At 74.3% G+C, this 114357-nt stretch carries 98 protein-coding genes and 1 riboswitch (2 of these 99 running past the window's edge); of the genes, 44 read left to right on the plus strand and 54 right to left on the minus strand.

The window, feature by feature from the left end; translation table 11 throughout:
* On the plus strand, positions 1–327 hold the end of the coding sequence (locus tag ACZ462_RS09415) for a potassium channel family protein (RefSeq protein ID WP_189811177.1). The gene continues 342 nt to the left of window position 1, outside the view; the window shows 327 of its 669 coding nt (coding positions 343–669); its start codon lies off the left edge, out of view; it ends in the stop codon at positions 325–327.
* Positions 324–989 (plus strand): potassium channel family protein, encoded by a 666-nt coding sequence (locus ACZ462_RS09420; RefSeq protein ID WP_467804514.1) that lies wholly within the window; start codon positions 324–326, stop codon positions 987–989. The genes ACZ462_RS09415 and ACZ462_RS09420 overlap by 4 nt, the downstream gene beginning before the upstream one ends.
* A gap of 107 nt (positions 990–1096) precedes the next feature.
* On the opposite strand, the gene ACZ462_RS09425 is transcribed toward ACZ462_RS09420, so the two are convergent.
* From ACZ462_RS09425 to ACZ462_RS09445, 5 genes are all read right to left on the minus strand, one after another.
* Positions 1097–1903 (minus strand): DUF3159 domain-containing protein, encoded by an 807-nt coding sequence (locus ACZ462_RS09425; protein WP_467804515.1) that lies wholly within the window; start codon positions 1901–1903, stop codon positions 1097–1099.
* 3 nt (positions 1904–1906) lie between these two features.
* Positions 1907–2326: an OB-fold nucleic acid binding domain-containing protein gene (locus ACZ462_RS09430; protein WP_114054583.1), complete on the minus strand. Its 420-nt coding sequence runs from the start codon at positions 2324–2326 to the stop codon at positions 1907–1909.
* A gap of 208 nt (positions 2327–2534) precedes the next feature.
* Positions 2535–3314, minus strand: a complete 780-nt coding sequence (locus ACZ462_RS09435) for a DUF3710 domain-containing protein (RefSeq protein ID WP_467804516.1) — start codon at positions 3312–3314, stop codon at positions 2535–2537.
* Between the two features lies 1 nt (position 3315).
* Positions 3316–3855 carry a dUTP diphosphatase gene (dut, locus tag ACZ462_RS09440; RefSeq protein ID WP_467804518.1) on the minus strand — a complete coding sequence of 180 codons (540 nt, stop codon included), beginning with the start codon at positions 3853–3855 and terminating at the stop codon, positions 3316–3318.
* Positions 3855–4439 (minus strand): PaaI family thioesterase, encoded by a 585-nt coding sequence (locus tag ACZ462_RS09445; RefSeq protein ID WP_467804519.1) that lies wholly within the window; start codon positions 4437–4439, stop codon positions 3855–3857. Before ACZ462_RS09445 ends, dut begins: the two co-directional genes overlap by 1 nt.
* Before the next feature lie 58 nt (positions 4440–4497).
* Here ACZ462_RS09445 and ACZ462_RS09450 point away from each other — a divergent pair, with 58 nt between their 5' ends.
* On the plus strand, positions 4498–4959 hold the full coding sequence (locus ACZ462_RS09450) for a DUF3093 domain-containing protein (RefSeq protein WP_467804520.1): 462 nt from the start codon (positions 4498–4500) through the stop codon (positions 4957–4959).
* A gap of 114 nt (positions 4960–5073) precedes the next feature.
* Here the strand turns inward: ACZ462_RS09450 and ACZ462_RS09455 are convergent, their stop codons facing one another.
* The 4 genes from ACZ462_RS09455 to ACZ462_RS09470 all read right to left on the minus strand — a co-directional run bounded on the left by ACZ462_RS09455 (position 5074) and on the right by ACZ462_RS09470 (position 8640).
* On the minus strand, positions 5074–6018 hold the full coding sequence (locus ACZ462_RS09455) for a hypothetical protein (RefSeq protein WP_467804521.1): 945 nt from the start codon (positions 6016–6018) through the stop codon (positions 5074–5076).
* Between the two features lie 12 nt (positions 6019–6030).
* On the minus strand, positions 6031–6327 hold the full coding sequence (locus ACZ462_RS09460; protein ID WP_114054577.1) for a DUF4193 domain-containing protein: 297 nt from the start codon (positions 6325–6327) through the stop codon (positions 6031–6033).
* A gap of 403 nt (positions 6328–6730) precedes the next feature.
* Positions 6731–7981 (minus strand): sensor histidine kinase, encoded by a 1251-nt coding sequence (locus tag ACZ462_RS09465; protein WP_467804522.1) that lies wholly within the window; start codon positions 7979–7981, stop codon positions 6731–6733.
* Between the two features lie 5 nt (positions 7982–7986).
* The gene (locus tag ACZ462_RS09470) at positions 7987–8640 is read right to left on the minus strand and encodes a response regulator transcription factor (protein WP_114054575.1); all 654 of its coding nucleotides are present in this window, start codon (positions 8638–8640) and stop codon (positions 7987–7989) included.
* A gap of 243 nt (positions 8641–8883) precedes the next feature.
* Here ACZ462_RS09470 and ACZ462_RS09475 point away from each other — a divergent pair, with 243 nt between their 5' ends.
* Complete coding sequence (locus ACZ462_RS09475) at positions 8884–9051, plus strand: hypothetical protein (RefSeq protein ID WP_467804523.1); 168 nt, start codon at positions 8884–8886, stop codon at positions 9049–9051.
* A 72-nt stretch (positions 9052–9123) separates the two neighbouring features.
* On the opposite strand, the gene ACZ462_RS09480 is transcribed toward ACZ462_RS09475, so the two are convergent.
* Complete coding sequence (locus tag ACZ462_RS09480; protein ID WP_467804524.1) at positions 9124–9978, minus strand: inositol monophosphatase family protein; 855 nt, start codon at positions 9976–9978, stop codon at positions 9124–9126.
* Positions 9979–9988: 10 nt separating this feature from the next.
* Positions 9989–11161, minus strand: a complete 1173-nt coding sequence (locus ACZ462_RS09485; RefSeq protein ID WP_467804525.1) for a ferrochelatase — start codon at positions 11159–11161, stop codon at positions 9989–9991.
* 164 nt (positions 11162–11325) lie between these two features.
* Here ACZ462_RS09485 and ACZ462_RS09490 point away from each other — a divergent pair, with 164 nt between their 5' ends.
* The 3 genes from ACZ462_RS09490 (at position 11326) to sepH (ending at position 15420) form a co-directional block, all read left to right on the plus strand.
* Positions 11326–12573, plus strand: a complete 1248-nt coding sequence (locus ACZ462_RS09490; protein ID WP_467804526.1) for an MFS transporter — start codon at positions 11326–11328, stop codon at positions 12571–12573.
* Positions 12530–13852 carry a D-arabinono-1,4-lactone oxidase gene (locus ACZ462_RS09495; RefSeq protein WP_467804527.1) on the plus strand — a complete coding sequence of 441 codons (1323 nt, stop codon included), beginning with the start codon at positions 12530–12532 and terminating at the stop codon, positions 13850–13852. The genes ACZ462_RS09490 and ACZ462_RS09495 overlap by 44 nt, the downstream gene beginning before the upstream one ends.
* 521 nt (positions 13853–14373) lie before the next feature.
* Positions 14374–15420 (plus strand): septation protein SepH, encoded by a 1047-nt coding sequence (gene sepH / locus ACZ462_RS09500; protein ID WP_467804528.1) that lies wholly within the window; start codon positions 14374–14376, stop codon positions 15418–15420.
* A 60-nt stretch (positions 15421–15480) separates the two neighbouring features.
* On the opposite strand, the gene ACZ462_RS09505 is transcribed toward sepH, so the two are convergent.
* Positions 15481–16326: a sulfurtransferase gene (locus tag ACZ462_RS09505; RefSeq protein WP_467804529.1), complete on the minus strand. Its 846-nt coding sequence runs from the start codon at positions 16324–16326 to the stop codon at positions 15481–15483.
* 174 nt (positions 16327–16500) lie between these two features.
* Between ACZ462_RS09505 and ACZ462_RS09510 the strand changes: the two genes are divergently transcribed.
* Positions 16501–17304, plus strand: coding sequence for a VOC family protein (locus ACZ462_RS09510; protein ID WP_467804531.1), 804 nt, complete (start codon positions 16501–16503; stop codon positions 17302–17304).
* A gap of 28 nt (positions 17305–17332) precedes the next feature.
* Here ACZ462_RS09510 and ACZ462_RS09515 read toward each other — a convergent pair whose 3' ends face one another.
* The 4 genes from ACZ462_RS09515 to ACZ462_RS09530 all read right to left on the minus strand — a co-directional run bounded on the left by ACZ462_RS09515 (position 17333) and on the right by ACZ462_RS09530 (position 22646).
* Positions 17333–17983 (minus strand): thymidine kinase, encoded by a 651-nt coding sequence (locus ACZ462_RS09515; RefSeq protein ID WP_467804532.1) that lies wholly within the window; start codon positions 17981–17983, stop codon positions 17333–17335.
* Positions 17984–18060: 77 nt separating this feature from the next.
* Positions 18061–19263, minus strand: a complete 1203-nt coding sequence (locus ACZ462_RS09520) for an alkaline phosphatase family protein (protein ID WP_467804533.1) — start codon at positions 19261–19263, stop codon at positions 18061–18063.
* Positions 19263–19871 (minus strand): DUF5998 family protein, encoded by a 609-nt coding sequence (locus ACZ462_RS09525; RefSeq protein WP_189811159.1) that lies wholly within the window; start codon positions 19869–19871, stop codon positions 19263–19265. The genes ACZ462_RS09520 and ACZ462_RS09525 overlap by 1 nt, the downstream gene beginning before the upstream one ends.
* 51 nt (positions 19872–19922) lie before the next feature.
* Positions 19923–22646 (minus strand): bifunctional acetate--CoA ligase family protein/GNAT family N-acetyltransferase, encoded by a 2724-nt coding sequence (locus tag ACZ462_RS09530; RefSeq protein WP_467804535.1) that lies wholly within the window; start codon positions 22644–22646, stop codon positions 19923–19925.
* Positions 22647–22829: 183 nt separating this feature from the next.
* Between ACZ462_RS09530 and ACZ462_RS09535 the strand changes: the two genes are divergently transcribed.
* Positions 22830–23111 (plus strand): HPr family phosphocarrier protein, encoded by a 282-nt coding sequence (locus ACZ462_RS09535; protein ID WP_467804536.1) that lies wholly within the window; start codon positions 22830–22832, stop codon positions 23109–23111.
* 242 nt (positions 23112–23353) lie between these two features.
* On the opposite strand, the gene ACZ462_RS09540 is transcribed toward ACZ462_RS09535, so the two are convergent.
* The 4 genes from ACZ462_RS09540 to ACZ462_RS09555 form a co-directional block, all read right to left on the minus strand.
* Entirely contained in the window at positions 23354–24019 is a 666-nt protein-coding gene (locus ACZ462_RS09540) for a GntR family transcriptional regulator (RefSeq protein WP_467804537.1), read from the minus strand.
* A 215-nt stretch (positions 24020–24234) separates the two neighbouring features.
* The gene (locus ACZ462_RS09545) at positions 24235–25029 is read right to left on the minus strand and encodes a M23 family metallopeptidase (protein WP_467804538.1); all 795 of its coding nucleotides are present in this window, start codon (positions 25027–25029) and stop codon (positions 24235–24237) included.
* Between the two features lie 12 nt (positions 25030–25041).
* Positions 25042–25199, minus strand: a riboswitch (cyclic di-AMP (ydaO/yuaA leader).
* A gap of 190 nt (positions 25200–25389) precedes the next feature.
* On the minus strand, positions 25390–26757 hold the full coding sequence (locus ACZ462_RS09550) for a M16 family metallopeptidase (RefSeq protein ID WP_467804605.1): 1368 nt from the start codon (positions 26755–26757) through the stop codon (positions 25390–25392).
* A 20-nt stretch (positions 26758–26777) separates the two neighbouring features.
* A complete protein-coding gene (locus ACZ462_RS09555; RefSeq protein WP_467804539.1) occupies positions 26778–28124 on the minus strand; it encodes a M16 family metallopeptidase in 1347 nt (448 codons plus the stop codon).
* A 236-nt stretch (positions 28125–28360) separates the two neighbouring features.
* On the opposite strand from ACZ462_RS09555, the gene ACZ462_RS09560 reads away from it, so the two are divergent.
* A complete protein-coding gene (locus tag ACZ462_RS09560; protein ID WP_467804540.1) occupies positions 28361–30817 on the plus strand; it encodes a DNA gyrase/topoisomerase IV subunit A in 2457 nt (818 codons plus the stop codon).
* Positions 30818–30914: 97 nt separating this feature from the next.
* Positions 30915–32996: a restriction endonuclease gene (locus ACZ462_RS09565; RefSeq protein WP_467804541.1), complete on the plus strand. Its 2082-nt coding sequence runs from the start codon at positions 30915–30917 to the stop codon at positions 32994–32996.
* A 13-nt stretch (positions 32997–33009) separates the two neighbouring features.
* On the opposite strand, the gene ACZ462_RS09570 is transcribed toward ACZ462_RS09565, so the two are convergent.
* The gene (locus ACZ462_RS09570; protein ID WP_467804542.1) at positions 33010–34173 is read right to left on the minus strand and encodes a CobW family GTP-binding protein; all 1164 of its coding nucleotides are present in this window, start codon (positions 34171–34173) and stop codon (positions 33010–33012) included.
* Positions 34174–34187: 14 nt separating this feature from the next.
* On the minus strand, positions 34188–35354 hold the full coding sequence (locus ACZ462_RS09575) for a citrate synthase (protein ID WP_467804543.1): 1167 nt from the start codon (positions 35352–35354) through the stop codon (positions 34188–34190).
* 55 nt (positions 35355–35409) lie between these two features.
* Between ACZ462_RS09575 and ACZ462_RS09580 the strand changes: the two genes are divergently transcribed.
* The 3 genes from ACZ462_RS09580 (at position 35410) to ACZ462_RS09590 (ending at position 39039) form a co-directional block, all read left to right on the plus strand.
* Positions 35410–36666: a citrate synthase gene (locus ACZ462_RS09580; protein WP_467804544.1), complete on the plus strand. Its 1257-nt coding sequence runs from the start codon at positions 35410–35412 to the stop codon at positions 36664–36666.
* Positions 36667–36727: 61 nt separating this feature from the next.
* Positions 36728–38344, plus strand: a complete 1617-nt coding sequence (locus ACZ462_RS09585) for a sensor histidine kinase (RefSeq protein WP_467804545.1) — start codon at positions 36728–36730, stop codon at positions 38342–38344.
* Entirely contained in the window at positions 38341–39039 is a 699-nt protein-coding gene (locus ACZ462_RS09590) for a DUF7342 family protein (protein ID WP_467804546.1), read from the plus strand. Before ACZ462_RS09585 ends, ACZ462_RS09590 begins: the two co-directional genes overlap by 4 nt.
* A gap of 34 nt (positions 39040–39073) precedes the next feature.
* Here ACZ462_RS09590 and ACZ462_RS09595 read toward each other — a convergent pair whose 3' ends face one another.
* The 3 genes from ACZ462_RS09595 to ACZ462_RS09605 all read right to left on the minus strand — a co-directional run bounded on the left by ACZ462_RS09595 (position 39074) and on the right by ACZ462_RS09605 (position 43501).
* Positions 39074–40666, minus strand: coding sequence for a solute symporter family protein (locus ACZ462_RS09595; RefSeq protein WP_467804548.1), 1593 nt, complete (start codon positions 40664–40666; stop codon positions 39074–39076).
* Positions 40663–41181: a DUF485 domain-containing protein gene (locus ACZ462_RS09600; protein WP_467804549.1), complete on the minus strand. Its 519-nt coding sequence runs from the start codon at positions 41179–41181 to the stop codon at positions 40663–40665. The genes ACZ462_RS09595 and ACZ462_RS09600 overlap by 4 nt, the downstream gene beginning before the upstream one ends.
* A 199-nt stretch (positions 41182–41380) precedes the next feature.
* Positions 41381–43501, minus strand: a complete 2121-nt coding sequence (locus ACZ462_RS09605) for a DNA gyrase/topoisomerase IV subunit B (protein ID WP_467804550.1) — start codon at positions 43499–43501, stop codon at positions 41381–41383.
* A 443-nt stretch (positions 43502–43944) separates the two neighbouring features.
* Between ACZ462_RS09605 and ACZ462_RS09610 the strand changes: the two genes are divergently transcribed.
* A complete protein-coding gene (locus ACZ462_RS09610) occupies positions 43945–44178 on the plus strand; it encodes a DUF7455 domain-containing protein (protein ID WP_467804552.1) in 234 nt (77 codons plus the stop codon).
* Positions 44179–44265: 87 nt separating this feature from the next.
* On the opposite strand, the gene ACZ462_RS09615 is transcribed toward ACZ462_RS09610, so the two are convergent.
* The 7 genes from ACZ462_RS09615 to ACZ462_RS09645 form a co-directional block, all read right to left on the minus strand.
* Entirely contained in the window at positions 44266–45207 is a 942-nt protein-coding gene (locus ACZ462_RS09615; protein ID WP_467804553.1) for a serine protease, read from the minus strand.
* A 176-nt stretch (positions 45208–45383) separates the two neighbouring features.
* Entirely contained in the window at positions 45384–46958 is a 1575-nt protein-coding gene (locus ACZ462_RS09620; RefSeq protein ID WP_467804554.1) for an RNA polymerase sigma factor, read from the minus strand.
* Between the two features lie 429 nt (positions 46959–47387).
* Positions 47388–48275, minus strand: a complete 888-nt coding sequence (locus ACZ462_RS09625) for a FadR/GntR family transcriptional regulator (RefSeq protein ID WP_467804555.1) — start codon at positions 48273–48275, stop codon at positions 47388–47390.
* 191 nt (positions 48276–48466) lie between these two features.
* A complete protein-coding gene (locus ACZ462_RS09630) occupies positions 48467–50305 on the minus strand; it encodes an ATP-binding cassette domain-containing protein (protein ID WP_467804557.1) in 1839 nt (612 codons plus the stop codon).
* Positions 50306–50437: 132 nt separating this feature from the next.
* The gene (locus ACZ462_RS09635) at positions 50438–51184 is read right to left on the minus strand and encodes an NUDIX hydrolase (RefSeq protein WP_467804558.1); all 747 of its coding nucleotides are present in this window, start codon (positions 51182–51184) and stop codon (positions 50438–50440) included.
* Positions 51185–51277: 93 nt separating this feature from the next.
* Positions 51278–53245 carry a glycogen debranching N-terminal domain-containing protein gene (locus ACZ462_RS09640; protein ID WP_467804559.1) on the minus strand — a complete coding sequence of 656 codons (1968 nt, stop codon included), beginning with the start codon at positions 53243–53245 and terminating at the stop codon, positions 51278–51280.
* Positions 53246–54072: 827 nt separating this feature from the next.
* Entirely contained in the window at positions 54073–55332 is a 1260-nt protein-coding gene (locus tag ACZ462_RS09645; protein ID WP_467804560.1) for a DUF4192 domain-containing protein, read from the minus strand.
* Between the two features lie 270 nt (positions 55333–55602).
* Here ACZ462_RS09645 and ACZ462_RS09650 point away from each other — a divergent pair, with 270 nt between their 5' ends.
* From ACZ462_RS09650 to ACZ462_RS09660, 3 genes are all read left to right on the plus strand, one after another.
* The gene (locus tag ACZ462_RS09650; protein WP_467804561.1) at positions 55603–56760 is read left to right on the plus strand and encodes an acyl-CoA dehydrogenase family protein; all 1158 of its coding nucleotides are present in this window, start codon (positions 55603–55605) and stop codon (positions 56758–56760) included.
* A 127-nt stretch (positions 56761–56887) separates the two neighbouring features.
* Positions 56888–57874 (plus strand): aldo/keto reductase, encoded by a 987-nt coding sequence (locus ACZ462_RS09655; protein WP_467804562.1) that lies wholly within the window; start codon positions 56888–56890, stop codon positions 57872–57874.
* Positions 57875–58095: 221 nt separating this feature from the next.
* Entirely contained in the window at positions 58096–58902 is an 807-nt protein-coding gene (locus ACZ462_RS09660) for an AfsR/SARP family transcriptional regulator (protein WP_467804563.1), read from the plus strand.
* Between the two features lie 98 nt (positions 58903–59000).
* Here the strand turns inward: ACZ462_RS09660 and ACZ462_RS09665 are convergent, their stop codons facing one another.
* From ACZ462_RS09665 to ACZ462_RS09680, 4 genes are all read right to left on the minus strand, one after another.
* Complete coding sequence (locus tag ACZ462_RS09665; RefSeq protein ID WP_467804564.1) at positions 59001–59414, minus strand: nuclear transport factor 2 family protein; 414 nt, start codon at positions 59412–59414, stop codon at positions 59001–59003.
* 150 nt (positions 59415–59564) lie between these two features.
* Complete coding sequence (locus tag ACZ462_RS09670; protein WP_467804565.1) at positions 59565–60068, minus strand: flavin reductase family protein; 504 nt, start codon at positions 60066–60068, stop codon at positions 59565–59567.
* A gap of 114 nt (positions 60069–60182) precedes the next feature.
* Positions 60183–60827: an NADH oxidase gene (locus ACZ462_RS09675; protein WP_467804566.1), complete on the minus strand. Its 645-nt coding sequence runs from the start codon at positions 60825–60827 to the stop codon at positions 60183–60185.
* 272 nt (positions 60828–61099) lie between these two features.
* Positions 61100–62395: an MFS transporter gene (locus ACZ462_RS09680; protein WP_467804567.1), complete on the minus strand. Its 1296-nt coding sequence runs from the start codon at positions 62393–62395 to the stop codon at positions 61100–61102.
* A 615-nt stretch (positions 62396–63010) separates the two neighbouring features.
* On the opposite strand from ACZ462_RS09680, the gene ACZ462_RS09685 reads away from it, so the two are divergent.
* A complete protein-coding gene (locus ACZ462_RS09685) occupies positions 63011–64168 on the plus strand; it encodes an acyltransferase family protein (protein ID WP_467804568.1) in 1158 nt (385 codons plus the stop codon).
* An 85-nt stretch (positions 64169–64253) separates the two neighbouring features.
* Here ACZ462_RS09685 and ACZ462_RS09690 read toward each other — a convergent pair whose 3' ends face one another.
* The 4 genes from ACZ462_RS09690 to ACZ462_RS09705 form a co-directional block, all read right to left on the minus strand.
* Positions 64254–64916, minus strand: a complete 663-nt coding sequence (locus ACZ462_RS09690) for an NADPH-dependent F420 reductase (protein WP_467804569.1) — start codon at positions 64914–64916, stop codon at positions 64254–64256.
* Positions 64917–65057: 141 nt separating this feature from the next.
* The gene (locus ACZ462_RS09695) at positions 65058–66089 is read right to left on the minus strand and encodes a beta-ketoacyl-ACP synthase III (protein ID WP_467804570.1); all 1032 of its coding nucleotides are present in this window, start codon (positions 66087–66089) and stop codon (positions 65058–65060) included.
* 380 nt (positions 66090–66469) lie between these two features.
* Positions 66470–67297, minus strand: a complete 828-nt coding sequence (locus ACZ462_RS09700; RefSeq protein WP_467804571.1) for a helix-turn-helix transcriptional regulator — start codon at positions 67295–67297, stop codon at positions 66470–66472.
* Between the two features lie 143 nt (positions 67298–67440).
* Entirely contained in the window at positions 67441–68337 is an 897-nt protein-coding gene (locus tag ACZ462_RS09705; protein WP_467804572.1) for a thioesterase II family protein, read from the minus strand.
* Between the two features lie 78 nt (positions 68338–68415).
* Here ACZ462_RS09705 and ACZ462_RS09710 point away from each other — a divergent pair, with 78 nt between their 5' ends.
* The 22 genes from ACZ462_RS09710 (at position 68416) to ACZ462_RS09815 (ending at position 89500) form a co-directional block, all read left to right on the plus strand.
* Positions 68416–69276: a helix-turn-helix transcriptional regulator gene (locus ACZ462_RS09710; protein ID WP_467804573.1), complete on the plus strand. Its 861-nt coding sequence runs from the start codon at positions 68416–68418 to the stop codon at positions 69274–69276.
* A 272-nt stretch (positions 69277–69548) separates the two neighbouring features.
* A complete protein-coding gene (locus tag ACZ462_RS09715; RefSeq protein ID WP_467804574.1) occupies positions 69549–69791 on the plus strand; it encodes a phosphopantetheine-binding protein in 243 nt (80 codons plus the stop codon).
* 222 nt (positions 69792–70013) lie between these two features.
* Complete coding sequence (locus tag ACZ462_RS09720; RefSeq protein WP_467804575.1) at positions 70014–70634, plus strand: hypothetical protein; 621 nt, start codon at positions 70014–70016, stop codon at positions 70632–70634.
* Positions 70627–71529: a hypothetical protein gene (locus ACZ462_RS09725; protein ID WP_467804576.1), complete on the plus strand. Its 903-nt coding sequence runs from the start codon at positions 70627–70629 to the stop codon at positions 71527–71529. The genes ACZ462_RS09720 and ACZ462_RS09725 overlap by 8 nt, the downstream gene beginning before the upstream one ends.
* 48 nt (positions 71530–71577) lie before the next feature.
* Positions 71578–71796: a tautomerase family protein gene (locus tag ACZ462_RS09730; protein ID WP_125542910.1), complete on the plus strand. Its 219-nt coding sequence runs from the start codon at positions 71578–71580 to the stop codon at positions 71794–71796.
* A gap of 89 nt (positions 71797–71885) precedes the next feature.
* Positions 71886–72719 (plus strand): AfsA-related hotdog domain-containing protein, encoded by an 834-nt coding sequence (locus tag ACZ462_RS09735; protein ID WP_467804578.1) that lies wholly within the window; start codon positions 71886–71888, stop codon positions 72717–72719.
* An 80-nt stretch (positions 72720–72799) separates the two neighbouring features.
* Positions 72800–73483: an HAD family hydrolase gene (locus tag ACZ462_RS09740; RefSeq protein WP_467804579.1), complete on the plus strand. Its 684-nt coding sequence runs from the start codon at positions 72800–72802 to the stop codon at positions 73481–73483.
* Entirely contained in the window at positions 73480–74109 is a 630-nt protein-coding gene (locus ACZ462_RS09745; protein WP_467804580.1) for a hypothetical protein, read from the plus strand. The genes ACZ462_RS09740 and ACZ462_RS09745 overlap by 4 nt, the downstream gene beginning before the upstream one ends.
* On the plus strand, positions 74106–75788 hold the full coding sequence (locus ACZ462_RS09750; RefSeq protein WP_467804581.1) for a GH3 family acyl-acid amido synthetase: 1683 nt from the start codon (positions 74106–74108) through the stop codon (positions 75786–75788). The genes ACZ462_RS09745 and ACZ462_RS09750 overlap by 4 nt, the downstream gene beginning before the upstream one ends.
* Before the next feature lie 53 nt (positions 75789–75841).
* Positions 75842–76696, plus strand: coding sequence for an SAM-dependent methyltransferase (locus ACZ462_RS09755; protein ID WP_467804582.1), 855 nt, complete (start codon positions 75842–75844; stop codon positions 76694–76696).
* Between the two features lie 2 nt (positions 76697–76698).
* On the plus strand, positions 76699–78165 hold the full coding sequence (locus ACZ462_RS09760; protein WP_467804583.1) for an NAD(P)/FAD-dependent oxidoreductase: 1467 nt from the start codon (positions 76699–76701) through the stop codon (positions 78163–78165).
* A complete protein-coding gene (locus ACZ462_RS09765; protein ID WP_467804584.1) occupies positions 78162–79304 on the plus strand; it encodes a hypothetical protein in 1143 nt (380 codons plus the stop codon). Before ACZ462_RS09760 ends, ACZ462_RS09765 begins: the two co-directional genes overlap by 4 nt.
* Positions 79301–80122, plus strand: a complete 822-nt coding sequence (locus ACZ462_RS09770; protein WP_467804585.1) for a DUF6182 family protein — start codon at positions 79301–79303, stop codon at positions 80120–80122. Before ACZ462_RS09765 ends, ACZ462_RS09770 begins: the two co-directional genes overlap by 4 nt.
* Position 80123: 1 nt before the next feature.
* Positions 80124–80774, plus strand: coding sequence for a LysR family transcriptional regulator substrate-binding protein (locus ACZ462_RS09775; RefSeq protein WP_467804587.1), 651 nt, complete (start codon positions 80124–80126; stop codon positions 80772–80774).
* The gene (locus ACZ462_RS09780) at positions 80771–81589 is read left to right on the plus strand and encodes an alpha/beta fold hydrolase (RefSeq protein ID WP_467804588.1); all 819 of its coding nucleotides are present in this window, start codon (positions 80771–80773) and stop codon (positions 81587–81589) included. Before ACZ462_RS09775 ends, ACZ462_RS09780 begins: the two co-directional genes overlap by 4 nt.
* Entirely contained in the window at positions 81583–82434 is an 852-nt protein-coding gene (locus tag ACZ462_RS09785) for a methyltransferase domain-containing protein (protein WP_467804589.1), read from the plus strand. Before ACZ462_RS09780 ends, ACZ462_RS09785 begins: the two co-directional genes overlap by 7 nt.
* Before the next feature lie 97 nt (positions 82435–82531).
* Positions 82532–83479: a carboxymuconolactone decarboxylase family protein gene (locus ACZ462_RS09790; protein ID WP_467804590.1), complete on the plus strand. Its 948-nt coding sequence runs from the start codon at positions 82532–82534 to the stop codon at positions 83477–83479.
* Between the two features lie 82 nt (positions 83480–83561).
* Positions 83562–84758 carry a cytochrome P450 family protein gene (locus ACZ462_RS09795; RefSeq protein WP_467804591.1) on the plus strand — a complete coding sequence of 399 codons (1197 nt, stop codon included), beginning with the start codon at positions 83562–83564 and terminating at the stop codon, positions 84756–84758.
* Positions 84759–84940: 182 nt separating this feature from the next.
* Positions 84941–85135, plus strand: a complete 195-nt coding sequence (locus ACZ462_RS09800; RefSeq protein WP_467804592.1) for a hypothetical protein — start codon at positions 84941–84943, stop codon at positions 85133–85135.
* The gene (locus ACZ462_RS09805) at positions 85132–87480 is read left to right on the plus strand and encodes a TOMM precursor leader peptide-binding protein (RefSeq protein ID WP_467804593.1); all 2349 of its coding nucleotides are present in this window, start codon (positions 85132–85134) and stop codon (positions 87478–87480) included. The genes ACZ462_RS09800 and ACZ462_RS09805 overlap by 4 nt, the downstream gene beginning before the upstream one ends.
* An 82-nt stretch (positions 87481–87562) precedes the next feature.
* Entirely contained in the window at positions 87563–88798 is a 1236-nt protein-coding gene (locus ACZ462_RS09810; RefSeq protein WP_467804594.1) for a sensor histidine kinase, read from the plus strand.
* Positions 88799–88843: 45 nt separating this feature from the next.
* Positions 88844–89500, plus strand: coding sequence for a response regulator transcription factor (locus tag ACZ462_RS09815; protein WP_467804595.1), 657 nt, complete (start codon positions 88844–88846; stop codon positions 89498–89500).
* Positions 89501–89555: 55 nt separating this feature from the next.
* Here the strand turns inward: ACZ462_RS09815 and ACZ462_RS09820 are convergent, their stop codons facing one another.
* Positions 89556–91715, minus strand: a complete 2160-nt coding sequence (locus ACZ462_RS09820) for a RecQ family ATP-dependent DNA helicase (RefSeq protein WP_467804596.1) — start codon at positions 91713–91715, stop codon at positions 89556–89558.
* Between the two features lie 349 nt (positions 91716–92064).
* Between ACZ462_RS09820 and ACZ462_RS09825 the strand changes: the two genes are divergently transcribed.
* Entirely contained in the window at positions 92065–92694 is a 630-nt protein-coding gene (locus ACZ462_RS09825) for a hypothetical protein (RefSeq protein WP_467804597.1), read from the plus strand.
* 133 nt (positions 92695–92827) lie between these two features.
* Here the strand turns inward: ACZ462_RS09825 and ACZ462_RS09830 are convergent, their stop codons facing one another.
* The 8 genes from ACZ462_RS09830 to nrdR form a co-directional block, all read right to left on the minus strand.
* Entirely contained in the window at positions 92828–93466 is a 639-nt protein-coding gene (locus tag ACZ462_RS09830; protein ID WP_467804598.1) for a hypothetical protein, read from the minus strand.
* 59 nt (positions 93467–93525) lie between these two features.
* Positions 93526–94236, minus strand: a complete 711-nt coding sequence (locus ACZ462_RS09835) for a ribonuclease HII (RefSeq protein ID WP_467804599.1) — start codon at positions 94234–94236, stop codon at positions 93526–93528.
* Positions 94237–94762: 526 nt separating this feature from the next.
* On the minus strand, positions 94763–96256 hold the full coding sequence (locus tag ACZ462_RS09840; protein ID WP_467808216.1) for a DUF4153 domain-containing protein: 1494 nt from the start codon (positions 96254–96256) through the stop codon (positions 94763–94765).
* A gap of 1163 nt (positions 96257–97419) precedes the next feature.
* Positions 97420–98337, minus strand: coding sequence for an ADP-ribosylglycohydrolase family protein (locus ACZ462_RS09845; protein ID WP_467808218.1), 918 nt, complete (start codon positions 98335–98337; stop codon positions 97420–97422).
* A gap of 11 nt (positions 98338–98348) precedes the next feature.
* On the minus strand, positions 98349–99008 hold the full coding sequence (locus ACZ462_RS09850; protein ID WP_467808220.1) for a histidine phosphatase family protein: 660 nt from the start codon (positions 99006–99008) through the stop codon (positions 98349–98351).
* 73 nt (positions 99009–99081) lie between these two features.
* Positions 99082–99687 carry a YdbC family protein gene (locus ACZ462_RS09855; RefSeq protein WP_189811102.1) on the minus strand — a complete coding sequence of 202 codons (606 nt, stop codon included), beginning with the start codon at positions 99685–99687 and terminating at the stop codon, positions 99082–99084.
* A 233-nt stretch (positions 99688–99920) separates the two neighbouring features.
* A complete protein-coding gene (locus ACZ462_RS09860; RefSeq protein ID WP_467808221.1) occupies positions 99921–102806 on the minus strand; it encodes a vitamin B12-dependent ribonucleotide reductase in 2886 nt (961 codons plus the stop codon).
* Between the two features lie 153 nt (positions 102807–102959).
* Positions 102960–103472 (minus strand): transcriptional regulator NrdR, encoded by a 513-nt coding sequence (gene nrdR / locus ACZ462_RS09865; protein WP_114054505.1) that lies wholly within the window; start codon positions 103470–103472, stop codon positions 102960–102962.
* A 474-nt stretch (positions 103473–103946) separates the two neighbouring features.
* Between nrdR and lexA the strand changes: the two genes are divergently transcribed.
* Positions 103947–104744 (plus strand): transcriptional repressor LexA, encoded by a 798-nt coding sequence (gene lexA / locus ACZ462_RS09870; RefSeq protein WP_467808223.1) that lies wholly within the window; start codon positions 103947–103949, stop codon positions 104742–104744.
* A gap of 78 nt (positions 104745–104822) precedes the next feature.
* Here the strand turns inward: lexA and ACZ462_RS09875 are convergent, their stop codons facing one another.
* From ACZ462_RS09875 to ACZ462_RS09890, 4 genes are all read right to left on the minus strand, one after another.
* Positions 104823–106793 (minus strand): ATP-dependent DNA helicase, encoded by a 1971-nt coding sequence (locus ACZ462_RS09875; protein ID WP_467808225.1) that lies wholly within the window; start codon positions 106791–106793, stop codon positions 104823–104825.
* A 170-nt stretch (positions 106794–106963) separates the two neighbouring features.
* Positions 106964–107677, minus strand: a complete 714-nt coding sequence (locus ACZ462_RS09880) for a GNAT family N-acetyltransferase (protein WP_467808226.1) — start codon at positions 107675–107677, stop codon at positions 106964–106966.
* Between the two features lie 7 nt (positions 107678–107684).
* Positions 107685–109526 carry an IucA/IucC family protein gene (locus tag ACZ462_RS09885; protein WP_467808267.1) on the minus strand — a complete coding sequence of 614 codons (1842 nt, stop codon included), beginning with the start codon at positions 109524–109526 and terminating at the stop codon, positions 107685–107687.
* Between the two features lie 908 nt (positions 109527–110434).
* Complete coding sequence (locus ACZ462_RS09890) at positions 110435–111811, minus strand: diaminobutyrate--2-oxoglutarate transaminase family protein (protein WP_467808227.1); 1377 nt, start codon at positions 111809–111811, stop codon at positions 110435–110437.
* A 299-nt stretch (positions 111812–112110) separates the two neighbouring features.
* On the opposite strand from ACZ462_RS09890, the gene ACZ462_RS09895 reads away from it, so the two are divergent.
* Positions 112111–113283 carry a trypsin-like serine peptidase gene (locus ACZ462_RS09895; RefSeq protein ID WP_467808228.1) on the plus strand — a complete coding sequence of 391 codons (1173 nt, stop codon included), beginning with the start codon at positions 112111–112113 and terminating at the stop codon, positions 113281–113283.
* A gap of 84 nt (positions 113284–113367) precedes the next feature.
* Here ACZ462_RS09895 and hflX read toward each other — a convergent pair whose 3' ends face one another.
* A protein-coding gene (gene hflX / locus ACZ462_RS09900; RefSeq protein WP_467808229.1) for a GTPase HflX crosses the window boundary here: on the minus strand, positions 113368–114357 show its 3' portion. It continues 519 nt past the right edge of the window; 990 of the gene's 1509 nt are visible here — the last part of the coding sequence; its start codon lies beyond the right edge, outside the window; it ends in the stop codon at positions 113368–113370.

Here is a 114357-nt window from a genome sequence, read left to right on the forward strand (position 1 = left end):
ACCGTGGCGACCGTGCGGTGGACCGCCGACCAGATGCTGCGCCGGCTGCTGCCGTCGGGCGCCGAGCCGCTGTGGCGCGACCCGAGCGGCGCGGTGCAGCTCGCCGAGGTGCACACCTCCCCCGTCTGGATCGGGCAGAAGATCAGCCGGCTCCAGGACGAGACGGGCGTGCGCGTCGCGTTCCTCACGCGCCTGGGCGAGGCGGTCCTGCCGACCTCGCAGACGGTGCTCCAGGAGGGCGACCTCGTCCACGTGATGATGCGCACGGACGAGATCGACAAGGTCGAGGCGGCGTTCGCCGAGGGCCCCGAGGAGGCACACGCATGAGGGTCGCGATCGCCGGAGCCGGCGCGGTGGGCCGTTCCATCGCGGGCGAGCTGCTGGAGAACGGGCACGAGGTGCTCCTGGTCGACAAGGCGCCGACCGCGATTTCGGTGGAGCGGGTCCCGCAGGCCGAGTGGCTGCTGGCCGACGCCTGCGAGATCACCTCGCTGGACGAGGCGGCGCTGCAGCGCTGCAACGTGGTCATCGCCGCGACGGGCGACGACAAGGTGAACCTGGTCGTCTCGCTGCTGGCCAAGACCGAGTACGGGGTCCCGCGCGTGGTGGCGCGCGTGAACAACCCGAAGAACGAGTGGCTCTTCAACGAGGCCTGGGGCGTCGACGTCGCGGTGTCCACGCCGCGCCTGATGTCCGCGCTGGTCGAGGAGGCCGTCAGCGTCGGCGACCTGGTGCGGCTGCTGCGCTTCAGCCACGGCGACGCGAACCTGGTCGAGCTGACGCTGCCCGCCGAGTCCGCGGTGGCAGGGAGGCAGTTCGGCGAGATCGCCTGGCCCGAGGACACCTCGCTCGTGACGATCATCCGCGGCAACCGGGTGCTCACCCCGCACGCCGAGGAGACGCTGGAGGCGGGCGACGAGCTGCTGTTCGTCGCCGCGCCGGCGCGCGAGGAGCAGCTGGAGGACCTGCTGCAGGCCCCGCGCTCCTGACGCCGGGGACGCGGAGGGGCGGGGCGGCCGGCTCCCGGCTGCCCCGCCCCTTCTCCGTTCTCGTACGTACGCTCCCCCCGGCCGCGGCCCGGTGGGAGGCGCGGGCCTCAGTCCTGCGGCGTGCCGGGCCGCCCCGTATCGGCCTTCGCCTTGGCGGCCTTCCGCTCGGCCTCCTCCGCCTCGTACTCGGCGATGACGTCGATCGGCGGCGGCGCCTTGGCGAGGAACACCCACGTGAAGTAGACGGCCAGCAGCATCGGCGGCAGCTTGAGCGCGATCAGCACCCAGCCGAGCTGGGCCGCGTCGCCCCAGAAGTACAGCGGGAAGAGGATCGCGTACTTGGCGAGGAAGATGATGCCCCAGGCCAGGCTGGCCTTGGTGTAGGCCTTCTTGCGGCCGGGGTTGCGGGTCCGCCAGGACATGTTCTCCCGGAAGACCGGGCCGAGGACCACGCCCAGCAGCGGGAACCCGACCAGCGCGGAGAGGGTGAAGGCCAGGCCGAGGCCCGCGCCGTAGATCATGCCGGGCAGGTAGAAGCCCTTGGCGCTGCCGGTGAACAGCGCGAACGCGACGCCGACGCCGACGCCGAAGACCCCGCTGAAGGCGTGCTTGACGGTATCCCTGCGCAGCAGCCGGACGACCACCAGTACCACGGCCACCGCGCCGGCGGCGATCGCGGACAGCCGGACGTCCCGGTTGACGGTGTAGATCATCACGAAGAGCAGGCCGGGGAGCATCGTCTCCACGGTGCCCCGGATGCCCCCGAAGGCGTCGAAGAGCGCGGCCTGCGTCACCTCGTGCTGCTCGCTCCGGGCGGGCCGGGCGTGCCGGCGGCCGGTCGCCGCGGGGGCGGCGGGACCGCCCGCAGCGGACTGCGGATCCTGCGCGGGCGGGGTTTCGTCGAGTGGCGTCACCGGTCAGTGCTCCTGTCCGAGCGGTCGGAGTTCGTACTTCGGGTTGAAGAGGACCCTGCGGCCGTGGCTCATGGAGATCCGCCCCGAGGCGATCATGCGGCGGCCCGGCTCGATTCCCACGATCGAGCGACGGCCGAGCCAGACCACGTCCAGCGCGGCGGAGCCGTCGAACAGCTCCGCCTCCAGCGCCGGGACGCCGGCCCTCGGCCGGAGCGTGACGGTGCGCAGGGTTCCGGTGACCTTGACTATCTCCCGGTCGTGGCAGTCGCAGATCCGCGTGCACCCCGCGGCCTCTGCGTCCTCCTGCAGCTCCGCCGAATGCAGGTCCTCCTGGGAGGTGGAGAGCCGCTCTATCATCCGGCGGAACCGGCCCGCCGGCCTGACCGGCTTGGCGGACTTCTCGGGACGCGGTTCAGCACTCATACCTCGAAGCGTACCGGCGCGCCGCGTCCCGTTCGAAGTCCTGCGGCCTTCAGCAGCGGCGGCCCCTGCCGGGCCCGGCAGGCAGGTGCCGGGCGTGCGTAAGGCCCCGGGCCGCGCCCTCGGAGGGGTGCGGCCCGGGGCCTTCCGTACCGGCAGTGCCCGCGGTGTGCGCGGTCCGTGCGGGTGCCCGCGCGGCCGCGGGCCGGTGTCAGCGGACCTCGGTGATCTCCGGGCCGCGCTCCAGCTGGCCCATGCCGCCGGAGAAGCGGGAGCCCTCCTGCGCCTCGGTCTGCACGCCGTCCGGCACCATCTGGGCGTCGTTCGGCAGCTTCAGCACGATCGGGTCGCGCGGGGCCATCGGGCCGTCGCCGCGGATGATGACGGTGTCCCGGAAGATCTGCTCCAGCAGGCCCGCGGACTCGGGGCGCACCGCCGCCTGGCCGGAGATGACGCCGCGCAGGAACCAGCGCGGGCCGTCGACGCCGACGAAGCGGACCAGCTGGGCGCCGGTCTGCCCGTCGGGCATGGGTACGGGCACCTGGGCGCGCAGCTCCCAGCCGAGCGGGCCCTCGACCTCGTCGATGAGGCCGCCCTGCTGGATGATGCCCGCGGCGATCTCCTCGCGGACCTCGCCCCAGATGCCTTCCTTCTTGGGTGCGGCGAACGCCTGGAGCTGTACGGCGCTGTCGCCGAGGACGACCGTCGCGGCGACGATCGCGTCGCCGGCGACCTCGACGCGCAGCTCCATGCCCTCGACACCCGGTACGAGGATGCCGCCGAGGTCGACCCGGCCCTCGGCCGGCGACCCGGGCACCTCGGTGACGTCCCACGGCCCGTCGGGCCGCGGGGCCGGCGGCAGGTTCACCCGGCGGGGGGCGGTCTCCAGCTCCTCGCCGCCCTCCTGCTCGTCGGCAGCCACGCCGTCCACGACCTGCTCGGCCGCGCCGCCGTCCCTGGCGGAGTCGTTCTTCTTGCGACGTCCGAACACGTCACTGTCCTTCCCGGTCGGATACGACCGAAGCGTAGCCATTCCCACCCTGCTGACCAGCGCCGGATCCGGCCACGGCCGCATGACCGCCGGTGGAGCCGAAACCCCCCTCGGCCCGGGCCGAGCCGGGAAGTTCCGCCACCTCGTGGAAGCGCACCTTCTCGACCCGCTGGACAACCAGCTGGGCAATGCGGTCGAAGCGCTCGAACCGGACGCTCTCGCGCGGGTCGAGATTGACCACGATCACCTTGATCTCCCCACGGTACCCGGCATCGACCGTCCCCGGGGCATTCACGAGCGCGAGGCCGCACCGGGCGGCGAGGCCCGAGCGGGGGTGCACGAAGGCCGCGTACCCGTCGGGCAGGGCGATCGAGACGCCCGTCGGCAGGACGGTGCGCTCGCCGGGCGCGAGCTCGGCGGCCCGGGTGGTCACCAGGTCGCAGCCGGCGTCGCCGGGGTGCCCGTACGCGGGGATCGGCACCTCGGGGTCGACGCGCCTGATCAGCACGTCGACGGGGTGGTTGGGGTTGTGCAGAGCCATCAGGGGTTCACCTCGAAGGCGCGTGCGCGCCTGACCTGGTCCGGGTCGGCCATCGCCGCCCGGATCTCCTCGGGCCGACCGTTGTCGATGAAGTGGTCGACCTTCACCTCTATGAACAGCGCGTCCGCGCGTACGGCGACGGGGCCGTCGGGCCCGCCCGTGCGGCCGACGGCCGTGCAGTAGATCTTGCGGCCGGCCACGGCCGTCACCTCGGCCTCCAGGTGCAGGACGGTGCCGACGGGCACGGGCCGCACGAAGTCGGTCTCCAGCCGCCCGGTCACGGCGATGACGCGGAGCAGCCAGTTCAGGGAGCCGAGGGTCTCGTCGAGCGCGGTGGCGAGGACGCCGCCGTGCGCGAGGCCGGGCGCGCCCTGGTGGGCGGGCCGCACGGTGAACTCGGCGGTGACGCTCACGCCGTGGCCCGCCCGCGCCTCCAGGTGGAGGCCGTGCGGCTGTCCGCCGCCGCACCCGAAGCAGTGCTCGTAGTGCGCGCCGAGCGGCTCGCCGGGCGCCGGCGCGTCGGGGTGCCGGACCGGCGCGGCGGCGTCGTCCGGGGGCGTCAGCGCTGTGTTTCGTCCACTCACAGGCGCAGACCTTACCCGCGCCGCTACCCGCCGGTCGCCCCGTGGCAGGCTTGGGGGCATGCAGCTCTCCCCCGCGCACCACGACGAACGCCTGACCGCCCCCCGCTCCTGGTGGGGCATCGCCGCCCTGATCGGTCTGGCGTGCGCGCTGATGCTGCTGCCGCTCGGCCTGCTGCCGCTGCTCGCCGGGCTGGTCGGCGGCTCGGCGCTGGCGGGGATCCTGGTCAGTGCGTACGGGTCCGCGCGCGTGCGCGTGGTGGGAGGGGCGCTGGCGGCGGGCGACGCGCGGATCCCGGTGGCGGCGCTCGGGGAGCCGGAGGTCCTGGACGCGGAGGAGGCGCGCGCCTGGCGCACGTACAAGGCGGACTCGCGCGCGTTCATGCTGATGCGCAGCTACGTGCCGACGGCGCTGCGGATCCCGGTGGTGGACCCCGCCGACCCGACCCCGTACGTGTACGTCTCCACGCGGGCGCCCGAGGCCCTCGCGGCGGCGATCCGGTCGGCGCGGACCGCGGGCTAGGCCTATCGACCCGCAGCACTGTTCACGCGGCTGACGGGTGGGCGGCCGGCTGCGGCGCGCTCCGGCCGTATCCCGTCCGCCCCGGGATCCGCGGGCGTTCCGCGGCGGTGCCCGTCAGGTCCGCGGGTCCTGCGCGTCCGCGCCGGGCCCGCCCTCGGTGCGGGGTTCGCCGAGGACATCGGCCAGGCCGCCGGGGAGGGGCTCTGCGGGCTTGTCCAGGCGCGGGAGCCCGGGCAGGGCGTCCCAGGGCACGGCCCGGCTCCGGAGGTCGCCGCGGACCTTCTCGGCGAGTCTGCGGGTGTCGCGGCGGTTCATGAGCGCGCCGACGGCCGCGCCCACCATGAAGGGGATCAGGTTGGGCAGGTTGCGGAGCATCCGCTTCATGATCTGCTGGCGCAGTTCGCGCCGCATCTGCCCGCCGAGGGCGGTGTTGACGGTCGCCGGCTTCTTCCAGTCGACGCCGCGCTCCTCGGTCCAGGAGGTGAGGTAGGCGGTGCTGCGGTCCTTGGCGCTGCCGGGCGGCCGCAGGCCGTACACCTCGTGCAGCTCGGCGATGAGCTTCAGCTCGATCGCCGCGACGCCGAGGATCTCGGCGGCGAGTTCCGCGGGCATCGCGGGCGGGGTGGGGAGCATGGCGGCGGCGCCGATGCCGGCTCCCACGGTGGAGGTGCCCTTGGCGGCTCCGGAGATCAGCCTGTCGGCGATCTGGTCGGGGCCGAGGCCGGGGAACTGGGCGCGGAGGGCGGCCAGGTCCCGCACGGGGATGCGCGGGGCCACCTCGACGAGGCGGTCGGTGATGTACAGGGCGGCGGCCCTGGCGCTTTCGCCGCCCTTTCGCACACCGTTCCTGACGGCTTGCAGCCGTCGGGCTGCGGCCCGCTCAGGGGCCCCTGCGCCGGCCCCTGCGTCCGCCGGCGGCCCGGGGACGGCGGTCGGGAGGACGGCGGGTGCACCGGGAGCTGCTGGGCCCGTCGCCGGGCCCGTGGCTCCCGCCTGCGTCTCCGCCGGTTCACCGGACTTTCGGAAGCGGAACTTCCGAAACGGTGTCGAGCCGGTCACGGCCGACGCCTCTCAGTCGCAGTCGCGGCAGATCGGCTGACCGTTCTTCTCGCGCGCGAGCTGGCTGCGGTGGTGCACCAGGAAGCAGCTCATGCAGGTGAACTCGTCGGCCTGCTTGGGCAGGACCCGGACGGCCAGCTCCTCGTTGGAGAGGTCCGCGCCGGGCAGCTCCATGCCCTCGACGGCGTCGAAGTCGTCGATGTCGACGCTGGAGGACGACTTCTCGTTCCGCCGGGCCTTCAGCTCTTCGATGCTGTCGTTGTCGACGTCGTCGTCGGTCTTGCGTGGGGTGTCGTAGTCCGTTGCCATGTTTCGCTCTCCCCCTCTGGGATTTAGCGGTGTCTCAGCGCACGTAACGCGCGAGAGGCCGGACTTGTGCCCGACCTGAGGCGGAGATTTTGCCTCACATCAAGGTCTGTTACTCAATCGACACCCAAGCCGCGCGCCAGAAGCGGCGACCGGCTGGGATGACGACCGGGACCGTACACGGTCCTGGGTCCGTCTTGCACAAGCACCACCCGGTGTATTTTCCGCCGTCCGGGGGGCCGGAAACCCGGACTTCCCGGACTTTCCGGCCGTTCCACGGCATCCACGGGTCACTGAACGCACATGGCCCCACACTCGACAATGTGATCGATCACACAGAGTTCAACTTGTTCACACCACAGCTATTCAGCCCGTGGCGAACAAAGATGCGGTGCTCACGGCGTGCTCACAGCGGCAGCGTGACACGCATCACGAGGCCTCCGCCGTCCCTCGGCACCGCCGTGATCCGGCCGCCGTGTGCGCGCGCCACGGAGCGTGCGATCGACAGGCCCAGGCCGACACCCTTGTCGCTGCCCGTTCGCTCGGTACGCAGCCGCCTGAAGGGCTCGAAGAGGTTGTCCACCTCGTACGCCGGGACCACCGGCCCGGTGTTCGACACGACGAGCACCGCGTGGCCGGGCACGGCCTCCGTGGTGACCTCCACCCAGCCCCCCTCCGGCACGTTGTAGCGCACGGCGTTCTGCACCAGGTTCAGCGCGATCCGCTCCAGCAGCACGCCGTTGCCCTGGACGACGGCCGAGGCGCGCTCGCCCCGGATCTCCACCCCCTTGGCCGCGGCCTCCGCCCGCGCCTGGTCGATGGCGCGCGAGGCGACCTCCGCCAGGTCGACCGGCTTGCGCTCGACTATCTGGTTCTCGCTGCGGGCGAGCAGCAGCAGCCCCTCGACCAGCTGCTCGCTCCGCTCGTTCGTCGCGAGCAGGGTCTTGCCGAGCTGCTGGAGCTCCACCGGAGCCCCGGGGTCCGACAGGTGCACCTCCAGCAGCGTCCGGTTGATCGCCAAGGGGGTGCGCAGCTCGTGGGAGGCGTTGGCGACGAACCGCTGCTGGGCGGTGAAGGCCCGCTCCAGGCGGTCGAGCATCTCGTCGAAGGTGTCGGCGAGCTCCTTGAGCTCGTCGTCCGGCCCGTCCAGCTCGATGCGCCGGGTCAGGTCGGAGCCGACGACGCGGCGCGCCGTCCGCGTGATCTTCCCGAGCGGCGACAGCACGCGTCCGGCCATGGCGTAGCCGAAGGCGAAGGCGATGACGCTCAGCCCCAGCAGCGCCATCAGCGACCGGCTGAGCAGGTCGTCCAGGGCGTGCCGGCGCTGCTCCAGCATGCAGGCCTGGATGGCGGCGTGGAACTGGTCGACGGTCTGCTCCGGGCCCACGCCGGGACAGGTGGGGCTGGAGACCACGACCTTCTGCCCGCTGATGCTGACGATCTTGAACGGCAGGGCGTTGCCCTCCCGCAGCGCCTGCGCGGCCAGCAGGTAGATGATCGACAGCAGCAGGATGCCGGCGATCAGGAACATCCCGCCGTACAGCAGGGTGAGCCTTATCCGGATCGTGGGCCGCAGCCAAGGGAAGGGACCCTCGGGCGGGCCGGGGTCCCAGGTCGGTTTCGGCGGCGCGGTCGGTGGCGCCGGGGTCGCTGCCACGCGCGTCAGATCCGGTAGCCGGAACCCGGGACGGTCACGATGACCGGGGGCTCCCCGAGCTTGCGCCGCAGGGTCATGACCGTCACCCGCACCACGTTGGTGAAGGGGTCGGTGTTCTCGTCCCATGCCTTCTCCAGCAGCTGCTCGGCGGAGACCACGGTGCCCTCGCTGCGCATGAGCACCTCCAGCACCGCGAACTCCTTCGGGGCCAGCTGCACCTCGCGGCCCTCGCGGAACACCTCGCGCCGGTTCGGGTCGAGCCGGATCCCGGCGCGCTCCAGCACGGGCGGCAGGGCGACCGTGGTGCGCCGGCCCAGCGCCCGCACGCGGGCGGTCAGCTCGCTGAACGCGAACGGCTTGGGCAGGTAGTCGTCCGCCCCCAGCTCCAGGCCCTCCACGCGGTCGCTGACGTCCCCCGAGGCCGTCAGCATCAGCACGCGCGTCGGCATGCCGAGCTCGACGATCCTGCGGCAGACGTCGTCCCCGTGGACGAGCGGCAGGTCCCGGTCGAGGACGACGACGTCGTAGTCGTTGACACCGACGCGCTCCAGCGCCGCGGCGCCGTCGTACACGACGTCCACGGCCATGGCCTCGCGGCGCAGTCCGGTGGCCACCGCATCGGCGAGCAGCTGCTCGTCCTCGACGACGAGTACGCGCACGTCGTTTCCTTCCTCCGAGCCCCCAGGGCACACGTGTGATTGCGCCGCCCATCCTGCCCCTTTCGGCCGTAAACCGGCTGTAAGGCGCCACTCGGCAGGGCATCCGGGGCGGAACTGGGGATTCCCTCGCCTCCAGAGGTTTCTGCGCCCAGGGTGCAGGGGAGGACGTCAGCACACCCCGACCACTCCCTGACGGCGGGCATCCCTGTGCCGCCGCGACCACGAAGAGGGGGCGAACCCACCATGGACGCATTCACCGCGGGTCTCCTGCAGCGCATCGAGAGCACGCAGTCCGACCTCCGCCACGCCCGTGAAGCGGGCGACGACTTCCTCGCCGACGTGGAACAGGCGGAGCTGGAGGACCTCAAGCGCCTCGCCGCCGAGCACGGAGTTCCCGTCTCCGCCTGCTGAGACCCGACCGGACCCCGGCGGCCGCCGTGCCGCCGGGGTCCCTTCATGCCCGGATCCGGACCGGGGCGCCGGTCAGTCGTGCCAGGCCCCGGCCTCCTCCAGCAGCGGCCCGAGGGCGGCGAACACCGCGGGCGTCGCGGCGAGCGCCAGCTCCCCGGAGGCCGGACGGCCCGGCCGCCCGCCGGTCAGCGCCCCGGCCTCGCGGGCGATCAGCTCGCCCGCGGCGAGGTCCCAGGGGTTGAGCCCGCGCTCGTAGTACGCGTCCAGCCGCCCCGCGGCCACGTCGCACAGGTCGATCGCGGCCGAGCCGCCGCGCCGGACGTCCCGCACCCGCGGGAGGATCCGCCGTACGACCTCGGCCTGCTGCTCCTTGCGCACCTGGAGGTAGGCGAAGCCGGTGGCCACCAGGGCCTGGTCCAGCGGGGCCGCCTCCCGGCAGGCGAGCCGCTGCCCGCCGAGCCGGGCGCCGCCGCCGCGCACCGCCCGGAACGTCTCGGCCCGCATCGGCACCTCCACGACGCCGGCCAAGGTCTCGCCGCGGTACTCGGCCGCGATCGACACGCTCCAGCTCGGCAGGCCGTAGAGGTAGTTCACGGTGCCGTCCAGCGGGTCCACGATCCAGCGCACCCCGCTGGTGCCGGGGCGGTCCGCGCCCTCCTCGCCGAGCAGGCCGTCCTGCGGGCGCCGGCGCTCAAGGACGCCGGTGATCAGCTTCTCCGCCGCGATGTCCATCTCGGTCACCACGTCGATGGGGCTGCTCTTGACGGCCGCGACCCCCAGGTCGTCCGGCCGGCCGTCCCGCAGCAGCTCGCCGGCCCGCCGGGCGGCCTCCAGCGCCACGTCCAGCAGCTCCTCCGCGAGGCCCGCGGGCACGGCCGCGGCACCGTCCTGCGCTTCCCGCACGTCCCGCTCCTCCTCCGATGCCATGCCGCCGCCCCTACGCGTACGGGCTGTCGGCGCCGGCCGCCGCCGGCCGGGCGCCGCGCGCCGGGCAGCAGCCCACCGGGCACACGTCGTGGCTCGGCCCGAGCCGGCCCAGCGCGCACCGCTCGACGGCCTCGCCGCGCTCCGCCGCCGCCCGCTCCAGCAGCAGCTCCCGGACCGCCGCCGCGAAGCGCGGGTCGGCGCCCACGGTCGCCGAGCGCACGGCCGGAAGGCCCAGCTCCGCCGCCTTGGCCGCGGCCTCCGTGTCGAGGTCGTACATGACCTCCATGTGGTCGGAGACGAAGCCGATCGGGACCACCACCACCGCCGGCGCCCCGGCGGCGTGCAGCTCCTCCAGGTGGTCGCAGATGTCCGGCTCCAGCCAGGGGATGTGCGGGGCACCGCTGCGGGACTGGTAGACCAGCCGCCAGGGCAGCTCCAGGCCCGTCCCGGCCCGCACCGCGTCCGCGATCACGGCGGCCGTGTCCAGGTGCTGCCGGACGTACGCGCCGCCCTCGCCGTCCGCGGTGTGCCCGGACGCCGGACCGGAGGCGTCCGCGGCGGCGGTCGGGATCGAGTGGGTGGTGAAGGCGAGGTGCGCCCCCGCCCGCACCTCCTGCGGCAGCTGCTCCAGGGCCGCCAGCACGCCGTCGACCATCGGCTGCACGAAGCCGGGGTGGTTGAAGTAGTGCCGCAGCTTGTCGACCCGCGGCAGCTCCGCCGCGCCCTCCCGCTCCAGCAGCGCCAGTGCGTCCGCCAGGTTCTCGCGGTACTGGCGGCACCCCGAGTACGAGGCGTACGCGCTGGTCGCGAGGACCGCGATGCGGCGGCGCCCGTCGGCGGCCATCTCCCGCATGACGTCGTCGAGGTACGGGGCCCAGTTCCGGTTGCCCCAGTACACCGGCACGTCCACCCCGTGCTCGGCGAAGTCCTTGCGCAGCGCGTCCAGCAGCTCGCGGTTCTGCGCGTTGATCGGGCTGACGCCGCCGAAGCCGAAGTAGTGGCTGCCGACCTCCTTGAGCCGCTCCCGCGGGATGCCGCGCCCGCGGGTGACGTTCTCCAGGAAGGGGACGACGTCGTCGGGGCCCTCGGGGCCGCCGAACGAGAGCAGCAGAAGGGCGTCGTAGGGCGCTGCGGGCCCTGGGGCCGGCGAGGGGGCGGCTGCGGCGCGGGGCTGGTCAGACATGCGTCGCATCCTGCCACCCGGCGCCCGCCGCGGGGAACCGGGCCCGCCGCGTCCCACCCGGCCGACACGGATAAGGTGAGCCTTACTTACCGTCTGGAACCGTGCAGCGCCCCGCCTGCGGTCATAACCTGTATGGGCCAGCGACGTCCCCCACGGAGCGCACCTTGCCCAGTCCCTACCGCGCGATCTTCGACGCGCCCGGCACCAAGGCGTTCAGCGTCGCCGGCTTCATCGGCCGCATGCCGCTGTCCATGGTCGGCCTCGGCATCCTCACGATGGTCTCCGAGCTCACCGGCCGCTACACCCTGGCCGGCGCGCTCACGGCGACCCTGGCCCTCTCCGCCGCGGTCGTCGGCCCGCAGGTCTCCCGCCTGGTCGACCAGTACGGCCAGCGGCGCGTGCTGCGCCCGGCGACCCTCCTGGCCGGGGCGGCCGTCTCGGGACTGCTCGTCGCCGCGTCGCAGGGGTGGCCCGACTGGACCCTCTTCCTCTTCGCCGTCGCCGCCGGCTGCGTCCCCAGCGTGGGCTCGATGGTCCGCGCCCGCTGGACCGCCATCCACCGGGACACCCCGCACCTGCACACCGCGTACTCCTTCGAGTCCGTCGTCGACGAGGTGTGCTTCATCTTCGGCCCGCCGCTCGCCACCATGCTCTCTGCGAGCTGGTTCCCGGAGGCCGGGCCGCTGGTGGCGCTCGCCTGCCTGATGGTGGGCGTCTGGTGGCTGACGGCGCTGCGCGACACCGAGCCCGAGCCGCACCCCCGCGACTCCCAGGCCGACCCGTCGTCCGCGCTGCGCTCCCCCGGCCTGCAGGTGCTCGCCGGCACCTTCGTGGCGACCGGCGCCATCTTCGGCTCCATCGACGTGGCGACGCTCGCCTTCGCCGAGGAGCGCGGAGCCAAGTCCGCATCGGGTCTGGTCCTGGCGGTCTGGGCGCTCGGATCCTGCCTCGCGGGCATCGCTTTCGGCCTCATCCGCTTCAAGGGCAAGGCCGAACACCGCTGGATCCTGGGCATCTGCGCGATGGCCGTGAGTATGATCCCCCTCCTACTGGCCGGGAACCTTCCGATTCTGGCCGTGGCGCTCTTCGTCTCGGGCCTCGCCATCGCTCCCACGATGATCACCACGATGGCCCTGATCGAGGCGCACGTACCACGCGCGAAGCTGACCGAGGGCATGACCTGGATCAGCACCGGCCTCGCGGTCGGGGTCGCGCTCGGCTCCTCCGTGGCCGGCTGGGTCGTCGACGCGGCGGGGGCGGGCAGCGGGTACGTCGTCTCCATCTCGGCGGGGGCCGCCGCGGCGGCGGTCGCGTTCGCGGGATACCGCCGGCTCGCGAGGCCGGCGCAAGGGGAGGAGCCCTCGGGCGATGGGGACGGCGACAGCGGCAAGGTACGGGGCCTCGTGGCGTAACTGGGCCGGGAACATCACGGCCGCACCGGCCCGGGTGGTGACCCCGGCATCGGTCGGCGAGGTGCAGGAGGCGGTGCGGCGGGCCGCCGAGGACGGGCTGCGGGTGAAGGCGGTCGGCACCGGCCACTCCTTCACCGCGGCCGCCGCCACCGACGGCGTCATGGTGCGCCCGCAGGCGCTCACCGGCATCCTCGGCATCGACCGGGCGGCGGGCACCGCGACGGTCGCGGCGGGAACGCCGCTGAAGGACCTCAACCGGGCCCTGGCGGCCGAGGGCCTCTCGCTCGCCAACATGGGCGACATCATGGAGCAGACGGTCTCCGGGGCCGTCTCCACCGGCACCCACGGCACCGGCCGCGACTCCGCCTCCCTCGCCGCCCAGCTCCGCGGCCTGGAGATGGTCACGGCGGACGGGCGGCTGCTGGCCTGTTCGGAGAAGGAGGACCCCGAGGTCTTCGCGGCCGCCCGGGTCGGCCTCGGCGCGCTCGGGATCACCACGGCCCTCACCTTCGCGGTGGAGCCCCTCTTCCACCTGACCGCCCGTGAGGAGCCGATGCGCTTCGACCGGGTGACCGCCGAGTTCGACGAGCACGTCGCGGAGAACGAGCACTTCGAGTTCTACTGGTTCCCCCACACCGGCAACTGCAACACCAAGCGCAACAACCGCAGCCAGGGCCCCGCCGCCCCTCCCGGACCGGTGAGCGCCTGGATCGAGGACGAGCTGCTGTCGAACGGCGTCTTCCAGGTCGTCAACTCCCTGGGGCGTGCGGTCCCGGCGGCCATCCCCGCCATCGCGCGCGTGGCCAGCCGCGCCCTGTCCGCCCGCACCTACACGGACATCCCGTACAAGGTCTTCACCAGCCCCCGCCGGGTCCGGTTCGTGGAGATGGAGTACGCCCTCCCGCGCGAGCACGCGGTCGAGGCCCTGCGGGAGCTGAAGGCGGCGGTCGACCGCTCCCGGCTGCGGATCAGCTTCCCCGTCGAGGTCCGCACGGCGCCGGCGGACGGCATCACGCTGTCCACGGCCTCGGGGCGGGAGACCGCGTACATCGCGGTGCACATGTACCGGGGCACCCCGTACCAGGCGTACTTCACGGCCGCCGAGCGCATCTTCACCTCGTACGGGGGCCGCCCGCACTGGGGCAAGGTGCACACCCGCGGCGCGGAGTACCTGGCCGCCGCCTACCCCCGGTTCGGGGAGTTCACCGCGCTGCGCGACCGGCTGGACCCCGATCGGCTCTTCGGCAACGACTACCTGCGCCGGGTCCTCGGGGACTGACCCCCCCTTCCGGGCCGCCGGGCCGCCCGCGATCTCCATCACACCGGTGGCGGCCGGGCGGTGACGGGGCGGCAGGGGGTCCGCCACACGGAGTAAGAGGAGGTTCCGTTTCCGGCGATTCCATGGAGCAAGACGCCCGAAATGGGGCGCGGTTGCGGGTCCGGCCGGATCCCGGGCAGCCCGAACTGCACCGCCGGTGACACGTTCGGCGGCGCGGCGGTCCACCGAGGTGGCCCGAATGGAGTACTGTGGCGAGCCCTGGGGCCGTCCTTCCTTTCGGCTGTCCGGACCCGGGTGAGGGGGCCGGCTGAACGGACATGCGGCACTCGGACCGGTGATGCCGCGACAGCGCACGGGCGCCTGTACGCACAGTAACCAATCGGTCACTGTGTGTGCCCAACAGGTAACCGTGCCATAACGGCGATCAAGGGCGCATGCCCGACACGCCGGTTGAACTCGGCAAGGTTGTGGCAGGCTGCACCCGGGCAGGCCACACTCGACTAGCGGAAGCAGCGACGCACGTGACGTCGGCAGGCACCACCCGGGAGGTCCCCATGCCCGAACTGCGTGTCGTGGCCGTCTCGAATGACGGCACACGACTGGTGCTCAAGGCTGCGGACAGCACGGAGTACACGCTTCCGATCGACGAGCGGCTTCGGGCTGCCGTGCGCAACGACCGCGCGCGCCTGAACCAGATCGAGATCGAGGTCGAGAGCCACCTCCGGCCCCGCGACATCCAGGCGCGCATACGGGCCGGTGCCTCCGCTGAGGAGGTCGCCCAGCTCGCCGGCATCCCCGTCGACCGCGTGCGCCGCTTCGAGGGGCCGGTGCTGGCCGAGCGCGCGTTCATGGCCGAGCGCGCCCGCAAGACGCCCGTGCGCCGACCGGGCGAGAACACCGGACCGCAGCTCGGCGAGGCCGTCCAGGAGCGCCTGCTGCTGCGCGGCGTCGACAAGGACACCGTCCAGTGGGACTCCTGGCGCCGCGACGACGGCACCTGGGAGGTCCTGCTCGTCTACCGCGTGGCGGGCGAGACGCACTCCGCGAGCTGGACCTACGACCCGCCGCGCCGCCTCGTCGTCGCCGTGGACGACGAGGCCCGCTCGCTGATCGGCGAGGCGGACGACCTGCCGGCCGCCCCCGAGCCCAGCTTCCCCTTCGTGCCGCGCATCGCGCGCCTGCCGCGGGACCGGCCCCTCGACCGCACGCCCGACCGGCCCGAGCGGCCCGTCGCGCCCGCGCCGGAGCCGGAGGAGGAGCGGGACTCGCTGACGAGCCTGCTGGAGGCGGTCCCGAGCTTCCGCGGCGACCTCGTCGTCCCCGAACGCACCGACACCCCCGCCGAGGAGGCGGAGGCGGAGGAGCCCCCGGCCGCCTCGGCGTCCGCGGGCGCGGGCACCGCGTACGCGGACGTGCTGATGCCGCGCACGGTGGCCGGCCACCGCGACCGCCTGACGGGCACCACCGACCGCCAGGCGGAGGCGGACGGCGTCCGCCCGGGCCGCCGCGCGGCGGTGCCGAGCTGGGACGAGATCGTCTTCGGCACCCGGCGCAAGAAGCAGGAGTAGACCCGGCGTACGGACCGGCCCGCCGCACCCCACCGGGCGGGCGGGCCGGTGTGCCGCGCGCTACTGCGGGTCCGGCCCGGTGGCCACCGGCCGCTCCGGGTCCGCGGACCACTCCGACCAGCTGCCCGCGTACAGCGCGGCGCCGATCCCCGCCACCTCCAGCGCCAGCACTTCGTGCGCCCCGGAGACGCCCGAGCCGCAGTACACGCCGACCGGGGCCCCGCCCGCGGCGCCCAGCCCCGCGAAGCGCGCCCGCAGTTCGGCGGCGGGCAGGAACAGCCCGTCCGGGCCCAGGTTGTCCGTCGTCGGCGCCGACAGCGCGCCGGGGATGTGGCCGCCGACCGGGTCGATCGGCTCGACCTCGCCGCGGTACCGCTCCCCCGCCCGCGCGTCCAGCAGGACCCCCTCGCGGGCCAGGGCGGCCGCCCCGTCGGCGTCGAGCAGCCCCATTGCGCCGGGAGTTGGCTTGAAATCGCCTTGGACCGGGGCCGCGGGTTCCGATGTCACCGCGCCTCCGGCGGCCGTCCAGGCGGCCAGGCCGCCGTCCAGGACCCGCACGTGCGGGTGCCCGGTCCAGCGCAGCAGCCACCAGGCGCGCGCCGCCGCCCACCCCTGCCCGCCGTCGCAGACGACGACCGGGACGTCCGCGCAGACCCCGGCGCGCCGCATCACGGCCCCGAACTCCTCCGCGTCGGGCAGCGGGTGCCGCCCGCCCGCCCCCGGCGGACCTGCCAGTTCGCGGTCGAGGTCCACGTACACGGCCCCCGGCAGATGGCCGGCGTCGTAGGCGGGGCGCTGGTTCGGGCCGCCCAGCTGCCAGCGGACGTCGAGGAGCACCGGCGGCCGCGGACCGGCCAGTTCCGCGGCGAGGGCGGACGCGGAGACAATCGCAGAGTTCGCAGTCATACGACCCATCCTCCTCCCCCGCGGGGGCGCACGGGGGCACCACCGGCACCGACAGGCGCACTGATCCGGTCATCTCCGCCCGCTCCAGCGATTCTCGGCCGGGTCGGGGCGCGCCGGAGCGGGCGGGGTGGAACCATCTGGTCCCGATGTCCGACGACCGAGGAGACGGCTTACATGACCGACGCAGTGCAGGACACGCGGCGCCCGCCCGGCACACCCTGCTGGTCGAGTCTGATGGTCCACGCCCTCGGCACCGCCGAGGCGTTCTACGGCGAGCTGTTCGGGTGGGAGTACGAGCCCGGCCCCGCCCCCTTCGGGCCGTACGTCCGCGCCCTGCTCGACGGCCGCGAGGTCGCCGGCATCGGGGAGATGCCGCCGGACCGGGACCTCCCGGTGGCCTGGACGACGTACTTCGCCACCGACGACGTCGACACGGCGGCGGAGTCCGTCCGGTCCTGCGGCGGGACCGTCGCCGTCGGGCCCCTCGACGCGGGGGGCGCCGGCCGCCTCGTGATCTGCTCCGACCCGCTGGGGGCGGTCCTCGGGATCTGGCAGGCCGACGGCAGCGCCGGAACCCAGCTGTCCGGGCCCCACGGGACGCCCGTGTGGGCCGAGCTGGTCACCCAGGACACCTCGACCGTGGGCAAGTTCTACGCGCACGTCTTCGGGCACGTGGCGGAGCACGGCGCCGCCCCCGAGGACCTCGCGGCCGGCGCGGACTTCGACTACCTGACCCTGCTGCTGGACGGCCGGCCGGTCGCCGCGGTGCACGGGGTGGGCCGCTCGCTGCCGCACGACCGGGGACCGCACTGGATGACGTACTTCGCCGTCGACGACGCCGACGCCGCCGCCGCGCAGGTCCGCCGCCTTGGCGGGAGCGTGGTCCAGCCGCCCCGCGAGGGACTCACGGGCAGGGTCGCCACGGTCGCGGACCCGGAGGGCGCGCTCCTCGCCCTGGTCGAGCGGCGCCCCGCCTGACCTGCCGCGCGGGGCCGCCCTGCACCGCTCAGGCGCGGCCCACCGGCAGGACGTCCGGGGAGAGCGCGGCGGCGTGCGCGGAGGCCGAGGTCATCCGGCGCCGGTGGTGCCGGCGGCACAGCACCTCGTAACCGACCTCCTCCGCAGGCCGGTTGACGTCCCCGACGACGACCTGGGCGCCCTCGACGACCATCCGCCCGCCCACCGTGCGGGCGTTGTGCGTGGCGCGGGCCCCGCACCAGCACAGGGCCTCGACCTGGAGCTGCTCGATCCGGTCGGCGAGCTCGATGAGCCGCTGCGAGCCGGGGAAGAGCTTGGTGCGGAAGTCGGTGGTGATGCCGAACGCGAAGACGTCCATGTCGAGGTCGTCGACGATACGGGCCAGCTGGTCGATCTGCTCGGGCGCGAGGAACTGCGCCTCGTCGACGATGACGTAGTCCGCCCTGCCGCCCCGGGAGAGCTCGCCGACGAGGTAGGCGTACAGTTCCATCGCGTCGCCGACCTCCACCGCGTCCGTCACCAGGCCCAGGCGCGAGGAGAGCTTGCCCTCGCCGGCCCGGTCCTGGCGGGTGAAGATGACGCCCTGGAGGCCGCGGGCCGAGCGGTTGTGGGTGATCTGGAGCGCCAGCGTGCTCTTTCCGCAGTCCATGGTTCCGGAGAAAAACACCAATTCGGGCATGGAGGGAACGGGACCTTTCGGGTCGTGGTCGGCGGACGGGCGTACGGGCGCGGAGGGAGGTGCGGGTGGCGGCGGGGTCAGGTGCGGATCTCGAGCAGCGGGACGAGCTGCTCGGCGGGGGTCATCGAGCCGTGCATGCCGGCCAGCGCGGACTCGTTCGGCTCGGCCTGGGACGCCGTGATCGCGACATCGGCGTGGGCGGCGGCGACCACGTCGCCGATCCGGCCGAGGACGCGCTCGTCGCACTCCCCTGGCGGCCCGAACCAGCCGAGTTCGAGGGCCTCTTCGCGGCCGGCGACCCAGAACCGGTCCCCGAGCACCTCGCGCCACACGGTCAGGACGTCGGCCTCGGCGCCCGGGACCGCGTACACGTGCCGGGCGCGGCCCTCGCCGCCGAGCAGGGCGACACCCGCGCCCAGCTCCCAGTCCTCGTCGAAGTCGATCCGGGAGTCCTCGTCGAAGGGGATGTCCACCATGCCGTGGTCGGCGGTCACGTACAGGGCGGTCCGGGGCGGCAGCTGCTCGGCGAGCCGCTGCACCAGCCGGTCGACGTACATCAGCTGGCCGCGCCAGGCGTCGGAGTCGACACCGTGGCGGTGGCCGGCGCCGTCGAGCTCGCTGTAGTACGTGTACACCAGCGAGCGGTCGCCCGCGGCGAGGCGGTCCGCGGTGAGGTCCATCCGCTCCTCGCCGGTCATCCGGCCGTGGAAGGTGCCGCCGCTGAGCGCGATCTGGGTGAGCGGGGTGGTCTGGAAGGCGGGCGAGGAGACCTGGGCCGTGGCCACGCCGGCCGCGTCGGCGAGCTGGAAGACGGTCGGGTACGGCTGCCAGGGGCGCGGCGGGGTCCACGGGTTCCAGCGAAGCTGGTTCATCAGCTCGCCGGTGCCGGGGTTGCGGACGGCGTAGCCGGGAAGGCCGTGCCGGGCGGGCGGCAGGCCGGTGCCGACGGACGCCAGCGAGGTGGCCGTGGTCGCCGGGAAGCCGGCGGTGAGGGGGCGGCCGGTGCCGCCGCGGGAGGTGCCGAGCAGGGAGGTCAGGAAGGGGGCTTCGGCGGGGTGGGCCTTGATCTGCTCCCAGCCCATGCCGTCGACGAGGAAGACGCAGTTCCGGTCGGCGGGGGCCAGCTCGGCGATGGCGGCGGTGAAGCCGGGGACTCCCTGGCCTGCGGCGAGGGTCGGCAGCAGGTCGGCGAGCGAGCCGGCCCCGTACTGCGGGACGGGCGCGCCGGCGAGGTCCAGCAGCTCGGGCTCGTCCCAGTTCGGCGGTGCGGAGTGGGACATCAGCGGGCGGTGCCGGCGGCCGTGGCCGCGGTCGCCTCGGAGAGGGCCTGAGCGAAGAGCAGGGTCTGGCGTACGGCCTCGGGGCCGTCGCCCGCCTCGCTCACGCGGAGGCTGAGGTCGTCGGCGGTGGAGTTGCCGGTGTAGCCGTGGTCGGAGTCGCAGTTGGGGTCGCCGCAGGCGGCGGGTTCGAGGTCGATGCGCGAGACGGCTCCCCAGCCGATGGTCAGGACGACCTCGCGCGGCAGGGTGCCCGGGGTGTACGACTCGGGGTTGGCGACGACGCGGCTGAGCACCACCGAGGAGATGCTGGCCAGCTTCACCGACTCGGTGGAGGTGGTCGCGTACGGCGAGGGGGAGCCCGCGTCGGCGGCCTGCTCGTCGGTGTGGCTCACGATGAAGCGGTTGCCGGTCAGGACGAGCACGGTGACGTGCCGGCGCACCTCGTTGGAGTCGAAGGTCGTCTCCTGGTGGACCAGGTACGACGAGATCGGCTCGCCGCCCACCGCGGCCTCCACGGCCTCGGCCACGAGGGCCGGGTAGTAGCCGCTGCGCTCGATCGCCGTGCGCAGCCCCTGGGTCGTCGTACCGGATTTCGCCATGGGGTCCATCCTAAGGCCCGTACGGGGCGCCCAGGCCGCCTCGGGACGCCCCCGGGGTCCTCAGTAGCTGGGGAGGGTGCGCGGGCCGAGGTCGGTGCGGGCGGGCGGGTGGGCGATGCGGACCGCGGCGCTGAGGACGGAGAGGCCCTCGGTGGCGACGACGACGGGTTCGAGGGTGACGCCGACCACTTCCGGGTGGTCGTCGACGAGCCGGGACAGCCGCAGCAGCAGCTCTTCCAGGGCGGGGGTGTCGACGGGGTCGCTGCCTCGCCAGCCGAAGAGGAGGGGGGCGGTGCGGATGGAGCGGATCAGTCCGGCGGCGTCCCGGTCGGTGGCGGGGACGAGCCGGTGGGCGGTGTCGCCGAGCAGCTCGGAGGCGACTCCGGCCAGGCCGAAGGAGAGGACGGCGCCGGCGGCCGGGTCGATGACGGAGCGGACGACGGTGTCGACGCCGCGCGGCACCATGGCCTGCACGACGGGCTGCAGCTCGGCGGGGCTGCCGAGGAGCTCGGTCAGCTCGTCGTACGAGCGGCGCAGCTCGGCCTCGGTGGTGAGGTCCAGGCGGACGCCGCCGAGGTCGGCGCGGTGGCGCAGGTGCGGGGCGGTGGTCTTGAGGGCGACGGGGTAGCCGAGGGCCGCGGCGGCCTTGGCGGCGGCGTCGGGGGTGGGCGCGGGCAGGGTGGGCAGGACGCGGATCCCGTAGCGGGCGAGGAGCGCGGCGGCGTCGCCGTCGGCGAGGGTGATCACGCCGTCGGGGCCGGCTCCGCCGGCGAGGAGGGCGGCGAGCTGGGCGGCGGCCCCCGCCTCGTCGATGTCGTCGTACTCGGGGACGTGCCCGGTGTCGGTGTTGGCGCGGCGCCACTGGCCGTGGCGCACGGCTTCGGCGACCGCCCGCACGGCCCGCTCGGCGGCCGGGTAGGCGGGGATGCGGACGTCCTCGCGGGAAAGGGACCGGACGAGCTCGGCGAGCTCGACGTGGACGACGGCGACCGGTTTGCCGGGGTGGGCGGCCGCGGCGTCGCGCAGGGCGTCGGCGAGGCCGTCGGCCCCGGTCTCGGCGCAGGTGTCCTCGCCGACCCAGGGGATGGCGGTGACGACGACGGCGTCGTGGGCGTCGGAGGCGAGGGCCGCGGAGACGGCGCTGCCGAAGTCGGCGGGGGTGGCGGCGGTGGTCAGGTCGAGCGGGGAGGAGGGCCGCAGCCCCTGGGCGAGGCAGGCGTCGTAGGTGAGGTAGCCCAGCGATTCGGAGTTGCCGAGGATCGCGACGCGCGGCCCGGCGGGGACCGGCTGGGAGGCGAGCAGGAGGCCGACGTCGACGAGCTCGGTGACGGTGTCGACGCGGATCACGCCGGCCTGGCGGAGCAGGGCGGAGACGGTGGCCTCGGGGAGCCGGGTGCCGGGGACGGCGTGGCCGGCGGGCGTGTGGCGGCCGCCCTTGGCGACGACGACGGGCTTGACGGCCGCGGTGCGGCGGGCGAGGCGGGTGAACTTCCGCGGGTTGCCGAGGGTTTCCAGGTACATGAGGGCGACGTCGGTGGCCTCGTCCTCGTACCAGTACTGGAGGATGTCGTTGCCGGAGACGTCGGCGCGGTTGCCGGCCGAGACGAACGAGGAGAGGCCCTCGCCGCGGCGGAGCAGGGCGGACAGCAGCGCGATGCCGATGGCGCCGGACTGGGTGAAGAGCCCGATCCGGCCGGGGACGGGGGCGGGCACGGGGGCCAGGGAGGCGTTGAGCGCGACCTCGGGCGCGGTGTTGATCACTCCGAAGGCGTTGGGGCCGATGAGGCGCATCCCGTGGGAGCGGACCTGGCGGACGAGTTCGCGTTGGCGCTCCAGGCCGGCGGGGCCGGTCTCGGCGTAGCCGGCGGACAGCACGACGAGGCCCTGCACGCCGTGCTCGCCGCAGTCGGCGACGACCTGCGGCACCCGGGCGGCGGGGACGGCCACGACGGCGAGGTCCACGGGCGCGTCGATCTCGGCGAGCGAGCGGTAGGCGCGCACGCCGTCCAGGAGGTCGCCCTCGATGCCGGGGGCGCGGGCCTCGTTGACGGCGTAGAGGTGGCCGCGGAAGCCGCTGTCGCGGAGGTTGCGCAGGGCGGCGGCGCCGACGCCGCCGCCGGAGCGGCTGACGCCGATGACGGCCACGGACCCGGGGGCCAGGAGCCGCTGGACGGAGCGGGCCTCGGCGCGCTGCTCGCGGGCCCGCTGGACGGCGAGCGACTCGGCGGTGGGCTCCAGGTCGAGCGTGAGGCGGACGGCGCCGTCCTCGAAGCTGCGCTTCTGCTGGTAGCCCGCGTCCGTGAACACCTTGATCATGCGGGTGTTGGCGGGGAGCACCTCGGCGGCGAACCGGCGGATGCCGCGTTCGCGGGCGACCGCGCCGATGTGCTCCAGGAGCGCGGAGGCCACGCCGCGCCCCTGGTGGGCGTCCTGGACGAGGAACGCGACCTCGGCCTCGTCGGCGGGGGCCGAGGCGGGGCGGCCGTCGGGGCCGATCCGGTCGTAGCGGACGGTGCCGATGAAGTCCTCGCCGACGGTCGCGGCGAGGCCCACCCGGTCGACGTAGTCGTGGTGGGTGAAGCGGTGCACGTCGCGGTCGGAGAGCCGGGGGTAGGGGGCGAAGAACCGGTAGTACTTCGACTCGTCGGAGACCTGCTCGTAGAAGCTGACCAGGCGGCCCGCGTCCTCGGGGGTGATGGGCCGGATGCGTGCGGTGCCGCCGTCACGGAGGACGACGTCCGCTTCCCAGTGGGCCGGGTACGAGGGGTCCGACGCGGTGGTCATGCGGTGATCCTAAGCCCAGGGCGGGTGGAAGGGCTCCTGCGCGGTGCACGCCCGAGGAGAGGTGCGAACCGGTGCAATACGGGGTAGATCGGACGGAAGAGATCGAGGCCGGCGGCGGTCCGAGCACGGGGGACCGCGTGAGATAGTGGTCTAGACAACCGTCAGAACCTGAAGGGCATCACCATGGCAGAGCGCCGCGTCAACGTCGGCTGGGCCGAGGGCCTGCACGCTCGTCCCGCCTCGATCTTCGTCCGGGCGACGACCGCTTCGGGCGTCCCGGTGACCATCGCGAAGGCGGACGGGAACCCCGTCAACGCCGCCTCCATGCTCGCGGTGCTGGGCCTGGGCGCCCAGGGCGGCGAGGAGGTCGTCCTCGCGTCGGACGCCGAGGGCGCGGAGGTGGCGCTGGACCGCCTCGCGCGGCTGGTCGCGGAGGGTCTTGAGGAGCTTCCCGAGACCGTCTGACCCTTCGGGTTCCACCCGGTTCGCGCGAAGCCGCGGCCGCCGATGCTCCGGCGGCCGCGGCTTCGCCGTTGCGGGTACGGGAATGCGATGCGCGCACGCGAATGCGCCGCGGAATTCGAGGACGAACACGGCCGCGACCGGGAGGGAGTTCCGGGCGTACCGCCGATTCCGAAGGCGCACGGAAATCGACGCGGCCGGAAGGGACTCCCGGCCCTTGTTTCCGCATTTCTACGCGGCCCCTGTTAAAAGGAGCGGCCCGCCGTGTTTACGGCAGGTTGCGAAGTCCTCACGCGCAGCCGGTAGGCACCCGCGGTGCGTTCGGCGTGGCCGGCGGTCAGGGCCCGCGCCCGCTCCGCGTCCCCCCTGGCCACCGCGTCGGTGATCGCACCGTGCTCCGCCCAGCACTCCACGGGCCGCTCCGGCGCCTGCACGGCGTACATCCAGGCGACCTTGTGGCGCATCTGGATGAGCAGGGCGATCAGCCCGGGGCTGGCCGAGGCCTGCGCGAGGGTCTCGTGGAACCAGCTGCCGAGGGCCCGCAGGTCCTCGCCCTGCCCTCCCCTGGCCCGCTCCTGGCCCAGCCTGACCAGGCCGCGCAGCACCTTCAGGTGGCCCTCGGTGCGCCGCCGCGCGGCCCTGGCGGCCGCGAGCGGCTCCAGCAGCATCCGCATCTCCAGGAGGTCGGCGGCCTCCTGCTCGGTGGGCTCGGCGACGCAGGCGCCCGCGTGCCGCCGGCTGGTCACGAAGCCCTCGGACTCCAGGGTCCGCAGGGCCTCGCGGACCGGAACGCGCGAGACGCCGTACCGGCGGGCCAGCTGCTCCTCGGTGAGCCTGGCGCCCGGCGGGAACGCCCCGGAGACGATGTCGTCGCGGATCGCGGTGCACACCGCGTGCGCGGGAATACGCAAGACCGGACCTCCGCCCTTTTTCAAATGGCCGGCACCGGTGCCGCGGCCGTGGTGGATCGTACGGAAACTGTATGGCAATTCCCGCCGGTTTCCGAGGGCGGCAGGAAATCAGCGGTATTTCGGCCGGGGTGCGGCGGCCGGAAATCGGCGTCCCGGGCAGCGCGAAGGCCCCGGCTCGGCGAGCCGGGGCCTTCAAAACAGGCTGCTGCGAGGGGTCAGAGGCTGACGCCGTGGCTGCGCAGGTAGGCGATCGGGTCGATGTCCGAGCCGTACTTGGCGCCGGTGCGGGCCTCGAAGTGCAGGTGCGGGCCGCTGGAGTTGCCCGTCGAGCCGGAGAGGCCGATCTGCTGGCCCGGGGTGACCTGCTGGCCGACCGAGACGCTCAGCGAGTTGAGGTGGCCGTACTGGGTGTAGGTGCCGTCGGCGTGCCGGATGACGACGTTGTTGCCGTAGGCGCCGCCCCAGCCGGCCTCGACGACGGTGCCGAGGCCGACGGCGCGGACGACGGAGCCCTCGTCGGCGTGGAAGTCGATGCCGGTGTGGCTGCCGGAGGACCACATGCCGCCGCCGGCGCGGTACTGGGTGCTGACGTAGGAGCCGGCGAGCGGGGAGACGAAGGTGTTGAGGCGCTTGCGCTCCTCCTCGCGGGCGGCGCGCTCGGCGGCCTCGCGCTCGGCCTTCGCCTTCTCCTCGGCCTTCTGCTTGGCCTCGGCGGCGCGCGCCTTGGCGTCGGCCTCGGCCTGCGCCTTCAGGGCGGCGGCCTCGGCGGCGGCCCGCTGGGCGTCGGCCTGGGCCTCGATCTGGCCGGCGACGTCCTCCGCGGTGACGACCGCGTTCAGGCCGGTGTCCTCCATGGACGGGCCCTTGTCCGACGCGGCGAAGGCCGGGGCGGCGAGGGTGCCCACGACGCCGGTGGTGGCGAGGGCGGCGACGCCGGCGAATCCGGCGGTCTTGCGGCTCAGACGGCTGGAACCACGGTGCTTGCCGGCGGCACGGCTGCCAAAGGCCATGGAGAGGCTGATCCTTTCCTTCCCTCTCGCCTACCGGGTTAGCTGACGGGTTCGGAGCAGGAAGGTCTCCTACGGGCACCTCTTGCGAGGCGGCCCGATTCACCCCAAGGGACGTGTGGGTCCCCGGCTCCCCAGGCTCGCGCCTGACGGGGACTCGGCGATCGCTGCCCGGTGCCGCGGCTGCGGCGCGTATCAACTGACGGACAGCACGGCCGACGCTAGGCGGATCATCAGTCAATCACCAAATGGTCACGGCCTTTTGTTGCGCACGCCACACCGCATACGGGCAACCTCCGCAGCAAAACCGGACACAAAGGGCCCCGGCGGACAAGCCGCCGAGGCCCCTTGGGGAGTTGCCCGTCAGTTGCCGACGACGGTGACCTCTCCGATGCCCAACGCGCGCACCGGCCCCTCGATCTGCGCGGCGTCGCCGACGAGCACGGTGACCAGCCGGTCCACCGGGAACGCCTGCACGACGGCCGTGGTCGCCTCCACGGTGCCCGTCTCGGCGAGCCGGGCGTACAACTGCGCCTGGTAGTCGTCCGGCAGCTCCTGCTCGACCTGGTCGGCGAGGGTCCCGGCGACGGCCGCGGCCGTCTCGAACTTCAGCGGGGCCACGCCCACCAGGTTCTGCACGGCGACGTCCCGCTCGGCGTCCGTCAGGCCCCCCTCGGCGAGGGTGCGCAGCACCTTCCAGAGGTCCTCCAGCGCCGGCCCGGTGTTGGGGGTGTCCACGGACCCGCTGATGGCGAGCATCGAGGCGCCCCGGCCGTCGGCGGTGGAGCGCAGCACCTGGCCGAAGGCGCGCACGCCGTACGTGTACCCCTTCTCCTCGCGCAGCACCTTGTCCAGGCGCGAGGTGAGGGTGCCGCCCAGGCAGTACGTGCCGAGCACCTGGGCGGCCCAGACGCGGTCGTGCCGGTCGGGCCCGGTGCGGCCGATCAGCAGCTGGGTCTGGACGGCGCCGGGCCGGTCGACGATGACGACGCGGCCGGTGTCGTCGGACTCCACCGGGGGCACGGGGCGGGGCTGCCCCGGGTTGCCCGTCCAGGCGCCCAGGGTGTCGGCCAGGAGGGCGTCCAGGTCGATGCCGGCCAGGTCGCCGACGATCACCGCGGTGGCCGTCGCGGGGCGCACGTGCGCCTCGTAGAAGGCGCGGACGGCCGCGGAGTCGATCCGGGCGACGGTCTCCTCGGTGCCCTGGCGCGGGCGGGACATCCGCAGGGAGGCCGGGAAGAGCTGCCGGTAGAGCTCCTTGGCGGCGCGGCGCTGCGGGTTGGCCAGCTCGTGCGGGATCTCGTCCAGGCGGTTGCGGACGAGGCGGTCGACCTCGCTGTCGGCGAAGGCCGGCGCGCGCAGCGCCTCGGCGAGCAGGCCGAGGGCCTTGGCCAGCCGGGAGGCCGGGACCTCCAGGGAGACGCGCAGGCCGGGGTGGTCGGCGTGCGCGTCGAGGGTGGCGCCGCAGCGCTCCAGCTCGGCGGCGAACTCCTCGGCGGAGTGCTTGTCGGTGCCCTCGGACAGGGCGCGGGCCATGATGGTGGCGACGCCGTCCAGCCCCTCCGGCTCGGCGTCCAGCGGTGCGGCGAGGTTCACCTCTACGGCGATGACCTGCTGGCCGGGCCGGTGGCAGCGCAGCACGGTCAGGCCGTTGGGCAGGGCGCTCCGCTCGGGGGCGGGGAACGCCCACGGCTTGGGCTGCCCGGCGGCGGGCCGCGGGTGGAAGGTCATCGTGACGGCTGCGGTGTCGCTCACTGCTCCGCCCCCTCGTTCTCGTTCTCGTTCGCGTCGGAGTCGCCGGCGGCGAGGGGCTCGTAGACGAGCACCGCGCGGTTGTCGGGGCGCAGTCGGGCCGCGGCCACGGCCTGGACCTCCTCGGCGGTGATGTCGAGGACGCGCTGCACGGCGGTCAGCGCCAGCTGCGGGTCGCCGAAGAGGACCGCGAAGCGGCACAGTTCGTCGGCCCGGCCGGCGACGGTGCCCAGCCGGTCCAGCCACTCGCGCTCCAGCTGGGCCTGGGCGCGCTCCATCTCCTCGGCGGTGGGGCCCTCGGCGGCGAACCGGGCGAGCTCCTCGTCCACGGCGGCCTCGATGGCGGGCACCTCGACGCCGCTGGAGGTCTTCACGTCCAGCCAGCCCATCGAGGGGGCGCCGGCCAGGCGGAGCATGCCGAAGCTCGCGGCGACGGCGGTCTGGTCGCGGCGGACCAGGCGGTTGTGCAGGCGGGATGACTCGCCCCCGCCGAGGACGGTCAGCGCCACGTCGGCGGCGTCGCACTCGCGGGTGCCGTCGTGGGGCAGCCGGTAGGCGGCCATCAGGGCGCGGGCCGGGACGTCCTCGGTGATCTCCTCGCGGAGCTGGCCGCCCATGGTGTCGGGCAGCGTGCCGTCGCGCGGGGGCTGCTTGCCGTCGTGGGCGGGGATGGTGCCGAAGTACTTCTCGATCCAGGCGAGCGTCTGCTCCGGGTCGATGTCGCCGACGACCGACAGCACCGCGTTGTTGGGCGCGTAGTAGGTGCGGAAGAACGCGCGCGCGTCCTCCAGCGAGGCCGCGTCCAGGTCGGCCATCGAGCCGATCGGCGTGTGGTGGTAGGGGTGGGGCTCGGGGTACGCCATGGCGGTCAGCCGCTCGAAGGCGGTGCCGTACGGCACGTTGTCGTAGCGCTGGCGGCGCTCGTTCTTGACGACGTCGCGCTGGTTCTCCATGGACTCCTCGTCCAGGGCGGCCAGCAGCGAGCCCATCCGGTCCGCTTCGAGCCACAGCGCCAGCTCCAGCTGGTGGGCCGGCATTGTCTCGAAGTAGTTGGTGCGCTCGAAGCTCGTCGTCCCGTTGAGGGAGCCGCCGGCGCCCTGGACGAGCTCGAAGTGGCCGTTCCCCGGTACGCTCGCGGAGCCCTGGAACATCAGGTGCTCGAAGAGGTGAGCCAGGCCGGTGCGTCCCTTGACCTCGTGGCGCGAGCCGACGTCGTACCACAGGCAGACCGCCGCGACCGGGGTCAGGTGGTCCTCCGAGAGCACCACGCGCAGGCCGTTGGCCAGCCGGTGCTCGGTCGCTGTCAGGCCGCCGGAGCCGGCCTGGGCTGTGGCCGTGTGACCCATGGGCATGTGGTCCCTTCGATCGCGATGCAGAGAATTCCGTCAGACCTGCCACTGTATGCAAGCGTGCCGGGCGCCGGAGAAGTTCCCGGCCCGTACCCGGGTCGGGGTCGGGCCTGTCGGTGCGTCGGGACACAATGGTCCGCGACGACCCCCGTCAGCCCCTGTCACCAGATCCCGCCAGACCGCCCAGCCAGACCCCCAGCACATCCCTTTCTTGGTTAAGGAGCCGCGCAGCGATGGCCCGCCGCAGCACGAAGACCCCGCCGCCGGAGGACTTCGAGGAGAACATCCTCGACATCGACGTCGTCGACGAGATGCAGGGCTCCTTCCTCGAGTACGCGTACTCGGTGATCTACTCCCGCGCCCTGCCCGACGCCCGCGACGGCATGAAGCCGGTGCACCGGCGCATCGTGTACCAGATGAGCGAGATGGGCCTGCGCCCCGACCGCGGGTACGTGAAGTGCGCCCGCGTCGTCGGCGAGGTCATGGGCAAGCTGCACCCGCACGGCGACGCGTCGATCTACGACGCCCTCGTGCGCATGGCGCAGCCCTTCTCGATGCGCCTCCCCCTGGTCGACGGGCACGGCAACTTCGGCTCGCTGGGCAACGACGACCCGCCGGCCGCCATGCGCTACACCGAGTGCCGCATGGCCGACGCCACGTCGCTGATGACGGAGTCGATCGACGAGGACACCGTCGACTTCCAGGCCAACTACGACGGCCAGGAGCGCGAGCCGGTCGCCCTCCCCGCCGCGTACCCGAACCTGCTGGTCAACGGCGCCTCCGGAATCGCGGTCGGCATGGCGACGAACATGCCGCCGCACAACCTGGGCGAGGTCATCGCCGCCGCACGCCACCTGATCCGCTACCCGCACGCGGACCTGGAGGCGCTGATGCGCTTCGTCCCCGGTCCGGACCTGCCCACGGGCGGCCGGATCGTGGGCCTGTCGGGGATCAAGGACGCGTACGAGAACGGCCGCGGCAGCTTCAAGATCCGCGCGACGGTGTCCGTGGAGAACGTGACCGCCCGCCGCAAGGGCCTGGTCGTCACCGAACTGCCCTTCACGGTCGGCCCGGAGAAGGTCGTCGCGAAGATCAAGGACCTCGTCAACGCGAAGAAGCTCCAGGGCATCGCCGACGTCAAGGACCTCACCGACCGCGCGCACGGCCTGCGCCTGGTCATCGAGATCAAGAACGGCTTCCACCCCGAGGCCGTCCTGGAGCAGCTCTACAAGCTGACGCCGATGGAGGAGTCCTTCGGCATCAACAACGTCGCCCTGGTCGACGGCCAGCCGTTGACGCTGGGCCTGAAGGAGCTGCTGGAGGTCTACCTCGACCACCGCTTCGACGTGGTGCGCCGGCGCAGCGAGTTCCGCCGCGGCAAGCGGCGCGACCGGCTGCACCTCGTGGAGGGCCTGCTGGTCGCCCTCCTCGACATCGACGAGGTCATCCGGATCATCCGGGACAGCGACAACTCGGCGCAGGCGAAGGAGCGGCTCATGGAGCGCTTCTCGCTGAGCGAGGTCCAGACCCAGTACATCCTGGACACCCCGCTGCGCCGGCTCACCCGCTTCGACCGGATCGAACTGGAGGCCGAGCGCGACCGCCTCACCACCGAGATCGAGGAGCTGACCCGGATCCTCGAGTCGGACGCGGAGCTGCGCAAGCTGGTCTCCTCCGAGCTGGCGGCGGTCGCCAAGAAGTTCGGCACCGAGCGCCGCACCGTCCTGCTGGAGTCGGCGGGCAGCGCGGTCGCGGCGGTCCCGCTGGAGGTCGCCGACGACCCGTGCCGCGTACTGCTGTCCTCGACGGGCCTGCTGGCGCGCACGGCGACCGGGGACCCGGTGGCGGCGGAGGAGGGCGCGCCGCGCGCCCGGCACGACCTGATCGTCTCCCAGGTCGCGACGACGGCGCGGAGCGACATCGGCGCGGTCACCTCGCACGGGCGGCTGCTGCGGCTGTCGGTGATCGACCTGCCGCAGCTGCCGGACACCCACGCCGCGCCGAACCTGGCCGGCGGGGCGCCGCTGGCGGAGTTCCTCTCCGGGCTCGCCCCGGACGAGCGGGTCGTCTGCCTGACCTCGCTGGACGAGTCCTCCCAGGGCCTGGCCCTCGGCACCGAGCAGGGCGTCGTCAAGCGCGTCGTGCCGGACTACCCGGCCAACAAGGAGGAGCTGGAGGTCATCACCCTCAAGGAGGGCGACCGGATCGTCGGCGCGGTCGAGCTGCGCACCGGCGAGGAGGACCTCGTGTTCATCACCGACGACGCCCAGCTGCTGCGCTACCCGGCCTCGCAGGTGCGCCCGCAGGGCCGCCCGGCCGGCGGCATGGCCGGCGTCAAGCTCGCCTCCGGCGCCAAGGTGATCCACTTCTCGGCGGTCGACCCGGCGCGCGACGCGCTGGTGCTGACCGTGGCCGGCTCCCGCGGCACCCTCGACGACTCGGTGCAGTCCGGGAAGCTGACCCCGTTCGACCAGTACCCGCGCAAGGGCCGGGCCACCGGCGGCGTCCGCTGCCAGCGGTTCCTCAAGGGCGAGGAGCTGCTGACCTTCGCCTGGGCGGGCAACGCCCCGGCGCGGGCGGCGGCGGCGAACGGCGCCCCGGCCGCACTGCCGGCCGTCGACCCGCGCCGCGACGGCTCGGGCGCCGCGCTGCCCGCGGCGGTCTCCGTGGTGGCGGGCGCCGCGCTGTAGGGCGCAGGACGGCATCGGGTGGTACAGCCGGGGGACGTACCACCCGAATGCCGACTAGTGTTTTCCCTCCGGGTGTTGTGGGGGGAGTACACCGCTGATGAGTCGTCGGTCGGGCGGATTGATCGGGACCTGGGCCGAGGCCCAGCGGCGGCAGCAGCAGACGCAGCTGGTGCAGCAGCGGGAGGCCGAGCGCCGGCAGCGGGCCTACGAGCGGGAGGCGAACCGCAGCCACCGCCAGTACCGCGAGGCCGAGGCCCTGCGCCGCACCGCCGCGCTCGACGCCGAGGTCGCCGCGCTCAAGGGGCTGCTGGTCGCCGGCTGCCGCGCGCCGGCGTTCCGGATGGCCTCGCTGGTCCGCCCCGAGCAGGTGGCCCCGTTCGACCCCGGTGCGCTGGCGCAGCCCGTACCGCTCCCGCGCCTGGAGGACTTCCAGCGGCAGAGCAGCGGCTGGACCCTCGGCTCGCAGCACCGGGCGCAGGCGGAGCGCGAGGCCCACGCCCGGTACACCGAGGCCTGGCAGGCCGCGACCGCCGCGGAGGCCCGGCGGCAGCAGCAGCTCGCCGCGTACCGGCAGCAGTACGACCGGTGGGCGGCCGAGCAGCTCGCCGGGGTCCGCGAGCACAACAGCGGGCTCGCCGAACTGGGCGGCGCCCTGCGCGCCGGGAGCGCCGAGGCTGCCGTCGAGTACTTCTCCGCCGCCCTGTACGCCTCGACGGCCTGGCCCGAGGCGCTGCCGCGGCAGGTGGCCGCCGCCTACGACCCGGCCGCGCGCGAGCTGGTGCTGGACTGGGAGCTGCCCGGGTACGCGGTGGTGCCGGAGGCCAGGGCGGTGCAGTACCTGCCCAGCACCGACCAGGACAAGGTCCGGCCGCGCCCGGTGACGGAGCGGCGTGCCCTGTACCGGGACGTGCTGGCGCAGTGCATGCTGCTGGTCCTGCGGGAGCTGTACGCCGCGGACGAGTTCGGCGCCCTGGACTCCGTCGTCGTCAACGGCTTCGTGGACTGCCACGACCCCGCGACGGGCCGGGAGGCGCGGTACGTGCTCGCCTCGGTCTGCGCGGCGCGCACCGCCTTCACGGGGCTGCGGCTGGAGCAGGTCAGCGCCGTGGACTGCCTGGTGTCGGGGCTCGGCGGGCAGCTGTCGGCGCGCCCCGACCAGCGGACGGCGGTCCGGCCGGGGCGCCGGCCCGACGAGGTCGGCGGCGGCGTCGTCAGCCACGGCGGGGGCGCGGACGACAACGAGCCGGACCTGTTCGCGATGGACCCGATCGACTTCGAGAACCTGGTCGCGGAGCTGTTCCGGGCGATGGGCATGGAGGCGGTGACGACGCAGCGGTCGAACGACGGCGGCGTGGACGTGGAGGCGCTGGACCCCGCCCCGATCCGGGGCGGTCGGATCGTGGTGCAGGTCAAGCGCTACCGGAAGACGGTGCCGCCGACGGCCGTCCGGGATCTGTACGGCACCGTGCAGGACAAGGGGGCGAACAAGGGCGTGCTCGTCACGACTGCCTCCTTCGGGCCGGGTTCGTACACCTTTGCCAACGGCAAGCCGCTGGAGTTGGTTCCCGGGCCGGCCCTGGTGGAGCTGCTGCACCAGCACGGGCTGCGCGGCCGGCTCGGCCAGGCGGACGGCCCGGCGGCCGCAGCCGCGGCGGGCGGCGCGGACGCGGCCGGGTCCGGGGACGGGTCCCCGGCGGACCACAACGTCCTCGGGATGGCGTGGTCGGGGCCGGCGGCCCTGGACGTGTGCGCGCTGGTCTGCCAGGGGAGCCGGGTGCTGACGGAGGACCACTTCGTGTTCTACAACAACCCGCGCACCCCGGACGGCTCGGTGCGGGCCCACCCGCACGGGGCACCGGACAAGGCCGCCCTGGCCGTCGCGTTCGACGAGCTGCCGCAGGCCGCGGACCGGCTGGTCCTCGTCGCCGCGGTCGACCCGGAAGCCGACCCGCACGCCGACCTGACCGGCTTCACCGACGCCCGCATACGCCTCCTCGCGGCCGACGGCGCCGAACTGGGCTGCCTGGACGTCTCAGACGGCCGCCCGGGCGAGACCGCCCTGGTCCTGGGCTCCTTCCGCCGCCGCGCCAACGGCGACTGGGACTTCGTCGCGGGCGGCAAGGGCTACCGCGACGGCCTCGCGGCCCTCCTCGCCGACCACGGAGTCCAGGTGGCCTGAGGCCGGAAGCGGCCTACGCCTCCGCGGGCGCGGCGGTGTCCGCGGAGGCGGAGGCCGGGGGGTCCTCGGCGCGGACGTCCGCCTCCGGGTCGGCTCCGGCGGGGCGGGCGACGTAGCGGAGGATGCCCCACATCGCCTCCGGCCCGGCGTTCTGCGGGGCCGGCTCGCGGCAGGCGTCGAGTTCGCGCAGCAGGGCCGCCCCGTCGGTGCCGGACCCGATCAGGACGAGGCGGGTCGCCCTGGGCTCGCCCCGCCCCCAGGGGCCGGGCGCGAAGCGCAGGAACCGGCCGACGGCGTGGACCTCGTAGCGCTCCTCGTGGCCGGGGACGCCGAAGTACACGAAGCCCTTGATCCGGTAGAGGCCGGCGGGGCGCCGGTCGAGGAAGTCGATCAGGCGGCGGGGGCTGAGGGCCTGGTCGGAGGTGAACTCCGTGCTCTCGTACTGCGTGTGCGCGTGCCCGGTGTGATCGGTGGGGCCGCCGCCCCCGCAGCCGTCCCGCGCCTCGGCGATCAGGTCCTCGAAGGACAGCTGGCCCCGTGTCTCGGTCCACGGGCGGCGGTCGAAGAGCAGCTCGGGGTCGATGCGCCCGTGGTCGGCGGCGACGAGCGGGATCCCGGGGCACAGGGCGGCCAGTTCGGCCTCGATGCGGGCGCGCTCGGCGTCGTCCACCCGGTCGGTCTTGTTCAGCACCACCAGGTCGGCGACGGCCAGGTGGCGGTCGGTCTCCGGGTGCCGGGCGCGGGTCGCGTCGAACTCGGCCGCGTCCACGATCTCCACCAGTCCGCCATAGCGGACGGCCGGGTTCTCGCTGGCGGCCAGCATGCGGATCATCTCCTGCGGCTCGGCCAGGCCGCTCGCCTCGATGACGATCACGTCGATCCGGTGGACGGGATCGGAGAGCTTCTCCAGGTAGGCGTCGAGCTCGCTGCCGTCGACCGCGCAGCACAGGCAGCCGCCGCCGAGGGAGACCATGGAGTCGCCGACCTGGCCGGCCACCGACATCGCGTCGATCTCGATGGAGCCGAAGTCGTTGACCACCACCCCGATGCGGGTGCCGCCGCGGTGGGCGAGGAGGTGGTTGAGCAGCGTCGTCTTGCCGGACCCGAGGAATCCGGCGAGGACGACGACAGGGATCGGAGTGCGGGTGTCGGACCGGCCGGGCTGCCTGCTGTTCACCCCGCCGATCGTACTCAGGCGGGGACCGGAACCGGCCGGGGCGGCGTCGGCCCGGCGTAGCGCGCCGCCGGACGGATGATTTTCGAATCGGCCGACTGCTCCAGCACGTTCGCGCTCCATCCCACCACGCGGGCCGCGCAGAAGGTCGGCGTGAACATCGCGCGCGGCAGCCCGCACAGCTCCATGACGACGCCGGCGTAGAACTCGACGTTCGTGTGGAGCTCGCGGCCGGGCTTGAGCTCGGCGAGGATCCGCTCGACGTGCTGCTCCACCTGCACGGCGAAGTCGACGAGGGGGCCGCCGAAGCCGAGGGCGGTCTGGCGGAGCATGCGCGAGCGCGGGTCCTCGGTGCGGTAGACGGGGTGGCCGAAGCCCATGATGCGGTCGCCCGCGAGGACCCGCTCGCGGACCCACGGCTCGATGCGGTCCGCCGTGCCGATGGCGTCCAGGGTGTCCAGGGCCCGGCTGGGAGCGCCTCCGTGGAGCGGGCCGGAGAGGGCGCCGATCGCCCCGGTGAGGCAGGCGGCGACGTCCGCGCCGGTGGAGGCGATCACCCGGGCGGTGAAGGTGGAGGCGTTGAAGCCGTGGTCGACGGTGGAGACGAGGTACTGCTCGATCGCGCGGGCCGCGGCCGGGTCCGGCTCCTGCCCGGCCATCATGTACAGGTAGTTCGCCGCGTACGGCAGGTCGTCCCGCGGGGCGACCGGCTCCAGGCCCCGGCCGAGCCGGTACAGCGCCGTGAGCAGGGTCGGTACGGCGGCGCAGGCCGTGAGCGCGTCGGCGGCGCGCTGCTCGGGGTCCAGGTCGTAGAGCGGGCGGAACCCGGCGGAGGCGCCGAGCAGGGAGAGGGCGGTGCGCAGCCCGGCCAGGGGGCCCGAGGGGGCGGTGGCGCGGGCGAGGGCGGGCAGGGCGGCCGCGACGTCCGCGGGGAGTCTGCGCAGGGGCGCGATCTCGGCGGCGAAGGCGGCCCGACCGGCCGCGTCGGCCGGCAGCGCGCCGCGGAACATCAGGTGCCACACGTCCTCGAAGCTGCGCCGTTCGGCGAGCTCGACGGCCGAGTACTGGCGGTAGTGGTAGAAGCCCTCGCGGCCGCGGACATCGCCCAGGGCGGTCTCGGTGACCACGACTCCCGCGAGACCGCGGGGCACATCGACGGTGGTGTTCATGCATCGACCATCCATGATGGATTGAATCACTGTCAATATTGATTGAATCAATATATGTACCCTGTGCGTCATGGACGAGGCGCAGGGCGAACGGCGGATCAGCACCCGCGAGGCGGCACGCCTCCTCGGCGTCAAGCCGGCCACCGTGTACGCGTACGTCAGCCGCGGCCAGCTCACGAGTCGCCGCGACGCGGTCGGCAGGGGCAGCAGCTTCGACGCCGCCGAGGTGGAGGCCCTGGCCCGGCGCACCAGGCGGGAGGCGGCGCCCCCGGTCGGCGGGGAGCCCGTGGTCCGGACCTCGCTCACCCTGATCGAGCCCGACCGCTACTGGTTCCGCGGCGTGGACGCCGCCCGGCTGGCCGCCCGCCACTCCTACGAGGAGGCCGCGGAGTGGCTGTGGACGGGCACCCTCCGCCCGAACGCCCGCTTCACAGCCCCGCCGGACGCCCTCGCCGCCGCCCGCCGCGCCGTCGCCGCCCTGCCCGAGCACAGCGGGCCCGTCGACCGGCTGCGCGTGGCCACCGCCGCCGCGGCGGTGACCGACCCGCTGCGCTTCGACCTGTCGGAAGAAGCCGTGCTCGGCTCCGCCCGGCGCCTGATCCCCACCCTGGTCGACGCCCTTCCGCCGACCGCGCCGGAGCCCGGCGGCCCGGCGGAGGAAACCGCTCCGGAGGGTCCGCTCGCGGCACGCCTGTGGAGCCGCCTGACGGCGCGCGAGCCGGACCCCGCGGGCCTGGACGCCCTCGACCTGGCGCTCGCCCTGCTCATCGACCACGACCTGGCCGCCTCCACCCTCGCCGTACGGGTCGCCGCCTCGGCGCGCGCCCACCCGTACGCCGCCGTCTCGGCGGGGCTCGGCGTCCTGGAGGGCCCGCTGCACGGCGCCGCCGGACGCCTCGCCCACCGCACACTGGCCGAGGTCCTGGAGTGCGGCGGGGCTGCACCCGTGGTCGCAGAGCACCTGCGGGCCGGCCGCCCGGTCCCCGGGCTCGGGCACCGGCTCTACGCGGGCGAGGACCCGCGGGCGACGGCGCTGTTCGCCCGGCTCGAAGACGTCCCCGGGGCGGCTCCGGCGCTCGCCGCGGCCCGGGAGCTCGTCGCCACGACGGCGGCCGGCCGCGGCGGCCCGCACGCCAATGTGGACCTGGCCCTGGCCGTGCTCACCCTCTCCGCCGGGATGCCGGCCGAGGCCGGGGAGACCGTCTTCGCCGTCGCCCGGACGGCGGGCTGGATTGCCCACGCACTGGAGGAGTACCAGGAGCGCCCGCTCCGCATGCGCCCCACCGGCCACTACGAGGGCCCCCGCCCCCCGCGCCCCCTCCCCTGACCCGCCCCTGCCCTGCTCCGGGGATTCCCCTTCCGGCTCGGCCGACCTACGGTTGCCGGTCATGCGGTTCCCCTCCCCCGGCGCTCGGCGCATCGGGCTGCCCCGACGGGCCGTCTCGCAGATCCTCCTGACCCAGCTGGCCATCGCCGCCGGGGTCGCCGTCCTGGCCACCGGGCTGTTCCTGGCCCCGCTGAGCGCACAGCTCGACGACCAGGCCATGCAGCGCGCCCTCGCGATCGCCCGCAGCACGGCCGCCGACCCGTCCCTGGCAGCCGCGGTGCTGGGCTCCGCGCCGAGCGCCGACAGCCCGGTGCAGGCCACCGCCGAGCGGATCCGCCGGGCCACCCGCGCCGAGTACGTGGTGGTGATGGACCTCCAGGGCGTCCGCCGCTCCCACCCCGGCCCCGACCGCATCGGCCTGCCCGTCTCCACCGACCCCGGCGACGTGCTCGCGGGCCGCGACGTGATGGAGATCGACGAGGGAACCCTGGGCCGCACCGCCCGCGGCAAGGTCCCGCTCCTCGCCGCCGACGGCGAGATCGTCGGCGCCGTGTCCGTCGGCATCGCGTACGACAGCGTCCGCGCCCGGCTGCTCGGCGCCATCCCGGGCCTCCTCGCGTACGCCGGCGGCGCGCTGGCCGCCGGTGCACTCGCCGCCTGCCTCCTCTCCCGCCGCGTCCAGCGCCAGACCCGCGACCTGGCCTTCTCCGACATCTCCGCCCTCCTCGCCGAACGCGAGGCGATGCTCCACTCCATCCGCGAGGGCGTCGTCGCCCTCGACCCCGCCGGACGCATCCGGCTCGTCAACGACGAGGCCGCCCGCCTCCTCGGCCTCTCCCCCGCCCAAGGCGCCCGAGCCCCCGGCCGCCCGCTCGACGAGGTCCTCGGCGCAGGCCGCACCGCCGACGTCCTCTCCGGCCGCGCCACCGGCCGCGATCTGCTCACCGTCCAGGGCGCGCGCGTCCTGGTCGCCAACCGGATGCCCACCGAGGACGGCGGCGCCGTCGCCACCCTGCGCGACCGCACCGAACTGGAGCAGCTGCGCCGCGAACTCGACTCCACCCACGGCCTGATCGAGGCCCTGCGCGCGCAGGACCACGAGCACGCCAACCGCCTCCACACCCTCCTCGGCCTGCTGGACCTCGGCCTGCACGAGGAAGCCGCGGAGTTCCTCGCCGAGGTCGCCGGCGGCCGGCGCAGCACCGCCGAGCAGGTCACCGAGAAGGTCCGCGACCCGCTGCTGGCCGCACTCCTCGTGGGCAAGGCCACGGTCGCCGCCGAGCGCGGCGTCCCGCTGCGCCTCACCGACGGCAGCTTCCTGCCCGACCGCCTGGCCGACCCCGGCGGCCTGGTCACCATCGCCGGCAACCTCGTGGACAACGCCCTGGATGCGGCCGCCGGATCGGCCGCACCCCTCGTCGAGGTGGAGCTGCGCTGCGAGGACCGCACGGTGGTCCTCCTCGTCCGCGACAGCGGCCCCGGCGTGCCGGAACCCAATCGCGAGGCGATCTTCACCGAGGGCTGGTCGACCAAGCAGCCCCAGGGCCGGCGCGAGCGCGGTCTCGGCCTGGCCCTCGTACGCCGCATGGCGGAGCGGCAGGGCGGCACGGCCCGGGCCGGCGGGACAGCGGACGGAGGGGCGGAGTTCTCCGTCGTACTCCCGGAGGCCCTGCGATGAGCGGATCCCCGATCCACGTATTGGTCGTCGACGACGACATGCGTGTTGCCCGGATCAACGCGGCGTACGTCGAGAAGGTTCCCGGCTTCCGCGTCGTCTCCCGCGCCCACTCGGCGTCCGAGGCGCTGGAGCGTCTGGAGGACCGGCCCGTGGACCTGGTCCTCCTCGACCACTACCTGCCCGACGGCAGCGGCCTGGACCTCGTGGCGCGGCTGCGGCAGCTCGGCCACCGCACCGACGTGATCATGGTCACGGCGGCCCGGGACCTCGCCACAGTGCAGGCCGCCATGCGCCTCGGCGCCCTCCAGTACCTCGTCAAACCGTTCACCTTCCAGGGCCTCAGAAGCCGGCTGGAGGCGTACGCGGCCCTGCGCCGCACCCTGGAGACGGGCGGCGAGGCCGAACAGGCCCAGGTGGACCGGATCTTCGGGGTGCTCGCCGCGGCCGGCTCCCCCAACGAGCTGCCCAAGGGCCACTCCCCCACCACTGCGGAACTGGTCCGCCGCGTCCTGCTGGCCGCGGAGGGCCCCCTGTCGGCCCAGCAGATCGCCGACCGCGCCGGCATCAGCCGCCAGACCGCCCAGCGCTACCTCAAACTGCTGGACCGCACCGGGCGGGTGACGCTGGCCCTGCGCTACGGCGAGACGGGCCGCCCCGAGCACCGCTACGCATGGCGCCCTGCCGACTGCCCGTGACCTGCCGCCTCCGCCTCGGACGGCCGCCTCCGCCTCAGACGGCCCCGGCGCCGGTGAGGGAGCGGACCTCGGTCTCGGCGTGCTTGGCGGCGTCCGGCTCCTCCGCCGAGGCCACCGTCCCCAGCCAGCCCGCCAGGAACCCGAGCGGAATCGAGACCAGCCCCGGATTCTGGAGCGGGAAGCACTGGAAGTCCACCCCGGGGAACAGGGAGTCGGGGCTGCCGGAGACGACCGGCGACAGCACCACGAGCAGCACGGCCGGCACCAGCCCGCCGTACACCGACCACACGGCGCCGCGCGTCGTGAAGCGGCTCCAGAACAGCGAGTACAGCAGGACGGGCAGGTTGGCGGAGGCCGCCACCGCGAAGGCGAGGCCCACCAGGAACGCCACGTTCAGGTCCTGGGCCAGCAGCCCGAGCCCGATGGCCACCGCCCCGATGCCGACGGCGGCGGTCCGCGCCACCGCGACCTCGCTGCGCGCGCGGGCGCGGCGGCGCCGGAGGGAGGCGTACAGGTCGTGCGCGACGGAGGCCGACGAGGCGAGGGTGATGCCCGCGACGACGGCCAGGATCGTCGCGAAGGCGATCGCCGAGACCAGGGCGAACAGCACCGCCCCGCCGGTGGTCTCCGCCCCGCCGCCCAGGTGCGCGGCGAGCAGCGGGACCGCCGTGTTGCCGGAGGTGTGGGAGGCGCGGACCTCGGCCGTGCCGACCAGCGCGGCCGCCCCGAAGCCCAGCACGATGGTCATCAGGTAGAAGCCGCCGATCAGGCCGATCGCCCAGACCACGGACCGGCGGGCGGCCCGCGCGGTCGGCACCGTGTAGAAGCGGGACAGGATGTGCGGGAGCCCGGCCGTGCCCAGGACCAGGGCCAGTCCGAGGCTCATGAAGTCGATGCGGGCGGTCCAGTCGCCGCCGTACTTCAGCCCCGGGCCCAGGAACCGCTCGCCGTGGCCGCTGCGTTCGGCGGCGCTGGTGAGCAGCAGGCCGAAGTCGCCGTGGAAGCGGAGCAGGACGAGCACGGTGAGGGCGACCGCCCCGCCCATCAGGAGGACGGCCTTGACGATCTGGATCCAGGTGGTGGCCCGCATGCCGCCGAAGGTGACGTAGACGACCATCAGCGCCCCGACCGCGACCACGGTCAGCGTGCGGGCGGTGGTGCCGGAGTCCCCGAGCAGCAGGGCGACGAGGCTGCCGGCGCCGACCATCTGCGCGACGAGGTAGAGCACGGAGACGGTGACGGAGGCGGTCCCGGCGGCGATCCGGACAGGCCGCTCGCGCATCCGGGCCGCGACGACGTCGGCGAGGGTGAAGCGGCCGCAGTTGCGGACGAGTTCGGCGACGAGGAAGAGGACGACGAGCCAGGCGACGAGGAAGCCCACCGAGTACAGCAGGCCGTCGTAGCCGAACAGGGCGATCAGCCCGGAGATGCCGAGGAAGGACGCGGCGGACATGTAGTCCCCGGCGATGGCGAAACCGTTCTCCATCGGCGAGAACAGCCGTCCCCCCGCATAGAACTCCTCGGCGGAGCCGTGCCGGTGGCGGCTGACCCATGTGGTGATGCCCAGCGTCACCGCGATGAAGGTGCTGAAGAGGACCAGAGCCAGCGTCTGGTGCCCGGCGGTCACCGGCCGGCCTCCCGGCCGCGGGCCCGCCCGCGCCCGCGCTCCTGCTCGAAGACGGTCCACCGCAGATCCAGTGCGGCCCGGTCCCGGCGCAGCCGGGCGTGCCGGGCGTACGCCCAGGTCAGGAGGAAGGTGCTGAGGAACTGGCCGAGGCCGGCGAGCAAAGCCACGTTGACCGCGCCGGCGACGGGACGGGCCATGAACCCGGGCGCCGCGGTCGCCGCGACCACGTAGGCCACGTACCAGAGCAGGAAGGCGGCGGTCGCGGGGACGACGAACCCGCGGTACCGCCTGCGGACCTCCTGGAAGGCGGCGCTGCGCTGCACCTCCAGGTAGATCTCCGACGCGGCGGCCGGGGTCGCCCGGCCGCCTGCCGGCTGCGGCGGCGCTTCGCCGGCCCGGCCCTCGGACCCGCCGTCGACCTCGCCGTCGCCCTCGCCCCAGCCGACGGCCAGCGCGTCGTACCAGGGGTCTTCGAGCCGGATCGTTCCGGCGTCGGGACCTTCGTGCTTGTCCACCGAACTCTCCTTGTCCGCTGCCGCCTTGGCGGCGTGCCACAAGGATGTGCGGAATGAGTGGTTTCCGGACTGGTGTACCGGCGCTCTTCACTCCAACAGGTGACGGGGCGGAGGGGCGGGCCGGTGCGGGCACACAGCGGCGGGCCGCACCGTCCGAGGTGCCGGCCCGCCGCCCCGCCCGGGTGCCCCGGGCCGCCTGTCAGGCGTCGATGCGTGAGCGGTCCAGGGTGGCCGCGGAGCTGGTGATGAACTCCTTGCGGGGGGCCACCTCGTTGCCCATGAGCAGGTCGAAGACCTGCTCGGCCGCCTCCAGGTCGCCGATGTTGATCCGGCGCAGCGTGCGGTGGCGCGGGTCCATCGTCGTCTCCGCCAGCTGGTCCGCGTCCATCTCGCCCAGGCCCTTGTAGCGCTGGATCGATTCCTTGTAGCGGATGTTCTTGCGCTGGAATTCGAGGAGGGTCTGGCGGAGTTCGCTGTCCGAGTACGTGTAGACGTACTTGTCCTGGCCCCGCTTGGGCTGGACCAGCTCGATCCGGTGCAGCGGCGGCACGGCCGCGAAGACCCGCCCCGCCTCGACCATGGGGCGCATGTAGCGCTGGAAGAGCGTCAGCAGGAGGCACCGGATGTGGGCGCCGTCCACGTCGGCGTCGACGAGGAGCACGATCTTGCCGTACCGCGCGGCGTCGATGTCGAAGGTGCGGCCGGAGCCGGCCCCTATGACCTGGATGATCGCCCCGCACTCGGCGTTCTTCAGCATGTCCGAGACCGAGGACTTCTGGACGTTCAGGATCTTGCCGCGGATGGGCAGCAGCGCCTGGAATTCTGAGTTCCGGGCCAGCTTCGCGGTGCCGAGGGCGGAGTCGCCCTCGACGATGAAGAGCTCGCTGCGCTCGACGTCGTCGCTGCGGCAGTCCGCGAGCTTGGCGGGGAGCGAGGAGGTCTCCAGGGCCGTCTTGCGGCGCTGGGCCTCCTTGTGCTGGCGGGCCGCGATGCGGGTCCGCGCCGCCGCGACGACCTTCTCCATCACGGCGCGCGCCTGCTGCTTGTCGTCGCGCTTGGTGGAGGTCAGGAAGGCCTTGAGTTCCTTCGACACGACGGCGGCGACGATGCGGGCGGCCGCCGAGGTGCCGAGCACCTCCTTGGTCTGGCCCTCGAACTGCGGCTCGGCGAGGCGGACGGTGACGACCGCGGTCAGCCCCTCCATCGCGTCGTCCTTGACGACGTCGTCCTCGGCGACGCGCAGCAGCTTCGCCGAGCGGAGCACCTCGTTCAGGGTCTTGGTGACGGCGCGCTCGAAGCCGGTGATGTGGGTGCCGCCCTTGGGGGTGGCGATGATGTTCACGAAGGACTTGACGGTGGTCTCGTACCCGGTGCCCCAGCGCAGGGCGACATCCACGCCGAGGTCGCGGGTGACCTCGGTGGGGGTCATGTGGCCGCGCTCGTCGAGGACGGGGACGGTCTCCTTGAAGGTGCCCTGCCCGCTCAGGCGGAGGACGTCGCAGACGGCCTTGTCCTGGGCGAGGTAGTCGCAGAACTCGCTGATGCCGCCGTCGAAGCGGAAGGTCTCCTCGGTCTTGCCGGCGCCGTCTATGCCGCGCTCGTCGCGCACGACGATCGTGAGCCCGGGGACGAGGAAGGCCGTCTGGCGGGCGCGCTGGTGCAGGGTCTCCAGCGAGAGCCGGGCGTCCTTGAGGAAGATCTGCCGGTCGGCCCAGTAGCGGACGCGGGTGCCGGTCTTCCCCTTGGCGATGCGCTTGATCTTGCGGAGGCCGTTGGCGGGGTCGAACGGGCTGTCCGGACCCTGGCCCGTGAAGGCGCCGGGCACCCCGCGGCGGAAGCTGATCGCGTGGGTGGAGCTGCCGCGGTCGACCTCGACGTCGAGTCGGGCGGAGAGGGCGTTGACGACGGAGGCGCCGACGCCGTGGAGGCCGCCGGAGGCGGCGTAGGAGCCGCCGCCGAACTTGCCTCCGGCATGCAGCTTGGTCATGACGACCTCGACGCCGGACAGGCCGGTCTTCGGCTCGACGTCCACGGGGATGCCGCGGCCGTTGTCCCGGACCTCGACGGAGGCGTCGTCGTGGAGGACGACCTCGATGTGGTCGCAGTAGCCGCCCAGGGCCTCGTCGACCGCGTTGTCGATGATCTCCCAGAGGCAGTGCATCAGGCCGCGGCTGTCGGTCGACCCGATGTACATGCCGGGCCGCTTTCGGACGGCTTCGAGGCCTTCGAGGACGAGCAGGTGCCGCGCGGTGTAGTTGGAGCCGTCCCGGTCTGCTCCGGACAGCAGCGCGCTCGAAGGCACGGACGTGTCGGCGGTCACGCAGTTCGCTCCTCGCTGAATTTCATTTCTGGACCCGGTGGTGCACGGGGTGGGTCGGTTGCCCGTCGAAGGGTACCGAGGCCTGGTAGAGCCGATGCAACGCCACCCTCGTGCTGCATCAGCCTAGTGCAGATCCGCACGGATGTTCGATCCCCCGAGCGGGTGAAGCAAACATCACGTTCCCTTCGAGGCATGAACCATTTAGGGTTCGGGCACGTCCTCATGAACAACCGGCACTCACGCCGGGGAGGACGACTGCGACAAGCGAACGACTGACAACGCGAAACCGTAAAGCAACGCAATACGGCTCCTTCGCCGCCAACCGGCAGCAGCCGGCCAGCTTCGGAAGGAAGTTTCGAGGAAAAGCCGCGAGCGGGAACGTTTTCGGCCTGGTTGGATGTTGACCCTGGTACGACAGCTCGTCGAGCTAGAGAAGAGGCGACGTGACTACTGTTCTGACACCCGCGACCCCGCTGACGGCCGCTGACCGATGCGACCGTTGCGGCGCCCAGGCATATCTGCGCGTCGTCCTGCTGAGCGGTGGTGAACTGCTCTTCTGCGCCCACCACGGGCGCAAGTTCGAGCCGGAACTCAAGAAGATCGCCGCGGAAATACAGGATGAGACCGAGCGGCTCACGTCCGCTCCGGCGGCGCACGCCGACAACGAGGACCGCTGACAAGCCTGCACCTCGCATCCGACGAGCCAGGACCGGCAAGGCCGGTCGACGGGCGGCATTTCCGAGATCCGGAAGTGCCGCCCGTCCTCATGTCCGCGGTGCCGAACGGGAGGGATGCCCCTGTTCGGCCCGTACGGGGGCCTTGGAGCCGCTTTCGGCGCCCCACCCGGCGTCCGGGGCCGCCCGGCGCTGCGGGACCGCCTCCGGCCCGTTCACGAAGGCGGCCAGCGGTGCGATCCTGGTGTAGACGCCCGGGCTGTCGGCGCGGCCGCACCCCCGGCCCCACGACACCACGCCGATGAGGCGGCCCTCGGCGACGAGCGGCCCGCCGCTGTCGCCCTGGCAGGCGTCCCGGCCCCCGCGGGCGTGTCCCGCGCACACCATGGATTCGGGCCGGTACTCACCGTCCGCATCGCCCGGGTACGCCTCCCGGCACGCCTCGTCCGCCAGTACGGTGACCTGGGCCGCCCGCAGCCCGAACGCGTAGTCGCCGAAGCCGCTGGTGTCGCCCCACCCGTACACGGCAGCCTGCGCCCCGGCCCGGTAGCCGGGGTGGTCCTTCCCGGCGAGCGGCAGCACGTGCTGTTCGGCGAGCGCCTCGGCGAGTTCCAGGACGGCGAGGTCGCCCGCGTTGCTCCGCGTGTCGTAGGCCGGGTTCACCCGCACCGAGCGGACGGCGACTTCCCTGCCCTCGTCCGCCCGCAGCTGCGTGCGCCCCGTGATGACCCGCAGGTCGCGGACGGCCTCGACCGGGGCGCCCAGCACCTCCCGGCTCAGGCAGTGGGCGGCCGTGACGACCCGGGTGGGGGCCACGAGCGCGCCGCCGCAGAACTGCCCGGCCCGCGTTCCGCCGAACCGGTCACGGCTGGCCAGGGCCACCACCCAGGGGCTGTCCGCCACCTTCACCGGCCTGCCGCCGATCACGATGCTGTCCGCGGCGGCGTGGGGTGCTCGGGCCAGCGGGGCGGCGGCCGCTCCCGCCACCAGGGCCAGCGCGCCCGCCAGAGCACGGGAGATGGGTCGACGCATCGGGCCTCCTGACGCTGGGTGTGCGCTTCTGCACCCAGAGTGGGCCGTCCGGCGGGCATGCGCACCCGCGCGCGGTGCCGGCCAGGGGTTGCGCGGACATCACGACAGGGCCCGGCAGCCCCCTGCCGGGGATGCTGCCGGGCCCTGTCGGCGGGCGGCGAGCGCGCCGGGGGGAGCTAGTCCAGGTAGTCGCGCAGGACCTGGGAGCGGGAGGGGTGGCGCAGCTTCGACATGGTCTTCGACTCGATCTGGCGGATGCGCTCGCGGGTCACGCCGTAGACCTTGCCGATCTCGTCCAGGGTCTTGGGCTGGCCGTCGGTGAGGCCGAAGCGCATGGACACGACACCCGCCTCGCGCTCGCTGAGGGTGTCCAGGACGGAGTGGAGCTGCTCCTGCAGGAGCGTGAAGCTGACGGCGTCGGCCGGGACGACCGCCTCGGAGTCCTCGATGAGGTCGCCGAACTCGCTGTCGCCGTCCTCGCCGAGCGGGGTGTGCAGGGAGATCGGCTCACGGCCGTACTTCTGCACCTCGATGACCTTCTCGGGGGTCATGTCGAGTTCCTTGGCCAGCTCCTCCGGGGTGGGCTCGCGGCCCAGGTCCTGGAGCATCTGGCGCTGTACGCGGGCGAGCTTGTTGATGACCTCGACCATGTGCACGGGGATGCGGATCGTGCGGGCCTGGTCGGCCATGGCGCGGGTGATCGCCTGGCGGATCCACCAGGTGGCGTAGGTGGAGAACTTGTAGCCCTTGGTGTAGTCGAACTTCTCGACCGCGCGGATCAGGCCCAGGTTGCCCTCCTGGATCAGGTCCAGGAAGAGCATGCCGCGGCCGGTGTACCGCTTGGCCAGGGAGACCACGAGGCGGAGGTTGGCCTCCAGCAGGTGGTTCTTCGCCCGGCGGCCGTCCTCGGCGATGATCTCCAGTTCGCGCTTGAGCTTGGGCGCCAGCTTGTCGGAGGTGGCGAGCTTGTCCTCGGCGAACAGGCCGGCCTCGATGCGCTTGGCGAGCTCGACCTCCTGCTCGGCGTTGAGCAGGGGCACCTTGCCGATCTGCTTGAGGTAGTCCTTGACGGGGTCGGCGGTGGCACCGGCGACGGCGACCTGCTGGGCTGGGGCGTCGTCCTCGTCGTCGGAGATGACGAAGCCCTTGGCCTCGCCGCTCTCCTCCTCTTCCTCGACCTCGCCCTTGACCTCGCCGGGGCCCTCTTCCAAGGGCTCTTCCCCGCCGGCCTCGTCGGCGTCCTTCTTCGCGGCGGTCTTCTTGGCGGCCGCCTTCTTCGCCGCCGCCTTCTTGGCGGGGGCGGCCTTCTTGGCGGCCGTCTTGCGCGCCGCCGTCTTCTTCGCGGCGGGCTCCGCTCCGGGCTCCTGCTCCGCGGCGCCGACGGGCTCTGGGTCCACCGCTTCGGCCGCCGGTTCCGCGGCGGCGACGGTCCGCGCAGCCGTCGTCTTCGCCGCGGCGGTCCTGGTGGCCGCCCGCTTGGCCGGGGTCTTCGCTGCGACGCTCTTGCGGGTGGTGCGCTTGGGCGACTCCGCGGCACTGACCATCAGCGTCACACCCTCTTCCTCGAGGATCTGGTTGAGGCTGCGCAGAACATTCTTCCACTGGGTCGCAGGAATCTGGTCAGCCTCGAAGGCCCGACGTACGTCATCGCCGGCGATCTGCCCCTCGGCCTTGCCCCGCTCGATGAGCGCCATCACAGATTCGGATTCGGCGATCTCCGGCGGGAGCGTACGGGATGTGCTGGCCGACACGAACAACCTCTCGGAACGATGGGAACGGCTTCCGACCCCGGACCGGGTGGTGCTGGACCGGAGCCGACGACCACCGACTGGGGATGGGCCGGGGGCGCGGGCAGGGGCCGGGGAGCTTCACAGCACCCGCAAGGGCTGCTGTTCCCTCCGTCGGCCATCACCTCTCTAGGTCATCGCGTGACCTCGCAGAGCGTTACGCCCAAAAATTCGTGGCCGTGGTCACACGCCCGCGGCGGGCCGCGGCCGGGGGCGTGCGGCGGGCCATGCGCGGCGGGGCGGACGGGCGCGGGGCGGCGGGAGCCGGAGGGCGGGGGACGGTCCGGGACGGGCGCCGGGTGGCGTTGGAGGGGCTGTCCACACCGGTGTCGCCGGACCCCGCCGGGTCCGGCGACGTGTGCGAGTACCTCCGCGCCTCCCGTCCGCCGCCGCTCAGTGCTCGCGCGGGGCGGGGACCACGCGCTCGACCTCGGGGTGCACGGTCAGCAGCTGCCGCATGGCGCTCTCGGCTCCCGCGGCGTCCCCCGCGGCGAGCGCCTCCAGGATCCGGGCGTGGTGGGCGACGCACGCCTCGCTCGGCCGGTCGCAGGTGGTCGTCGGGCTGCCGGAGACCTGGAGGGCGGCGGAGACGATGCCGGAGAGGTGCTCCAGCATGCGGTTGCCGGCGACCTGGATGAGGAGGGCGTGGAACTCGTTGTCGGCGCGTGCGAAGGTGATCGCGTCGCCCTGGCCGAGGGCGTGCCCCATGATCTCGACCATGTCGGCGAGGCGCTGCTGGACGTCGGCGCGGCCGTGGCCGGCGGCGAGGCGGGCGGCGAGCGGCTCGATGGTCCAGCGGAGCTCGTTGAGCTCGCGGCGCTGGTCGTCGCGCTGGGGGCCGAAGGCCCGCCACTCGATGATGTCGGGGTCGAGGAGGTTCCAGTCGGCGACCGGCCGGACCCGGGTGCCGACGTTGGGGCGGGCGCTGACGAGGCCCTTGGCCTCCAGCACGCGCAGCGACTCGCGGACCACCGTGCGGGAGACCTCGAAGCGCTGGCCGATCTCCTCGGGTACGAGGGGGCGGTCTGCCCCGAGGTCGCCGGAGACGATCATCTGGCCGAGCTGCTGGACGAGTTGGCCGTGCAGGCCGCGGCCGCGGCTGCCCGCCGGGCGTCGGCCCACTCGGCCCAACTCGACGTCGGCGCCCTCCCAGCGGGGTGTGGCGACGCGGTCGGCCCCGGGGGTCTCCGCGTACGGGTAGCGGTCGAGTTCGCCCGGGCCGGCGAGGCCGGAGTCGGCATGGCGGGCGGCGGTCATCATGGTGTGCGCAAGGGTACTCACGAATCCTTTGTCGGCCGCGCCCCCAAGACCCTTGAGGTCTTTGCTGAAAAGCACACGAAAGGGTGATCGGTGCCACCTGCGCAATTGACGACTTATCGTAAAGAACCGGGCCGTTTACGGGGGGTTGCGGTCCCGTTCACGTGTAGCGGGCGCTTCCGGTCGGACGGCGGACGCTCCCGACTGCCAAGCGGTCACCATCGGACACGGCTGCGCAGTCCGGTGAACCCATAGGCGCACAACAGGACCATCAGCGACAACGCCAGTGCCGCGCCGACGGGTTGGGCGATCACCCGGAGGGCTCCGGTGACCATCCGGTCCGCCTCGGGGGGCCACTGCGCCCAGGCGAGGGAGCGCAGCCGGGCGGCCAGGCCGGCGACCGGGTACGCGGACGGGCCGTGCAGCACCTCGCGCAGGAGCGGCACCACGCCGACCGGGACGGCGAGCACCGCGGCCATGCCGGCGGTCGCCGACCGGAAGACCCCGGAGGCCAGCACCCCGGCCCAGGCGCAGCCGACGAGCAGGCCGGCCCAGCTGGCCGCGGGGACGGCCCAGTGCTCGGGGGTGCGCAGGGGGCCGCCGCCGAAGACGAGCTGCACGGCGGCGGTGTCGGCGGCGACGGCGAGGGCGCCGAGGCCGAGGGCGAGCGCCGCGCCGACGCCGAGCTTGGCGGCGAGCAGGCCGAGCCGGCGCGGCACAGTGCCGCGGACCGCGGCGAGCGCCGGGTAGCGGTACTCCTCACCGAAGGCCATGGCTCCGAGCAGGCCGGCGCCGAGGGCGGCGGGCGGCAGCGGCAGCAGCTCCGGCCAGCCGGCGAGCATCCGGTGCTGGGAGCCGTGGCCGGCGCGGGCCAGGAGCACGGCGAGGACCGCGGAGACGCAGACGACCGCGGCGGCGGTCAGGGCGGGTGCGGAGGTACCGAAGACGCGCAGCAGCTCGTAGCGCAGGGGGCGCAGCGGGCCGCCGACGCGGCGCACCGCGGAGGCGGGCCCGCAGGCGGCCCCGGGCCAGGAGCCCGTCGCCGCCGGAGCCTTGCTCCCGGCTTCGGCGGCGGCTCCGGTCGCTCCGGCGTCCGGGCCGGGCGCCTGACCGGCGGGAGCGGCGGCCGCTCCGCCGCCGGCGGAGCCGGTACGGGCGGGCGGTACGGCGGCCGCGGGCTCGCGGGTGTCGCCGGTCTCGTCGGCGAGCTGGTGGACGAGCACGCCGTGGCGAAACGCCGCCTCGCCGACCTCCGGGCAGCTGCTGCCGTAGACGGCCAGCCGGTTGCCGGCCTCCTCGACGATCTCCACCGGGCGCTGCCCGGCGCGGGCCTCGCGGTTGAGGACGTCGGCCAGCCGGGCGGCGTGCGGGGTGCGTACGGCGACCCGGGGCCGCAGCCGGGTCCGGGCGAATTCGGCGGCGCCCTGGTCGGCGACGAGCCGGCCTCGGTCGATGCTCACGACGCGGTCCGCGCCGCGGGCGGCCTCCTTCGCGTCGTCGGTGGTGAACAGGACGGCCCCCCCGAGGGCTGCGTGCCCGCGCAGGAGGGTGTGCATCCAGCCGCGGTCGCGGGGGGAGAGTCCGGCGCAGGGTTCGTCGAGGAGCAGCGTGCAGGGGTCGGCGAGCAGGGCGGCGGCCAGGGCCACCCGGCGGTCCATGCCGAGGGAGAGGGAGCCCAGGCGTTCGTCGCGCAGCCCTGCGAGGCCGACCACCTCCAGCACGGCGTCGGCCCGCGAGGCCGGCACTCCGGCGGCCGCGCACAGCATCCGCAGCTGGCCGCGGACCGTCCGCGCCGGGTTGCCGGGGACGTCGCCGAGCAGTACCCCGACCTCGCGGCTCGGATGCGGGATGCGGTGCAGCGGGCGCCCCCGGAAGTAGGTGACGCCCCGGCCGGGTTCGAGTTCCAGCATCAGCCGCAGGGCGGTGGTCTTGCCCGAGCCCTGGTCGCCGAGGAGCGCGGTGACGGCGCCGGGGAGGGCCTCGAAGGTGAGGTCGTCGACGAGCGGCGGGAGGTGTCGCCGGGGGCGGCTGGTGAGTCCGATGGCCTGGAGCATCGCTTCCCTCGCGGGGGGTGTGACCGCTCTGCGGCAGGGTGGGTACCCCCAGCAAGGTAACGCGTCATGCCCGATTTGCCCCGCAATGTCCGCTCGGCGTGGCGGCGTGTCGCCGGCGCCGCCGAGGGGGCGTCAGGCCTCCGGGCGGAGCATCGGCGGGTTGAGCAGAGTGGCCCCGCCGGCCCGGAACAGCTGTGCGGGCCTGCCTCCCTGACGGGTGGTCGTCCCGCCGGCGGGAACCAGGAAGCCGGGGGTGCCGGTGACCTTGCGGTGGAAGTTGCGGGGGTCGAGGGCCACGCCCCACACCGCCTCGTAGACCCGGCGCAGCTCGCCGACGGTGAACTCGGGCGGGCAGAACGCGGTGGCCAGCGAGGAGTACTCGATCTTCGACCGGGCGCGTTCGACCCCGTCCGCGAGGATGGTGGCGTGGTCGAAGGCGAGCCCGGCACCCGGCTCGTCCTCGGCGGCGAGCAGTTCGTCGACGGGGGCCCAGCGCGCGCTGTTGGCGTCGCCGCCGGCGCGGGGCGCGGGCAGGTCGGGGGCGAGGACGAGGTGGGCCACGCTGACCACGCGCATCCGCGGGTCCCGCTTCGGATCGCCGTACGTGGCCAGCTGCTCCAGATGCGCCCCGTTCCCGGCGCCGGGCTCGGCGGGATCGTGCGCGCACAGGCCGGTTTCCTCGGCGAGTTCCCTGGCGGCGGCGGCGCCCAGGTCCTCGTCTGCGCGCACGAAGCCGCCGGGCAGGGCCCAGCGCCCCTGGAACGGCTGCTCGCCGCGGCGGACGACCAGCGCGCAGAGGGCGTGGCGCCGCACGGTGAGGACGACCAGGTCGACGGTGACGGCGAACGGCGGATAGGCCGACGGGTCGTAGGGAGACATGCCGCGATCATAGTCGTCTTCCTGACGATAAACAGCGCTTTGAAGATCCGGAGGGCAGAGATCCGGAAGCCGGTGGCGGTCGCTGCCCCAGTTCTAACCGCCGAGCTGGAGTGCATCCGCCGCCTCCTCCACCATGCCGAGGCCGAGGCGGCTGACGCGGAGGGCGAAGGGTTCGCCCGCGACCCGCAGACCGGACAGGCGCAGCGCGCCGAGCGGCGCGCCGGCCATCGGGGCGACGGCGACCGTGCCGGCCGGGGCGTCCGGGCGGATGCCGGCGGCCGCCGTGAGGGCGTGGATACCGGCGGCCGCGGCCACGGCGGCGGGGCGGCAGGCTGCGGGGTGCGGGAGGGGGGCGCTGCCCGCCGTGCGCTGCTCGGCCGCGTACATCTCGGGCAGCCGGTATCCGAAGCCCTCGGCCGCGTCGAGCAGGCCCCGCAGGAGGGCGGCCGCCTCCCTCTCGAAGCCGGCCCGGGCGAGCCCGGCTGCGGCGACGGCGCTCTCGTGGGGGCGCACCGCGCCGGAGCGGTGGCCGAACGGGTTGTGCCCCGGCTCCCGTACGGCCATGCTCCGCAGGCCCCACCCGCAGTCCATGGCGGGGGCGCCGAGCAGCCGGGCGAGCTGCTCGGTGCGGACCGGATCGAGGAGGCCGGGGGCGAGCCGCCCGCCGCCGAGCAGGCCGGTGTCCAGAAGGTGGGCGGCGGCTCCCGTCAGCCGGGGAAGCGGCCGGCCGTCCGGGTGGAGGGCGGCGGCGGGCCGGCCGCCGTCCGGGCCGTCGATCCAGAACCGCTCCTGGAACCGGGCCCGCAGGGCGCCCGCCCACTCCCGCCATTCCGGTCCGCCGGCCCTGCCGTACGCGTCGAGCAGGTCGGCCCCGAGCAGGGCGGCCCGGTGGGCGTGGGCCTGGGTCTCGCAGCGGCGCGGCCCGGGGTCGGGATCGGCGAGGAAGCCGTCCTCGCCGAGGGATGCGCGCAGCCAGTCCAGGCACCGCTCGGCCGCGGGGAGCAGCGGTTCGACCTCCGGATCGGGCAGTCCCCAGCGCCGGGCCTCGGCGAGGACGGCGGGGAACGCGAGGGTGGCCTCGGTTCCGGTGCAGCCGGGCGGCAACTGCGGCCCGCCGCCCCGCAGCGGGCCGGGGATCTTCCCCGCGTCCGGCCCGCGGCCGCCGGTCTGGGTGCGGGTGAGGATGCGCAGGGTGGCGGCGGCGAGCCCGGTGCCGAGGGGCAGCGCCATCCTCGCCGCCCAGAGGGATTCCGCGGGGGCCAGGCCGAGCCGCCAGGGCGCACCGGCAGCGGCGAAGGCGTCGGCGGGCTCCTCCCGGTCCCGCAGCAGCAGGGCGCCGAGGTCGGCGACGCTGGTCCGGAACCACGCCTCGGCGCGCGGGTCGTCGCACTCGGCCCGGGCGTCGGCCAGGGGGTTGGCCACCTGCCCGGCCGGGGCCCGGGAGGCGCGGGACTGCGTGGTGCGCAGCTCGATGGTGCGGCACTCCCCCGGCAGCAGTTCGAGCCGCCAGCGCAGCAGCCCCGCGGAGGCGAGGGCGTCGTCGGGGGCGGGGTCGGCGGTGGTGGCGGAGTGGGCGTCCCCCGCGCTCCAGCGCAGGCCGGCGGCATGGACGCCGGCCGGCAGTTCGGGCCCGGCCCGCCCGGCGGCCACGGCTGCGAGGTCGGCGAGGTCCGTACCGAGGAGCACCTCGACGGGCAGGCGCAGGGGCCGGGCGGTGAAGCTGCGCAGGACGATCCGCTCCGTGCCGTCGGCGTGCCGCACCCGCTCGACGCCGATGTCCGGGTCGGGGCCGGCCTCGGCCCCGGTGCGGACGGTCGCCGTGAACGAGGCCCGGTCCGCACCGGTGCTGCGGCCCTGGACGGCCACCGGGTCGCGGCCGCCGACCCGCAGCACACAGCGGGAGAGCAGCCGCCGCCCCGAGCGGTAGATCCCCTCCATGCCCTGCCCGGTCAGCTGCCCGTGTTCGGGCGAGATCACCAGGCAGGGCGCCGCGACGCAGATGACGGCGCCGTGCACAGGCGGCAGTTCGGGCCGGGGGGCGGGGGGTGCGGAGTGGACCATGGCTCGCCTCGTGTGGACTGTGTGCGCTCCGGTCGGTTCTCGGCGGCGGCGCGGCCGGGCCCCCGCCACCCTCCTGGGGAACGCCCCCGCCCCCACCCGGGTCACGCCCTGAGCCGCCCCGCCCCACGGCACCGCACCGCAACGGACGCCGGTACAGGCCGCCCGCCCGGCGCCGCTCTCGGGCACCTCGCCGCGCGGCTCCCGGCGGCGCTGCGCGGGGCCGGGGCGTACGGGAAGGCCTGCTCCAGCGGCACGAACCGCTGCCCCGGCGCCCCGCGTGGGAGCCCCACGACACGGACCCGACCCCCGCTCCCCGGGGCCCGGGCGGACAGGATCAGCGCACGCAGGGCTGCGGTGCACCGCAGCGGGACCGCCCACCCGGCCACCGCCGCCCGCGGACGCCCCACGGCGCGGATCCGAGCCGCGCTCCCCCTGTCCGAGGCGCGCAGGCGCGCGACGTACGGGGCGGTGTCGTGCCGGGGCGGGGCGGCACGCCCGGCCGACGGCACCCGCAGGCGCCCCACCTCGCAGGTCCCGGCCGCGCCCACCAGGGGCGGGGCGGGCGGACCCGAGACACACGGGACGGCGCCGTGCGGCAGCAGGCCCGGCGCCATGCGCCGACACCCCACTGCGCTGCTCCCCGCCGCACTCCGCCAGAGCGAGGGGAGCAGCGTCCGGGCGGGGACATGCCGGCGTGGGGCGCGGCTCCCGGTGGTGCTCCGGCGGGACGGGGCGAGGCCGGCCGGGGCGGTGCTGTGCCCGCGTGGGGCACGAGACCGGGCCGCGCTCCGCGGGGGCGGGGTGGGCGGGGGCGGGGCTCGTGCGGGTCATCGGTCTGTTCCTTCCGGGCGGCGGTGGGGGCGGCGGGTGCGGGCGCGGCGGCCGGGCGGGCGGGTGGTTTCGGCGGCCGCCCTGCGGCGGGGGTCCCTGCGCCTGCGTTCGGCGCGCAGGCAGGCCCGCAGTCCCTCCGGGTCGATGCCCTCGTTGCAGGCGTGGTGGAGGAGTTGGGCGAAGCGGTAGTCGGCGTCGGCGCGGAGGGCGAGGCCGAGGGCGACGCGGGCCGTCGGCTCGTCACCGGCGGACCAGGAGAGCCAGCCCGCGAGGGTGAGCGGGGCCGCCGCGTGCTCCCCGTAGGCGCCGACGCAGCGCCGGGCGAGGGCGCGCCACAGACGCAGGGCGGCCGCCGATTCGTCGTCCTCGATCCACTCCGCCGCGATGTCCCGGGTCTCCCGGTCCTGGAGGCCGAGGATGACGGAGGCGGCCTCGTCGTGGCCGAGGAGGGCGTCGTCCCAGTCGTCCGCGCAGGGGCCGCCCTCCGCCGGCGTGGCGAGGGCGAGGCGCCGCAGGAGGGTGCGGGCCAGGGCGACGGTATCGGCGCCGACCTGCTCCCGGGTCGCCCCGTCGAGGATCTTCGGTACGAGGGCGGCGGCGGCCCGGTCGAGTGCCTGCTCCATCTCCCGGGCCAGCGGGCCGCGGAGCGGGGCGAGTCCGGCCTCCAACTCCCGCAAGGAGCCGCGGATCCGCAGTCCGGCGAAGGTGGCGGCCGCCGCTGCCACGGAGGTACCGGGAGCGGCGAGGGGAAGGCCCTCGGCCGGGCAGCAGCGCTCGTCGGGGCAGCAGTAGGACCAGTAGCGGCCGCCGGAGATGCACACCGCTTCCAGGACGGGCACCTCGAGTGCGCCGCAGGCGAGCCGGATCCGCTGGGCGAGGGGCCGCAGCCGGGTCATGACCCGCTGCCCGCCTTCTCCGGGCTCCGGGTCCTGGCAGAGGAAGAGGATGATGCCGTCGGGCCGGCCGGCGCGCCGCTCGCTGCCGCGGACCAGGCACTCGGCGACCTGCCGGGCGGTGTCCTCCCATTCGGCCGGGACCGGGGGGATCCCGAGCCGGAGCCGGCCGCCGAAGCGCCCGCCCTCGCCGTGCACGGCGACCATGACGAGGGAGTCGGTGGGGTGGAAGCCGAGCATGTACGGCAGGGCGTCGGCGAGTTCGCCCGGGCTGCGCAGGGTGACCCGCGGCGGGGCGGGGTCCGCCGGCGGGCGGGCGGACGGCTCGTGGGACGGGGTGCGGGATGCGTGGTCGTTGGTCATGCCCCGACGGTCCCGCGCCCCGGGCGGCCCCGAAAGCCCTGTGGATAACTCTTCACGCCCGGCAAGATGTTTGCTGTTCAATTTCCACAGGTCTGCGGGGCGTGGTGGCGCGCACGGGCCTCCGGCGGGTCCCATGGGGAGGGGACACGGCCGCGACCACGCCTTTCGGGATGCCGGAGCGGTCATGGACGGCTCGAGGACGATCCGAGTGGTGGTCCACCGGGCTGTGCCATGGTCCGCTCCGATCATCGGCGCCGAGAAGGAGGCAGGATGCACACTCAGACTGGCCGGGGGACCGGACTGGTGGCCCGTTCGGCGGAACTGGCCGAACTGGCCCGCCGCCGCGCCCCCGACGCCGAGGACCAGCGCCGCCTGGCTCCCGACGTGGTGGAGCGGATGCTGCGGACGGGATTCGCCCGGCACTTCGTCCCCGCCGCGTTCGGCGGTACGGAGGGCACGTTCGAGGAGTTCAACGCCGCCGTCGCCACCGTGGCCGAGGGCTGTGCGGCCACCGCATGGTGCGCGTCGGTGGCGTCGAGCCTGGCGCGGATGGCGGCCTGCCTGCCGCGCGAGGCGCACGCCGAGATATGGGGCGAGGGGCCCGACGCGTTCGTGGTCGGCTCCCTCTCACCCGCCGGAAAGGCCGCGCCGGTGCCGGGCGGTTGGAGCGTGTCCGGCTCCTGGGCGTACATCAGCGGCGTGGACCACTCCGACTGGGCCGTGGTCTGCGCCGTCATACCGAGTGACGGGAACACCCCGCCGGGGCCGCCGCCGGCGCGGCTGTTCGCCCTGCCCCGCACCGACTACGCGGTCAAGGACACCTGGACCGGCTCCGGCATGCGCGGCACCGGCAGCAACACCCTGATCGCCGAAGAGGTGTTCGTGCCCGAGTCGCGCAGCGCCGAGCGGCAGCGACTCTTCGACGGACGGCCCCTGGCCTCGGACGCGGACTGCCACACCGTCCCCGTCCAGGCCGTCAACGGGCTGTCCTGCGCGCCGATCGCCCTCGGCGCCGCGCGCGAGGCGCTGCGGCTGTGGACCGGCGACACGGTGCAGCGGCTGGAGCGCGGCGCCGGCCGACCCGGGGTGCCGGGCCCCGCCAGGAGCACCTACGAAGCGGTCCTGACCCGCAGCGCCGGCGAGATCGACGCCGCCGCGCTGCTGCTGGAGCGGGCCGCGCGCCTCGCCGACGGCGGCGCGCGGATCACGTCCGAGGAGACCTCCCGCAACGTGCGCGACTACGCCATGGCCAGCGAGCTGCTGGTGACCGCGGTGAACCGGATGTTCGCCAGCGCCGGCACCTCCGGCCAGAGCTCCGACAGCCCGCTCCAGCGGATCTGGCGCGACGTCAACTCGATCTCCACGCACATAGCCCTGACCTTCGACCCGGCCGCGTCGCAGTACGCGTCCCACTCCTTCCCCCGCTGACACCGTCGCGCCCGCGTCCGCCGTCCGGCGCCTCGGGCTCCGGACTGCGGCCGCGACGCGTTTGACATGGAGCGCGCTCCAGCAACCAGCATGACGGGCAGGCATCGACCCGCCCAGGAGGCACAGCATGACCGACATCCCCACCCGGCGCTTGGGCGCACTGGCGGTTTCCGCACAGGGCCTGGGCTGCATGGGCATGAGCCACGGCTACGGCGCCACGGACGACACACAGTCGATCACCACGCTGCGGCGCGCCCTCGACCTGGGAGTGACCCTCCTGGACACGGCCGACTTCTACGGCTCGGGCCACAACGAGGAGTTGATCGGCAAGGCCGTCGCGGGCCGCCGTGACGAGGTGGTCCTGGCGACGAAGTTCGGCTTCGCCAACCGCCTCGGCGAGCCCACGCGGGTCCGCGGCGACGCCGCCTACGTACGGCAGGCGTGCGAGGCGTCGCTGCGCCGGCTCGGGGTCGACCACATCGACCTCTACTACCAGCACCGCGTCGACCCGCAGGTGCCCGTCGAGGAGACCGTCGGCGCCATGGCCGAGCTGGTGCAGGCCGGGAAGGTCCGCCACCTCGGGCTGTCCGAGGCCGGCGCAGCGACCATCCGGCGGGCGCACGCCGTGCACCCGATCGCCGCCCTGCAGAGCGAATGGTCGCTGTGGTCGCGGGACCTGGAAGCGGAGATCGCCCCCGTCTGCCGCGAGCTGGGCGTCGGACTGGTCCCGTACGCGCCGCTGGGGCGGGGCTTCCTCACCGGCAACTACGCGTCCGTGGACGGGCTGGCGGACAACGACGTCCGGCGCGGCCACCCCCGTTTCGCCGACGGCAACCGGGAGCGCAACCTCGCGATCGTGGCGCGGCTGGAGGAGCTGGCCGCCGCGAAGGGCGTCACCGCAGGCCAGTTGGCCCTGGCCTGGCTGCAGCACCGCGGCGAGGACGTGGTGCCGATCCCGGGCACGCGGCGGGTGCGCTACCTGGAGGAGAACCTGGCAGCCCTGGCCGTCGAGCTGACCCCCGAGGACCTCGCCGCGATCGAAGCCGCCGCCCCTCCCGGGCAGTTCGCGGGAACGCGCTACGACGCGACCGGCCTCAGCTTCGTCAACGGCTGACGTCCGGGGGCGCCGCAGCACCCGGACGGCACCCCTGCCCCGCGCCGGGGCCGCCCGCGCGGCCATGTGCGGCCCCGCACGGCGGCCCCGGGCGGTTCCCGCGCCCCCGCCAGACCCGTCCGGCCTCCGGTCCGGGCCCACCCGGCGGCATGTGAGATCTTCACGTCCACCCGTGTCCGCGTCACTGGTTCGCGACTCGACCGGACTGCGATGCTGGCTCCATGGAATTCGGAGTTCTCGGACCGCTCGAAGCGCGCATGCACGACACGTCCATCGTGCCGACCGCTGGCAAACCCCGACAGATCCTCGCGCTCCTCGCCATCCGCGCGGGCCGCGTCGTCCAAGTGGAGACGCTGATGGCGGAGCTGTGGGGGAACGCCATCCCGCGGAGCGCCGCCACCACGCTCCAGACCTACATCCTCCAACTGCGCCGCAAGCTCACGGAAGCCGGCGTGGAGCGGACCGGCCGCACGGCCAAGGACGTCCTGGCGACCTGCTACGGCGGGTACCGGCTCGCCCCGGAGGACTTCACCCTCGACCTGCTGGAGTTCCAGCAACTGGTCCGCCAGGGCGACCGCGCCCTGGCGGACGGCGACCCCCGCTCGGCGGCCGCGCACCTCAGCCGCGCCCTGCAGCTGTGGCGCGGGCCCGCCCTGACCGACGTGCCCGTCGGGGAGATCCTCGGCACCGAGGTCATCGGCATGCAGGAGGAGCGCGCCTGGGCGCTGGAGATGCGCCTCGACGCCGACCTCAGCCTGGGCCGGCACGCGGAGATCATCGGCGAGCTGCGCATGCTGGTGAGCCAGCAGCCCATCCACGAGACCTTCTCGGCCCAGCTGATGACCGCGCTGTACCGCGCCGGACACCCCTGGCGCGCGCTCGACGCCTTCCAGGCGCTGCGCCACGCCCTGATCAAGGAGCTGGGGGTGGAGCCGTCGCCGCGGCTCCAGCGGCTGCACCAGTCCATCCTCGCCAACGACACCGACCTGCACCTGTCCGCCCCGATCCCCCATGCGCTGTCCGCCTAGCCGAGGCACGGGGGAACGTACGCAACGGCGAAGCTCCTGGTGCACGGGCCGCGATCCGCGACCCGTGTCCGCCAGGAGCTTCGTGCGTTCCGGCGCGGTCAGGCCGCCTGGTCGTAGCTGACGGCGCGGGAGCGCAGCCGGAAGCGGTCGCCCGCAGTGTCGATGACGTCGTGGAGGACGATGCTCACGCCGATCTCCGGCTGCTCCTGCGGGCGGGTCCGCACGATCAGGGCGTAGACCGTCGAGACGAGACTGCCGTCGTCCTGCGGGTCCAGGACGATCTGGTTGAAGTAGTGGCGCAGCTGCGTCGGGTTGCCCTCGAACTGCTTCATGAAGGAGCGCAGCTCCTCCAGGACGGCCTGGGGGCCGACCGCGGGCTCGGTGCCCGGGGTGAGGGCGAAGCTGCCGTCCTCGGTGAACGTCGCGGCGTGCTCCTCCAGCCGGCCGTTGTCCAGCGCCTGCATCTGGCGGGCGTAGAAGTGCTGTACCTGGGCGTAGAGTTCGCTGCTCACCGCGGCGCTCATGGCCGACCTCCGTGTCGGGGCGGAAAAAGACGTGGGCAAGATGCACCAGGCCGCTCGAGATCGCCTCGAGACCCGGTGGTGCGGTCCGGCACGGGGCCGCCGCACCCGCGCTCTGCGCGTGCGGCGGCCCCGTGCCGTTCAGAGGGTCTGGAGGGCCAGGCGGCGCTCCGGTTCCCAGGTGCCGAACTCCCCCTGCTGGTAGAGGGCGGCGGTGCCGGGGTAGGTCTCGCTCTCCTCGATCCGCCCTATCAGCAGGAGGTGGTCCCCCGCCTCGACGGTCTGGACGAGCCGGCAGCCCGCGTACGCCACGGCCGCCTCGGTGAGCACGGGCACCCCCGCGAGCCCGGCGCGCCAGGCGACGCCCTCGAACTTGTCCTCCGACTTGCCGGCGAAGGTCCGCGCCGTCCCCTGCCCCTGGCGGGCGAGGAAGTTCAGCGCGAACACCCCCGACGAGAGCATCGCGGGGAGGGTCCGCGACCCCTTGCCGACGCACACCAGGAGCAGGGGCGGGGCCGCGGAGACCGCGGAGAAGGCGTTGCAGGTGAATCCGCTCGGCTCGCCGTCTTCGCCGAGCGTGGTGACGATCGCCACCGGGGTTGGAAACGTACCGAATACCTGGCGGAATGCGTCCGCGTTCAGCATGTCCACTCCGTCGACCAGTCGCGGGCCTCTCCCGCTGCTGGCGGCACTATTGAGGCAGTGGCCAGAAGGTGCCTGGAGGAACCCTCGAGGCCGGAACGGGCCGCTCTGGAGCGTTCAAGCGGGACGCGGAGCATCCTCGGCCATGCCGTGTTCGTCGACGAGGGTCACCAGGCCGGCGCCGGCGAGGTAGCCGACGATGTCCTCGGTGACCTGTCGCGGCAGGGGGAGGGCCGCGGAGACCGCGGTGAGCGTGGTGGGCCAGGCCAGCGTCATGGCCACCCAGGCGGCCTCCTGGCGGTGCAGGACGACCCGGTGGGGGGAGTCGTCGGACTCGAGCACGCAGCCGACGCCCGAGTCGGGCACGGTGAGCGCGACGTGCCGGGGCAGCCGTACGCGGCAGTCGCCGGTCGGCCGGATCAGGACGAACGGCGCCGCCGACGACAGCGGGAACACCGACAGCAGCGGCCCCTTCAGGTCGTCCACGCCGAGAGTGCGCACCACGAGATGCGCGAGCCTGTCCAGGGTCGGGAGGGCGACGCGGCACTGGTCCTCCGGGCCGCCCAGGGCGTTCGCCAGCAGCACCGGCCCGAGCTCCATCCTCCGCAGCACCTCCCGCACGGCGGGGCTGGGCCGGTCGAGCCGGTCCTGCCCCCAGCGGCTCGTGAGCAGCAGCGCGTCGCCGGCCCCCTGGTCGATGATCACGTCTTCGGAGAGCGACCAGAGATGGAAGGTCCGGGGCCCTCCGGTCGTACGCCGCATATCGCACCTCTCTTGCCTGGCGGAGGGATTCGTCGAGTATGGAGCCGGCCCCCGGCCCACGACAGCCTCTGCGCCGAACAGCCTCCACGCATCCTCGTCCAGTCGGGGGCGCCTGCCAGGGGGCGGGCGGGGCGAGTTGACGGAGTCCGGGGAAGTCCGTCCGCCGAGTCGGGGCGGGGCGGCCCGGACGTGGCGCGGGCCGCGGCGCCGCTGCGGGCCGGCGCCCGTCCGGCACGGCCCGCTGCGGCGCCGCGGCCCGCGGCACACCGGGTTCAGGCGCGGGCGGAGGCCGCGCCGCTCCGGCCGCAGAAGAAGGTCACGAGCATCGCGGCGAGTGCGAAGGCACCGGCGGCGAGCATCGCCGGCCGCGGGCCGGAGGCGTCGATGACCAGGCCACCGATGAAGGAGCCGATGCCGATGGCCCCGTTGAACGCGGCGACGTACAGCGAGGAGGCGGCCTCGCTCTCCTCGGGCACCAGGCGCATCACCCAGGTCTGCAGCGCCACCGGCAGCGCCGCGTAGACGATGCCCCAGCAGACGAGCATCGCGATGACGAGGGGACCGCTGGCGCCACCCGCGTACATGACCGCCATGACGAGGGCCATCAGGCCGGTGCTGGCGATCAGGCTCGTGCGCAGGGCCCGGCCGACCACGGCGCCGGCGGCGAAGTTGCCCACGAGGCCGGCCGCGCCGAAGACGAGCAGCAGCGCGCCGACGAGGGACGGGCGGATGCCCGTCACCTCCTCGAGGTAGGGGGCGACGTACGTGAAGGCCAGGAAGTGGCCGCTCATGATCAGCGCGGTGACGCCGACGGCGACGCGCAGCGCCCGGTGCCGCAGCACGTGGACGAGGGCCTTCAGGTCGCCGCGGCCCTTGGCCGGGAGGGCCGGCATGAAGAACAGGCTCGCCGCGAGCACGAGGAAGCCGAGGAGGCCGACGCAGACGAAGGCGGTGTGCCAGCCGGCGGACTGCCCGACGGCGGTGCCGAGCGGGGTGCCGGCGACGGAGGCGAGGGAGATGCCGCCGAGGACGACCGAGGTGGCCTTCACAGCGTGCCGTTCGGGGACGAGCCGGACGGCGACGGCGATCGCGATGGACCAGAACACGCCGTGCGCGAGGGCGACGATGATGCGCGCGGTCAGGAGCAGGGCGTAGCTGGAGACGACGGCGGCCATGAGGTTGCCGGCGATGTAGAAGGCCATCAGGGTGACGAGGAGCCACTTGCGGTCCATGCGCCCGGTCAGCGCCGTCAGGGGCGCCGCGGTCACGGCGGCGATGCCGGCGAAGCCGGTGACCAGGAAGCCGGCGCTGCCGAGGGACACGGAGGTGCCTTCGGCGATGGACGGGAGGAGGCCGATCGGGAGGGTCTCGGTGGTGACGAACGAGAACACGCCGAGGGCCAGTCCGATCACGGCCAGCCAGCCGCGCCATGCGGAGCCCGGTGGGGCCTCGGCGGACGGGGCCGCCGCGTCGGCGGAGCCGGGCGGCGGCGCGGTGGCGAGGGCCCCGGCGCCGGGGGCCTCGCCTCCGGGGTGGTTGCTGCGCTGGGTGGTGGCACTGTGGGGCATGGTGGCTCCCGGGTCGGTGGTCCGGCGGTGGCAGTGGCGGGGGGCGTCGTGTTCGAGGGCGGCCCGGAGCGCGGAGATGTGCGCGGAGTCCGGTGCCTGTTCAGCTCGCGCCGACGAGGTTCGCTGACGCATTGTGCGGCGCCGACGGCGAGCGGATGAAGTGCTTCCTGATCGTGGTGGTGGGAGCACCAGCCGGTGGCCGGTTCGCGGCATCCGCGGACCGAAAACCTCTTCCCAGCAGCCTGCTCGGGGTTCTGTGGTGGTGTTGGCACCACCCGGATGAACCGACCCCGGCACGGTGGCGGTGGTTCCGGTAGCTTTCCAGGCATCCGATGCCCGCCGGGCCGCCACCCGTGGTGCGCAGCCGTGGAGCGATCCTCCCGGCCCCTCCCCCGGCCTTCCGCCCGGACCCTCCCCCTCGGATCAGAGCCCCGGCGTGTCCGGCACCGCCGCCGGAAGCCCGCCACCGCCGCACTCGTGGCCCCACTCAGTTCGCGGATCCCCCTCTTCTGAAGGAGCAGAAACGTGTCGACGGACAGCATGCGTGTGACGGAGCCCGAGACGGCGGCAAGCGTTTCCCCGCCGGTCGGGCCAGCGGCGCCTGGACGTGCCCGGGTGACCCGCCTCGACACGCTGACCGGCCTTCGCTTCCCCGCGGCCTTCGTGGTGTTCCTCTACCACGCGGCGCTCCTGGCCTTCCTCGGCGTGCCGTGGCTCAGCAGCAGTTCGGCCGCGGTCTCCTACTACGATGCGGTCGCCCACGCGGGCGCCCTCGGCGTCACGTTCTTCTTCGTGTTGAGCGGCTTCGTGCTGACCTGGTCGGCCCGGGAGACGGACACCGCGCCGCGCTTCTGGCGCCGCCGGTTCATCAAGATCGTCCCGAACTACGTGCTCGTCTGGGCGCTCGCCATGCTGGTGTTCGCCGCGCCGATCACGGACACGACCGTCGGGCTGCTCAACTTCTTCATGCTCCAGGTGTGGTATCCGGACTTCGCGATCAACTTCGGCGTGAACCCGGCCGGATGGTCGCTGGGCGTGGAGGCCGTCTTCTACCTCCTCTTCCCCGTCCTGATCCACTGGATCCGGAGGATCCCGGCGCACCGGCTGAACCTGTGGGCCGCCGCCGTGGCCGCCGGGATCATCGCGACGCCGTTCCTCTCGGAGCTGCTGGTCCCGGCCGGCACGGCGATGATGGACACCGAGCCCGACACCTCGGTGAACCAGTACTTCGTCTCCTACATCCTGCCGCTGCCCCGCGTGCTGGACTTCGCCCTCGGCATCCTCGTCGCCCGCTCGGTCATGGCGGGGCGCTGGCGCAACATCGGCATGGTCTGGTCCGGTGTGCTGCTGGCCGTGAGCTACGCCGCAGGCTACTTCGCCCCGCCGATCTACTCGACGCGCGCCGTGTGCGTCGTCCCGGCCGCCCTGCTGATCGCGGCCGGCGCCATCGCGGACGCCGAGGGCCGGTTCACGCTCTTCCGGAACCGCGTGATGGTCTGGCTCGGGGACATCTCGTTCGCCTTCTACCTGGTCCACTACACGGTGATGGTCGCGCTGTGGAAGCTGCTCGGCAGCAAGGCGTACTCGGTTCCCGAGGCCGTCGCCCTCGCCGTGCTGTTCCTCGGCTGCGGAATCCTGGCCTCCTGGGCGCTGTACGCCCTGGTGGAACGGCCGATCACCCGCCGCTGGTCGAATCCGCGGAAGAAGCAGGCGGTCGTGCGCCCCACCCCCGAGCCCCTCTCCCTCGCCACGCAGGGCGCGGGCGAGAGGTAGGCGCCGCCGCCGACCGTACGGCCCGTCCCCGAGGGGGCGGGCCGTACGTCGTGTCCGGGCGCGCCCGTACGGGAGCCCCTCGCGGTCAGCCGGCGAGGCCGACCGCCGCGCGCAGGCCCGCGGCGGTGGAGACGTACCCGAAGAGCCGGCCGCCCGGGTCCACGGCGGCCGACTCCTCCAGCCCGCCGAGGTGGACGGGGACGAAGCCGGCGTCGTGCACCAGGACCTCCGCCACCCGGCGCGCCTGCGGGTCGCCGGAGGCGATGCCCATGCCCCAGAAGTGCCGCTGCTGCGTGCCGCGCGACCACAGCAGCTCGTCGGGGAAGTGGGTGAACGCGCGGGCGACCGAGCTGTGCGGCAGCCGCTCGGCGGTCCAACTGCCCTGGGTGGTGCCCGGCCGGAGCTGCGAGACGAAGAGCCCCTCCTCGGACACGCCGATCGGGCTGGTCGCGTCGATCACGGTCTTCCCGGCCAGGCGGCCCGCCAGCTGCTCCAGCAGGCCGTCGAGCGCCGGGTGCGGGACGGACAGCAGGACGACGTCACTGGCGTCGACGGCCCCCGCGTACGTCGCCGCGCGCGCCCGGTCGCCGAGGAGTTCGACGAACGGGCCGAGCCGGCCCGGGTCGCGGGAGCCGAAGGTCACCGTGTGCCCGGCGGCGAGCCAGTGCCGGCCGAGCGGGCGCCCTATGTTGCCCGCGCCCAGGACGCCGATCGTCATGGGGCGGGTCGATCCGGTGGTGGGGGCCATGATGATGCAACTCCTCTTTCGTGTAAGGCCCGTGGCGGGCCCGGGGGGTGCGGTCGCGGTGTGTGCGGCGGTCCGCGGGTCTGTGCAGACGGCCGTCGGCCGCCGGTCGTCTCTGACCGGCGGCCGACGCGGGGGCTGGGCTCAGTGGGGGGTGACGTCCGGCCAGACCAGGGCGGTCGAGCCCCATGTCACGCCGCCGCCGAAGGCGCTCATCAGCACGCGGTCGCCCGGGCCGACCTGCCCGGCGGCGATCGCGTCGGCGAGGGCGAGGGGGATGGAGGCGGCGGAGGTGTTGCCGACGCGGTCGAGGTTGACGACGGTGCGCCCGCGGTCCATGCCGAGCTGGTCGGCGACGGCGTGCAGGATGCGCACGTTGGCCTGGTGGCCGACGAACCAGTCCACCGACGCCGGCTCCCATCCCGCGCGCTGGAGCATCGCCTTGGACGAGGCCGCCATGCGGGTGACTGCGTGCCTGAAGACCTGCTTGCCCTGCATCGTGAAGTAGCTGTCGGCAGGGCGTCCGCCGACAGAGCCGGCGCTGTCGGCGGCCTCGCCGGCCGCCTCGGATCGCTGCCGGGAGCCGCCGCCGGGGACCATGATGAGGTCCTTCAGCGAGCCGTCGCTGCCGAGGTCGTACCCCAGCAGCGCCCCCGGCTCGTCCGGGTCGCCGGCCCGCAGCACCACGGCCCCGGCGCCGTCGCCGAAGATGACCGAGGTGGTGCGGTCGGCGGGGTCGAGGATGGTGGAGTACGTCTCCGCGCCGATGACGAGGACGCGTTCGGCGGTGCCCGAGGCGATGGCGCCGGCCGCGGCCGCGAGGGCGTAGACGAATCCGCTGCACACGGCGGCGATGTCGTAGGCGGCGACGCTCCCCAGTCCCAGCCGGGCGGCGACGTCGGGGGCGGTCGCCGGGCACGGGTGGTCGGGCGTGGTCGTCGCCAGGACCACCAGGTCGACGTCGGCGGATCCGGCCGACTTGAGCGCCCGCGCGCCCGCCTCGACCGCGAGGTCGCCGGTGGCGGTGCCGGGATCGGCCCAGTGGCGCCGGGTGATGCCCGTACGGGTGCGGATCCACTCGTCGGTGGTGTCCATGGTGCGGGAGAGGTCGTCGTTGGTCACCACGCGGGGCGGGACGTACGTCCCGAGGCCGGTGAGGACGGCTGCCCGGGTCATGCCGCCACCTCCTGCGCGGCGGACGGGTGCGCGTGGGGCAACACGTAGGTCAAGGTGGCCTCCCTGGTCGCCGGTGCGGGACGCCGCTACCGGGCACGGTGGAAAAGGGGCCGCGCTCCGCTCGGGGAAGGGGGGCGGACGCGAAACGGCGTCGCCGGCGGGCCGTGGTGCACGGCCGGCGGACGCGACCCGGCACGGACGGCGCGTACGGCGCGCCGTCCCGGATACGCAGGTCGATTCTCCGCCGCCGCCCGGGCTCGTTCCAGACCGTACGGGCACTGTGGGTACGGGCGGTGGTGGCGGGAACACCACCCTGCGGGGCGGCGCACACACGGAAGCCCCCGGCCGCGGGCCGGGGGCTTCGGGGTGGGACGGGAGGGCTACGGCCAGACGGGCGCGGGGCCGGCGACGCCCGGCGGCAGGTAGACGAGGAGGCGGTGGCTGGCGGCGTCGTCCAGGTCCATGGTGAACAGGACGAAGGAGAGGTGCCCGGCCTGCGGGTCGTCGAGTTCGACGGCGGCCGGCCCGAACTCCTCGACCTCGTGGCGGTCCCAGAGTTCGGCGAAGAAGGGGTCGGCGGCGGCCAGGCCGTCGGCGATCTCCTCGTACCGCGGGTCGTCGGGCCCGTACGAGGCCTGGAGGCGGAACCGGGCGGCCATCTGCCGGGCCAGCTCGGGCCGGTTCAGGTAGCGGGCGCCGTGGGTGCCGGTGAACAGGCTGGTGAGGAAGTTGTCGTTGCCGTCGCGGGTCAGGCGCAGAAGGTCGGCCGCCTGGCGGTTGGCGGCGAGGACGTCCCAGTAGCGGTCGATGACGCAGGAGGGCCCCGACAGCTGGGTGTCGACCATCCGCCGGAAGATTTCCGGGTCCGGGGTGCCGGCGGGACTCAGGGGGACTGGCGGGTTGGCGTCCGCGAGGCGGTAGAGGTGGACCCGTTCGAGTTCGTCGAGCCGCAGGGCGGAGCTGATCGCGTCGAGGATGCCGTCCGACACCTTGATGGGGCGGCCCTGCTCCAGCCAGGCGTACCAGGACGCGCTGACTCCGGCCAGGACCGCGACCTCCTCGCGGCGCAGGCCGGCCCTGGCGCGCCTGCCCGCGGTCGCCAGGCCCACGTCCTCGGGGGAGAGTGCGGCTCGGCGGGTGCGCAGGAAGTGCGCCAGCTGGGTGCGCCGCTTCTTCTTGGTGTCGGTCCCGGGGGGCGTGGCGTCCATACCGACCGAAGGTAGGTCACACCGACACGCACTGTCAGCGGCGAGAATCACACTGCGCACGGTTCGGACCACGCAGGCGCACACACCGCCGGGCCCATCGGACGCCGGTAAGCCGGTGCCCTCACCGGTGCCATGAATGAGGGTCAGCGTACGCCGTCCCACAGGACGTCCTCCAACCCGGCGAAGAACAGGTCCTTGTCCTCTCGGTGGAAGAAGTGTCCGCCGGGCAGCAAGCGGAACGAGAACGGCCCGCTCGTGTGGACCCGCCACGCCTCGGCGTCCGCGGCCGGGACCAGCGGATCCCGGCTGCCCAGCATGGCGTGGACCGGGCAGGGAAGCGGCCGGTGGCCGGCAACCGGATGCCGGTGGGTGGCGGCGACGCGCAGGTCCTCGCGGAGCCGGTGCACCACGGACCTCATGCGCGCCGGGCTCTCGCGGAGCAGCCGACCGGCTCCACCGAGACCCAACAACAGCTCGAGGGAGGCACTATCGGACAGTCCTACGGTTGGGCCGGGCGCAGCCTGAAGGTGCGGCGCGCGGTGGGCACCGGCCACGAAAGACGCAGGTGGCCGCCGCCCCGCGGCAACGATCCGCTGTGCCACGCCGTGGGCGACGAGCGATCCCATGCTGTGCCCGTAGAAGGCGTAGGGCCCGTCGAGGAAGGGAGTCAGCTGCCGTGTCACCTCGCGCACGAGGGCGTCCATCGTGCTGACGGCGCCGGGGACGGCCCCCGGTGTCGACGACCTCGGGGGCATGGACACCGGAACCACCTCGACGCCGCGGCCGAGGTGCTGCCCCCAGCCCGCGAACGACCAGGGGCTGCCGCCCGCGTGGTGGAAGCAGAACAGGCGGAGGCGAGCGGTCCCGTTCCTCCTCGGAACGCGCTCCGCCGTACCCGCCGCCGTGGCTGCCGGGATGTTCTCCGCTGTGTGGAACATGCCGCCAGTGTGATGCCGGGTGCCGACGGGAGGGAGTGTCTGTCGAACCGGTTGGTGCCACCACCACCGGTGGGACCGACAGCCGGACCGCACGCCCCGCATCCCCCGCTCCCCGCCCCCGGCACCCGCCGTCCGCCCACCGCCATCCGAAGTCCTGTGTAGAAGGAAAGAAGTCGATACATGCAGACAGCTGCATCCGCACCGGCGTCCGGACTGCTGCGGCGAGCGAGGCTGCGGCACTTCCTGCGGGCCCGCCGGGAGCAGATCACGCCGGAAGAGGTCGGGCTGGTGAACTTCGACCGCCGGCGGACCCCCGGGCTGCGGCGCGAGGAGGTGGCGGCCCTCGCCGGCGTCGGGGTGTCCTGGTACACCTGGCTCGAACAGGGCCGGGACATCAACGTCTCCGAAGGCATCGTGAACGCGGTCAGCAACGCCCTGCGGCTGGAGGACTGCGAGCGCGACTACTTCCACCGGCTGGCCGGCCACAACCCGCCGCCGCGCACACCGGACCGGGGCCAGGACGGCGGGCACGCGCGGATGCGGGCACTCGTCGAGGGCTGGTCGCCGAATCCGGCGTACATCACCGACAGGTACGGGCGCGTCGAACTCGCCAGCCGGTCGGCACGCTCCCTTTTCCACATCGGCACGCACGGACACAACTGCGTGGTGAAGTTCTTCACCGAGTCCGCCACCCGCGAGAAATACCCGGACACGGAGGAGGTGGGGCGCGGCCTGGTCGCACAGTTCCGGGCGCAGTCGGCCCGCTTCCCCGAGGATCCGGAATTCGGCCGTATTGCCGACCGGCTCAGCGAGATGAGCCCGCATTTCGCCGAACTGTGGGACTGTCACGAGGTGGTCGGACCCAATCAGGGGCTGCGCAGGATCGCGCTGCCGCAGGCCGGGGTGACGGTCTTCGACCGAGTGGTGATGCGGGTGCCGGAGAGCCCGGAATCCGTCCTGACCTTGTACATCGCCCAGCCCAGGGCGGAGCTGGTCGGGGGCCGGGCCGAGCTGGCCGGCTTCGGCGCCGAGGCGGCCTGAGCCGTCCGGCGGCCCCGGCCGGGAACACGGCCGGGTGCCGTGCGGGGTGCCGGCGCAACCGGTTTTCCCCACAGGTGGTGTTCGCACCACCATGATCGGGAGACACTTCCTCCGCCCGTTCGCCGATCCCATGATGAATGCGTTGGGACGCGGAGGATTCGATCCCCTGAATTCACCGGTTCCATTCTTTCTCGCGACGGCGGTCCGCCGTTCTCAACGGGCGCACAGGCCCTGCGATTTCGGCGTTCCCCCTTGAATCACGGAGGAATGTAATGGAGAATTCGATCGTCAGCCGGGTCGTCACGGTCCTCGGTGAGCTGGAGGTGTCGACGGCGGGCGTCACGCCCGACACCACCTTCGAGGCCATGGAGATCGACTCGCTGCTGCTGGAGGAGCTGGCGCTGCGCCTGCAGCTGTCCTTCGGCGTGGAGATCGAGATGGGCGAGCTCGTCCCGGAGCAGACCGTCGCGGAAGCCGCCGCGGTGATCGCGTCCAAGGGCGTCGCCGTCGCCTGACGCCCGCCCCGCGCCACCGCCGGCGCGCCCGGTCACCCGCCCTCGAAACCCCTCGCACCCGGGGCCCGACCGGAGCCCGGACCCCGGGGCCTTCCCGACCCCGGGCGCCCTCACGCCCCCCCCACACCGGTTCGGCACGGATCCCCAGGAGCGGGCCCCACCCCGCACCGCCCCCGCCGGACCGCCCACGCCCTTACCGCACCGTCCGAAAGGAACACCCGCATGTCCTCCACCCTGCTCGTCCTGAACGAAGTCGCCGCGGCCCCCGGCAAGGCGGACCACGTCCTGGAGCAGTGGCAGCAGTTCAACCAGAAGGAGCCGATCGCCGGCCGCGCCCTCTACCGCAGCCTGGACGACGACAACCTCCTGGAGATCACCCCCGTCGCGGAGGTGTCCGAGGTCGCCGCCCTCAACACCCGCTGGCACGAGCTGTGGGACCTCGTCTCCGAGGACCTGGCCACCGACTTCCGCCGCCAGCTCCTCGACTTCATCGAGGCCCCCAAGGACGTCGCCGAGCCCGTCCCGGCGACCCCGTACGTCCAGCTGCGCCACATCGAGGTCAAGCCCCGCGAGTACGCGGCGTACCGCGAGTGGCGCGAGAACACGATCTTCAACGTGGTCCGGCGGGCCGACGAGGTGAAGGCGTTCCTGGCGTACCACTCCCTGCTCAGCACCGAGCCCGGCGTGATGTTCGTGTCCGGCTTCGAGTGCGCGCCGGAGCAGTACCAGGCGGTCTTCACCTCGCCCGAGTACCAGGAGATCGTCCAGCAGGCCGGCGACCGCTACATCGTCGGCGGGGAGAGCGGCCTCTACACCCGCGTCTACCGGCGCGCCGATGTCTGAGACCGCGACGGCGGCCGCTCCCGCCGGGGCCGCCACCCCGCACCGCAGGGAGGTCCACGCGCTCTCCCCGACCACGCAGGGCCCGCTGTACCCGCCGAGCGAGGTCATGGACGGCGACGGGAACTTCCTGGTGGTCGGGATGGTCAACCGGCCCGCCCCGGGGGGCGGGACCGCACCCGAGTGGGGTGCGGCGGTCGTCTCGCCCGCCAGCCCCGTCCCGGAGTTCGGCCGGCTCGCCCCGTACACGGTCGTACGCGAGCTGGACACCGACCCGGACGGCGCGGACCGGGACGTCGTCCTGCACACGCTGCCGCTGCCCCTGCCGTGCAACAACTACCCGATGGTGTTCGCGCCCGAGCAGCTGCCCGACGCCGACCGGGTCGTACGGCCCAGCCACGCCTTCCACGAGGTTCCGATCCCCGACCTGCGGGCCGAGGACGGCCCCAAGGTCACCGAGCCGGTGAGGTTCGGGGAGTGGATGCGGGCGAGCGGCACCCTGGAGGTGGCCGTCACCCCGGACGGCCACGCCGGGACCTTCGACTTCCGGTTCTCCCGGCTCGTGCCGAACAGCGTCTACACGGTGATGTCGCTGCGGGCCCGCGACCTCGACCCCGCCGGCCCCACCCGCCCCGGCCCGCTCGGCGTGCCCAACGTGTTCACCACCGACGGCGGAGGCTCCGGCAGCTACCACGCCACCCTGCCGAACCCGTTCCCCGACCCGGACCTCCCGGGCGCCAACCGGATCATCAACGTGGTCGTGCTCTGGATGAGCTACCAGCGCAGCTACGGCGGCGCCATCGGCGAGTTCGGCCTCGGCGGGGACATCCACGCCCACCTCAAACTGCGCGGCCCGTCCTTCACGGACCTGCGGACCACCGCCGCTCCGCAGACCTGACCGGCCCGACGCGGCAGAGCAGAACCACCAGAACCCGGAAGGGGTCCCATGCCCATCATCTCCGTCACCACCTGGGACGGCCAGGACGACGCCCAGTCGCAGGAGCTCCTGGAGGAGCTCACCCGGACCGTCCGGCGCGTCACGGGAGCACCGCTGGACAAGATCACCGTCTACATCCAGGAGGTGCCGCGCAACCGCTGGGCGGAGGGCGGCGCCCTGGGCAGCGACCCGAAGTTCCCCGAACTGAGCCGGCGCACCACCGAATGACGCGATGAGCCCCCGGCGGACCGGGCGACGACCGCCGGGGGGCCGCGCGCCACGACATCCACACAGGAGAACGGGAAAGGTCACAAGCCATGACCCAGGAAACATCCCAGGCCACCGAGGGCAAGCCGGGCGCGCTCTTCCTCGTGGGCGACGTGTTCGCCGAGTTCGCCCACCACGAAGGCGTGTTCACGGTCTCCCAGCTCGCCAAGCGCATCAGGAGCGGGGGCTTCCCGGACGACGCCGGCAGCGGCCCCGTCCGCATCACGCTCGGGCAGGGCGTCTCCCTGTTCGACGTGGCGTTCATCCGCGACACCCTGGACCGCCGCGGCCTCGGGGACCGGGTCGTCATCGACGACCAGGCCCTGCACACCCGCGCAGGCCGGGAGATCGCGCACAAGCACCGCCCGGAGAACGTGCTGATCTCCGACCCGCGGCCCGTCGGCACCGACTGGTACGAGGCCGACCTGCTCGTGGACGCCGGCAACGAGGTCATGTCCGACCACGTCACCGGCCAGCACATGCAGGGGATGCTGGCCACGGAGGCCGCTCGGCAGATGTTCATCGCGGTGGCCGAGCAGTTCTACCTGCCGACGGAGGCGGTCGGCAGCAGGTACTTCGTGATCGACTCCTTCGCCACCCGGTACCGCAACTTCCTCTTCCCGCTGCCCGCGGTGGTGCGGTGCCACGTCCTCTCCCACCGCTCGCCGCACCACACGCGGACCGCGTTCCACTGCGAACTGTCCGTGACCCAGGGCGGATCGGAGACCGCGGGTATGGACGTCCGGTTCACGGCCTTCGACACCCAGGTCTCCCACGCCAAGGAGACCCGGGCGGCGCAGCGCTCCCTCCAGGACGGCGTGGCCCTGGCGACGGCGGAGGCGGCGGCCACCGCCCCGGCGCGGTCCGGGGTGGGCGCGCCGTGACCACGGCGGACAGCTGCACCTGAAGTGGCGGCCCGTACGCACAGCGGGCCGCCGACCGCCCCCGCAAGGAGCCAAACCCCATGTCAGACACAGTCCGGCCCTACACCGTCTTCAGCGACGTCGACGAGACGCTGATCACCGTCAAGAGCATGTTCGACTTCCTCCACTACCGGCTGGTGCGCCGGCACGGCGCGGCCGGCGAGGAGGAGTACGAGCGGATCATGGCCGTGCTCCGCCGGCGCGCCGCCGACGGGGTGCCACGCGAGGAGATCAACCGCGCCTACTACCGCCACTACGCGGGCGAGGACGTCGCGGCGGTCACCGCCCTGGCGGACGACTGGTTCACCGAACGCGCCGCCTCCACCCGCGGCTTCTGGATCGACTCCACGCGCGAGGCCCTGCACCGCCACCGGGCGGCCGGCGCGTCCGTCGTCCTGGTCTCCGGCTCCTTCCCGCCCCTCCTGGAGCCGCTCGCCCGCGAGATCGGTGCCGACGCGATCCTGTGCACCCGCCCGCTGGCCGACAGCGGGGCGTACACGGGCGAGGTCGCCGTGCCGGTCATCGGCGAGGGCAAGCGGCAGGCCGTACGGGCCCACCTGGCCTCCCGCCCCGGCACCGACCCGCGCGACTGCTGGGCGTACGGGGACCACGTCTCCGACCTGCCCATGCTGGAGCTGGTCGGGCACCCCGTCGCCGTCGGCGACGACCCGGAGCTGCGCGAACGCCTGGCCCTGCGCGCCGAGACGACAGCCGCCGCCCGATGAGCGGACCGCGCTTCCACGTGCTGCTGGGGCCCGACGGGGCCGGCAAGTCGTCGGTCATGCGGCGCCTCGCGGCGCAGCTGCCCGACTGGCGGCTGGTGTCGACGGACAGCGCGTTCGTCGCCCCCGAGCACGACCTGGTCAACCGGCTGCGGCAGGACGTGCACGAGCACCTCCTGCCGGGCCTGGGCACCGCGTACTCCGCCGACTTCACGGCGAGCGTGCTGCAGACGGCCGTGGTCCACCTCAGGGACCAGCTGGACGGTCGGGACCCGCGCGTCCCGGTGCTCGTGGACTCGTACTACTACAAGATCCTCGCGAAGTGCCGGATGGCGGGCCTCCGCGACAGCCGCCTGTACTCCTGGTGGCGCTCCTTCCCGCAGCCCGAGCGGGTGGTGTTCCTCGACGTCTCCCCCGAGACGGCCTGGCACCGCCGGGCGGACGGGGCCCGGCTCAACGCCCTGGAGTACGAGGGACGGGAGGGCCACTGGGCGGACTTCGAGCGCTACCAGAAGAACCTGCGGAAGATCCTGCTGGAGGAGGTCCGGGACGTGCCGGTGACCATGCTCGCCGAGCAGCCCGACCCCGACCGCGCGGCGAGGGCCGTGCTGGAGGTACTGGCCGCATGAACGTTTCCTCCGTCTGGCACGCCCCGGGCCACGCCGCCCGCTACCGCGAACGCGTCTTCGCCGCCCGCGCCCGGCTCACCCGCGACCACACCGACGTCGGCGAAGCACAGCAGCGCGCCCTGGCCGACCTGGTCGGCTTCAACGCCTCCACCGCCTTCGGCCGGGCGCACGGCCTGGGCCGCGTCCTGACCATGGAGGACTTCCGCTCCGCCGTCCCGGTCCGCGACTACGCCGACCACGCGCCGCTGATCGAGCGGACGGCCGCCGGCGAGCGGAACCTGCTGTCCGCCGACGCGCCCGCCGTGTACTTCACGAGCAGCGGCAGCACCGGAGCGCACAAGAAGGTCCCCGTCACGCCCCGCTTCATGAAGACGACCTTCATGCCGTTCTACTACGCGGCCTGGGCCCCCCTCGTCGAGCACTTCCCCGAGGTGCTGGAGCGCCCCGACGCCGTCCTGAACCTCAAGCACGACCCTCTCACCGCCCCGCCCACCACCGCCGACGGCCGGCCCCACGTCGGCGCCAGCCAGGTCGACTTCGGCGCCCGGTTCGGCGAACCCCTCTCCGCCGAACCCGGCACCGGCGCGCCCTGGGCGGTGCTCCCCGTCCCCACGGACCCCGCCGACCACCTGGAGCGGGCCTACCTGCGGCTCCGGCTCGCCGTCCAGGCCGACCTCCGCTGCATGATCGGCATCAATCCGGCGATGGTCGCCGCCGTCCCGTACCAGCTGAACCTGTGGTGGCCGCGGATCGTGAAGGAGGTCCGCGACGGCACCCTCGGCGGGCTGCCCCACGGCCGGCCCGACCCCGCACGGGCCGCCGAACTGGAACGGCTCGCCGACGCCTCCGGCAGGGTGCGGCCCGCGCAGGTGTGGCCGCGGATGCGGGCGCTGTTCTGCTGGACGACCGGGGTGGCCTCCCTCTACCTGCCCGCCCTGTGCGAGGAGTTCGGGGCCGAAGTCGCCGCGCTGCCCGCGCCGGTCGCCGCGTCCGAGGGACCGGTCGGCGTGGCGCTGGACCGGCACCCGTCGGCGGGCAGCCTGGTCGCCTCCGCCTCGGTGTACGAGTTCGTGCCCGCGGAGGAGGACCTCCGCCCCGACAGCGGCACCCTGCTGCCGGAGGAGCTGGAAGCCGGCCGCGACTACCACGTGGTGTTCAGCCACGTCGGCGGCCTGTACCGGTACGCGGTCGGCGACGTCGTCCGCGTCGTGGACACCGCCGGCGGGGTCCCGCGGGTCGAGTACGCCGGCCGCGGCGGCCGCTCCGACGCCGCCGGCGAGCGCCTGCGCGACGCCGAGGCCGTCCGGGCCCTGCACACCGCCCTCCGCCCCGGCGGACTCGCCCTGCGGAACGCCGCCTGCCGGGTGGAGCCGTCGGCCGGCGGCACCCCGCACTACGTCTTCGCCGTGTCCCCCCGCACCCCCTGGCGGCCCGCCGAAGCCGCGCGCTTCACCGCCGCCCTGGACGGGGCGCTGTCCGCCGAGTCCGCCGGATACGCCGCCGCCCGCGCGGCCGGCCGCCTGGCCGGCCCGTCCCTGCGCCTGCTCGACGCCGAGGCGTTCGACCGCGACTGGCACGCGGCGGTCGCCTCGGGCATCCGCCCCACCCAGGTCAAGGACCGCCTCTTCCGGCAGGACGACGCCCTGTGGGGGCGTCTGACCGGTACGCCGAACGGCTGACCGCGCCCGGCCCGCAGGCCCTCCGGCCCCACCCCCTGCACCAAGGAGCCCCCATGCCCTTACTCAACCCCGTCGAACGGACCGCCCTGCTCACCGCGGCGCTGCGGGCCGCCGAGACCCGCCGCGAGGACCGCCTGTACGAGGACCCGTACGCCGCCGGACTCGTCGGCGAGGACGGCCCCGAGCTGCTGCGGGAGATCCGCGAGGCGACCTTCCCGCCCGGCCGGCCGCGGACCCTGCCCAGCACTCCCGACTACAACGCCATCCGCACCCGGTTCTTCGACGACTACCTCCAGGAGGCGGCCCGCGCACCGGAGACGACGCAGATCGTGCTGGCCCCCGCCGGCATGGACTCGCGGGCCTACCGGCTCCCCTGGCCCGGCCGCGTCCGCTACTTCGAGGTCGACCGGCAGGCAGTACTCGACTTCAAGGCGGAGCGGCTGCGGGGCGCCGAGCCGCGGGTCGACCACCGCACGGTGGCCGTCGACCTCACCTCCGACGACTGGGAGGACCGCCTCGCCGCGGCCGGCTACGACCCGTCCGCCCCCTCGACGTGGCTGCTGGAGGGGCTGCTGTACTACATCCCCGAGGCCGACGCGCACCGGATGCTGGAGCGGGTCGCGGCCGTCTCCGCGCCCGGCAGCCGCATCGCCGCCGACATCGTCAACGCCGCCGCGCTGACCCTCCCCCACATGCGGGGGCTGCTCGACGTGTTCGCGGGCTGGGGGTGCCCCTGGGTGTTCGGCACCGACGAGCCCGAGGCCCTGTTCGAGCGGTACGGGTTCGACGTCCGCGCCGTGCAGCCCGGCGAGCCGGGAGCCGACTTCGGGCGGTGGCCCGACCCCGTCCCGCCGCGCGACGTGCGCGACGTGCGGCGCGTGTTCTTCGTCCACGGCAGGCGTCGCTGACGATGGCAGCCATCGTCATCGCCGGGGGCGGCACCGCCGGCCTCGCCACGGCCCTGGCACTCGGCCGGCGCGGCCACCGGGTGCGGGTCCTGGAGCGCGGCGACGCCCCGCCGGACGGGCCGGCCGTGGAGAGCGCGCAGCGGTGGCGGCGGCCCGGGGTCCCGCAGGCCGTCCACGACCACATCCTGAACGCGCTCGGCGTGCGGATGCTGCGCCGGCACGCCCCCGACGTGCTCGGCGGCCTGCTGGCGCACGGCGCGCGGCTCCTCGACCTGACCGCGGCGGCGCCCAACGGGCCCGCCGAGCCCGGCGACGGGGAGCTGGTGACCCTGGTCGCCCGCCGCTCCCTCCTGGACGTCGTCCTGTACCGGGCCGCCGCGGCTGTGCCGGGCGTGTCCGTCAGCCACCGCACGGCCGCCGCCGGGCTGCTGACGGACCCGGCAGGGCCGTCCGGCCACCGGGTGGCGGGGGTCGTGGCGGACACCGGGGAGCGGATCCCGGCCCGCCTCGTCGTGGACGCGACCGGACGCCGCTCCGCGTCCCGGTCCTGGCTCGCGGCGGCCGGACTGCCGGTGGCGGACGACCTGAGCGGCCCCAGCCGGCTGCACGCCTACGGCCGCTTCTACCGGCTGCGCCGCCCCTCCGGCCCGCCGCCCGGACCGCTCAACCGGGGCAACGCCGCCGGGGGGATCTGGGGCCACTACTCGGCGGTCCTGCACCCCGCCGACAACGACGTCTTCGCCATCACGCTCGGCGCCCTGCCCGGCGACCGCGCGATGGCCGCGCTGCGCGGCGCCGAGGCGTTCACCGCCGCGTGCCGGCTCTCCCCGTTCCTCGCGCCGTGGGTCGCGGAGGACGCCGCGGAGCCGCTCGGCCCGGTCCGCGCGACCGGCATGCCGCCGAACGTCCTGCGCGGCACGGCCACCGACCGGCAGCGGCCCGTCCGCGGCCTCCTCCAGGTCGGCGACGCCGCCTGCACCACCGACCCCATGTTCGGCCGCGGCCTGTCCCTGGGCCTGGCGCACGCCTTCGCGCTCGCGGAGCTGGTCGACGGCCGCCCGGAGGCGGACGACCGGCTGGCGCAGGACGCGGCCGGCCTCGCCGCACGGCTGCTGCGCCCCTGGTTCGACAAGGGCGTGCACGACTCCCGGCTCCGCGCGCGCCAGTGGCGGGAGGCCACCGGGGCGGCCGCGCACCCCGAGGCCGCCGGCCCGCCCGAGCCGCCGGTCCCCGACCGCCTGTGGGCTGCCGCGACGGCCGCCGCCGTTGCCGACCGCGCCGTGTGGCGGGGGATGACCCGGATCCAGACGAGCCTCGCCACGCCCGCCGAGGTCTTCGCCGACGCGGCGTTCCTGGACCGCGTACGGGCCGCGGAAGCCGCCCGCCCCGGGCCGGCCGCCCCGGACGGGCCGCGGCCGCCGACCCCCGCCGAACTCCGGCACGCCCTCACCGCCCCGGAAGGAGCATGACGGTGCAGCCCCGCAAGAACGTCCTGCTGGCGCCGGTCACGGTCACCCCGACCAAGCCGCTGACGCCCAGCCACCTCAAGGGCCTGCTGTGGACCGACGTGATGTTCCGGGCCACCGCGCCGGTCGCCGCGGTGACCTACCGCTACAGCCACACCACGTACCACGTCACCGAGCAGACGGTCGGCTTCTGGGAGTACCTCGACCGCACCCGCGGCGAGACCGACTACGGCCAGCTCTCCGAGGAGGAGATAGGCGACCTGTACGTGGCCTACCGGTCCGAGGACCGGCCGCAGGACGCCGCCGTCCTGCGGCCCTACCGCGACGCCGTCGAGCACGGCGGCTGGGTCCACCCCGCCGGCGAGCGGATGCTGCGGCTGTGGGCCGGGCACTACGAGCGCCTCGGCATGCACGACCCGGGCCTGCGCGAACACCAGCCGCCTGGCCTGGGGCTGGAGGAGATGCTGGAGCGGCTCGCCGCCGTCGGCCTGCTCCTCGACCAGCGGCACTGCGGCGGCCCCGTCTACCTCGACCTCACGCGGTACGGGATGCCGCTGCGCCGGATCGTCACCTCCGACGGCCGCCCCAACTACCTCGCGTGCGCGTTGCGCGAGCTGATCCCGCTCGTCCCCTGGTACGACGAGGTCGTCCTGCTCTACGACCGCGAACTCGACTCCGACTACCAGCTCCTGAACCGGGTCCTCGCCCGGCTCGGGCCGACGGTGCGCCGCGTCCCCATCGGGCGGGTGCCGATCGACGGCCGGATCACCTCGGCCCGGCACGGCGGCTGGCACGGCCACACGGCCGGCGCCCTGCTGGACGCCGCGGCGGAGGCCGTCGGCGACGGCGGGACGGACGCCCTCCGGCTCGGCATGCGCCTGTACTTCATCGCGACGCTCGGCCCCGGCCAGTCCCAGTCCTTCCGGCACGACCTGCTGCACAACTGCCTGACGGTGGCCGCCCGGCTGCTGCGCCGCGCCGCCGACGAGGGCGCGGCGGCCGGCGCCGGCGACCTGCCCGGCGCCCTCGACCGGCACCGGCGCGGCCACACGTACGTCGACCCCTACCGGCTGGCGTCCTCGCTGCTCGGCAGGGGTCGCCCCGCTCCCGATCCCGCACTCCTGTCGGCGGTGTTCCTGTGACCAGTCCCGTGACCAGCTCCCCGAACCGCTCCGCGGGCCGCTCCGCGCGCCCCGCCGCGCTCGCCCCGCCCGCGCCCCCGGCCGCGGTCCTGTCGTCCGCGGTGCTGCTGAAGTCGGCGGCGGACCGGGTGCGGTCCGCGCGCCCCGAACTGGCGGACCGCCTCGACCTGTCCAGCACCCAGGCCCTGCGGGCGCTGCGGGACGGCTTCCACGGCAACCGCGGCGTCGGGGCCGACGAGGTGCTGGCCGTGGTCGTGATCGGCCGCCTCGATCTGACCCGGTGGGTGAAGGAGACCTGCGCCTTCGCCCTCTCCCTCGCCCCGGCGGCGCGCGAGGCGTGGCGGCGCTCCTTCACCCGGACGGTCTACCTGGCGGGCAACCCGGCCAACCTGCGCGGCCGGTTCGCCTTCGACCACGTCGCCTCCGACGACTCGGCGGCCTGGGCGGCGCCGGCGCCCGGCTCGGCGACGGCCACCCTGCGCCGGCTCCTGAAGGCGTTCGAGGCGTCGCACGAGCTGACCGCCCGCCCGGCGGTCGACGTGGCCGTGCCGGGCCGGCCGGACGGGCGCCGTCCCGTGCACCGCGACCTGTACGTCGCCACCGCGAAGGTGACCGTCACCGACGCGCTCGTCCACGTCAACCACCTGCTCGCCGAAGCCGTCCTGGACGGGCTGATCGGCCCCGGTGACCGCCTCACGCTGCGCTTCGTGCCGCGGCTGACCGGCCTGGGCGCCCAGCTCGCCATGCTGCGCGTCGACACCGACGTCCACCGCCCGGACGAACTCCAGGCGTACGCCGGACTGACCACGGAGGTCTGAAGTGCCGTCCCCCCGACCCGGCGCGGCTCCCGCCGCCGCCGCGCCGCGCCCCGTCCGCCTCGGCGTGCACGGCTCGACCCGGCAGGCGGAGCGCATCGCCGCCGCCGCGGGCGTCGCGCCGTCCGCGGTGGAGTACGTCCCCTACGAGGTGGCCGAGCCGTTCGCACCGCTGCGCGCCGGCCTGGCGGACCTCATGCTCCTCAAGTACGACCCGCTGGAGCCGGACATCGCGGTCAGCGCGCCCGTCGCCTTCGACGGGCGGGCCGTGCTCGTCGGCGCCCGCCACCCGCTCGCCGCCCGCGGGGAGGTGTCGATCGAGGAGGTCGCGGACCACGAGGCGTTCCGGTGCCCCGGCAGCTTCCCGCCGCACGTGTGGGACCTGGTCGTTCCGCCGCGCACCCCGCGGGGACGGACGATCCGCCGCGTCCACCCGATGACCACCCTCGACGCCCTCGCGGAGCTGCTGCGGGCCGGCCTGGCCGTGCACGTCTCGTTCCGGTCGCTGGAGGCCGTCCTCCCTCCGGACATCAAGGTCGTCCCGGTGCACGACCTTCCGCCGTCGCCGGTCGCCTTCGGCCGGCTGCGGGGCGCGGAACAGCCCGAGCACGTCGCGCGGTTCGTCGCCGCCGCGGAACGGGCGGTGCAGCGGTGAGCGGGGCCGCGCCCACGGCGGGGCGCCCGCAGGCGGACGGCGCCGGCGGCCTGCCGGTGGTCCTCCTCCACGCCCTGCCGTTCGACGCGTCGATGTGGGCGGGCACGGCCCGGGAGCTGCGCGCCCGCGGCCATCGCGTCCTCGCCGTCGACCAGCCCGGCTTCGGCGGCGCGCAGCCGCCGCAGGGGCCGCCGTCGCTGGACGCGGTCGCGGACGCCCTCGCCGTCGAACTCGACCGGCAGGGGGTCGGCGCCGCCGTCCTCGCCGGCTGCTCGCTGGGCGGCTACACGGCCATGGCCTTCCTGCGCCGCCACCCGCACCGGGTCCGCGGCCTGGCCCTGCTGGCCGCCCGCGCGGCCGCCGACACCGCACAGGCGGCGCAGCAGCGCCTGCGGTTCGCCGACGCGGTCCTCGACGCCGCCGCGCGCGAGCGGCTCGTGGCGGCGACGACGCCGTCGCTGCTCGGCGCCACGACGCGGAGCCGGCGGCCCGACCTCCTCGACCGGGTGACGGGCCTGGCGCTGGCGGCCCCGCCGCAGTCGGTCGCCTGGACGCAGCGGGCCGTCGCGGCGCGCCCCGACTCCTCGGCGGTCCTGCGCGCGGCCGCGGTGCCCGCGGTCGTCGTGATCGGCGACGAGGACGAGCTGGTCTCCGCGGACGAGGCGCGGCTGACCGCGGCGGCGCTGCCGCAGGGCCGGCTCGCCGTCCTCCCCGGCGTGGGCCACCTCGCCCCGCTGGAGGCCCCGCGGGAGACGGCGCGGCTCCTCGCCGAGCTGCTCGACCGGGCCCCGGAGACGGGTGCGGGCGCATGGTGACGGCCGACCACGCGGGCTGGGGGTACACCGCCTCCACCGGGCTCGCGTTCACGCATGAGGAGATCGTCGACCGGCACTTCGAGGCCTGCGCCGGCCACTACCGGGAGGCGCTGCACGGTGTCGGTCTGCGGCCCGGCTGGCGGGTCCTCGACGCCGGCTGCGGCAGCGGCGCCTTCCTGCCGCTGATCGCGGAGCTCGTCGGCCCGGAGGGCGCCGTGTGCGCCGTGGACCTGGCCGCCGAGAACGCGGCGCGGGCCGCCGCCCGGATGCGTGAGCACCCCGCGCGGGCCCGGGTGGAGGTGCGGCAGGGCAGCGTCCTCGATCTGCCGTACGCGGACGGCGCGTTCGACGCCGTGTGGTGTGCGAACACGACGCAGTACCTCGACGACGGGGAGCTGGCGCGGGCGCTGTCGGAGCTGCGCCGGGTCACCAGGCCGGGCGGGCTCGTCGCCGTGAAGGACGTGGACGGCACGCTGAGCACGGTGCGCCCGGCGGACCCCTTCCTGATCACCGACCTCTTCAGGCGGTCGGCCGCCTCCCCCGGGTACGCCCGCCAGCTGCTGCGCGGCCGGGACCTGTACCGGTGGCTGCGCGCGGCCGGCCTGGAGGCGGTGCGGCAGCGCACGGTGCTGATGGAGCACCACGCGCCGCTCCCGCCGGCGGCCTTCCGCTTCTACGGGGGCGCGTGCGCGCGTTTCGCCCGGCAGGCGGCGGCCGAAGGCGCCCCGGGGAACTGGGCGCCATTCCTGGACCCGGAAGATCCCGCCCATCCGCTGCGCGATCCGGACGGATACATCAGCGAGGGCAACGTCATCGCGATCGGCACGGTTCCGCAAGCCCTTTGAAAAATGCCGTCCTCTTCCCGACGGAAGAGGAATTCGACCCGATTCCCTCCCGATTCCCTCCCCCACAGTCCACCCCTATCGAATGGACCGAGACGTCATGAATGCATCGCGAAAGACCGCGGAATTCTCCCGCCGCACCACCCTGACCGGCGGCGCTCTGGTCGGAATAGGCCTTGCCGAGGGCCTGCTGGGCGCGGCTCCGGCGGCGGCCGCCGGCGCCCCGGCCGCCGCGTCCGCGGCCGCGGACGCCGCCGCGGCGGGCAACGACTCCCGTTATGCGCGCGGCCTGGCCGTGCTGCGCGCGACCTCGGGCGAGCGCGGCACGGCCGTGGTCGAGTCGTTGAAGGACATCGCCCCCGACCTCGGTCGGTTCGTCGTCGAGTTCGCGTACGGCGACATCTACCCGCGGGCCGGTCTGGACCTGCGCGAGCGGGAGCTCGTGACGATCGGCGCGCTGACCGCCCAGGGCGACACGGCGCCGCAGCTGAACTTCCACATCGACGCCGCGCTGCACGTCGGCGTGAAGCCGGCCGAGGTGATCGAGGCGCTGATCCACCTGGTGCCGTTCATGGGGTTCCCGCGGGCGCTGAACGCGATCGGCGTGGCCCGGACGGTCTTCGCGGACCGGGGCGTGGCCTTCCGGCCGCCGGTCATGAACGACTCCCGCGACCGCTACAAGCGGGGCGTGGACAAGCTGGTGGAGGTCGACGGCCGGCACGGCCTGGAGGTCGTCGAGTCGCTGAAGGACATCGCCCCCGACCTGGGGCGGTTCATCGTCGAGTTCACCTTCGGCGACGTCTACCACCGGCCGTGGCTGTCGCCGCGGCGGCGCCAGCTCGTCACGGTCGGCGCGCTCACCTCGTTCGGTGACACCGCCCCGCAGCTGCGCGTGCACATCGGCGCCGCGCTGAACGTCGGCCTGAGCCCGGCGCAGGTCGTGGAGGCGCTGATCCACGTGGTGCCGTACGCGGGCTTCCCGCGGGTGCTGAACGCGATCACGGTGGCCCGCGAGGTGTTCGAGAAGCGGAAGGTGTCCGTCTCGTAGGGGCCGGCCCCGGCCCGCGCACCGACCGCGCGGGCCGGGGCGGCCGCCGGCACACCGTCCGACGAAGGGAACGGCAGGCAGCATGCACACGGAGATCGCGGCGGACTTCGCGGCGCTCGGCGAGGACTTCACCCGCGACCCGTACCCGGTGTACGCGGCCCTGCGCGCCCGGGGCCCGGTCCACCGCGTCCGCACGCCCGAGGGCGCGGAGGCCTGGCTCGTCGTCGGGCACGGGGCCTGCCGGGCCGCGCTCACCCATCCCGGCCTGTCGAAGTCGTGGCGGGACGCCTCGCCCGAGCTGCCGCTGGCCCGGCTGTCGGCGGGCGAGAACCTGCTGAGTTCGAACCCGCCGGACCACACGCGGATGCGCCGGCTGGTCGCCGCGGAGTTCACGCCCCGGCGCGTCGAGGGGCTCGCCCCGCGGGTGCGGGAGCTGGCCGGCGGGCTCCTCGACGCGATGCTGGCCCGGCCTGAGGGGCGGGCCGACCTGGTCGACGCACTGGCGTTCCCGCTGGCGATGGGCGTGATCTGCGAGCTCCTCGGGGTGCCCTCCCTGGACCGCGGCTCCTTCCGGGACTGGGCCGGGCAGGCGCTGAGCAGCCCGGACGCCGAGGCGCGTACGGCCGCCACCGCCGCGATGACCCGGTACCTCGTCGGCATGGTGGAGGAGATGCGGGCCCGGCCCGGCGACGACCTGATGAGCGCGCTGATCCGGACCACCGGCGAGGACGGCGGCCGGCTCTCCCCCGACGAGCTGATCGGCATGGCCTGGCTGCTGCTCGTCACCGGCTTCGAGACCACCGTCAACCTCATCGCGACGGGCGTCCTGCTGCTCCTGCGCCATCCCGACCAGCTCGCCGCACTGCGCGCGGACCCCGCGCTGGCGGGCGGGGCCGTGGAGGAGGTGCTGCGCTACGAGGGGCCGGTCGAGACCACCACGTACCGGTTCACGACGCGGCCCGTGGAGATCGGCGGGACCGTCGTCCCCGGGGGCGGCGAGCTGGTGCTGGTCGCGCTCGCCGACGCCGACCGCGACCCGGAGCGGTTCACGGATCCGGACCGCTTCGACATCCGGCGGCCGGCGGGCGGCCACATCGCATTCGGCCACGGCATCCACTACTGCCTGGGCGCCCCGCTGGCCCGGCTCCAGGCGCGCACGGCCCTCTGCGCGCTCCTTGAGCGCGCCCGCGGGCTGCGCCTGGACGCCGACCCGGCGGCACTGCCCTGGCGGTCGGGCCTCCTCATCCGCGGCCCCCGCAGCCTGCCCGTCCGCTGGTAGCACGGAGCCTGACGTTCCGCCACCACCGGGCACCCCCGCGGTGGCCATGCCACCGGCAGATGTGAAATCTTCATCCCGTGATGGTGACGGCAGCACTGTCTGCGATCACCTGTTCCCTCGCAGAATCGTCCGTGAACGGATCGAAACCCGCCAGACGACAACTCAAAGGGAACCTGACCACCATGACCAGCATTCCGGCCAGTGCCCGCACCACCGTCAACGGATCCGCACCGGCCCCCGCCCACTCCGCCCGCGCGGGCCTCGTCATCGAGCACCTCGACGCCCTGACCGACACCCAGCACGCACTGTTCACGGTCTGCGCCGTGACGCAGCTGGCCGAGCCGGCAGCCCCGGCCGCCGGACTGCCGGGCGCATGAGCACTGCCGAGCGCGAGCGGCCGGCAGCGCCGGCGGCGGCCGCGGACCGCCTGGTGGGCTTCAAGTCCCACCTTCGGCCGACGGTCGTGCCCGGCGACGCCGCCTACCTGGTGTCCCGGCGCGGAGTGACCGCGCTGGGCGGCAGCCAGGCGGAGGTGCTCGTACCGCTCCTCGACGGCACCCGCACCGCCGGCGCGGTCCGGCAGGAGGCCTCCCGCCTCCTGGGCGCCGAGGACGCCGAGGCGGCCCTGGGCGCCCTCGCCGACGCCGGACTGATCCGCTCCACTTCCCCGTCGGCCGTTACTGCGGCCGGCGGGGCCCCCGCACCCGGCGCCGCCGAGGCCGAGGCCTACTGGGACCTGGCCGGGTTGGACGGCGGCCTGGCCGCCGCCGACCTGTCCCGGGCGTCCGTCGCGATCGAGGCCCTGCCCGGACTCGACGCGGCCGGCGTCGCGGAGGCCTGCCGGGCTTCCGGCGTGGCCGTCGCCGACGACGTGGACGACGCCTCCCTGGTCCTCGTCCTGTGCGACGACTACCTCTCCCCCGGCCTCGCCGCGGCCGACGCCGCCCACCGCTCGGCCGGCCGGCCGTGGATGCCGGTCCGGCTCTGCGGGACCGACCCCTGGGTGGGGCCGTTCTTCCGGCCGGACACCGGCCCCTGCTGGCACTGCCTGGCCGTCCGGCTGCGCGGCCACCGCCACTCCGAGCTGCCCGTACGCCGGGCCCTCGGCCTGGACGGGCCCGTTCCGCGGCCCCCGGCCGGGCTCGCGGCCGGAACGGCGCTCGCGGTGAACCTCGCCGTCCTGGAGGCCGCGAAGTGGCTCGCGGGCCTGCGCCACCCCGAGCAGGGCCACCTCCACACCTTCGACACGCTGCGGCTGCGCACGTCCGGCCACCGGGTGGACCGGCTCCCCCAGTGCCCCGCCTGCGGCGACCCCGGCCTCGTCGCCCGCCGGGTGCGCGCCCCGTTCGTCCCCGCCTCCCGGCCCAAGGCCCCGGCCGCCGCCGGAGGCAACGGGGACCGGGCGCTCACGCCCGCGCAGCTGCTGGCCGCCTACGGGCACCTCGTCGACCCGGTGACCGGGGTGGTCAAAGAGATCCGGCGGGCGCCCGGCACCCCGGACGACGCCCACGCCTACACCTCCGGCCACAACCTGGCCATGGCGTCGGCGACCTTCGCCGGGCTCCGCTCGGGCCTGCGCGCGCTCAGCGGCGGCAAGGGGCGCACCGCCGAGGAGGCCCGTGCGGGTGCGCTGTGCGAGGCCGTCGAGCGCTACAGCGGCACCCGGCACGGCGACGAGCCGACGCTTCGGGAGTCCCTGCGCGGCCTGGGATCGGCGGCCGTCCACCCCGACGACTGCCTGCTCTACAGCGCCCGGCAGTACGCGGAGCGGGACCTGTGGAACGCCCGCGCCTCGCGGTTCCACTACGTGTCGGCGCCGTTCGACGTGACGCGGCCCACCGACTGGACGCCGGTGTGGTCCCTCACCGCCGGCGTGCAGCGGCTGCTGCCGACCTCGATGCTGTACTTCGCGCGGGGCGACGGCCAGGCCCCGGCCCCGCACCCGGACGACCCGTGGGCCGACTCCAACGGCAACGCGGCCGGCAGCAGCCCCGAGGACGCGCTGGTACAGGGCTTCATGGAGCTGGTGGAGCGGGACGCGGTGGCCCTGTGGTGGTACAACCGCACCCGCCAGCCGGCCGTGGACCTGGACGCCTTCGCCGACGACTGGACCGAGCGGATCCGCCGCGGTCTGCGGCGGGCGGGCCGGGAGGTGTGGGCCCTCGACCTCACCTCGGACCTGGGGATACCGGTGGTGGCGGCACTGTCCCGGCGCACCGACAAGCCGGGCGAGGACGTGGTGTTCGGCTTCGGCGCCCACTTCGACCCGGGGGTCGCGCTGCGCCGGGCGCTGTCGGAGATGGCCCAGCTGCTGCCGGCGGTGCGGGACGCCCGGCCGGACGGCACGGGCTACCGGATCACCGACCCGGAGCCGCTGTCGTGGTGGCGGCACGCGACCGTCGCCAACCAGCCGTACCTGGCGGCCGATCCGGCGGCGGCGCCGCGGACTCCCGCCGACTGGCCGGTGGCCCGTACGGCGGACCTCCTGGACGACGTGGAGGCGATCACCGAGTTGGTCCGGCGGAAAGGCATGGACCTGTTGGTCCTGGACCAGACGCGGCCGGATCTGGGGATTCCGGTGACGAAAGTGGTCGTACCGGGACTGCGTCACTTTTGGCCGAGATTCGCTCCCGGCCGGCTATTCGACGTGCCAGTGGAACTCGGCAGACTGGCCGAACCCACACCGTACGACCAGCTCAATCCCATCCCTCTGTTCGTGTGAGCGATCGGATTTCAGCGGCCGCCCGGCTTCCTCGCCTATGCTCAAGGTGGCTGCAACACGGAACGCCCATGGGGGGATTGACATGTCTGGCCGCCTCAAGTCCTCGGATGACGCATCGGAGGCGGTCCTGTTCGAGGGGATTCTGCGGCGCAGCCGGGACCTGCCGGCGCCGCGGATGGCCAAGGTCACCGTGGTCGTCGCGCTCCTCTGCTACGTCGGCATCACCACCCTGAACGTCCTGGGTGCCGGGGTGGAGGGCCCGGCCCTGGCGGCCGCCCTGTTCTGCCTGGCCGCGGTCTTCGGCCTGCAACTCCTGCACTCCCGTGCCGGCGCCAAGCAGGCCCCTGCGGCGCGCAGGGCGCTGACCCTGGGCTTGCAGGCGGCCTTCACCTACCTGCCGCTGATCGCGCTGAAGTCGCAGTGGGGGGCCATGGCGGGGTTCCTCGCCGGCTCCCTGCTGCTGCTCCTGCCGCCGAGGCTGGGCTGGTTCCTGTACGGCTTCGTGGGCCTCAGCATGCTCGTTCCGCCGCTGCTGGACGGGCGGCCCGTCCTCGACAGCGTGTACCTGGTGCAGACCACGCTGCTGACCGGGCTGGTCACCTTCGGACTGACCCGCCTGTCGGAGCTGGTGCGCGTCCTGCACGAGAGCCGGGACGAGCTGACCCGCGCGGCGGTCACCCGCGAGCGGCTCCGCTTCGCCCGCGACCTGCACGACCTGCTCGGGTACAGCCTGTCCGCGATCCAGCTCAAGGGCGAGCTGATCCACCGCCTCATCCCGGCGCATCCGGCGAAGGCGAAGAAGGAGATCGAGGACGTCCTGGCGATCTCCCGGCAGTCCCTGGCGGACGTGCGGCGGGTGGCGAGCGGCTACCGGGACCTGTCGCTGGAGGAGGAGATCGCCTCCGCGCGGTCGGTGCTGAGCGCCGCGGAGGTCGAGGCGGTCACCGACGTGCGGATGGTGAAGGTCAGCCCGCCGGTGGACACGGTTCTGGCCACCGTGCTGCGGGAGGCCGTCACCAACGTGCTCCGGCACAGCCGGGCGGCGTACTGCGAGATCACGGCCGTCGAGGAGGACGGCCTGATGACGCTGTCGGTCACCAACGACGGCGTGACCGACGGGTACCGCGACTCCTCCCCGCACAGCGGCAGCGGCCTGGGGAACCTGGGCCTGCGCCTCCAGGCGGTCGGCGGGGAGCTGGAAGTCGACCGCGGCCCCGGCGACGTGTTCCGGCTGGTCGCGCGGGTTCCCGCACAGGGGGCCGTCGACCTGGACCTGGAGGGGTCGCCGGATGGCGAACGCACCTGGCTGGTGGCCTGAACTGACCGGGTATCAAGGCCGTCGGCGGGGTGCGGGACGGTTGTTATGCTTGAAAACGCAAAGATCGACCGCGCGGACGGGGGGCTCGCAACGGTGATCAGGATTCTGCTGGCCGAAGACATGAACATGGTGCGCGGCGCGCTCGTCGCCCTGCTCGAGATGGAGGACGACCTGGAGGTCGTCAGCGAGCTGGAGCGCGGCGACAAGATCCTGGCCGCGGCCCTGGAGGTCCGGCCGGACATCGCGGTCATCGACATCGACCTCCCCGGCCTCGACGGCCTGAGCGCGGCCGCGCAGCTCCACGAGCACGTGCCGGAGTGCCGCACGCTGATGCTCACCAGCCTCGGCCGCCCCGGCACCCTGCGCCGGGCGCTCGCCGCGCAGGTGTCCGGCTACATCCTCAAGGACGACTCCCCCAAGGAGCTCGCCAGCGCCATCCGCCGCGTGGTGGCCGGGCAGCGGGTGATCGACTCGAAGCTCGCCGTCGCCGCGTGGAACGGCCTGGAGAGCCCCCTCACCGACCGGGAGACCGAGGTGCTGCGCATGGCCGCCGAGGGCTCGGAGGCCGCCGAGATCGCCGGGGAGCTGCACCTGTCCACGGGGACGGTGCGCAACTACCTGACGACCGTGGTGATGAAGCTGAAGGCCCGCAACCGGGTCGACGCCATCCGCATAGCGCGCGACGCGGGCTGGCTGGTCTAGTGCCGCGACCGGGAAGGTTCACCGGGTCGCAGCACTAGCCGGCCGCGGCCCCCGGTCAGCCGGTGGTGGCGAGGACGAGCGGGAGGACCTCGCCGCTGCCGGCCCGCCGCAGCAGGCGGGCCGCCACGGCGAGCGTCCAGCCGGAGTCGGTGCTGTCGTCCACGAGGAGGACGGGGCCGGGAGACCGCTGGAGCGCGGCGGCCAGTTCCTCGGAGACCGCGAAGGCACCGGACAGGCCCCGCAGCCGCTGGGCGGAGTTGCTGCGCCGTGCCGCGTACACGCCCTCGGGGCGGGTGTGGTCCAGGGTGCCCAGGAAGGGCAGGCGGCCGACGGAGGCGATGCCGCGGGCGAGCGAGTCGACGAGCTGCGGGCGGGTCAGGGACGGCACGGCGACGACGCCGACCGGCCGGGCGGAGGCGTCCGGGGCGTCGGCCGCCCAGCCGCCCGGTGAGCGCGCCCAGTCGGCGAGGACCGCGACGGCCGCCCGGAGCACGTCGTCGGGGACGGGCCCGTCGGGCGCGCCGTCTGCCAGGAGGGGGCGCAGCCGGTTGCCCCAGCCGATGTCGGAGAGCCGGCCGAGGGCGCGCCCGGGCGAGCACTGCTCGCCGGCCGGGATCCGGCCCTTGAGGTCGATGCCGAGGGCGGGCATGCCGGTGGGCCACATGCGGCGCGGTTCGATCTCCACGCCGGGTCGGTCGAGTTCCCGGGCGGCTGCGGTCAGCGTCTCGGAGGAGACCGCGGTGTCGGCCCACGGGCCCGCGCAGTTGTCGCAGCGGCCGCAGGGGGCGGCCCCCGCGTCGTCGAGCTGGAGGCGGAGGAACTCCATCCGGCACCGGTCGGTGGTGACGTAGTCGCGCATGGCCTGCTGCTCGGCGGCCCGCTGGCGGGCGACCCGGGCGTAGCGTTCGGCGTCGTACACCCACGGCTGCCCGGTGCTGGTCCAGCCGCCCTTGACGCGCTTGACGGCGCCGTCGACGTCGAGGACCTTCAGCATGGTCTCCAGCCGGCTGCGCCGAAGGTCGACGGCGGCTTCCAGGGCCGGTACGGACAGGGGCCGGCCGGCGTCGGCAAGGGCCGCGAGGGTCTGCCGGACCTGGGCCTCGGGCGGGAAGGCGGTGTCGGCGAAGTACCGCCAGATGGCCTCGTCCTCCTTTCCGGGCAGCAGCAGCACGTCGGCGTGCTCGACACCGCGGCCGGCGCGGCCGACCTGCTGGTAGTAGGCGATCGGCGAGGAGGGGGAGCCGAGGTGGAGGACGAAGCCGAGGTCCGGCTTGTCGAAGCCCATGCCGAGGGCCGAGGTCGCGACGAGCGCCTTGACGCGGTTGGCGAGCAGGTCGGCTTCCGCCTGGAGGCGGTCGGCGTTCTCGGTCCGCCCCGTGTACGAGGAGACGGCGAATCCGCGCTGCCGCAGGTGGGCGGTGGCCTCCTCGGCCGCCGCCACGGTCAGCGCGTACACGATCCCGGAGCCGGGCAGCTCGTCGAGGTGCTCGGCGAGCCAGGCCAGGCGGTGCGCGGCGTCGGGCAGCCGGACGACGCCCAGGCGCAGGCTCTCCCGCTCCAGCGGTCCGCGCAGCACGAGGGCCTCGCCGGCGCCGGTGCCGAGCTGCTCCGCGACGTCGGCGGTGACGCGGGCGTTGGCGGTCGCGGTGGTGGCCAGGACCGGCACCCCGGGGGAGAGTTCGGCGAGCATGGCCCGCAGCCGCCGGTAGTCGGGCCGGAAGTCGTGCCCCCAGTCGGAGATGCAGTGCGCTTCGTCGACGACGAGGAGGCCGGTGGTGGCGGCGAGCTTGGGGAGCATCTGGTCGCGGAAGTCGACCGAGTTGAGGCGTTCGGGGCTGACGAGGAGGACGTCGGTGGCGCCGCGCTCGACCTCCTCGTGGATGGCGTCCCACTCCTCCGGGTTGGCGGAGTTGATGGTGCGGGCGCGGATGCCGGCCCGCTCGGCCGCCTCGACCTGGTTGCGCATCAGGGCCAGCAGCGGGGAGACGATCACGGTGGGCCCGGAGCCGCGGCGGCGCAGCAGGGCGGTGGCGACGAAGTAGACCGCGGACTTCCCCCAGCCGGTGCGCTGGACGACCAGGGCCCGCCGGCGCTCCCGGACCAGGGCGGCAACCGCCTGCCACTGGTCCTCGCGCAGCCGCGCCGTGCCCCCGGGGTCGCCGACCAGCTCGGCGAGTACGGCATCGGCTTCGGCGCGCAGGTCGGAATCGTCCATGCCCCCATGCAACCGGATGCCGGGGCCGGTCGGCCAGTTCACGCTGGGCGACACTCCGGCAGCGGAGGGTGGCGGCGCGTTTCCCCGCCGTCGGCGGGAGGGCCGCGCGCGGGGCGACCGGCCTTCCGTACGCGGCGGTATGAGTTGCCGTCAGCGCGGCTGGGCAAGGATATGAAAGGCATACCGGCGAATTCCGGTCGGCGGTTCCAATTGCTCGTTGCCGCATGCTCTCGGCCCACGCGAGAATCGGAGTGCTCCCGCTCGGCTCGACGGCACTCCCTGGGCCGCGCTGCGGCGCGCCCCCACTCCAGCCGTGCCCGTCCGCGGGCGTGTACCCGAAGGGAGGACCGTGGCCTTCGGTTTCGCCCCGCCCTCGACCGCGTCTCTGACTGCGACGGCCGGCGGCAGCAGCCGGCACGGAAGACTGCTGGAGCCCGCCGAGTGGACGGCGGCCGGCATCCCGCTGCTGGGCAACCCCCGTGAGCTCGTCAGCGGCCTGCACGCGCGGCACGGCCCGGTGCCGTCGACCGCGGTCATAGCCGTCCTCGGCCCGGAGGAGGACCTCGTCGCGAGCGCGTCGTTCGTGCAGCGGTCCGCGTCGGCCGACGGCTGGGACTACCGCAACGCGCTGCTGGCCGGTCTGCGCCGGGTGATCCCCCACGACCTGCGCCGCCGGACCCCGGTGCGGACGGCGGTGCTGATGTACTGCCGCGACGGGGACGAGCGGTGGACCGAGGAGGACGGCGCGTGGATGTGGGGGCTGCGGGACGCCTGCACCCTGCACGGGCTGCGCTGCGGCGCGTACATCACACTGACCCGCACCGGCTGGCAGGTCCTCGGCGAGGGCCGCGGCGGGCGGCGCCCGGACGCGGTCTCGCGGCCGGAGCGGCTCGGCGACGCCGCGGCCGACTTCGCCGCGATGGGCCTGAGCACCGGCGGCGGGGCGGCCGAGGCCCTGCGCCGCACCGCGGCCCGCTGACCGCGGCCGCCGGGCCGGGGCGGGGCGGGGCGGCCGTACATCCGGGCGGGGGCGTACGGCGGCCGGGGAGGGGGCTCCAGCGGGGCCGGCTCCTGCCAGCCCCGCCCCTCGCCCCGTGCCGGGGTACGGGGCGTCAGACGCCCGCGCCCAGCACGGAGTTGATCTGCGTCGGGTCGCCGCACACGATCAGCAGTGCGCCGGCCCGGGAGAGCGCGACCGGCAGTACGGTGGCGGCCGCCGAGGCGGGCCCTCCGTTGACGGCGACGACCACGACGGGGCGGCCGGAGGCGCGGGCCGCCTGTGCCGCGTCCGCGTAGAAGACGTCGTCCGCGGCGTCGTGCTGGGCCCAGTAGGCGGCTTCACCGAAGGACAGCTCGTGCGCGGCCCAGGGGTGGAGGTCGCCGGTGGTGAGGACGAGGACGTCGCCGGGGGCGCGCCCGGTGTCGAGCAACAGGTCCACGGCCTCTTCGGCCGCGTCCAGCGCGCCCTCGGCCGAGGCCGGGATCAGCTGGATCTGGGGGACCGCCGCCGACACGGACGGTGCGGCGGGAGCGGCCTGCGGCGTGCGCGGCGCGGGCGGCGCGGGCCGGGGGGCGGCACCCGCGCGGTTCGCCGCGGCGGGGGAGGGACCGGGGCGCCCGGGCCGCGGGACGGCGGCGGGACGCGGACCAGGTACGGGGCGGGGGGTCGGCGCGGTGCGGCTCGCGGCCGGCGTGACGCGGGGACCCTGGGCACTCTCGTGAATCTGAGGCTCCTCGGGGGTGAGAGGCATGGGTTGATGTCTATCAAACAGCGGTACGAAACGTACCGTCGGGGGGCACGTGGGTGCGATCAGAAATCGAAGCCCAGTTGGCCTCCGTTTTCCAGCTCCAGCGCCTCCTCGCTGCGCCGCACCTTCTTGAGGTGGCGCCAGCGGGGCAGCGCGTCGAGGTACGCCCAGGACAGCCGGTGGTGCGGGGTGGGCCCCAGCTCCTCCAGGGCCGCCCGGTGCACGGGCGAGGGGTATCCGGCGTTGTCGCCGAAGGCGTAGCCCTCGAACCCGCCGCCGGGGCCGCCCAGTTCGGCCATCATCCGGTCGCGCCGGACCTTGGCGATCACCGAGGCGGCGGCGACGGCGACGCAGGACTGGTCGCCCTTGATCACGGTGCGGACCTGCCAGGGCACGCCGAGGTAGTCGTGCTTGCCGTCGAGGATCACCGCGTCGGGCCGGACGGGCAGCCCCTCCAGGGCGCGCTCCGCGGCCAGCCGCAGGGCGGCGGTCATCCCGAGCTCGTCTATCTCCTCCGGGGAGGCGTGCCCGAGGGCGTACGAGGTGACCCACGTCTCCAGGACCTCGAGGAGGGCGTCGCGCCGCTTCTGGGTGAGGAGCTTGGAGTCGGTGAGCCCTTCGGGCGGGCGGCGCAGTCCGGTGATGGCCGCGCAGACGGTGACCGGACCGGCCCAGGCCCCTCGCCCGACCTCGTCGACCCCGGCGACGACCTTGGCGCCGGTGGTTGCGCGGAGGGAGCGTTCGACGGCGTGGGTGGGTGCTTCGTACGGCATGGCGCCAGCAAGGTTACGCCGCCCCGGGCCGCCTGCACACCCCGGCCCGGCCGGAGCGGGCGGGAGGGCCCGGGAACACGCCGGCGGCGCCTTCCGCACAGCCTCCGGCAACAGCGTTCGACGGCGCTCGCTTCGCTGAAGCACACAACGGAAGGCGCTGGGCGGGCCGGGGCTTCGATACGGAGGCGGACCGGCATCAGGCGGGGGGCAGCGCCCGGCAATGGCGCGGCCGGTACGGCCTCTGCGGTGCCGCACGGGCGTCCGGCGCAGGCGGGGCACCGCCCGGCAACGAGGCCCGGGCCGCGGAGCGGCGTCCGCCGCTTCGCGGGGGCGAATCCCGCGGGCGGGCCGGACGCCGTCCCCGCGAACGCCGGCATCCGCACCGCTCTGCCGACTCGCGGCCCGGCGGCGCCCCCGCGGGCCGGGGGCCCCGCCGGGGTGCGGGCCCGGGCCGGGCGCCGCCAATCCCGTTCCCGGAATCGCCCGTTCGGGTTCGCCGGCGGTCGCTTGTGCGGAGGGCCGGGGTTCAGCCGCTGCGGCCGGAGAAGGCGCCGAGCCGCGAGCAGACCGCGACGGGGGCGGTGGCGGGGCGCTCGTCCAGGATCTGGCGTGCCCTGTACACGCCGAGGCTCATCCCGTACCAGGGGACGCGGCCCTGCTCCGCCAACTCGTCGGCGATGCCGCGCAGGGCGCAGGAGCGGTGTGGTTCGGGCAGCCGGTCCAGCGCGGGCACGGCGTCCGCCGACAGCGACTGGACGTACGCGAGGTCGATCTTGCCGGTCGCCAGGAAGCGGTCCGCGTTCTTCTCCGCCACCATCGCGTCCGGCGACATCAGCCCGAAGGCGAGGGCGGCCGCCACCGCGCTGCCCGCGACCGCGCGCGGCAGCAGGCGGGCGCCGAACAGCCCCGCCGTCATGATCAGGACGATGACAAGGCCCAGCCAGAGCTCCATCGCGGCCACCGACACCCGCAGCCGGGTCAGCCCGTACGCGTCCACGTAGAGGTCCATGCGGCGGAGCGCCGAGGCGACGACGACGAGGGTCAGCGCGCACAGCGTGCCGAGGACGGCGCGGACGAGCCGCCGGTCGGCGGGGCCGCCGCGCGGGGCCCAGCGCAGGGCGAGCGCGATCACGGCGAGGGTGAGCAGGGTCGCCCAGAGCAGCTGCCAGAAGCCCTGGCGGGCGTACTCGGCGTACGTCAGTCCCGTGCTGGCCAGCACCTTGTCGTAGCCGCCGAACAGCACGGCCAGCTGGACGGCGTTGAAGCCGGCGAAGAGCAGGGCGAGGACGACGAGGGGCAGCGCCCACTCGACGCGGGAGCGCGGCTTGCCGGCGGTGGTGCGGAGGCGGTCCCAGCGGAACGGCGCGGCGGCGGTCCGGGCCCCGGCCAGGGCGAGCACGGTGGCGAGGAGGAACAGCACCAGGCGCAGCGGGCCGTCGCCGATGGTGACGTCGGGGACGAGGCCCCCGAGCAGGTCCGCGAAAGCGGCGTCGGCGGAGGCGAACAGGGCGCCGAAGAGCAGGAGCAGCGCGGCGGCCACGCCGGTCGCCTTCACGACGGGCAGCCAGCGGTCGCGGTCGACGCCGGTGCTGCGGGAGCGGATGCCGGCCCACGCCCAGCGGACGCCGTTGACGGCGCCGTCGGTGAGGCCGACGGGGCTGAGCAGCACCCCGGGCCAGGTGCGGCTGCCGTGCAGGGCGAGCGCCCCGGCGAGGACGGCGGCGAGGAGGGCGACCGTGGTCGGCCAGGCGGCGTCGCGCAGCACGGGCACGATGAGCAGGGCCGTGCAGCCGAGCGCCCAGAACAGGGACCACGGGCGGGCGGTACGCCCGGCCGTGCGCGCGGCGGCGTACGCGGCGACGACGGCGGGAAGCGCGGCGAGCAGCAGGCCGGGGCCGATGCCGTCGCCGAGGAAGAGGGCCGCGGCGAGTCCGGTGGCACCGGCGCAGACCAGGACGGCGGTGGACGGGGGCGCGGGCGCGGCGGGCCGGGCGGCCTCCGACCAGTCGAGCGGCGCCACCGACCAGGGACCTGACCGGGCACGCTCCCGGCGCACCTGATAACGCCGCCAGGCCGTGGGATCCCACCCCGGCGGCGCTCCGCCGCCCATCCGCCCCACGTGGTCCCCACCACCCGCGGCCTTGCCGCCCGCAGGGACGGCGACCGCGTCGGGATGCGCGGCAGGCGCCTGCTGCTCCGCAACGTACGCCGCGGACACACCAGATGATGCAGGCACAGGAGAAACGTCCGGCGCGGCAGGCGGGACAGGCGCGACAGGCGCGTCCGGCGGGACAGGAGAGACCGGCACCTGCCGCGCGGAGGGCACCCCCGGTGCCGCAGGCACCGCCGGTACGGCAGGCGCGGCCGGCACCCCCGGCGCGGAAGCCATCTCCGGCGCAACCGGCGCCGCAGGCGCCTTCGGTGCGGCAGGCACGTCCGGTGCGGCAGGCGCGGCCGGTCCGGAGGATGCCGCCGACACCCCCGACGCGGAAGCCATCTCCGGCGCAACGGTCGCCGCAGGCGCCTCCGGTCCGGCAGGCACGGCCGGTCCGGCAGGCACGGCCGGTCCGGCAGGCACGGCCGGTCCGGAGGATGCCGCCGACACCCCCGGCGCGGAAGCCATCTCCGGTGCAACGGGCGCCGCAGGCGCCTCCGGTGCGGCGGGCGCGGCCGGTACGGCAGGCGCGGCCGGTGGGGCTTCGGGCTCGTGCGGGGTCGGCAGCGGCCCGGCAGCGGCCGGCGCTGCCGCATCGCCTCCCTGCGGCGAGGCCGCAAGCGGCGGCAGGGCCGGCTCCGCGGCCGCGCCGGAGTCCGGAGGCACATCGTCCGGCCTGTCCGCAGCCTGCGGCGTGCCCGCCGCGCCGGGCTCCGGAGCCGCATCGTCCGCCGCACCCGGGACATCTGCCGCGCCCGGCTCACGCGTACCGTCCCCCACGCCCGCCGCACCCGGCGCGCCCGTCATCCCGCCCCCGTCGCCCGGGACTTCGGCCGCGCCGTCCGTCGGTCCGTCTGCTGTGGTGGCCATCGGGTTCCCCTCCCTGTCGGCCGCCCCGGCCCGCCTGCCGTGGGCAGGCGGCCAAGGGTAGGGCCGTGACGTGGGGGTTTCCCCGGGCCAGGCGGCCCTGTGTCAGGACCGTGACAAACCCGCGGACAGCGGCCCCGGTGCAGCCGGGGCCCGCCGGCTCAGTACGCCGGCGCCTCCGGCAGCCACGCCGGCAGCGCTTCGGTACGAGCCAGCCAGGCGGCGGGCAGCGCCTCTTCGCCGCGCGCGCCCAGCACGCCGCCGACGATCGCACACGTGGTGTCCACGTCTCCGCCGACCTGCGCCGTGGTCCAGAACGCCCGCTCGAAGTCGCCGAGCGAGCGGGCCGCGGACCACAGCGCGAACGGCACCGTGTCGTGCGCGGTGGTGCGCCGTCCGCAGCCGAGCACGGCGGCGACCGTGGTCGCGTCCCCGTAGTCCAGCATGTCCCGCGCCCGCCGCAGCCCCGCCCCGACCGCACTGCGCGGCACGAGGGCGATCACGCCGTCCAGCAGGTCCTCGGCCTTCGGCGGGCCGGCCGGGTCCGCGGCCAGTGCCGCCGCCGCGGCGACCGCCATCGCGCCGCAGACGGCCTCGCGGTGCTGGTGGGTGGTGTAGGCGGAGATCTCCGCCTGGTGCGTGGCCTGTTCCGGGTCGTCGGCGTACCAGGCGCCCAGCGGCGCGATCCGCATTGCCGCGCCGTTGCCCCAGGAGCCCTGCCCGTTGAACAGCTCGGCGGCCAGGGTCCGCCAGTCCCCGCCCTCCCGGACCAGGCGGAGCATCCGGTTCACGGCCGGCCCGTAGCCGCGGTCGAAGTCGTGGTGGCGGGCGAAGGATTCGGCGAGGGCGTCCTGGTCGATGCGGCCGTGGACGGCCAGCACCGCGAGGACCGAGCACGCCATCTCGGTGTCGTCGGTCCACTGCCAGATGCCGGTACCGCCGGGCAGTTCACGGCGCTTGAGGAAGGCGTAGTTCGCGGGAACGAAGTACTGGGAGCCCAGGGCGTCCCCGAGGGCCAGCCCGCGGAGGCTGGCCAGGGCGCGTGCGTAGCGCCTTTCGGAAGAGGAGTCAGCGGTCATCGCGCGTCACTTTAGCCGTCCAGGTCGTAGGGCTCGGGTGTGGTCCACCGCTCGAACGGGCGGTCCAGTCGGTACCGGCCGTCCTGGCTGAGCAGGAGGGTCCGGTGGTCGCCGTTCCCGGGGTTGGAGAGGCATTCGAATTCGGCCACCGACCAGTGGAACCAGCGCATGCAGAACAGCCGCATCGTCAGCCCGTGCGTGACGAGCAGGACGTTCGGCGGGTGGTCGGGGGCCTCGAAGCTGCGGTAGAGGCTCTCCAGGAAGGAGCCGACCCGGTCGTAGACGTCGGCGCCGGACTCCCCTTGCGCGAACCGGTAGAAGAAGTGCCCGTAGGCGTCCCGGTAGGCCTTCTGCAGGCGGACGTCCTCCCGGTCCTGCCAGTTCCCCCAGTCCTGCTCCCGCAGCCGCGGCTCCTCGCGGACCCGTACCTGCGCCGGGTCCAGCGCCAGGTCGCGGAAGGTCTGGAGGGTCCGCCGGTAGGGGGAGACGTAGGCACTGACCCTCTCGCCGCCGAACAGCTCCCGCAGTCGCACGCCCGCCTCCGCGGCCTGCCGGTGGCCGAGCGGGGTCATCCGCAGGGCGTGGTCGGGCTCCCGCTCGTACACGGTGTCGTCGACGTTGCCCTCGGACTCCCCGTGCCGCAGGAGGACGATGCGCCGTGGTCGTGCCATCCCTCGACCCTATGCGGCGTACGGCGCCCCCGGCACCCGGGCACGCCGGTACGACCCTCCGGTCTTCGTACGGTCACACCGTCCAGGACGCCTCCAGGTCCACGACGTCGCCGGTGAGGGCCTCGACGTCGGCCTCGGTCTGGGCGCGCAGCGAGAGCCGCTCGACCCGCTCCTGCCGGTACTTGCCGTGCTCCGCGGCCGCGTGCCACATCGACAGGACGAGGAACTCCCGGCCGGGGGCCTCGCCGAAGAGGCCGCGGACCATCCCCGGGGACCCGGCCATGGCGGGGTTCCACACCTTCTCCTGCATCAGCGCGAAATGGTCGACGCGCCCCTCCCGCACCCGGGTGTGGGCGACACGCACGACGTCGGCGTCGGTGAAGCGGGGCTCGAAGCCGGTCTTCACGTCGAAGCGGTGGTCGAAGAGGCTCACCCGCGCGTCGGTGTACGTCCCGGCCTGGGCGGCGGCCAGCCGGTCGTGCGAGCGGGCCATGAAGGAGTCGTAGAAGGAACGGCTCTCCCAGAACGCGAAGACATGCGCGACCCCCTGCCGCCCCCGGCTCCACCCGCCGCCCTGTCCCCGGAATCCCGGCTCCCCCGGCAGCCCCGCCCATTTGCGCTGCCCGCGCTCGAACCCGCGTCGGTCCGTCACCGTGCAGCGAATCCACTTGACCAGCACGGCGTCATCGTACGGGCCCGGGCGCTCCGCGGTCAGTCCCCGGCGAAGTTGGTCCGCACCGGCTCCGGCCCGCACCGCACCGGTGCCCGAACCCCGAACGCACGGCCTCCCGGCCGCGCGGCGCGCACGGAAAAGGGAGGGCCGCCGGCCTGAGCCGGCGGCCCTCCCCTCACACGGGCCGCGCTACGGGGACACCCGCGTCGGACGCGTATCCGACGCGGTCCCGCACCGGGTCAGCTGCAGCCGCTGGTGGAGCCGCAGCCCTCGCAGATGTAGCAGGAGCCGGCGCGCTGCATCTTCGTCCCGCAGGAGAAGCAGAGCGGGGCGTCGGCGGAGACGCCGAGCTGCATCTCGACGAGTTCGGCGCTGGAGTGCGCCGTCTTCGGGGCAGGGACGGGCGCGGGCTGGGCCTGCGGGGCCGCGGTGACCGCCGCGAGCGGGGCGGACTGGGCCAGGGACTCGGTGTCGATCTCCTCGTCGAGCGGCTCGTAGGAGCCGGTCTCCAGGTGGCGCTGGCGCTCCTCGGCGGTGTGGATGCCGAGCGCCGAGCGGGTCTCGAACGGCAGGAAGTCCAGGGCCAGGCGGCGGAAGATGTAGTCGACGATCGACTGCGCCATCCGCACGTCCGCGTCGTCCGTCATGCCGGCGGGCTCGAAGCGCATGTTCGTGAACTTGGAGACGTAGGTCTCCAGCGGCACGCCGTACTGGAGGCCGACCGACACGGCGATCGAGAAGGCGTCCATCATGCCGGCGAGGGTCGAGCCCTGCTTCGACATCTTCAGGAAGACCTCGCCGAGGCCGTCGTCCGGGTAGGAGTTGGCCGTCATGTAGCCCTCGGCACCGCCGACGGTGAAGGAGGTGGTGATCCCCGGGCGGCCCTTGGGGAGGCGCTTGCGGACGGGGCGGTACTCGATGACCTTCTCGACCGCCGCGCGGATCGTGTCCTCGGTCTTCTCGGTGACCTCGGCCTTCTCCTCCTCCTTCTTCTTGGCGGAGAGCGGCTGGCCGACCTTGCAGTTGTCGCGGTAGATCGCGAGCGCCTTGACGCCCATCTTCCACGCCTCGAAGTAGATCTCCTCGATCTCCTCGACGGTGGCCGACTCCGGCATGTTGACCGTCTTGGAGATCGCGCCGGAGATCCAGGGCTGGATCGCGGCCATCATGCGGACGTGGCCCATCGGGGAGATGGAGCGCTCGCCCATGGCGCAGTCGAAGACCTCGTAGTGCTCGGTCTTCAGGCCGGGCGCGTCGATCACGTTGCCGTGCTCGGCGATGTGGGCGACGATCGCCTCGATCTGCTCCTCCTGGTAGCCCAGGCGGCGCAGGGCCTGCGGGACGGTGCCGTTGACGATCTGCATGGAGCCGCCGCCGACGAGCTTCTTGAACTTCACCAGCGCCAGGTCCGGCTCGACACCGGTGGTGTCGCAGGACATGGCGAGGCCGATGGTGCCGGTGGGGGCCAGGACGGAGGCCTGGGAGTTGCGGAAGCCGTTCTTCTCGCCGAGGCGCAGGACGTCCTGCCAGGCCTCGGTGGCCGCGGCCCAGATCGCGTTGTCGAGGTCGTCGGTGCGCGGCGCGGCGGCGTTGGCGTCGGCGTGCTGCTTCATGACGCGCTTGTGGGCCGTGGCGTTGCGGGCGTAGCCGTCGTACGGGCCGACGATGGCGGCGAGCTCGGCGGAGCGCCGGTAGGCGGTGCCGGTCATCAGCGAGGTGATGGACGCGGCGAGGGTGCGCCCGCCGTCGGAGTCGTAGGCGTGGCCGGTCGCCATCAGCAGCGCGCCGAGGTTGGCGTAGCCGATGCCGAGCTGGCGGTAGGCGCGGGTGTTCTCGCCGATCTTCTGCGTGGGGAAGTCCGCGAAGCAGATGGAGATGTCCATGGCCGTGATGACGAGCTCGACGACCTTGGCGAAGCGCTCGGCGTCGAAGGACTGGTCGCCCTTGCCGTCGTCGTCGAGGAACTTCATCAGGTTCAGGGAGGCGAGGTTGCAGGACGTGTTGTCCAGGTGCATGTACTCGCTGCACGGGTTCGACGCGGTGATGCGGCCGGACTCGGGGCAGGTGTGCCAGTGGTTGATGACGCCGTCGTACTGGATGCCCGGGTCGGCGCACGCCCAGGCGGCCTCGGCCATCTTGCGGAAGAGCGCCTTGGCGTCGACCTGCTCGATGACCTCGCCGGTCATGCGGGCGCGCAGGCCGAAGGAGGTGCCGTTCTCGACGGCCGTCATGAACTCGTCGTTCACGCGGACGGAGTTGTTGGCGTTCTGGTACTGGACGGACGTGATGTCGTCGCCGCCCAGGTCCATGTCGAAGCCCGCGTCGCGCAGGGCGCGGATCTTCTCCTCTTCCTTCACCTTGGTCTCGATGAAGTCCTCGACGTCCGGGTGGTCCACGTCGAGGACGACCATCTTGGCGGCGCGGCGGGTGGCGCCGCCCGACTTGATGGTTCCGGCGGAGGCGTCGGCGCCGCGCATGAAGGAGACGGGGCCGGAGGCGTTGCCGCCGGAGGAGAGGAGCTCCTTGGAGGAGCGGATGCGGGAGAGGTTCAGGCCGGCGCCGGAGCCGCCCTTGAAGATCATGCCCTCTTCCTTGTACCAGTCGAGGATCGACTCCATGGAGTCGTCGACGGACAGGATGAAGCAGGCGGACACCTGCTGCGGCTGGGGCGTGCCGACGTTGAACCACACCGGGGAGTTGAAGCTGAAGATCTGGTGCAGGAGGGCGTAGGTCAGCTCGTGCTCGAAGATCTCCGCGTCGGCGGGGGACGCGAAGTAGCCGTAGTCCTCGCCGGCCTTCGTGTACGTCTTCACGATGCGGTCGATGAGCTGCTTCAGACCGGTCTCGCGCTGCGGCGTGCCGACGGCGCCGCGGAAGTACTTGCTGGTGACGATGTTGACCGCGTTGACCGACCAGAAGTCGGGGAACTCGACGCCGCGCTGCTCGAAGTTGACCGAGCCGTCGCGCCAGTTCGTCATGACGACGTCACGGAGCTCCCAGTTCACCTCGTCGTACGGGTGCACGCCCGGGGTGGTGTGGATGCGCTCGATCCGCAGGCCGCCCTTGGCGCCCTTGGTCCCCTTGGCGCGGGAACCGCGTGCCGAGCTGCTCGCCGTCTCTGTCATGCCGCCTGCCTCCCATATACGGGCAAAAACGCCCTAAAGTGCCAGCGCTATTCCGAGGCACAGTGCTGTGTCTTGTTACGTTCCTTCTCCCGGCTGCGCCGGGCGGCCTCCGGGCCGAGCGGGCGTGCCGCGCCGGAGCGCGCGGCGGCCCGGTCAGTCGGAGGCGGAGGCGGGCACGGGGACCTGGGGGGTCCCGGCGGGCCCGCACTCCTCGGGGCGGGGCCGCCGCTCGCGCAGTTCCGCGATGGCGGCCTCGAAGTCTTCAAGGGTGTCGAACGCCTTGTACACGGACGCGAAGCGCAGGTACGCGACGAGGTCGAGTTCCTGGAGCGGGCCGAGTATGGCCAGACCGACGTCATGGGTGGTGAGCTCGGCGCTTCCGGTGGCGCGCACCGCCTCCTCGACGCGCTGGCCGAGCTTGGCGAGGGCGTCCTCGGTGACGGGCCGGCCCTGGCACGCCTTGCGCACGCCGGAGATGACCTTGGTGCGGCTGAAGGGCTCGGTGACACCGCTGCGCTTGATCACCATGAGCGAGGCCGTCTCGACCGTCGTGAAGCGACGGGAGCAGTCCGGGCACTGGCGGCGTCTGCGGATCGACGTGCCGTCGTCCGTGGTGCGGCTGTCGACGACGCGGCTGTCGGGGTGCCTGCAGAAGGGGCAGTGCATGGTCCTTCACCCTCCTCTAGGCACGACTGAATCACCCCTCCGGCCCTGTGCGGCGGATTCACTCTGCCGGGGCTCGTGGAGCAGGCCCAAGCATATGCGATCCATGGGGCCTGTGAGACCCCTGCGCTCCCTCGTACCACTAGGTATGGGTTGCGCCGCCCATACAACCACTAGATCTTGTGGCGCCGCGGATTTGGTCCACTACCGCGTGTCGCGGAGCGGAGTGCCAGGGCGGGGCCGCTCGCGGTGCCACACTGGGCCCGGGCCGTAGGGCCGCGACTCGACCGGGAAGGGTACCGTAGGCAGCGAAAGCCCGTCCGAACCTCCGTTCGGAAATACAAAACCCAATACACCCGCCATTGTGATCACGCAGGGCGATCTGCGATTTTTCACTCGAACGTGTGTTTGGCGCAACCTTTCGAAAGCAACTACCGTTGTCCAGCTAGGGAGAACATTTCGAGAGGGGCCGCCGACGTGACCACCACCGCAGACAGTGCCGCCATCACTGCCCAGAACCGCTCCCAAAGCCGACTCGAGCCGGTGCATTCCATGAACGACGCAAGCGCAGGCCTGACCCCGGAGGCGGACGCCATCCGCCCCGCTCGCTCCCTTCCAGGACGCCCCCCAGGCATCCGCGCCGACAGCTCCGGTCTCACCGACCGGCAGCGCCGGGTCATCGAGGTCATCCGCGACTCCGTGCAGCGCCGGGGGTACCCGCCGTCCATGCGGGAGATCGGCCAGGCGGTCGGCCTGTCCAGCACCTCGTCCGTGGCCCACCAGCTCATGGCCCTGGAGCGCAAGGGCTTCCTCCGCCGCGACCCGCACCGGCCCCGGGCGTACGAGGTGCGCGGCTCGGACCAGCCCAGCTCGCAGCCCACGGACACCACCGGCAAGCCCGCCGCCTCGTACGTCCCCCTGGTCGGCCGGATCGCGGCCGGCGGCCCGATCCTCGCCGAGGAGTCCGTGGAGGACGTCTTCCCGCTCCCCCGGCAGCTCGTCGGCGACGGTGAGCTCTTCGTCCTCAAGGTCGTCGGCGACTCCATGATCGAGGCCGCGATCTGCGACGGCGACTGGGTCACGGTCCGCCGCCAGCCCGTCGCCGAGAACGGCGACATCGTTGCCGCCATGCTCGACGGCGAGGCCACCGTCAAGCGCTTCAAGCGCGAGGACGGCCACGTCTGGCTGCTCCCCCACAACGCGGCGTACCAGCCGATCCCCGGTGACGAGGCCACCATCCTCGGCAAGGTCGTCGCCGTACTGCGCCGGGTCTGAGCCCGGCCCCACCATCCAGCTCCGGGACCCACTGCGCCGGTCCCGGAGCTGTTCCATGCCCGGACCCGGGCCCTCGGGCTATCTGCCGTCGGCCTTGGCCGCCGTGTCGATCGCGGACAGGGAGCGGCGGACCTGGTTGCGGTCCGTGGTGTACCAGAAGTCGGGAAGCGTCGCCTTCAGGAAGCTGCCGTACCGGGCCGTCGCGAGCCGCGGGTCCAGGACGGCGACGACGCCCCGGTCTCCCGCGGCCCGGACGAGCCGGCCCGCACCCTGGGCCATCAGCAGCGCCGCATGGGTCGCGGCGACCGCCATGAAGCCGTTGCCTCCGTGCTCCTCCACCGACTTCTGGCGGGCGCTCATCAGCGGGTCGTCGGGCCGGGGGAAGGGGATGCGGTCCATGACCACGAGCTGGCAGCTGGGACCGGGGACGTCCACGCCCTGCCACAGGGACAGCGTCCCGAACAGGCAGGTCCGCGGGTCCGCGGCGAATGTCTTGATCAGCTCGCCGAGGGTCTCCTCCCCCTGGAGGAGGATCGGGTGGTCGAGCCGGCCGCGCAGCTCCTCCGCGGCCGCCTTGGCGCCGCGCATGGAGGAGAACAGGCCGAGGGTGCGGCCGCCGGCCGCCTCGATCAGCTCGGCGAGCTCGTCCATCATGTCGCCGCGGGTCCCCTCGCGGCCGGGCGTCGCCAGATGCTTGGCGACATAGAGGATGCCCTGCTTCGGGTAGTCGAACGGGGAGCCGACGTCGAGGCCCCGCCAGACCGGCGCGTCGTCCGCCTCGACGCCCTCCGGGGACAGGCCGAGCGACGCCGCGACCCCGTTGAAGTCCCCGCCCAGCTTGAGCGTCGCCGAGGTGAGGACCACCGAGCGGTCCTCGAACAGCTTCTCCCGCAGCAGCCCCGACACCGACAGCGGGGCGACCCGCAGCGTCGCCCCGAACCGGTCGTGGCGCTCGTACCAGACGACGTCGTACTCGGAGCGGGCGATGATCCGCTCGGCCACCGCGTGCACGTTCTCCACGGAGGCGAGGGCCTGCTTGCGGACGGCGTCCTCGTCGGCGACGGACTTGTCCCTGGTGGACGCCATCGCGGAGATCACGTCGCGCGCGGCGTCGCGGAGCGCCGCCAGCGCGTACCCGAGGTCCTCCGGGATTTCCTCCAGCCGGCCGGGGAGCGCCAGCTCCATCACGCGCTCGAAGGACTCGGAGGCGGTCTGGAGGGAGTCGGCCGTCTTCTCGTCGACCAGCTTCGCGGCCCGCTTCACCGCCCGGTTGACCTGGCCGGGGGTGAGTTCGCCGGTGGCGGCGCCGGTCACCCGGGACACCAGCTCGTGCGCCTCGTCCACGATCAGCACCTCGTGCTGCGGCAGGACGGGCGCGCCCTCGATGGCGTCGATGGCCAGCAGGGCGTGGTTGGTGACGACCACGTCGGCCAGCTTGGCGCGCTCGCGGGCGGCCTCGGCGAAGCATTCGGCGCCGTACGGGCACTTCGTCGCGCCGAGGCATTCGCGGGAGGAGACGGACACCTGGCTCCAGGCGCGGTCGGAGACGCCGGGTGTGAGGTCGTCCCGGTCGCCGGTCTCCGTCTCGTCGGCCCAGTCGCGCAGCCGCAGCAGGTCCTGCCCGAGCTTGCTGGTGGGGGCGGCGGCCTCGAACTGGTCGAAGAGGCCCTCCTCCTCGTCCTGCGGGGCGCCCTCGTGCAGCCGGTGCAGGCACAGGTAGTTCGACCGGCCCTTGAGCATGGCGAACTGCGGCCGGCGGCGCAGCTGCGGGTGCAGTGCCTCGACCGTCCGGGGCAGGTCGCGCTCGACGAGCTGCCGCTGCAGGGCGAGCGTCGCCGTGGCCACGACGACACGCTCGCCGTGGGCGAGGGCCGGGACCAGGTAGCCGAGGGACTTGCCGGTGCCGGTGCCGGCCTGGATCAGCCGGTGCGTGCTGTCGTCGATCGCTTCGGCGACGGCTTCGGCCATGGCGACCTGGCCGGGCCGCTCCGTGCCGCCGACGGCGGAGACGGCGGCGTGCAGCAGGTCGGGGAGGGAGGGCTTCGTCATAGCACCCCCCAGCCTACGGGGCGCCACCGACGGTGACGGCCATCACCGGGATGGCCCATCACCGGAAAGGGCGACGGGAAGGCGGGAACTCCGCGGCGCGCGCCCGGCGTTTTCGGAGGGAAGGACGGCAGGCGGCCCGGCAGGGAGGGGATGCGCCGCGGGGGTGCGGCTCAGGTGAGGCTGCGGAGCGCACGCTCGCGGACCATCAGAGCGGCGCGCTTGCCGGGCAGGTCGATGTTCCCGGTCCAGCGGAAGCCGGAGCCGAGGAAGGCGGAGACGGAGGGGGTGTTGCGGATGTCCGGTTCGGCGATGACCCGGGTGCAGCGCGGGCGGTTGTCGAGCACGAGGTTGGCGACCGCGCGCAGCAGTGCGGTCCCCAGACCGCGGCCGCGGTTCCTGCCGTCCCCGATCAGCAGGTGGATACCGGTGTCGTGGGGGCGCGCCGGGTAGTGGCGGGCGAGCGGGTCGAGGTCGGCCCGGTAGACCTCCCAGTAGCTGACGGGGGTGCCGTCGAGGAGGCCGAGGCAGGGGATGCTGCCGCCGTCGCCGTCGATCTGGGCCCGCAGGTGGGAGGCCGTGAGGGACCGGGGGCCGGCGAGGTCCCAGTAGGCGGCCACCTCGGGGTCGTTCATCCAGCGGGTGACCAGGTCCAGGTCGCGGTCGAGGCGGACGGGTTCCAGGCGGAAGGCGCCGGCGGCGGTGCGGGTGGTGCCCCATCCGCTGGGCGAGTCGAGCAGGTCGGCCTCGGCGAGCAGCGGCAGCAGCCCGGCCCGCAGGCGCAGCTCGGCCGGGTGCGCGGTGGTGGGGCCGGCGGCGCGTGCGGGGGCGGGGACGGACGGCGGGGCCGGGACGGACGGCGGGGCCGGGGTGTCGGTGGAGGGCATCGGTGGCTCAATCGTGGAGGGGGTTGGAGAGGGTGATGTAGACGGACTGCGCGTCGACGGGGCCGACGAGTTCGTCGAGGCCGCCCAGGCGGGTCAGCAGGTTCGCCTTGCAGCGCAGGGTGGGCGAGTCGAGCAGCAGCGCGGGCAGCGGCCCGAGGCCGGCGGCCTGCCCGAGGAAGCGGCGGAAGGCGGCGAGGAGGACGCGCTCGTCGGCGAGGCGCTGGGAGCCGAAGGCTCCGATGAGGCCCAGCACGTTGTTGATGCCGAGGTAGTAGGCGAAGCGTTCGTCGGTGACGGCGTCGGAGACGAAGGTGTCGCTGGCGCTGCCGATGCCGGGGATCCGGCGCTCCAGCTCGGCGCGCCGGGAGGCGCGGAAGTAGTAGCCCTGGTTGTCGCGGTAGCGGCCGCCGGCGGGCCAGCCGTCGGGGTCGAGGACGACGAGGGTGTTCTGCTGGTGGGCTTCGAGGGCGATGCCCGCGAGCGCGTCGAAGGCGAGGACGGGCCGGATGACGTGGTCGAGGTAGCGCAGGAACCACTCGGCGGACACGGCGGACAGGGGGCGCCCGGTGGTGGCGGCCAGCCGGTGGACGGTGTCGGCGAGCCGGGACCGCATGCCGGGCCGGCCCGGCAGGGGGCGGGGCGAGGTGAGGGCGGCGATGCACAGGGCATCGTCGTGGGAGCGGAAGGGGTTGTGGCGGAGGACGGCGTCGAGTCCGGGGACGGCGCTGCCGTCCGGGGCGTCGACGGCGACCCAGGCCGGGTCCCGGACGATGTCGAAGTGGGGGTGTGCGGCCTGCCACTGCTCCGCGAGGCCGGTCCGGAGCAGCCGGTGCACCTCGACGCCGCGGTGGAGTTCCTTGCGGAGGTTCTCCCGGCGGGAGTTGGTGATGCGCAGGCCGAGGGAGAGCTTGAGCATCACGGGGGTGCCGGGGCGGGCCACGGTGCGGACGGAGGAGGTGGGGTGCCAGGGCTCGCCGTGCGGGCCGAGGTCGTGCAGGAGCCCGTCGTCGAGGAGGGCCGCGACGGCGGGGCGGTGGAGCATTTCGCGGGCCTGCCAGGGGTGCAGGGGAAGGGGGGTGGTGCCTTCGGGTGCCGGGAGGCCGGGGGCGAGGCGGGTCAGGAGCCGGGCGGCGGACAGGGGGCGGCCGCGTTCGGTCCAGGCGGAGTCCGTGGCGAGGGCCCCGGGGGCGACGGCGAACCAGTGCAAGGGGAAGGAGCCGTGGAGTTCGGGTGAGTAGCGGCGGGCTTCGGCGTCGGAGAGCCCCTCGCGGCTCTTGGGGTCGGGCTGGAGGGGGTGGCCGAGGAGCAGGGACTGCTCGGAGGTCAGGAAGAGGTCGCCGTCGACGGGCGCGGGCGGCCGGGGACGTACGCGCCGGTCGGCGATGAACGCGGCGGTGCGGCGGACCGAGTCCGCGACCCGGGCGACGAGGTCCGTGGCCCGGGGCCCGCCGTCCCCGGCCTCGCGGGCGAGCAGCGAGGCAAGGGTCACCGCGTCCAGGGCGGGGGCGTCGGCGGGGGCGCCTTGAATCCGGGCGGAGCCGAAGCGGTGCCAGCCGACCGGAGACCAGTGGCGCACGCCGACGATCAGCGCGGTACCGGATGCGGGAAGAGGGATGCGCAGCGGGGTCCCTCCGGTCTCGCCGGGGCACCCGACACCGCGCTCCCGGACCCAGCACCGCAGCAGGTTCTCCACCGCGGCGGCTTCGGCCGCGACGGCCGCGTCGGGATGGTCGAGCACCTCGGCCGCCACCAGAGCCTCACCGCGGCCCCGCCCCACACCGTGGTCCTGCCGCGGCACCCGCCTCCCCGCCTCCTCGCCCTGCACCCCAGCCGCCGCACCGAAGAACATCCCGGCCGGGGCGGGCGCCGGCTCCGGCCTGATCGACAGCGCGCCCTGCGCCGGTCCGGCAGCACCGGTCCGCCCGCCCTGCGCCACACCTCCGCCACCGGGCGGAACGCCCTCTGCCCCCACCTCACGACCACACCCCCCGGCGCCGTCGAAGCCGCCCCCGGCCACGGCAGGCCGGCCCGGCGCCTCGTCCCGCCCCGCTCCGGCCGCCTCGGACCCCCTGCCCGACACCGGCTCGGCTCCCGCCGACGGGGCCGGCGTGCCCTGGGGGGCCTCCGGGGCAGGGGGCTGCACCGGCGCGGACGCGGCCGGCTGAGCCGACAGCCCGGCCTGCGCCGGACCGGCCGGCTTCTGCGGCCCGTCCAGCGTGGCCGCGGCGGGCTCGTCGCGGAGCCCGGCCTGCGCCGATCCGGTCGGCCCGGACCTCCCTCCCCGCAACAGCCCTGATTCCGCCGACGGGGCCGGCGGACCCTGGGGGGCCGCCGAGGCAGGCCGGCGCATCGGCGCGGGCGCGGTCGGCGGGACGGAGGGGATGCCGTCGGCCGTCGGTACGGGGGGCCCGCCGGCCCCGGGGGTCTGCTTGCCGTCGGCCGTACCCGGCTGCGGGGGCAGGGCGGCCTCGGCGTGCGGGCTTCCTGAGTCCGGCCCGTGTGGGGCCGGGGCGGCGGCCAGGGGGGCGGGGTGCCCGTGGGCCTGGGAGAGGCGGGGCGCGCTCATCGCCGAGGTGTCTCCGTTCTGTTGGGGGTGGCGGGGGCGTCGGGAGGTGGCTCCGGGGCGGCCCCCTCGGCGGCGATCGGGGTGGTGGGGCGTCGGGCACCGGCCCCGGGTGAGGCCCCGCCCCCTCCCTGGCGGGGCGTTCCCGGGGGCGGCGGCTCTCCGCGGGGCGGCCGCCCTTCCCGGCCGCAGCACTAGTTCGGGCGGCGGAGTGCGGCGGCGGCGGTGACGGATTCCGCCAGGCGGTCCAGGACCGCCGCGGCCTGTTCGTCGGTGATGGTGAGCGGCGGCAGGAGGCGTACGACGCTGGAGTGTCGGCCGCCGAGTTCGACGATCAGGCCGCGGCGCAGGCACTCCCGGCGGACGGCGGCGGCGAGGTCGCTCGCGGCGGCGCCGGTCTCCGGGTCGGCGAGTTCGACGCCGATCATCAGGCCGCGGCCCCGTACGTCCGCGACGCACGGCTGCTGCGCGGCCACCGCGCGCAGGGCGGTGAGCATGCGCGTGCCGAGTTCGGCGGCGCGTTCGGCGAGGCGGTTCTCCCGCACGTAGGCGAGGGTCGCGGCGCCGGCCGCCATGGCGAGCTGGTTGCCGCGGAACGTGCCGGCGTGGGCGCCGGGCGCCCACACGTCCAGCCCGGACCGGTACACGATCACCGCCAGCGGCAGGCTGCCGCCGATGGCCTTCGACATGACCATCACGTCGGGGACGACCCCGGCGTGGTCGACGCCCCAGAAGGCGCCGGTCCGTCCGACGCCCGTCTGCACCTCGTCCGCGATGAGCGGGATGTCCCGGGCCGCGGTGATCTCGCGCATGTCGCGCAGCCAGGCGTCGGGAGCGGGCAGTACCCCGCCTTCGCCCTGCACGGGCTCGACGAGCATCCCGGCGGGCGTCGGCACCCCGCCCTTGGGGTCGTCGAGCAGGCTCTCCGTCCAGCGTGCGCCGAGCCGCGCGCCTTCCGCGCCGCCCACGCCGAACGGGCAGCGGTGGTCCTGCGGGTACGGGAGCCGTGTCACCCGCACGTCGGGGGCCCCGCCCGACGCGCCGAGGGATCCGGCGGTCATGCCGTGGTAGGCGCCGGTGAAGGCGAGGAGCCCGGAGCGCCCGGTCGCGGTGCGGACCAGGGTGAGCGCGGCTTCGACCGCGTCGGTGCCGGCAGGCCCGCAGAACTGGATCCGGGCGTCGGCCGCGAGTTCGCCGGGAAGAGTGGCGAACAGCTCGGTGGTGAAGGCGTCCTTGACCGGTGTCGCGAGGTCGAGGACGTGCAGCGGCGCCCCGGAGTCGAGGACTCCGCGGACGGCCTCCAGCACCACGGGGTGGTTGTGCCCCAGCGCGAGAGTGCCCGCGCCGGACAGGCAGTCGAGGTAGCGGCGGCCGTCCGCGCCCTCGATGGTGAGGCCGCGGGCCCGCACGGGGACGATCGGCAGGGAGCGGGCGTACGTGCGCGCCGCGGACTCCCGCATCGCCTGCCGCCGCAGGATCCCCTCCGCCGCGGCCGGTCCGGCCGCGGCGGGCGCCCGGCTCCCCTGGGGCGGTACCTGGGCCGGGGCCGTGTCCTGCTCCGTCGCTGCCACGAGTGTCGGACCTCCCGCACTGAAATCGCCCTGCCGGATCGTTTCTGACCCGGACGCCGCTTCCCCGCCCGCCCCGCTCCCCGTAGGTACCAACGACGGCGGCGGCGCCGGATCACGGGGCGGGGTCGGAAACCTTGGAGCGGCGCGGCGGGAAGTCCGGGCGGCGGGGCGGCCGGACGGGAACCGCGGGGGCGGGCTTCGCCGTCCCCGACTCCGACGGCATAGTGGGGTGCTGCATCCGCGGCCGCACCTCACGGCGTCCGCAGCCCACGCCCGGAAACACCAGGGGGACTCACGACATGCGACCGAACCGACCGGTCACCGCGATCCTGTGCGCGGCGGCACTCGCGATGACCGCCGCCTGCGGCCCGGGCGACGGGGAGGCCGGCGGCGACGCCAAGCCCACCGTGGCGGCGAGCCTTCCGTCCGGAGGCGACGGGATCAAGATCCCGGAGCAGCTGAAGGACAAGCTCAGGCAGCACGGCATAGACCTGGAGAAGTGGCGGGGAGGTGAGTGGAAGAACTGGAACAAGGAGGACTGGCTCCGCGAGGCGGGCGACTACATCAACCCGGTCATCGAGGGCCTGTGGGACCCCGACCGGATGCGGGAGGCGGCGAGGACGCCGCAGCCGCCGGCGGTCGACCCGGATGCGGGCAAGGACCAGGGCGTCACCGACCCGGCTCCGGCGGCGGTGCCGGCGAAGCCGGCGGCCACGCCGTACCACTCGGCGGTCCCCGCCTCGGGCAAGGTGTTCTTCGACGGGCCCGAGGGCTCCATGGTGTGCTCGGCGACCGTGGTGAAGGACCCGGCGCACCCGGGCAAGTCGAACCTGGTCTGGACGGCCGGGCACTGCGTGCACGCCGGCAAGGCCGGCGGCTGGTACCGGAACATCGCCTTCGTCCCGTCGTACAACAACGCGGGGAAGTCGGCGGCGCAGCTCAAGGGCGCGCCCCGGCAGGAGGTGGCCCCGTACGGCGTGTGGTGGAGCGACTGGGCGCAGACCTCCGACCAGTGGATCGCCACGGGCGGCCCGACGGGCGGTGCGGGTGCCCCGTACGACTTCGCGGTGCTGCACGTGGTGCCGGAGAAGAGCACCGGCAAGTCGCTGGAGGAGACGGTCGGTGCGGCGCTCCCGGTGGAGTTCAACGCGCCTGCGGTGCCGAAGGTGTCCGGGGTGACGGCGACGGGCTACCCGGCGTCGGCGCCGTTCGACGGGCAGAAGGCGTACCAGTGCACGGACAAGCCGGGGCGGCTGACGCTGAAGGCGAACGATCCGGTGATGTACCGCATCGGCTGCACGATGACGGGCGGTTCGTCGGGCGGCGGCTGGATCGCCGCGGGCAGTGACGGCAAGCCGGCGCTGGTGTCGAACACGTCGATCGGCCCGGCGAAGGCGGGCTGGCTGGCGGGTCCGCGGCTGGGCCCGGAGGCCAAGGGGATCTTCGACGCGGTGAGCAGGAAGTTCAAGTAGTCCGGCAGCCGGACAGGGCCGAGGGCCCCCTGCGCGTGCAGGGGGCCCTCGGCTTTCGCGCGCCCGGCGGTGCGGGCGGCGCGGCTACTGCCTGGCCGGAACGAACGGCGCCAGTTCGGCGGCCAGTTCCGGGTGGACGAGCGCCTTGAGCAGGGTGCCCTCCGGGGTGTGCTCCTCGGAGACCACCTCGCCCTCGGCGTGTGCCCGGGCGACCAGCGAGCCGTGGGTGTACGGGACGAGGGCCTCCGTCTCGACGGACGGCCGGGGCAGTTCGGCGTCGATGAGCCGCAGGAGCTCCTCGATGCCCCGCCCGGTGCGCGCGGAGACGGCGATCGAGTGGCGCTCGATGCGCAGCAGCCGCTGGAGGACCAGCGGGTCCGCGGCGTCCGCCTTGTTGACCACGACGATCTCGGGCACGTCGACGGCGCCGACCTCCCGGATGACCTCGCGGACGGCGGCGAGCTGCTCCTCCGGGGCGGGGTGCGAGCCGTCCACGATGTGCAGGATGAGGTCGGCGTCTCCGACCTCCTCCATCGTGGAGCGGAACGCCTCGACCAGGTGGTGGGGCAGGTGCCGGACGAAGCCGACGGTGTCGGCCAGGGTGTAGACCCGGCCGCTGGGCGTCTCGGCCCGGCGCACGGTCGGGTCGAGGGTGGCGAACAGGGCGTTCTCGACGAGGACGCCCGCGCCGGTGAGGCGGTTGAGCAGGGAGGACTTGCCGGCGTTGGTGTATCCGGCGATGGCGACGGAGGGCACCTTGTTGCGGCGGCGCTCCTGGCGCTTGATGTCGCGGCCGGTCTTCATCTCCGCGATCTCCCGGCGCATCTTCGCCATCTTCTCGCGGATCCGTCGCCGGTCCGTCTCGATCTTGGTCTCACCGGGGCCTCGGGTGGCCATGCCGCCGCCTCCGCCGCCGCCCATCTGCCGGGACAGCGACTGGCCCCAGCCGCGCAGGCGCGGAAGCATGTACTGCATCTGCGCGAGGGCGACCTGCGCCTTGCCCTCTCGGGACTTGGCGTGCTGGGCGAAGATGTCGAGGATGAGGGCGGTCCGGTCGACCACCTTGACCTTGAC

It is taken from the genome of Streptomyces sp. NPDC031121 (assembly GCF_055570615.1).

Coding starts and splice junctions, on each gene's coding strand:
- ACZ462_RS09760 (WP_467804583.1), top strand. CDS start 76,699: ATGGCAGCCATCGTCATCGCCGGGGGCGGCACCGCCGGCCTCGCCACG.
- ACZ462_RS09765 (WP_467804584.1), top strand. CDS start 78,162: ATGACGGTGCAGCCCCGCAAGAACGTCCTGCTGGCGCCGGTCACGGTC.
- ACZ462_RS09845 (WP_467808218.1), bottom strand. CDS start 98,337: ATGACCGCTGACTCCTCTTCCGAAAGGCGCTACGCACGCGCCCTGGCC.
- ACZ462_RS09670 (WP_467804565.1), bottom strand. CDS start 60,068: ATGCTGAACGCGGACGCATTCCGCCAGGTATTCGGTACGTTTCCAACC.
- ACZ462_RS09575 (WP_467804543.1), bottom strand. CDS start 35,354: ATGGATGGTCGATGCATGAACACCACCGTCGATGTGCCCCGCGGTCTC.
- ACZ462_RS09560 (WP_467804540.1), top strand. CDS start 28,361: ATGGCCCGCCGCAGCACGAAGACCCCGCCGCCGGAGGACTTCGAGGAG.
- ACZ462_RS09585 (WP_467804545.1), top strand. CDS start 36,728: ATGCGGTTCCCCTCCCCCGGCGCTCGGCGCATCGGGCTGCCCCGACGG.
- ACZ462_RS09535 (WP_467804536.1), top strand. CDS start 22,830: ATGGCAGAGCGCCGCGTCAACGTCGGCTGGGCCGAGGGCCTGCACGCT.
- ACZ462_RS09525 (WP_189811159.1), bottom strand. CDS start 19,871: ATGGACCCCATGGCGAAATCCGGTACGACGACCCAGGGGCTGCGCACG.
- ACZ462_RS09655 (WP_467804562.1), top strand. CDS start 56,888: ATGACCGACATCCCCACCCGGCGCTTGGGCGCACTGGCGGTTTCCGCA.
- ACZ462_RS09480 (WP_467804524.1), bottom strand. CDS start 9,978: ATGGCATCGGAGGAGGAGCGGGACGTGCGGGAAGCGCAGGACGGTGCC.
- ACZ462_RS09520 (WP_467804533.1), bottom strand. CDS start 19,263: ATGTCCCACTCCGCACCGCCGAACTGGGACGAGCCCGAGCTGCTGGAC.
- ACZ462_RS09635 (WP_467804558.1), bottom strand. CDS start 51,184: ATGTCTCCCTACGACCCGTCGGCCTATCCGCCGTTCGCCGTCACCGTC.
- ACZ462_RS09725 (WP_467804576.1), top strand. CDS start 70,627: ATGTCTGAGACCGCGACGGCGGCCGCTCCCGCCGGGGCCGCCACCCCG.
- ACZ462_RS09510 (WP_467804531.1), top strand. CDS start 16,501: ATGACCGACGCAGTGCAGGACACGCGGCGCCCGCCCGGCACACCCTGC.
- ACZ462_RS09695 (WP_467804570.1), bottom strand. CDS start 66,089: ATGACCCGGGCAGCCGTCCTCACCGGCCTCGGGACGTACGTCCCGCCC.
- ACZ462_RS09530 (WP_467804535.1), bottom strand. CDS start 22,646: ATGACCACCGCGTCGGACCCCTCGTACCCGGCCCACTGGGAAGCGGAC.
- nrdR (WP_114054505.1), bottom strand. CDS start 103,472: ATGCACTGCCCCTTCTGCAGGCACCCCGACAGCCGCGTCGTCGACAGC.
- ACZ462_RS09860 (WP_467808221.1), bottom strand. CDS start 102,806: ATGACAGAGACGGCGAGCAGCTCGGCACGCGGTTCCCGCGCCAAGGGG.
- ACZ462_RS09795 (WP_467804591.1), top strand. CDS start 83,562: ATGCACACGGAGATCGCGGCGGACTTCGCGGCGCTCGGCGAGGACTTC.
- ACZ462_RS09545 (WP_467804538.1), bottom strand. CDS start 25,029: ATGGCCTTTGGCAGCCGTGCCGCCGGCAAGCACCGTGGTTCCAGCCGT.
- ACZ462_RS09745 (WP_467804580.1), top strand. CDS start 73,480: ATGAGCGGACCGCGCTTCCACGTGCTGCTGGGGCCCGACGGGGCCGGC.
- ACZ462_RS09580 (WP_467804544.1), top strand. CDS start 35,410: ATGGACGAGGCGCAGGGCGAACGGCGGATCAGCACCCGCGAGGCGGCA.
- ACZ462_RS09550 (WP_467804605.1), bottom strand. CDS start 26,757: ATGACCTTCCACCCGCGGCCCGCCGCCGGGCAGCCCAAGCCGTGGGCG.
- ACZ462_RS09675 (WP_467804566.1), bottom strand. CDS start 60,827: ATGCGGCGTACGACCGGAGGGCCCCGGACCTTCCATCTCTGGTCGCTC.
- ACZ462_RS09680 (WP_467804567.1), bottom strand. CDS start 62,395: ATGCCCCACAGTGCCACCACCCAGCGCAGCAACCACCCCGGAGGCGAG.
- ACZ462_RS09790 (WP_467804590.1), top strand. CDS start 82,532: ATGAATGCATCGCGAAAGACCGCGGAATTCTCCCGCCGCACCACCCTG.
- ACZ462_RS09735 (WP_467804578.1), top strand. CDS start 71,886: ATGACCCAGGAAACATCCCAGGCCACCGAGGGCAAGCCGGGCGCGCTC.
- ACZ462_RS09420 (WP_467804514.1), top strand. CDS start 324: ATGAGGGTCGCGATCGCCGGAGCCGGCGCGGTGGGCCGTTCCATCGCG.
- ACZ462_RS09850 (WP_467808220.1), bottom strand. CDS start 99,008: ATGGCACGACCACGGCGCATCGTCCTCCTGCGGCACGGGGAGTCCGAG.
- ACZ462_RS09835 (WP_467804599.1), bottom strand. CDS start 94,236: ATGCCGTACGAAGCACCCACCCACGCCGTCGAACGCTCCCTCCGCGCA.
- ACZ462_RS09740 (WP_467804579.1), top strand. CDS start 72,800: ATGTCAGACACAGTCCGGCCCTACACCGTCTTCAGCGACGTCGACGAG.
- ACZ462_RS09690 (WP_467804569.1), bottom strand. CDS start 64,916: ATGGCCCCCACCACCGGATCGACCCGCCCCATGACGATCGGCGTCCTG.
- ACZ462_RS09450 (WP_467804520.1), top strand. CDS start 4,498: ATGCAGCTCTCCCCCGCGCACCACGACGAACGCCTGACCGCCCCCCGC.
- ACZ462_RS09710 (WP_467804573.1), top strand. CDS start 68,416: ATGCAGACAGCTGCATCCGCACCGGCGTCCGGACTGCTGCGGCGAGCG.
- ACZ462_RS09785 (WP_467804589.1), top strand. CDS start 81,583: ATGGTGACGGCCGACCACGCGGGCTGGGGGTACACCGCCTCCACCGGG.
- ACZ462_RS09805 (WP_467804593.1), top strand. CDS start 85,132: ATGAGCACTGCCGAGCGCGAGCGGCCGGCAGCGCCGGCGGCGGCCGCG.
- ACZ462_RS09875 (WP_467808225.1), bottom strand. CDS start 106,793: ATGACGAAGCCCTCCCTCCCCGACCTGCTGCACGCCGCCGTCTCCGCC.
- ACZ462_RS09895 (WP_467808228.1), top strand. CDS start 112,111: ATGCGACCGAACCGACCGGTCACCGCGATCCTGTGCGCGGCGGCACTC.
- ACZ462_RS09430 (WP_114054583.1), bottom strand. CDS start 2,326: ATGAGTGCTGAACCGCGTCCCGAGAAGTCCGCCAAGCCGGTCAGGCCG.
- ACZ462_RS09505 (WP_467804529.1), bottom strand. CDS start 16,326: ATGACTGCGAACTCTGCGATTGTCTCCGCGTCCGCCCTCGCCGCGGAA.
- ACZ462_RS09475 (WP_467804523.1), top strand. CDS start 8,884: ATGGACGCATTCACCGCGGGTCTCCTGCAGCGCATCGAGAGCACGCAG.
- dut (WP_467804518.1), bottom strand. CDS start 3,855: ATGGCTCTGCACAACCCCAACCACCCCGTCGACGTGCTGATCAGGCGC.
- ACZ462_RS09555 (WP_467804539.1), bottom strand. CDS start 28,124: ATGGGTCACACGGCCACAGCCCAGGCCGGCTCCGGCGGCCTGACAGCG.
- ACZ462_RS09720 (WP_467804575.1), top strand. CDS start 70,014: ATGTCCTCCACCCTGCTCGTCCTGAACGAAGTCGCCGCGGCCCCCGGC.
- ACZ462_RS09640 (WP_467804559.1), bottom strand. CDS start 53,245: ATGGTCCACTCCGCACCCCCCGCCCCCCGGCCCGAACTGCCGCCTGTG.
- ACZ462_RS09615 (WP_467804553.1), bottom strand. CDS start 45,207: ATGCGTCGACCCATCTCCCGTGCTCTGGCGGGCGCGCTGGCCCTGGTG.
- ACZ462_RS09565 (WP_467804541.1), top strand. CDS start 30,915: ATGAGTCGTCGGTCGGGCGGATTGATCGGGACCTGGGCCGAGGCCCAG.
- ACZ462_RS09730 (WP_125542910.1), top strand. CDS start 71,578: ATGCCCATCATCTCCGTCACCACCTGGGACGGCCAGGACGACGCCCAG.
- ACZ462_RS09820 (WP_467804596.1), bottom strand. CDS start 91,715: ATGGACGATTCCGACCTGCGCGCCGAAGCCGATGCCGTACTCGCCGAG.
- ACZ462_RS09810 (WP_467804594.1), top strand. CDS start 87,563: ATGTCTGGCCGCCTCAAGTCCTCGGATGACGCATCGGAGGCGGTCCTG.
- ACZ462_RS09885 (WP_467808267.1), bottom strand. CDS start 109,526: ATGTTCTTCGGTGCGGCGGCTGGGGTGCAGGGCGAGGAGGCGGGGAGG.
- ACZ462_RS09880 (WP_467808226.1), bottom strand. CDS start 107,677: ATGCCCTCCACCGACACCCCGGCCCCGCCGTCCGTCCCGGCCCCGCCG.
- ACZ462_RS09705 (WP_467804572.1), bottom strand. CDS start 68,337: ATGCGGGGCGTGCGGTCCGGCTGTCGGTCCCACCGGTGGTGGTGGCAC.
- ACZ462_RS09515 (WP_467804532.1), bottom strand. CDS start 17,983: ATGCCCGAATTGGTGTTTTTCTCCGGAACCATGGACTGCGGAAAGAGC.
- ACZ462_RS09700 (WP_467804571.1), bottom strand. CDS start 67,297: ATGGACGCCACGCCCCCCGGGACCGACACCAAGAAGAAGCGGCGCACC.
- ACZ462_RS09830 (WP_467804598.1), bottom strand. CDS start 93,466: ATGCCTCTCACCCCCGAGGAGCCTCAGATTCACGAGAGTGCCCAGGGT.
- ACZ462_RS09460 (WP_114054577.1), bottom strand. CDS start 6,327: ATGGCAACGGACTACGACACCCCACGCAAGACCGACGACGACGTCGAC.
- ACZ462_RS09590 (WP_467804546.1), top strand. CDS start 38,341: ATGAGCGGATCCCCGATCCACGTATTGGTCGTCGACGACGACATGCGT.
- ACZ462_RS09485 (WP_467804525.1), bottom strand. CDS start 11,161: ATGTCTGACCAGCCCCGCGCCGCAGCCGCCCCCTCGCCGGCCCCAGGG.
- ACZ462_RS09800 (WP_467804592.1), top strand. CDS start 84,941: ATGACCAGCATTCCGGCCAGTGCCCGCACCACCGTCAACGGATCCGCA.
- ACZ462_RS09715 (WP_467804574.1), top strand. CDS start 69,549: ATGGAGAATTCGATCGTCAGCCGGGTCGTCACGGTCCTCGGTGAGCTG.
- ACZ462_RS09750 (WP_467804581.1), top strand. CDS start 74,106: ATGAACGTTTCCTCCGTCTGGCACGCCCCGGGCCACGCCGCCCGCTAC.
- ACZ462_RS09815 (WP_467804595.1), top strand. CDS start 88,844: ATGCTTGAAAACGCAAAGATCGACCGCGCGGACGGGGGGCTCGCAACG.
- ACZ462_RS09630 (WP_467804557.1), bottom strand. CDS start 50,305: ATGCTCCAGGCCATCGGACTCACCAGCCGCCCCCGGCGACACCTCCCG.
- ACZ462_RS09755 (WP_467804582.1), top strand. CDS start 75,842: ATGCCCTTACTCAACCCCGTCGAACGGACCGCCCTGCTCACCGCGGCG.
- ACZ462_RS09495 (WP_467804527.1), top strand. CDS start 12,530: ATGGGGACGGCGACAGCGGCAAGGTACGGGGCCTCGTGGCGTAACTGG.
- ACZ462_RS09645 (WP_467804560.1), bottom strand. CDS start 55,332: ATGACCAACGACCACGCATCCCGCACCCCGTCCCACGAGCCGTCCGCC.
- ACZ462_RS09650 (WP_467804561.1), top strand. CDS start 55,603: ATGCACACTCAGACTGGCCGGGGGACCGGACTGGTGGCCCGTTCGGCG.
- ACZ462_RS09660 (WP_467804563.1), top strand. CDS start 58,096: ATGGAATTCGGAGTTCTCGGACCGCTCGAAGCGCGCATGCACGACACG.